At 42.0% G+C, this 84,669-nt stretch carries 69 protein-coding genes and 1 tRNA gene (1 of these 70 running past the window's edge); 26 read left to right on the forward strand and 44 right to left on the reverse strand.

All coding sequences use genetic code 11. The annotated features are described in order from the left end of the window. Together Q8M62_RS20925 and Q8M62_RS20930 are read left to right on the forward strand one after the other, a co-directional pair. Nucleotides 1-529 carry the 3' portion of an ImmA/IrrE family metallo-endopeptidase gene (locus Q8M62_RS20925; RefSeq protein WP_304900167.1) on the forward strand. It extends 206 nt beyond the left edge of the window, so the window shows 529 of its 735 coding nt (coding positions 207-735); its start codon lies beyond the left edge, outside the window; it ends in the stop codon at nucleotides 527-529. Further along, the gene (locus Q8M62_RS20930) at nucleotides 510-1,049 is read left to right on the forward strand and encodes a hypothetical protein (RefSeq protein ID WP_304900168.1); all 540 of its coding nucleotides are present in this window, start codon (nucleotides 510-512) and stop codon (nucleotides 1,047-1,049) included. The genes Q8M62_RS20925 and Q8M62_RS20930 overlap by 20 nt, the downstream gene beginning before the upstream one ends. A gap of 109 nt (nucleotides 1,050-1,158) precedes the next feature. On the opposite strand, the gene Q8M62_RS20935 is transcribed toward Q8M62_RS20930, so the two are convergent. The 9 genes from Q8M62_RS20935 to hsdR form a co-directional block, all read right to left on the reverse strand. After that, complete coding sequence (locus Q8M62_RS20935) at nucleotides 1,159-1,596, reverse strand: hypothetical protein (protein WP_304900169.1); 438 nt, start codon at nucleotides 1,594-1,596, stop codon at nucleotides 1,159-1,161. Between the two features lie 29 nt (nucleotides 1,597-1,625). After that, nucleotides 1,626-2,057 carry a preprotein translocase subunit SecB gene (locus Q8M62_RS20940; RefSeq protein WP_304900170.1) on the reverse strand — a complete coding sequence of 144 codons (432 nt, stop codon included), beginning with the start codon at nucleotides 2,055-2,057 and terminating at the stop codon, nucleotides 1,626-1,628. Between the two features lie 23 nt (nucleotides 2,058-2,080). Beyond that, nucleotides 2,081-2,518: a helix-turn-helix transcriptional regulator gene (locus tag Q8M62_RS20945; RefSeq protein ID WP_304900171.1), complete on the reverse strand. Its 438-nt coding sequence runs from the start codon at nucleotides 2,516-2,518 to the stop codon at nucleotides 2,081-2,083. Then, nucleotides 2,515-2,940 (reverse strand): hypothetical protein, encoded by a 426-nt coding sequence (locus Q8M62_RS20950; protein ID WP_304900172.1) that lies wholly within the window; start codon nucleotides 2,938-2,940, stop codon nucleotides 2,515-2,517. The genes Q8M62_RS20945 and Q8M62_RS20950 overlap by 4 nt, the downstream gene beginning before the upstream one ends. A gap of 77 nt (nucleotides 2,941-3,017) precedes the next feature. Further along, nucleotides 3,018-3,155, reverse strand: coding sequence for a hypothetical protein (locus Q8M62_RS20955; RefSeq protein WP_304900173.1), 138 nt, complete (start codon nucleotides 3,153-3,155; stop codon nucleotides 3,018-3,020). Next, on the reverse strand, nucleotides 3,148-3,966 hold the full coding sequence (locus Q8M62_RS20960) for a hypothetical protein (RefSeq protein WP_304900174.1): 819 nt from the start codon (nucleotides 3,964-3,966) through the stop codon (nucleotides 3,148-3,150). The genes Q8M62_RS20955 and Q8M62_RS20960 overlap by 8 nt, the downstream gene beginning before the upstream one ends. Nucleotides 3,967-4,078: 112 nt before the next feature. Beyond that, nucleotides 4,079-5,407: a restriction endonuclease subunit S gene (locus Q8M62_RS20965; RefSeq protein ID WP_304900175.1), complete on the reverse strand. Its 1,329-nt coding sequence runs from the start codon at nucleotides 5,405-5,407 to the stop codon at nucleotides 4,079-4,081. After that, complete coding sequence (locus Q8M62_RS20970) at nucleotides 5,404-6,867, reverse strand: N-6 DNA methylase (RefSeq protein WP_304900176.1); 1,464 nt, start codon at nucleotides 6,865-6,867, stop codon at nucleotides 5,404-5,406. Before Q8M62_RS20970 ends, Q8M62_RS20965 begins: the two co-directional genes overlap by 4 nt. A gap of 9 nt (nucleotides 6,868-6,876) precedes the next feature. Further along, nucleotides 6,877-10,110, reverse strand: a complete 3,234-nt coding sequence (hsdR, locus tag Q8M62_RS20975) for a type I restriction-modification system endonuclease (RefSeq protein WP_304900177.1) — start codon at nucleotides 10,108-10,110, stop codon at nucleotides 6,877-6,879. A gap of 406 nt (nucleotides 10,111-10,516) precedes the next feature. Here hsdR and Q8M62_RS20980 point away from each other — a divergent pair, with 406 nt between their 5' ends. Both Q8M62_RS20980 and Q8M62_RS20985 read left to right on the forward strand, forming a co-directional pair. Beyond that, complete coding sequence (locus tag Q8M62_RS20980) at nucleotides 10,517-11,179, forward strand: DUF6266 family protein (protein ID WP_304900178.1); 663 nt, start codon at nucleotides 10,517-10,519, stop codon at nucleotides 11,177-11,179. A gap of 151 nt (nucleotides 11,180-11,330) precedes the next feature. Further along, nucleotides 11,331-12,206 carry a sulfite exporter TauE/SafE family protein gene (locus Q8M62_RS20985; protein WP_304900179.1) on the forward strand — a complete coding sequence of 292 codons (876 nt, stop codon included), beginning with the start codon at nucleotides 11,331-11,333 and terminating at the stop codon, nucleotides 12,204-12,206. Between the two features lie 42 nt (nucleotides 12,207-12,248). On the opposite strand, the gene Q8M62_RS20990 is transcribed toward Q8M62_RS20985, so the two are convergent. Then, nucleotides 12,249-12,635: a hypothetical protein gene (locus Q8M62_RS20990; protein WP_304900180.1), complete on the reverse strand. Its 387-nt coding sequence runs from the start codon at nucleotides 12,633-12,635 to the stop codon at nucleotides 12,249-12,251. A 212-nt stretch (nucleotides 12,636-12,847) separates the two neighbouring features. Next, complete coding sequence (locus Q8M62_RS20995) at nucleotides 12,848-15,394, reverse strand: TonB-dependent receptor (protein WP_304900181.1); 2,547 nt, start codon at nucleotides 15,392-15,394, stop codon at nucleotides 12,848-12,850. Between the two features lie 206 nt (nucleotides 15,395-15,600). On the opposite strand from Q8M62_RS20995, the gene Q8M62_RS21000 reads away from it, so the two are divergent. After that, on the forward strand, nucleotides 15,601-16,014 hold the full coding sequence (locus tag Q8M62_RS21000) for an Rrf2 family transcriptional regulator (protein ID WP_304900182.1): 414 nt from the start codon (nucleotides 15,601-15,603) through the stop codon (nucleotides 16,012-16,014). Between the two features lie 188 nt (nucleotides 16,015-16,202). Here the strand turns inward: Q8M62_RS21000 and Q8M62_RS21005 are convergent, their stop codons facing one another. The 8 genes from Q8M62_RS21005 to Q8M62_RS21040 all read right to left on the reverse strand — a co-directional run bounded on the left by Q8M62_RS21005 (nucleotide 16,203) and on the right by Q8M62_RS21040 (nucleotide 24,352). Next, a complete protein-coding gene (locus tag Q8M62_RS21005) occupies nucleotides 16,203-17,480 on the reverse strand; it encodes a hemolysin family protein (RefSeq protein WP_304900183.1) in 1,278 nt (425 codons plus the stop codon). Nucleotides 17,481-17,832: 352 nt separating this feature from the next. Then, nucleotides 17,833-18,648: a peptidylprolyl isomerase gene (locus Q8M62_RS21010; RefSeq protein ID WP_304900184.1), complete on the reverse strand. Its 816-nt coding sequence runs from the start codon at nucleotides 18,646-18,648 to the stop codon at nucleotides 17,833-17,835. A gap of 60 nt (nucleotides 18,649-18,708) precedes the next feature. Continuing rightward, nucleotides 18,709-19,134: a c-type cytochrome gene (locus Q8M62_RS21015; protein WP_304900185.1), complete on the reverse strand. Its 426-nt coding sequence runs from the start codon at nucleotides 19,132-19,134 to the stop codon at nucleotides 18,709-18,711. Between the two features lie 156 nt (nucleotides 19,135-19,290). After that, nucleotides 19,291-19,965 carry a hypothetical protein gene (locus tag Q8M62_RS21020; protein ID WP_304900186.1) on the reverse strand — a complete coding sequence of 225 codons (675 nt, stop codon included), beginning with the start codon at nucleotides 19,963-19,965 and terminating at the stop codon, nucleotides 19,291-19,293. 178 nt (nucleotides 19,966-20,143) lie between these two features. Beyond that, complete coding sequence (locus Q8M62_RS21025) at nucleotides 20,144-22,804, reverse strand: HEAT repeat domain-containing protein (protein WP_304900187.1); 2,661 nt, start codon at nucleotides 22,802-22,804, stop codon at nucleotides 20,144-20,146. 197 nt (nucleotides 22,805-23,001) lie between these two features. Continuing rightward, entirely contained in the window at nucleotides 23,002-23,466 is a 465-nt protein-coding gene (locus Q8M62_RS21030) for a hypothetical protein (RefSeq protein WP_304900188.1), read from the reverse strand. 99 nt (nucleotides 23,467-23,565) lie between these two features. Beyond that, a complete protein-coding gene (locus Q8M62_RS21035; RefSeq protein WP_304900189.1) occupies nucleotides 23,566-23,925 on the reverse strand; it encodes a diacylglycerol kinase in 360 nt (119 codons plus the stop codon). Nucleotides 23,926-24,160: 235 nt separating this feature from the next. Next, complete coding sequence (locus tag Q8M62_RS21040) at nucleotides 24,161-24,352, reverse strand: hypothetical protein (RefSeq protein WP_304900190.1); 192 nt, start codon at nucleotides 24,350-24,352, stop codon at nucleotides 24,161-24,163. Between the two features lie 386 nt (nucleotides 24,353-24,738). Between Q8M62_RS21040 and Q8M62_RS21045 the strand changes: the two genes are divergently transcribed. Next, entirely contained in the window at nucleotides 24,739-27,477 is a 2,739-nt protein-coding gene (locus Q8M62_RS21045; protein ID WP_304900191.1) for a carboxypeptidase-like regulatory domain-containing protein, read from the forward strand. A 45-nt stretch (nucleotides 27,478-27,522) separates the two neighbouring features. On the opposite strand, the gene Q8M62_RS21050 is transcribed toward Q8M62_RS21045, so the two are convergent. The 5 genes from Q8M62_RS21050 to Q8M62_RS21070 all read right to left on the reverse strand — a co-directional run bounded on the left by Q8M62_RS21050 (nucleotide 27,523) and on the right by Q8M62_RS21070 (nucleotide 35,900). Further along, nucleotides 27,523-28,125, reverse strand: coding sequence for a hypothetical protein (locus Q8M62_RS21050; RefSeq protein WP_304900192.1), 603 nt, complete (start codon nucleotides 28,123-28,125; stop codon nucleotides 27,523-27,525). Nucleotides 28,126-29,117: 992 nt separating this feature from the next. After that, entirely contained in the window at nucleotides 29,118-31,211 is a 2,094-nt protein-coding gene (locus Q8M62_RS21055) for a M28 family peptidase (RefSeq protein ID WP_304900193.1), read from the reverse strand. A 186-nt stretch (nucleotides 31,212-31,397) separates the two neighbouring features. Further along, complete coding sequence (locus Q8M62_RS21060; RefSeq protein WP_304900194.1) at nucleotides 31,398-32,699, reverse strand: amidohydrolase family protein; 1,302 nt, start codon at nucleotides 32,697-32,699, stop codon at nucleotides 31,398-31,400. Between the two features lie 23 nt (nucleotides 32,700-32,722). After that, on the reverse strand, nucleotides 32,723-34,111 hold the full coding sequence (locus Q8M62_RS21065) for an amidohydrolase (RefSeq protein WP_304900195.1): 1,389 nt from the start codon (nucleotides 34,109-34,111) through the stop codon (nucleotides 32,723-32,725). Between the two features lie 94 nt (nucleotides 34,112-34,205). Further along, nucleotides 34,206-35,900 (reverse strand): amidohydrolase family protein, encoded by a 1,695-nt coding sequence (locus Q8M62_RS21070; RefSeq protein ID WP_304900196.1) that lies wholly within the window; start codon nucleotides 35,898-35,900, stop codon nucleotides 34,206-34,208. Nucleotides 35,901-36,127: 227 nt separating this feature from the next. On the opposite strand from Q8M62_RS21070, the gene Q8M62_RS21075 reads away from it, so the two are divergent. The 5 genes from Q8M62_RS21075 to Q8M62_RS21095 are packed head-to-tail and all read left to right on the forward strand — an operon-like array spanning nucleotide 36,128 to nucleotide 41,934. Beyond that, a complete protein-coding gene (locus Q8M62_RS21075; protein WP_092728398.1) occupies nucleotides 36,128-36,487 on the forward strand; it encodes a response regulator transcription factor in 360 nt (119 codons plus the stop codon). Nucleotides 36,488-36,493: 6 nt separating this feature from the next. Beyond that, a complete protein-coding gene (locus Q8M62_RS21080; RefSeq protein ID WP_304900197.1) occupies nucleotides 36,494-38,071 on the forward strand; it encodes a HEAT repeat domain-containing protein in 1,578 nt (525 codons plus the stop codon). Then, the gene (locus Q8M62_RS21085) at nucleotides 38,064-39,524 is read left to right on the forward strand and encodes a glycosyltransferase family 2 protein (RefSeq protein ID WP_304900198.1); all 1,461 of its coding nucleotides are present in this window, start codon (nucleotides 38,064-38,066) and stop codon (nucleotides 39,522-39,524) included. The genes Q8M62_RS21080 and Q8M62_RS21085 overlap by 8 nt, the downstream gene beginning before the upstream one ends. Then, entirely contained in the window at nucleotides 39,524-40,753 is a 1,230-nt protein-coding gene (locus Q8M62_RS21090) for a YaiO family outer membrane beta-barrel protein (RefSeq protein ID WP_304900199.1), read from the forward strand. The genes Q8M62_RS21085 and Q8M62_RS21090 overlap by 1 nt, the downstream gene beginning before the upstream one ends. A gap of 11 nt (nucleotides 40,754-40,764) precedes the next feature. Beyond that, nucleotides 40,765-41,934 (forward strand): hypothetical protein, encoded by a 1,170-nt coding sequence (locus Q8M62_RS21095; protein WP_304900200.1) that lies wholly within the window; start codon nucleotides 40,765-40,767, stop codon nucleotides 41,932-41,934. 15 nt (nucleotides 41,935-41,949) lie between these two features. On the opposite strand, the gene Q8M62_RS21100 is transcribed toward Q8M62_RS21095, so the two are convergent. Further along, on the reverse strand, nucleotides 41,950-43,953 hold the full coding sequence (locus tag Q8M62_RS21100) for an LTA synthase family protein (protein WP_304900201.1): 2,004 nt from the start codon (nucleotides 43,951-43,953) through the stop codon (nucleotides 41,950-41,952). 77 nt (nucleotides 43,954-44,030) lie between these two features. Here Q8M62_RS21100 and Q8M62_RS21105 point away from each other — a divergent pair, with 77 nt between their 5' ends. The 4 genes from Q8M62_RS21105 (at nucleotide 44,031) to Q8M62_RS21120 (ending at nucleotide 47,297) form a co-directional block, all read left to right on the forward strand. Continuing rightward, entirely contained in the window at nucleotides 44,031-44,573 is a 543-nt protein-coding gene (locus tag Q8M62_RS21105) for a class I SAM-dependent methyltransferase (RefSeq protein WP_304900202.1), read from the forward strand. A 5-nt stretch (nucleotides 44,574-44,578) separates the two neighbouring features. Further along, complete coding sequence (locus Q8M62_RS21110; protein WP_304900203.1) at nucleotides 44,579-44,833, forward strand: DUF3253 domain-containing protein; 255 nt, start codon at nucleotides 44,579-44,581, stop codon at nucleotides 44,831-44,833. 33 nt (nucleotides 44,834-44,866) lie between these two features. After that, on the forward strand, nucleotides 44,867-45,448 hold the full coding sequence (gene msrA / locus Q8M62_RS21115) for a peptide-methionine (S)-S-oxide reductase MsrA (RefSeq protein WP_304900204.1): 582 nt from the start codon (nucleotides 44,867-44,869) through the stop codon (nucleotides 45,446-45,448). A 181-nt stretch (nucleotides 45,449-45,629) separates the two neighbouring features. Further along, nucleotides 45,630-47,297: a hypothetical protein gene (locus tag Q8M62_RS21120; RefSeq protein WP_304900205.1), complete on the forward strand. Its 1,668-nt coding sequence runs from the start codon at nucleotides 45,630-45,632 to the stop codon at nucleotides 47,295-47,297. 77 nt (nucleotides 47,298-47,374) lie between these two features. Here the strand turns inward: Q8M62_RS21120 and Q8M62_RS21125 are convergent, their stop codons facing one another. Then, the gene (locus tag Q8M62_RS21125) at nucleotides 47,375-47,830 is read right to left on the reverse strand and encodes a DUF4440 domain-containing protein (RefSeq protein WP_304900206.1); all 456 of its coding nucleotides are present in this window, start codon (nucleotides 47,828-47,830) and stop codon (nucleotides 47,375-47,377) included. Nucleotides 47,831-47,884: 54 nt separating this feature from the next. After that, nucleotides 47,885-49,336 carry an amidohydrolase gene (locus Q8M62_RS21130; protein ID WP_304900207.1) on the reverse strand — a complete coding sequence of 484 codons (1,452 nt, stop codon included), beginning with the start codon at nucleotides 49,334-49,336 and terminating at the stop codon, nucleotides 47,885-47,887. Between the two features lie 183 nt (nucleotides 49,337-49,519). On the opposite strand from Q8M62_RS21130, the gene Q8M62_RS21135 reads away from it, so the two are divergent. The 6 genes from Q8M62_RS21135 to Q8M62_RS21160 all read left to right on the forward strand — a co-directional run bounded on the left by Q8M62_RS21135 (nucleotide 49,520) and on the right by Q8M62_RS21160 (nucleotide 54,701). Beyond that, nucleotides 49,520-50,227 carry a 6-phosphogluconolactonase gene (locus Q8M62_RS21135; protein WP_304900208.1) on the forward strand — a complete coding sequence of 236 codons (708 nt, stop codon included), beginning with the start codon at nucleotides 49,520-49,522 and terminating at the stop codon, nucleotides 50,225-50,227. Nucleotides 50,228-50,470: 243 nt separating this feature from the next. Beyond that, nucleotides 50,471-50,544 (forward strand) — tRNA-Asp (locus Q8M62_RS21140). 865 nt (nucleotides 50,545-51,409) lie between these two features. After that, a complete protein-coding gene (locus Q8M62_RS21145; protein WP_304900209.1) occupies nucleotides 51,410-52,357 on the forward strand; it encodes an acetyl-CoA carboxylase carboxyltransferase subunit alpha in 948 nt (315 codons plus the stop codon). A gap of 154 nt (nucleotides 52,358-52,511) precedes the next feature. After that, nucleotides 52,512-53,351, forward strand: a complete 840-nt coding sequence (locus Q8M62_RS21150; protein ID WP_304900210.1) for an MBL fold metallo-hydrolase — start codon at nucleotides 52,512-52,514, stop codon at nucleotides 53,349-53,351. Next, nucleotides 53,341-54,144, forward strand: a complete 804-nt coding sequence (locus Q8M62_RS21155; RefSeq protein WP_304900211.1) for a patatin-like phospholipase family protein — start codon at nucleotides 53,341-53,343, stop codon at nucleotides 54,142-54,144. The genes Q8M62_RS21150 and Q8M62_RS21155 overlap by 11 nt, the downstream gene beginning before the upstream one ends. Beyond that, on the forward strand, nucleotides 54,141-54,701 hold the full coding sequence (locus Q8M62_RS21160) for a 1-acyl-sn-glycerol-3-phosphate acyltransferase (protein WP_304900212.1): 561 nt from the start codon (nucleotides 54,141-54,143) through the stop codon (nucleotides 54,699-54,701). Before Q8M62_RS21155 ends, Q8M62_RS21160 begins: the two co-directional genes overlap by 4 nt. A 123-nt stretch (nucleotides 54,702-54,824) precedes the next feature. Here Q8M62_RS21160 and trpS read toward each other — a convergent pair whose 3' ends face one another. Continuing rightward, nucleotides 54,825-55,799: a tryptophan--tRNA ligase gene (gene trpS / locus Q8M62_RS21165; RefSeq protein WP_304900213.1), complete on the reverse strand. Its 975-nt coding sequence runs from the start codon at nucleotides 55,797-55,799 to the stop codon at nucleotides 54,825-54,827. Between the two features lie 40 nt (nucleotides 55,800-55,839). Between trpS and Q8M62_RS21170 the strand changes: the two genes are divergently transcribed. The 3 genes from Q8M62_RS21170 to Q8M62_RS21180 all read left to right on the forward strand — a co-directional run bounded on the left by Q8M62_RS21170 (nucleotide 55,840) and on the right by Q8M62_RS21180 (nucleotide 62,227). Then, nucleotides 55,840-56,967 carry a DUF1573 domain-containing protein gene (locus tag Q8M62_RS21170; RefSeq protein ID WP_304900214.1) on the forward strand — a complete coding sequence of 376 codons (1,128 nt, stop codon included), beginning with the start codon at nucleotides 55,840-55,842 and terminating at the stop codon, nucleotides 56,965-56,967. A gap of 92 nt (nucleotides 56,968-57,059) precedes the next feature. Continuing rightward, nucleotides 57,060-61,343, forward strand: coding sequence for a T9SS type A sorting domain-containing protein (locus Q8M62_RS21175; protein WP_304900215.1), 4,284 nt, complete (start codon nucleotides 57,060-57,062; stop codon nucleotides 61,341-61,343). A gap of 14 nt (nucleotides 61,344-61,357) precedes the next feature. Continuing rightward, nucleotides 61,358-62,227: a hypothetical protein gene (locus tag Q8M62_RS21180; protein WP_304900216.1), complete on the forward strand. Its 870-nt coding sequence runs from the start codon at nucleotides 61,358-61,360 to the stop codon at nucleotides 62,225-62,227. A gap of 171 nt (nucleotides 62,228-62,398) precedes the next feature. On the opposite strand, the gene Q8M62_RS21185 is transcribed toward Q8M62_RS21180, so the two are convergent. Next, a complete protein-coding gene (locus Q8M62_RS21185) occupies nucleotides 62,399-63,604 on the reverse strand; it encodes an acyl-CoA dehydrogenase family protein (RefSeq protein ID WP_304900217.1) in 1,206 nt (401 codons plus the stop codon). A 117-nt stretch (nucleotides 63,605-63,721) separates the two neighbouring features. Here Q8M62_RS21185 and Q8M62_RS21190 point away from each other — a divergent pair, with 117 nt between their 5' ends. Continuing rightward, the gene (locus Q8M62_RS21190) at nucleotides 63,722-64,693 is read left to right on the forward strand and encodes a tryptophan 2,3-dioxygenase family protein (RefSeq protein ID WP_304900218.1); all 972 of its coding nucleotides are present in this window, start codon (nucleotides 63,722-63,724) and stop codon (nucleotides 64,691-64,693) included. On the opposite strand, the gene Q8M62_RS21195 is transcribed toward Q8M62_RS21190, so the two are convergent. The 15 genes from Q8M62_RS21195 to Q8M62_RS21265 form a co-directional block, all read right to left on the reverse strand. After that, a complete protein-coding gene (locus tag Q8M62_RS21195) occupies nucleotides 64,690-66,903 on the reverse strand; it encodes a carbohydrate binding family 9 domain-containing protein (protein WP_304900219.1) in 2,214 nt (737 codons plus the stop codon). The two genes, Q8M62_RS21190 and Q8M62_RS21195, sit on opposite strands and share 4 nt — an antisense overlap. Beyond that, nucleotides 66,900-68,222, reverse strand: coding sequence for a DUF3526 domain-containing protein (locus Q8M62_RS21200; protein ID WP_304900220.1), 1,323 nt, complete (start codon nucleotides 68,220-68,222; stop codon nucleotides 66,900-66,902). The genes Q8M62_RS21195 and Q8M62_RS21200 overlap by 4 nt, the downstream gene beginning before the upstream one ends. After that, nucleotides 68,219-69,619 (reverse strand): DUF3526 domain-containing protein, encoded by a 1,401-nt coding sequence (locus Q8M62_RS21205; RefSeq protein ID WP_304900221.1) that lies wholly within the window; start codon nucleotides 69,617-69,619, stop codon nucleotides 68,219-68,221. The genes Q8M62_RS21200 and Q8M62_RS21205 overlap by 4 nt, the downstream gene beginning before the upstream one ends. Nucleotides 69,620-69,712: 93 nt before the next feature. Beyond that, nucleotides 69,713-70,411, reverse strand: a complete 699-nt coding sequence (locus Q8M62_RS21210) for an ABC transporter ATP-binding protein (protein WP_304900222.1) — start codon at nucleotides 70,409-70,411, stop codon at nucleotides 69,713-69,715. A 176-nt stretch (nucleotides 70,412-70,587) separates the two neighbouring features. Beyond that, nucleotides 70,588-70,800: a heavy-metal-associated domain-containing protein gene (locus Q8M62_RS21215; RefSeq protein ID WP_304900223.1), complete on the reverse strand. Its 213-nt coding sequence runs from the start codon at nucleotides 70,798-70,800 to the stop codon at nucleotides 70,588-70,590. 123 nt (nucleotides 70,801-70,923) lie between these two features. Further along, complete coding sequence (locus Q8M62_RS21220) at nucleotides 70,924-73,242, reverse strand: cation-translocating P-type ATPase (RefSeq protein ID WP_304900224.1); 2,319 nt, start codon at nucleotides 73,240-73,242, stop codon at nucleotides 70,924-70,926. 133 nt (nucleotides 73,243-73,375) lie between these two features. After that, nucleotides 73,376-73,936 (reverse strand): AraC family transcriptional regulator, encoded by a 561-nt coding sequence (locus Q8M62_RS21225; protein WP_304900225.1) that lies wholly within the window; start codon nucleotides 73,934-73,936, stop codon nucleotides 73,376-73,378. 30 nt (nucleotides 73,937-73,966) lie between these two features. Next, the gene (locus Q8M62_RS21230) at nucleotides 73,967-76,135 is read right to left on the reverse strand and encodes a cation:proton antiporter (RefSeq protein WP_304900226.1); all 2,169 of its coding nucleotides are present in this window, start codon (nucleotides 76,133-76,135) and stop codon (nucleotides 73,967-73,969) included. Between the two features lie 599 nt (nucleotides 76,136-76,734). Beyond that, on the reverse strand, nucleotides 76,735-77,493 hold the full coding sequence (madM, locus tag Q8M62_RS21235) for a malonate transporter subunit MadM (protein WP_304900227.1): 759 nt from the start codon (nucleotides 77,491-77,493) through the stop codon (nucleotides 76,735-76,737). 1 nt (nucleotide 77,494) lies between these two features. After that, a complete protein-coding gene (madL, locus tag Q8M62_RS21240; protein ID WP_304900228.1) occupies nucleotides 77,495-77,851 on the reverse strand; it encodes a malonate transporter subunit MadL in 357 nt (118 codons plus the stop codon). Nucleotides 77,852-77,937: 86 nt separating this feature from the next. Then, nucleotides 77,938-79,419, reverse strand: a complete 1,482-nt coding sequence (locus tag Q8M62_RS21245; protein ID WP_304900229.1) for an acyl-CoA synthetase — start codon at nucleotides 79,417-79,419, stop codon at nucleotides 77,938-77,940. Nucleotides 79,420-79,602: 183 nt separating this feature from the next. Then, a complete protein-coding gene (gene pgl, locus Q8M62_RS21250) occupies nucleotides 79,603-80,295 on the reverse strand; it encodes a 6-phosphogluconolactonase (RefSeq protein WP_304900230.1) in 693 nt (230 codons plus the stop codon). Next, nucleotides 80,296-81,678 carry a glucose-6-phosphate dehydrogenase gene (gene zwf, locus Q8M62_RS21255; RefSeq protein WP_304900231.1) on the reverse strand — a complete coding sequence of 461 codons (1,383 nt, stop codon included), beginning with the start codon at nucleotides 81,676-81,678 and terminating at the stop codon, nucleotides 80,296-80,298. Between the two features lie 104 nt (nucleotides 81,679-81,782). Continuing rightward, complete coding sequence (locus Q8M62_RS21260; protein WP_304900232.1) at nucleotides 81,783-82,442, reverse strand: ROK family protein; 660 nt, start codon at nucleotides 82,440-82,442, stop codon at nucleotides 81,783-81,785. Nucleotides 82,443-82,860: 418 nt separating this feature from the next. Continuing rightward, a complete protein-coding gene (locus tag Q8M62_RS21265; RefSeq protein ID WP_304900233.1) occupies nucleotides 82,861-83,478 on the reverse strand; it encodes an NADPH-dependent F420 reductase in 618 nt (205 codons plus the stop codon). A 618-nt stretch (nucleotides 83,479-84,096) separates the two neighbouring features. Between Q8M62_RS21265 and Q8M62_RS21270 the strand changes: the two genes are divergently transcribed. After that, on the forward strand, nucleotides 84,097-84,570 hold the full coding sequence (locus tag Q8M62_RS21270) for a hypothetical protein (protein WP_304900234.1): 474 nt from the start codon (nucleotides 84,097-84,099) through the stop codon (nucleotides 84,568-84,570). Nucleotides 84,571-84,669: the final 99 nt, after the last annotated feature.

The raw sequence follows: 84,669 nt of genomic DNA on the forward strand, positions 1-84,669 counted from the left end.
TGGACATCAGCATTTCACGATTTGCCATGAACTTTACCACCTGTTTATCCAGCAAAATTTTGAATCCCAAATTTGTCACGTCGGTTTATTCAATAAGAGAGATAAGGAGGAATTCAATGCAGATATATTCGCCGCCAAATTTTTAATCCCGGAAGAAGGAATTTTGGCTATGGTGCCAGATATTGAACTGGCAAAATCAAAAGTTAGCCTTTCCACTATTTTAACGATAGAGCAATACTTTTCCTGCTCAAGAAGAGCCCTGCTAAACCGGTTATTTGAACTTAAGCTTGTCGACAAAGCAGAGGCAGAAGCGTACAAAGAAAACATTCGAGCCGGGGCCATGAAGCATGGAATGCCTACGAAACTTTATGAAAAAGATGAGTTGAGTGAAGTCATTGGGGATTATGGAAATCTGGCGAGGAGATTATATGAAAAGGAAAACATTTCAGAATCTCATTATTTCAGTCTTTTAGAGGATCTCGGAGTTGACTTATCAGAATTAGGAAGCAATGGGAGAGAAGAAGACTGAAAGAATCATTCTCATAGATGCGGACGTCCTTTCTCACTTTATTTTAGGTGGGCAAATCACCCTGCTTCCACATATTTTCCCTTATCCCATCAAAATTCTTAATAAAGTCTACGCCGAAATTTCCCGCATGCCGGGCAGGAAAACTGAAGTGGATAATCTCCTCAACTTCAAACTGATCGGGCAAATTCCTTTTCCCGAAGACCAACCTGAAATCAAAAAGGAATATCTCCACATTAAAAAACTGATGTTCAAAGGTGACGGGGAATCAGCCTGTCTCGCAGTAGTCCGCTTTTCCAAAGATATCCTGGCAAGTAGCAATCTAAAAGACACGGCCCGCTACTGCAATCTGCATCAAATCACCTACCTGACCACCATGGATTTTCTCTGCCAAGCAGTCAAAAATGGGCAACTCTCGGAGTCAGATTGCGACGATTTTATCCACCGTGTGCTGAAAGCTGGAAGCAGGCTTCCTGTGAAGAAGTGGGGGGAATATGAGTGTCAAATAAAAGAAGCTTTTTAGCTACTTTTTGGGAGGTGCTGGTTTAGAAGAAGGAGGAGTGGGGATTGTTCTGCCTTTACTTCCTCTGTCTGGATTAGCTGGTTTGTTTATTGGTTGTGGTCGATGTTCTTTAGCCATGATTATATGCATTTATTGCTGCAAAGAGTAAAATACTAATTATCCCTATACCAAGTGAAATAATTGATATAACGTTTAAAGTTGAAATAACTTTATTTCTCTCTTTGATTTTACAAATCAGTTTTTCAAATGGCATTTTTTCATCCAAATTCTGAATTGTTTTTTCATTAAACCTACTTGAGAGGTAATGAGAGATTAAGTTAATTAATAAAGTTGAAGCAAGAAAACCCCATCCAGATATTAAAATCCACTTATGAATGGATTGCTCTAAAGGACTTATTTTCTCTACAAAAGTTATTGTGATAATTAGCGCCCCTGAGGAAATGAAAGTTATATATTTCTCAAAATCATCATCACTTTTCGCTTTCTCTTCGAGAATTGAAATTCTATATTCTTTCCATTCCTGACTTCCTTTTTTGTTTTTCCCCATGGGTCGTCAACCAAGTTTTTTAGAAATTGTTAGGTTTCTTTCTCTGTTTTAGCCGCCTTATCCCTCAATAACTGCGTAATATCAATCGGCGGCAATAAATACCCTCCCATAGGGCCAAGGTTGGTTATCTGATACATGATGTTCCTGAGGTTATTGATCATCATGTTTAGGGTTGAAAACTGGCTTAGGTTATTCCGCAAGCCTTCTTCCACATTTACTGGATCTTGGATCCTGAAAGTTCCGCCACCTTCCACCATCAGTTTGTAGCCTGGAAGCGTTTTCCTTTTGGCTTTATTTACTTCTATTTTGGTGAAAAGCTGGATTTCACCTTCAATGTCGGACTTGCCTATTCCGAAATCAATGTCCACAACATAAGATTGGAACAAATCCTTTACATTAATATCATCCTCCTTGGGTACGATGAATTCATAATGGGATTCCAATAGCTTGAAATCCAACAATTGTAATGGGGAAAATTTTGCCTTCATCCTGCCATAGCATATTCGTCCTCAACTGAATGACTTACCGACATTACCAGTTGAGGTCTGGTGACTTGATCTTTTAATTTAAAATATTCCTGAGTTTTAGACCAACGCTGATGATAAGCCACCAACTCTTCCTGAACTCTTTCTTTGAAAAGTTCCTCGGTCAAAACTTTAAAATCCAAACTTAACTCCATGGACATTTTTGCCAGAATATTCCAATTAGGTTTTCGATCTCCACGGAATAGCTGAGTGATAAAGGATGCAGACGTACCAATTTTTTCAGCCATTTCTTTTTTGGAAATTCCTTCTTTCTCCATTTTCTGATCTACTAAACCTAGAAATTGCAAAGCCAAAACATCGGCCAAGGAAGCAACACGGTCCTCATAGGAAATTTCATTGAATAGGTTGTCCCATTCTTTTTTGATAGATTCTGTCATGATTTAGGGTTTAAGTCGTACTCGTACTTGGATACTCTTCTGATAATTGCTTTTTCTGTCGCTGTCAATTTTTGGGATTTCTTCTTTTCGAGAAGTTCCACCCCAATGATTACAAAACGCTCCGTGTCTCCATCAGTAAACTGCTGACAGTAGATTCTGGGATTTTTCTTCCCTTTAAACAATTTAATAGCAGTAATTTTCTCACAACCTTTTTCAAAATTCTCCTTGTCATACAAATCTCTTGGAGCCTGATGGTTTAAAATCATCTCGATGGCAGTTTTGAACTTTTTCAAATTTGCTAGATCGGATTGCAAAAATGCCATGATTTCCCCGGAATTGTCCTCATCCAAGTAAAAGGCTTTTTTGCCATCATCAGAAATCTGTATTAGTTCTGCCCTTCTTTTCACGTCAAAATTAAGCAATAGGTTAATTTAATCAAACCATTCATCAAAATCTATTTAATCTTGGACACTTCGCTACCCTCCGCCACCATCCCCAATTACCCGTCCTCCCTCACATACTCCTTCACTTCCTGATCCACCAATTCACCCCGAAATGCCTTCGCCAATACCGCCTGTGGCAATTGGTCAATCTTGACTTGAATGAAAGAATAAGTAAATGATGGCTCTTTATTCATTGCTTTTAATAAATTTCTCAACCAACATAAGAGCAAATTTATTTTTATCAAAATCATAGCTTGATAAATCAGATTTTTCCAAATATTCATCAATTATATTTTTCAACTCTCCATAAAACATATGTTCTTTAAATGCTTTTTTGACTAAATCATTGTCAATAATATTGGAATGTATTTGATGAGAGATATACTCTTTTTCATCATTTTTAAGTTGAATTTCAAACCAATCATTAATAAATCTTTTTAATTTTAATTCAACATCTTTATTGTGTTGTAGTATGTTTTTAGTTTCTAAATGGGATTGTTTCTCAGAATTTAAGCTAGATGATAATTCACTTTTTTGTCTTTCAAGTTCATTGACTAGCTCTTTAAAACTTTCTATTTCCTTCTCTCTTTCTCCTATCCTGCTATTAAGTTCATCGATTGTTCTTGCTTCAGTCTTTGCTATATTATATTTGGCTTCAGCTTTTGCTAAGTCTTCTTTTGAATTGAATTCTTCTGTTAACCTGCTGAATAGAGTTTTTTTTCTTTTTAAAACAAAACTGTTTGTAAGATATTCAAGGCCTAAATAAAATATATTAGATATAAGAATTGAAACTATTGCAAAAGCTAATGGATAAATTAAATTCCTGTATATATCTGCGTAATTAGAATTGATGTATTGCAGATTTGTAACTATATCATCCTTAGAGTAAATAAAAAATACCAATCCTTGCCAGTTCCAAATAACCCAAAAAAACAGAAATGTCATCAGGAAAGGATTGCTTAACCTTTCTTTTAAAAACTCCATAAAATCTTTAATCCAAGTCATATTCTTTACTGGTCTTTAGTTGGAATAATCAATTTAATTCTTTAGTCGCGACTTAAATAATCATTTTCAATTCTTGATTAGTTTCTTTGAATAATACCTAATTGATTTTGAATCAAATTTTATATCGGGCCTCCGCCGCCATCAGCACCTCACCAGCCTCCCTCACATACTCTTTCACTTCCTGCCCGACCAACTCCCCCCGAAATGCCTTCGCCAATACCGCCTGTGGCAATTGGTCAATCTTGGCTTTTAAGCTTTGGTATTGGGATTCGATTTTGTTTGATAGCTCGAATAGTGAATCTATTCGGGAAACAATTTGAATCTGTTCCTCCATAGGCGGTATGGATATTTCCCATTCTTTTATTTTGCCTAAATTCAAATTAGGTTGATTTCCTCCTTCGGCTTTGGCTCTAATATCATTGTATTGGCTTAAACAGTAATAGTAAATGTAGGTGCGAGTAATATTGGGCATGCCTTCTTTTACTAATGCTGCAATTGCTTGATTGGTTGTAGCCTTAATTTTTAGCCATCCAACCTGTCCTCTGGTTTTGCCTTCACCATACATTGCAACCAAAAGAGTATCAATAGGGAAAATCTTAACATTTGAGTCTCTTATTGCTAATTCTGTTATGAATTCATCAGCTTCAAAAATCAGTTCATTTTTCACTAGTCCTGATTTAACCCAAGGAATAGTTCCCCCTTCGTAATACTCTTTCACTCCTCTTCGTGGGGTACCTCCTGTTTTTACTTCAAATAAATCACCAATTGTAGTTTTCTCCCAATCCGCCAAATCCTTCCCAGCTCTCCACTCTCTAGTCAACTCCCCCGTCACCGCCTGTGTAAGCACTTGCTGACGGAAGTTTTTCAGCAACTCAGGTATCCGGTCCAGCTTTTCTCTCAACCTATCCAAATGCCCAAATACCGCATCCAATTTGGCTACAATACGCTGCTGTTCGGGGAGGGGAGGTAAGGCGAATGGAATTTCTCCTATTGATTTAGAGGATAAATGTTTTACGGTTGTGGAAGATGTGTTTTCATTAATCTTCTTTAGATAGTCACCTAATCCGTAATAAAGGAATCTTTTAAGAAGGATTTTTTGATTAGGGATGATTCTACAAACCCGTTGATTTAAAAGCGAATCTGGACCTTTCCAAAGGGAATGATTAAAATCGCCGTCCATTCCCACTAGAAGATCTCCTTTTCTAACGATGTAGAAATCATTAAAAGATCCCCGAAAAAAGGTTTCTGGATTATGCTTTAAAATATCTCTTATCCGAATCAATGGAATTCCTTCTAATGAATTGAATTCAGAGGATTGAAAAGCAAAACCATTTTGAATTTCGCAAGCTTTTTTAAGTTCAATAATCTTCCAAGATGGATGGATTGAAGTTGATCCCTTACGTTCTTTGAATAAATCAGAAACTTTATGAATTAAACTCATCCCAGTAGTGCGATTATCTGGTCCAATTCTCTTTTAATCGCATCCAATTCCAAAGCGGCTTCCTTGGCAATAGCGATTGGATCTCCCAAGTCCGCGTTTTTGCTGATGTTTTCATCCTCGATCAGGCCGATATCCAGGGAATCGTTTTTGGCAGCGATCTGCTCCCGGGTAAAGACATTCCACCTCGGGTCTTGAATGGCTTTGCGTTTTGCCTCGTCGATTTCTCCCTTATACTGATCCTTTACCTCATCCAGCGCGATGCCTCCGGTATAAGCTTTGACAAAGTCTGCGAAGGCTTCCCGTGTGAAAGGAGTACGCTTTCCATAGCTTGGGGCATTGGTTCGCATATCATAAATCCAGACCCGTTGCGTGGTACCGACTTCTTTTTTGCTTCGGGTGAAGAAGAGCACATTAGTCTTGACTCCGGCCGCATAGAAAATCCCAGTGGGAAGTCTGAGAATTGTATGCAGATCGCATTTGTCCATCAAGTCACGACGGATCTTTTGTCCGTCATTGTCTTCGAAGAGTACGTTGTCGGGAAGTACCACTGCTGCACGTGCTGTCCCGGTATCCCGTCTCAGGGAGCGGTAGATATGCATAAGGAAGTTCAGCTGCTTGTTGGAGGTCTTGATGGTGAAGTCATCGCGAGTCGGTCGCTCACCGCCCTGCTTGGTACCAAATGGAGGATTGGCAAGCACGCCATCGTAGTTTTTGAAGGATTTGCCGATTTCGGAAAGCGAATCATTCATGGCGATTTTGCTTTCCAGTCCGTGCAGCTTGGCATTCATCAAAGCCAATCGGTGCGCATCCTGTACCAGTTCGCAACCGGAAAAGGCCTCATAGACTTGGAACATCTTTTCCTTGGCACTCAGGGCATAGTAGTCATCGGTCTTTCGCTTCAGGTATTCATCTGCTGCGATCATAAAACCGAATGTCCCCGCTGCCGGGTCATTCCATTTTTCTCCAACTTTGGGAGCCAAAAGCTCCACCATCACATTGATCAGCGGCCTTGGGGTAAAGTATTGACCGGCGCCGCTCTTTTTCTCTCCGGCATTTTTCTCCAGGAGTTCCTCGTAGATGCTGGCGATCTTGTCCTGCTCGGTATCTTCAAACCAGTCGATCTGATCAATATTGGTGATCAGTGTACGCAGATTGACCGGCTTGCGTAGGGTAGTGGAAGCGTTAGTGTAAATCTCGGTAATTGCTTCGTTTGAGGAAAGTGTGCCCAGATTGGCCAATAGATCCCGATAGGTATCAAAGAGCTCCTTGTTGTCTTTGATCTCCTTCAGCCTCGTCCAGCGGTACTGCTCCGGAATATCCTGGTCAAACTTCTTGACTTCCGAAAGTCTAAGAAACAGAATATAGGTCAGTTCATTCAAATACTGGTGATAGGTGACTCCGTCATCCCGGAGGACATTGCACAGTTCCCACAGCTTCTTCGCAATTTGCTCAGCACTCATCGTAATTTATTAGGCGTAAAGGTTTTGGTTGAGTTGGGCGATCACCTGCTCCAACTGATCCTCAAATAATTTATTCAATCGCTCAAATCCCCCTGCTTCATTGAAAGGCGGGGCATCCAAGTCTTCTATTCTCAAAATCGATTCTTTCAGCAATTGCAGTTCGAAGCGGTCGATCCATTTCAGCTGAATCTTGTTCCAAAGCTTCATGGAGCGAATCGAATTCACAGCTCGCTTGATCCGATCTTCATGGCTTACCAGCGAACTCCCCAGAGAAAGCGTGCGGATAAAGGAAATGATATCCGCGGCGATATCTTCGTTTTTGGCTTCTTTCCAGGCAATTTTCAGCTTTTGGGTGCTATAGCCTTCCTGATCGAGTGCAAGAAGCAATTCTTTCAAAGACTTCCGATCGAGCTCTGCCGGTCGGCTTGTCACGATTTTCAGCGCTTCGATACGGTTTTGGTTTTCCTGAATGAACCGCGCGAAGTTATCCAAATAATCCGCTGGTTTTTGAGCTTTTCCATAGCCCCGCTCGATTCCGAGGAGTGTATCTTCATGCTCCGAGACCAAGGTTGCTATAGGTAAGGGTTTTAGCTCATCCAAAAATTTCCACAGGCTGGTCAATGATTTTACTTTTTCGACGGATTGGCTTGGATGATTTGATTTTAGACTTTGGACCAATGATTCAGGATCTGCTCCCTTCGAATTGTATCGGAATTGATCTTCTTTTTCGTTGGTGATCAGGTTCTTCTTGCGTTGGATTTTTGCAATGATTTGCTCGATCTGTCTTTTGAGCCGGTCTTCTTTTTCAATTTCATCGAGTTCGGCCACGAGTTGCTGGAAACTGGCCTTGGGATTGGTCACCACAGGTTTCATCTGGGTAAAATCCTCCAAGGTCTCGTAGATCTTGACCGCATCATAGATATGGAAGACTTCTTTGCCGATCTCATCACAGCGACGTGTGGCCCTGCCCAGCATCTGTTCGTAAAGGACGCGGGATTTGATCCTTCTCAGGAATACCAGATTGCAAATTGATGGCACATCGACTCCCGTAGTCAATAGATCCACGGTGACGGCAATGTTTGGGTACTTTTCGTTTTTGAATCGTGCGACTTGCTCTTCGGGATCGTAAGATTTGCCTGTGATTTTTTGGATGGCATTGTCCGCCACTTCCACACCAATCGCCTCAAATTCCTCTTTGAGGTACTGAACCACACTATCTGCATGTTCATCTGTCGCCGCAAAGATCAGCGTCTTTTCATCTCCGTCAGGATCGAGCTCCGTGACTAAATGCTGAATGACCGTACGGTTGAAATTTTCAGTAATGACCTGCTTATTGAATCCAGCGATGTCTATTTTGAGTTCGTCCTCCAGTTGTTCCAATTCCAAAATAGAATTGGTTTCCTTGTCATAGACTTTGGGTTTTTCGCCCTTTTCCCATTTGATTCCTTCTTCGCTAAGTTGGGTTTTGATCAGAATGGGAGGATCATGATCGATCAGATATCCGTCGATTACCGCTTCCCGATAGGAATAAGTATAGACCGCGGAACCAAAGATCTCTGTAGTATGAAGGGCAGGAGTTGCGGTCATCCCGATCGCATAGGAATCAAAATAGTCCAGCACCATTCGGTATTTGCTGACATAATCCCGCTGATCCCGGAATTCCAGATCATCCTCATCCAGTTCCCGATCCAGCAAATACCCTCTATGGGCTTCATCCACAATGATGCAATCGTATTGATCGATGGGCGGGATGTCCTCGCCCTCATTGTAGAATATCCGCTTCACCATCCCCTGAACCGTCGCAAACTGGAGTCGCGTATCCAGCTCAGGTGAGACCTGCTTCAATTCCTTGATGTCGTAGATCTCAGCGAAGGTGTTTAACCCGATGATTTTATTGTCTTTGAAGGCATTGATTGCCTGAGTAGCCAAGAGTTTGCGGTCTACCAGAAAAAGGATCCGCTGGAATCTGTTGGATTGGATCAGGCGATAGCAAAGTCCAATGATTGTTCGGGTCTTGCCAGTGCCAGTGGCCATGGTAATCAGAATCCGACGATCTTCAGGCTGTTGGATCAGTTTTTTCTCCACTGCCAAGATCGCTTCCACTTGGTAGTTTCTCAGGCCAAGACCGGTATCCAATTCGAGGAAATTGGTGGATTCAGTTTTGAGTTTGGATTCAGATTCCTCTTTGCTTTTGGAAAAAAGCTTAACCAAACCCTCAGGGCTGTACCAACCTTGAAGCGCTCTTGATCTACCGTGAGGATCGCGCACATCGAGAAACCAAACCCCTGATTTGGTTTTGATTTGCTCTAGGTAAGGGCGGCCATTGGTGGAGAAAAGGAACGGAGCTGAATAGTTTCCCCACTTCCCGAGCAGGACAGCTTCATGGCTGTCCGATAAGCGCTCTGCATATATTTTGGACTGTTGCAGGTCTGTGGAAATGTCAGCAGCGTATTTCTTTGCTTCTACAATCCCATACAGTTCAAAACCAATGAAAAGAGCATAATCAGCCCATTTTTCTCCGCAGGGCCATTCGGCAATTGCCTGATTTTTTCCCCGTTGAGGGAGTGTTTTATTTTTCTTGAAGTTCAGATTATTTGTATCTACTTCCCAACCTGCAAGCTTAAGTTGCTCATCGATCAGCGTTCGGGTTTCAGCTTCCGATAGTTCGATTTTCTTGGCTGCCTGCTGCGATCGGGTTTTAATTTCTTCCTGTTTTTCTACGGGAAGGGGAGAAGTCTCCCGCTGTTCCAAAAGTTGATTGAAGCTGGCTTGCAACTCTGCATACTGCTTTTCCAGTTCATTTAAAGCATGTCGCGCATCCAACTTATCAGGAACTTTGAATCTGACTTGGTTCAGGTCAACATTCTCCTCGGAATAGGATTGGTAAAACCAACGCGCAATTTTGAATGTAGAGAAAAGTAACTCCTCTGCATCCTTAAGCGATCCTTTGTTTTGATGGACAGCAATATTTCCCTTGTGTTTGATGCTGTTTAGCAGATCATTGACTTGGGAGGGAATAATCCTTTCCAATTCAAGAGTTTTGATCCGATTATGAAAGGTGTTATCGTAAGGAAAGTCCAAGTGATGCTCCTCGAATAGGTATTCGGTAACTCGCTCTCCAAACTGCCGGAGCTTAAAAATACAGGTTACCGGATCTTGATGCAGGTTAAATTCTGCTGATTGGCCAATGTTAAAGAGGATTGGAAACTCGGATTCCAAAAACAAAAAATTCGATTGGCTCATTCCTAAGGATTATCAATGGAGGTTGAGGTGAAAACTAAAGATAAGAATTCAATCTTTAAAATATATACTTTAGGTGAATTGGAAAGAAGTAATTCTACTGCCTTCTTTTAACCGATCAAAACCTTCAGAAAAGTCTGAAAATGCTTAGACTACTCCTTTTTCAAATCCATCTTCCTTACTTCAATTCCCCCTCTCCAAGCTAATATTCACTAGGTTGGTATTGAGATTTCAAAAATTAAAACCAAACCAAAACCAATGTAATACTAAATCAAAAGCAAGTATTAATGATCCTATAAATGATTCTTCCTGCCTTATGCTCAGTATTAAATTATTGATAACTAATTGAAAACTTGCTATTTATTCTATGATTTGTTAAACTAGGAAAGACTTTTAACCTTAAGGAACTATGGCTAAAGTAGCGAACACCCTCCTGAATGGAATCCAGGGTACCATGGGAGACATGATTTTTTATCAAATTAATGGGGTTACCTATTCCAGAAGAAGGCCCAACAAGCGAACCAATGCCCAAAAGAAGCGGATGAAAAAATCTCCGCTCAATGAGCGATCGCAGGGGATGTTTGCCATGGTTCAGCATTATCTGAAAACCCTCAGAAGAGCAATTGCATTCGGATACCAAGAGCATACAGTAGGAGCGAGCTTGCCTTACCATGCCTGTGTTTCCTATACCCGTAAAAATTGTTTTGCGCTCGATGGAAAAGAGTACAAGATCGATCCGGCGCTTATCAAAGTGAGTCATGGTTCGCTGATGCCTCCGGAAGATGCCAAAGCCGAAAAAGTAGGAGAGGGGATTCTATTTACTTGGAGAAACAATTCCTGGATTTCCAGCGCCAAGCCTTCAGATCGGGCATTTATCGTAATTCATGATTTGGACAATACCACCATGGAATGGATTGATATAGGAAGTACCAGAGAACACGGGGAGCATCTTTTGAAACTTGATGCTCATTACATCAATAAAACATGGCATGCTTACCTGGCATTCAGTCAGGAAAATCCCTATTCCAAAAAGCGTACGCTGTCGGATTCGGTGTATTTGGGTGTGGTTTAAATTCAGTTATTTTTTGTAATAGTTCATCTCTTTTATTTAAGTGTCTAGAGCGTGGTTTTCATGTTTAGATTTATTAATCCTATAAAAATGGTAGGAAATGTAGATTAAGTTTTATTTTTGGGGCGAAATATGCTCTCGACCTATTAGATTCATGCAAAAACTTATTCTACGACTCAGAAATGAGCCTTTTTGGACCATGTTCTTTGCGTTTGCCGCAATGATTTTTTTTCTGATGGTCACCCAGACGCTCACCCAGTCGATCAAAAGCTGGGAGTTGGATACTGAAATGTTCCTTTGGTTTTTGCTCGTGGGATTTGTTGCACAAAGTATCGATGGGGCTTTGGGGATGGCGTATGGAGTGAGTTGTAATTCGATCCTGTTGGGGATTGGGATACCGCCAGCTGCTGCCTCGGCTTGGGTACATTTTGCACAGGTTTTTACGAGTTTGGCTTCTGGAATTTCTCATTGGAAAATGGGAAATGTGGATTGGAAACTTGCCAAGAAACTCTTGATTCCCGGAGTTATTGGATCGATGATTGGCGCATTTCTATTGTCCAATGTCGATGGAGACATGGTCAAGCCAGTTATTGCCGTTTACCTTTTGGTAATGGGTTTTGTGATTTTGCGAAAAGCCAGAAAAAGTCATCATGCATCCAAATTCAATCGGGAGAGCAGAAGCCTTCCGGTATTGGCTACCACAGGAGGCTTTGCGGATGCTATCGGTGGGGGAGGTTGGGGTCCGATTGTCAACAGTACATTATTAAGCAAAGGGAAAATTGCCCGCTACGCCATCGGAACTGGTAATTTTGTAGAGTTTTTTGTGTCTTTAGCCAGTGCTTCCACTTTTCTGTTTTTTGTCAAAGAACTCAGTTTGGCTCCGGTGCTGGGATTGATTTTGGGTGGGATCATTGCAGCACCATTTGCGGCTTACATTTGTAAGTTGATCAAGCCGAAATATTTAATGGTAGCAGTGGGGATTCTGATCATTATTTTGAGTATTCGGACATTTTATTTGGCCATTTTTTAATCACCTTTTATCCTGATTATTTCTTTTTTGGTTTATATAGAATCAATTTGTTTTCCTGTGAAATTTATACCCAAATCCGATTGATCCTATCCACTCATCCGCTGTATCTCGGTGGAAAAAAGGGGCGATAAATACAAAGTTTTTGTAATCAATTCGAGGCGACACGCCGAGTCTAGCTCCTAGTTTACCATCGAGGGAATACAGTGAAGGTAAAGCACCAACTCCGATTTTGAGATCTTTGGAAAGCGTAAGAAACAAGGCCGGGCCGCCCACATTGACTGAATAAAAGTTATTCCCAAAGGATACTCCAAGCATCCCTTCAAGTCCAACCTGCCATCTTTCATTGTCATTAGAGACTTTACCCTGTGCAAATCCAGTTTGATAAAAACAAAATACAAACAGCACAATTAAGATCTTTCGAAGTTTCATTTTTTAACGGTTTAAGTTTTTGTGATTTTCAAACAAAACAAATTTTAGAAAATTGATAATAGTTCTTCCGGAATTTTTAGAAGAATTTAATTGTGAATTGTTCAAAATGATGAGCATTTGTCAAATGTATCGGGAGATTTTTTTTGGCAAGAAAAAAAGCCGAACTGTAATCAGTCCGGTTTTTACATTAACAATAAAACCCAAATTCACTTTTAGAATGCATACTTAAGTGTCACACCATGGGTAGCAGGATCGCCCAAAACAGCAGCATAATGACCTGCGTTGCCGGCAGCCGGTAGAAGTTGTTCGTAATAATCATTGTTTAGGAGATTTCTAGCCCAGATAAATGCCGAAAAACCTTCTTTAACTCTGTAGCCTATCCTTGCATTGACCAGGGCATAACCATCCACATTTAAGAATAAGGAAGGAGAGGGGCTGGAGGAAAATTCCGATCGGAAGAAAACATCTGATCCAAAGAAAAAGCTTCCTGCAGTACCGAAAAATTTGGCTGATTTCGAATATTCTCCTCCAATGGATCCCGCCCATTTGGAAACGCCAGGCAATCTTCCTCCTGAAATATCCTTGAAGGCCGATTCACCGCCAGTTTCTTCCAGAGGTACAGGCGCATTGGGGAATGAAACATAAATGGCATCAGTGTAGGCTATTGCACCGGTTAATGAGAATTGGGAACTGAGTCGCATGCTTCCATCCAATTCAAATCCGAGAACTCTGACTTTTTCCGCATTGGCCAGATAGCCTCGGTTGACACCCACTTCGGCTGTTTGAACCAACGTTTGGTAATTCTCAATATTGGTATTGTGGAAGACAAAATTCAAGATAGAACTTTTAGTTGGGCTGGTCTTTACACCCACTTCGTAATGAACCACATATTCTGGTTTCACCTCTGCCAATTCCAACAAAGGTTGTCCTGATACTGCTGGGAGTCCTCCCAAATTGATTCCTACCGGTTTGTAACTGGTAGAAAAAGTACCGAAAGCATTCACTTTATCACTGAATTGATAGGCAATCGTAGCCTGTCCAGACCAGTTTTGATCTTCCACACTGGCTGCAAAGCTTTGGGAAGAATACACCGAATTTTTGATCGCTAACAAGGCCGGATCTGTAGTTTCTAATCCCCCGTAAGTTACCCGATCATAGTCCACATCTTTTTTGTCATAGTTGAATCTGATGCCTGGAAGGAAATGCAGTTTTTCTGTAATAGTCCAATCCAATTGACCAAAGACCGCGGCACCGACAGATTCAAGCGAGGAGGTAGTTCGGATCCCGTAGCCATCCAGCAGACCCGGTGTAGCCCAAAGCGAACTGGTTGAACTTTGAGAAAATCGCCATTGGGCAGCCCCGGATTCTTCGGTATGGAAAGGCGTGGTTTTCAGGTTTTGACTGAGGTAATAGACACCGAATACTCCACTGAGTTTTTTGGAAAGATCTCCAGCGTATCTGATTTCCTGGGAAAATTGCTCATGTCTGGACGGTGCTTGGGAAAGTGTCAAGACTGGTAAACCGGTAAAGTCACGGTCATTGGATGGCTCCCAGTTCCAATATCTCCAAGCTGTGGTGCTTGTCAATGTTCCTTCTCCCAATTGAATATCTCCATTCAATGAAATCCCGCCCAAATCATTGTTGGAACGCCAAGGGGTATCGTGATCCACTTTTCTGTCAAAAGCATTTCTGGATGGTAGATAATAATTCAGGTCACCAATGATTTGCTCAAATTGACGATAGGCGGGACGTTGGGTTTCCACCACTCCTGCGACAATTTGGGCGTACCCATCGGGACGCTGACTGGTAGCATCAGCCGCCAAAATGATTTCTACCCTGCTGGAAGGATTATAGAGAAGCTGTCCTCTGAAGCCGAAATTATTAAGGTCATTGATAAATTTACCGGTTGAAATATTTTCAATGATTCCGTTTCGCTGGGTTCCTGAAAACGAAGCTCTTCCTGCCACATTTTTGGATAAAGGTCCGGTGATGGAAGCTTTGGCTTGTACAAACCCATAGTTTCCATAGCTCAGTTCGACTGTTCCTCCGGGTGAATAGCTTGGCAGGCGTGTGGTGATATTAAATGCCCCTGCTGTGGTATTTTTTCCGAAAAGTGTTCCCTGCGGGCCTCGTAGTACTTCGATCTGTTCGATATCGATGAAATCCATCGCAGTCACTGCAGGCCTGGCATAATACACTCCATCCACATAGAATCCCACTCCGGGATCAATTCCATCATTTGTCAATCCAAAAGTTGATCCAAGTCCCCGGATGTTTAACGTTGTATTTCTTGGGTTGGAGGAATAAAGTTGAACAGTGGGTACAAGTTCCTTCACTCGGTTTACATTAAATGAACCTGATTCTTCGATTTTTGGTCCACCGACAACTGAAATTGGAATGGGGACTTTTTGTACTTCTTCAGTCCTTCTTCTTGCGGTAATCAAGACTTCGGAGAGTTCTAAGTCTTCTTGTAGGTTGAATTCTAAAGGATCTGAAGGAGCCGCTGCCAGCGCCGTCTGGACTTCCTTAAAGCCTACAAAGTTGATTTGAATGACCACTGGATAGGATTTGGTATATTCTAATATGAAAGTTCCGGTATCATCAGTGACTGAATAGATATTTGTTCCTCTGAGTACGACTGTAGCTCCTGCTAGCGGTTCTCCAGAACTGTCGTTTATTTTCCCTTTGATTTGGGATTGTGAGAAGACACTATTTCCAAAGAGGGAAAATGATAGTGAAAGAAATAGAAGCGCTTTCATAATTAGGTTTAGGCTTGAGATAAAACACATTAATTAGATAAATCCTATAGAATAGGTATGAATTAAAACAAATGTAATTCAGCATTTCAAAAAGAAATAATAAAGTCTGTTATTTTTTTGAAATCAGTTTTTAAGCTGCGTATAAACCTTGCTTTTTGATTCTCAAATGCTGGTTTTTTGTACTTTCAGGCATAGATTTACATCCGATGTTATCCAAAAGAGCCAAATACGCCATCAAAACCATTCTTTTCTTACAAGATCATCCAGAGCTGGTTCCAGCCTCGGCCAAATTAATTTCAGAACGGGAAACTATCCCTTATAAATTTCTGGAAAATATTCTGCGTGATCTCAAAACTCATCAATTGGTCAAAAGTGTGCGAGGGGCAGAGGGTGGATATGCATTGGCAAAAGATCCTTCGATGATCAGTATTGCTCAGGTCATGCGTGCGATGGATGGTCCGATTGCATTGATTCCATGTATTTCGGAGCGGTTCTATGAATCTTGCCCCGAATGTACGGATGAGGAAACCTGCCGAATCCGAAAACTTTTTGCTGAAGTGAGGTCAGAGATGGTTCCGATATTGGAGCGTCCGATTACTACTTTGGCTAAATCAAAATAGCTAAAGAATAAAAAAACAGGATAAAAACGGCACTTTTTATGGAAAATGAAATTTTGAAATAGGTGAGTGAGTATTCTTTCCTGAGCTTGAAGATGGTTCAAATTTGCGTGAAGCCGATTACTCCTTTGGCAGAAAAGTATTAAAGTTAAATCCTTTACTGCTATCCGGGTTAGTTAGGATGAATAATTTTATACTTCCAACCTCGTCACCAGGATTTTATCGATCCGTTGCCCGTCCTTATCTACCACTTCCAATTGGAGGTTTTCAATAAGTACCTTATCTCCCACCTCAGGAATACTGGCCGACTTGTGAATCATCAGCCCAGCAACGGTAGTAAATCCTTTGGTCTTTAACTGGATATTCAAGTCAAAGTATTTTACAAAATCTATAATGGCATACTGTCCGTCTACCAGCCAACTATTTTCACCCCTTGGGGTGATCTGATATTCCTCTTGATCGGATTCACTTGCATCACCTACCAATGCGTCCAGCACATCATCCATGGAGACGATGCCCATGGTACTCCCGTATTCGTCGATCACGATGCCATAATGCATTCGTTCCTTTTTAAATAGCTCCATCACCTGATAGGCAAATGAATTTTCGTTGATAAACAGGGGTTTTCGCGAGACTTTACGAATGTCAAAATCCCGCTCCAGCCCCGGGGCAAAAAGGTCTTTGACAAGGACCATTCCCACGATGTTGTCCAGATCATTGTTTTGGCAGACAGGATAGGCGGAATGCTTCTCAGTGTTGATTTTCACTCGGATTTCATCCCAACTTTCAGTCAGATTAAAGTAAACCAATTCGGTTCGATGGGTGAAAAGCGTATTAATTCTACGATCTCCAAGCTCAAAAACCCGCTCCACAATATCCTGCTCGATGTCTGTGATCTCTCCGCCTTCTGCACTTTCTTTAATGATCGCTTTGATTTCTTCTTCGGAAACTTTGGATTCTGAAGTGTGCTTGATGCCAAAAATGGTGAGTAAAAAATCATTGGAAATTGAAAGTAGCCATACAAATGGTGCCGTGACTCTGGAAAGTAGGAGCATGGGTTTGGCTACCACCATAGCGATTGATTCCGGAAAAGCCATTCCCAGTCGCTTTGGAAATAATTCACCCAAGACAATGGAAAGATAGGTGACCAAAAGGACGACAAGTGCCGTGGCGACCGGTTTTGAATAAGGCGCTAAAATTTCAACATTTGACAGAGCGATTGCAAGATCTGTGGTCAGGTTTTGTCCGGAATAGACCCCAAGCAATATGCCGATCAGGGTGATTCCAATTTGGACAGTAGAAAGGAATTTTGTCGGATTTTCTGCCAATTCCAAGGCGGTCTTGGCAGTAGAGCTGCCACGACGCTTGGCATTTTCCAGTTTGAATTTTCGGGATGAAACTAGCGAAAGCTCAGACATTGCAAAAAATCCGTTGAGCAGGACAAGCAGCAGTATGATGATGAATTCCACTGGTATAGGTGATTTGTATGTATTAAATTTTCACTAAAATAAAGATTTGCAAAAGCATGATTCATATTTCCCTGATCCGGGAAAATGAAAAAAGGACAGTTAGATGCTGTCCTTTCTGTATGAAATTGTTGGTTTTCAGTTCTCCGGGTTTTGGTTAATCCCTTTTTTTACTTTCCTTTTTTGCTGCTTTGTCGGCACGCTTTTCTTTTAACGTTTTGGTGGCTTTAGATTTGTCGTCTTTCTTTTTGCCTTCTGGTTGCTTTGCCATGTGAATGTACGTTTACAGTGATGTTGTGATTTTCAACTTTCAGGAAGTTAGGCAATAGTTAAACTCAATTTCAAAATCATGTATTTATTTTTTTGTCAGGAGGCGCATACTGAGAATCCGTACTTCGGTGATCGGCCGATCCTGTCTGTTAGTCTCTACGGCTGCAATTGCATCGACCACTTCCAAGCCTGAAATGACCTCTCCAAACACAGTATAATTTTGATCCAGATGCGGCGTGCCGCCGATACTTTTGTAGACTTCTCGCTGAGACTCGGAGATTTGATACTTTTCATAATTCTGGTAGTTTGCCAAAATTCCATTTAACCGGGTATTGAGCCCTTGCACCAAAGCAGTGTCTTTGTCAACCCGGGCCTTTTCTAAAGAATCGATTAGGGGCCTGTTGGCTGGATCATTGATCCCATAATGACGGGCAAGCATTTGGTTGATCCGGCCTTCATTGTGAGAGAGGAGACTGTCATTTTGGACTTTACCCTGCACGATGTAAAACTGCGTGCTACTGGATGCCCGCTGGGGATTGTTTGTCCGGGCGGCTGCCAAGGCACCTTTTTTATGGAAAAGTTCGGGAACAATCTCTGCCGGAATCTGATAGGGGAGATCACTGCTGCCCAATCTGGCTACCGAATCTGCATATTTGCTTTGAACATCCCCTCCCTGAATCATAAAGCCCTTGATCACCCGATGGAAAAGTAAACTATCGTAGGTTCCGGCTTCCACGAGTTTGATGAAATTGTCCCGATGAAGGGGTGTTTGGTCCGAGAGCTGAAGGATAATCGTTCCATAATTGGTTACTAATTCGATTTGTACGGGACTTTGATTTTTAGGTCCTGTAAATCCAAGAAAAAGAAAAATAGGAAGGATAAAGGTGAATAATTTTGGCATTGATACGCTGTTTTATCGGGATGAATTAAAGTCTAAAATTCGGCAATTTTTGAGTTTTGATTAGGATTTACTTTTCTCAAGTGAAAGAATATAAGTAACCATAATTTTCGCATCCTCCAGTGATAATTTGGGATGGGGGCTCATGACGGGATAGCCCCAAGTGCCCGAACCTCCCGAAATGATCTTTCTAGCCAAAAGATCAATATAAGCTTGCTGCATGGGGTAGCGCCTGGCAATATCAGCGAATGAGGGACCTTTGAATTTGCCTTCTTCTTTATGACAATGGTAGCAATCCGAATAGGCAACAAGGACTTCTCCTTTCTTGATAATTTCGGGTTCGATAATTTCATCTTCGCCCGGAACCACAAAGAATTCCTTGGCTTTAGGTTTGGAATTTTGTTCTAATTCTAATTCCGAACTTTTTGAATTGCAAGAAAAAATCAGGAGGAGCAAAAGGATTTTCACCAAATAAGTTTTGGGCTTCATTCCGTTAAAATGTGTTTTTTTCTTTGATGAAGAAAGGAATTTGAAATGATCAAAGCGTAAAACAAAACTAACCTACGCCGAGCGGCTTGCCCGCAGTGTAGGAAAGTCTAGGTGAAACCTAATAAGATTTGGCTCCGAACAGAATGGCAATGAAGACTAACTCATCAGTCGATCCAAAAACTCTTTCCATGCCGCATTTTCCATCAGAACGAGAATTAGGGCAATACCCAAAAAAATCAAACCTGATCCGATTTTAGTAGCTAGATGAATTTTTTTCTGACTCTTAAGATCAAAAACACCCATCACCAGCACGAGTAAAATCCAAAATGGGACTGATAAGTATTCATTGAGGTTTAATCCTAAAATAATTCTTCCCAAGGCAGGAAAAACAGCTGCAAGACTCGCAAAAGTCATATACCTCTTATGAAATTCCGACTGATGACGATTAATCAATGCCAATGAATAGAGGATGATAAAATTGATTAAGATGAACGTATTAATCGTGCTGAATAGGAATCCATCCGGTCTGCTGTAATGGACCATACTCATCCAGATACCAGTGATTACAATTCCCAATGCAAGAAGAAGGCTGCTTTTTCCAAGCTTTTTATGAAGAGAAATTTTCCTTGATCTGACTAAATTGGATTGGACAACGATCAGAATATACCAAAGAAACATGATCACCCCGTGGATATAAACTAGAGCTGAGGCAGGGGGAAGCGTATCAGGATGAACAAGTGCATTTATTACAAATCCTCCTATGGCAAGGATCAGGATGAATAGATTGAAATAAAAATAAAAGGAAGTGCGGTGGTTCGATAAGTTATTCATAGGCAGTGGTTTGGTCTATGAATTTAAAATTTTATTCCAAAAATTCATCAATCTCTGAATTCAGAAAAAGTGATTTGACTTCAAACCCCTAAGGGAATAAATTTTTAAAAAATTGGTCAAAACCAAAAAAGCCGGAGTTTTCCCGGCTTTTCGGTTCCTATGAGGTGATCAGCCTGAATTACTTCTGCTGTGCCAAATACGCAACCAAAGAGGCCAACTCCTCATAAGAAAGCGAGTTGGCCAAACCTGCCGGCATCATCGAGTTTTCGAGTTCCTTTCGCTCTTTGATGTTCTTCTTCTCCAGTTTGGTAGCATTGCCTGCAATATCTCGGATAGTCAATTCCTGTGCTGTCTCAGCGGTGACAAAGCCCATGTAGAATTTCCCGTCATTCGTAGTGATTTGGATCGAAGCAAAACCTTGGGAAATCGAAGCGTTTGGTTTTAAAATTGACTCGACAATCTGATCCCGGTTCATGATCGATCCTATCTGCCCCATAAACGGACCTTTCAAGGGCTGACCTTTTTCGATGCTGTGACAGGCAAGACATCCTTGACTGACAAAGAGACTTTTACCTAAAACTGGATCTCCCTTCAAATCGGCAACTGCCAATACCACATCTTCGATGGATGATGCGCCTACTTGGCCTTTTTTATTTTTGATGGATTCTAGGTCTATCCCTGCCTCTTCAATTGCCGGGGCAGCAGTTTCGGTTCCGAGTTCTACGATTCCCAGTCGCAGGCGGTCATTCAGAACCGCAAAGGTTGATTTTTGAGATCCTTCAGCGCTGTTTGCCTGGGCTATCAGGAAGTTTTTGATCCTGTCAGAAGCTTCCCAATTTTCTGCTTTGTAGTAGGGTCCATGTGTATCAGGACGGGTTCCCCACCACCAACTTCCGTCGTAAGGTGCTTCTTTTTGATAAAGCCTGGAAATGGTGCTCAGTATTTCAGCTTTTTTAGCTGAATCATCTGTTTTTTCATAAGCAGCCAGCAGTCCATCCACAGCTTTGGGATCATGCATATAGCGCAAGGCCCAAAGCGCCAATTTGTAATTTTTGGAGTCGATAGCTTTCACCGTAGCATCCACCGCCTTTAACTCTACCAATGCCTTGACAGCCAAATGGGGGAAGATAATTTCCGAATTCGGGGTAGCATGTGGGCCTTCGGTGTCTTTCGAAGGGATTTGAGCAGAAGTCGGAACTGGAAATTCCAGAAGGACTTTGCTGGCTTTAAGATCACCCAGTCTTCCCAAACCAACAATTGCAGCAGCCTGAACTCTCGGATTGGCATCTTGTGCTGCCGCAATGAAAAGGTCTACAGGAACAGCATCAAGACAGCCTTTCCGATCAGCTATAGCTCGAAGTGCAAATTCACGGACTTTATCCTCTTTGGTTAGTTTGATCAATTCGGTAACCCCAGCCGAACAAGTTAATTGGGCGTAGGTGAATATACCAGCTACCCGTGAATCAAGCGGGAGCGAAGTGTCTTGAGCAACTTTAAGTACGGCTTCAGAAGCTTCATCCGTAGATCGGGCTAGTAATTCCTGCTGTGCATCCAGTCGGGTGACAGAGTTTCTCGCTTTTAGCAGTTCGGCTAATTCTTTTACGGATGCATTTTTTAAGTCCGGATAGGCTTCATATGCCCAATTGGTTGGGACCACTCTTACCACATAGCCCTTTTCGGGATTACCCCGGTAGCCAGCACCATCCCAAGCTGCGAGGTACATGGTTCCGGATCCGTCCACATCTACATCAGTGATTTGTGGTAGTCTGATGAAGTTTTCATCGGCCTGAGTAAAACTGGGTCCATCCATTGTTACACGATGAATATACAGTTGACTTTTTCCCCAATCCGCCATCATTGGGACCTGATTGTATTTGTCAGGCCATCGGCTGTCGTCCATGAAATAACTTCCTGTGCCGGAACCTCCACCCACATCCACCAATGCAGGAAGAATTTCGTCCGTGAAATGCTTGAATAAGCTTGGATAGCCGTATTCTCCACTTTGGATATGATGGATAAAACGGATATTCCAACCACCACCGTCATTGGTATTGCCGCGGGTGTAGATGTTCATGAATGGATCAATTGCCACATCGTAAATGTTTCGAGTTCCATGTGTATAGACTTCCATCTCGGTGCCATCCGGTCTTACCCGGACGATTCCACCACCTAGCATGCTGAGTTTGGTTCCTTCGCGATCCGCTGCATCTACAAAGCCAAAATCTCCAACTGCGATATAAATCCAACCGTCGATGCCCATGCGAATGCCATTGGTCGAGTGATCTGTTCCTCGGCTTCGAAGTTGATTTTGAGTACTGATATTGGTAATTAGCGGTTTGGAAGGGCCATCTGCGACACCATCCTTGTCCTTGTCTTCAAATACCACCAAGTCCATTCCCTGTGCCAGGCTATCCGCTCCGAAAACAGTGTGCAGCACAAATACTTGATCCCCCATTGCAATAATCCCGCGAGGGTTATCAACTTTGGCAAATTCAGTATGAGAATCAAGAATGCCATCGTGATTATTATCCACGAGCTTTACGATGCTACCTTTACCGGGAGTTTTCCCCAAAGAGCCGATCATATCTACTCCGACATACACCTCCCCGGTAGCCGCTACAGCCAAGCAGGAAGGACTTGGGACTAGATCCGGTCCGGCAAAATTAGTGAGGATCAATTCGGTGCTGTCTGCACCAAGACTATCGATTTCAATCCCTTCTGTAGAGAAGTATGCGTTTAGCTCTGCCAAATCGAGGGTTTGGGATGGCTTGTATTGATTACAGCCAGCCATCAGGGTTAAAGCTAAAAGGCTTATCAGTGCTTGGGTGATTTTTGACATGTCAAAAACTGGATTTGGTTATTTAGGTTGAATTGATTCAAGTTTTGGACGAAGTTATCGGATTCGGTATGTCGGACTTTCCTGTTTTCAGTCAAAACTTGAGTGTAATCGGTCAGTTTTGGTGGATTAAATTAAAAGATGCCTAATCTGGAGAATCAGATCAAAAAAATCATTCATACATCAGTGAAGAATTGACTTTAGGTCACATTAAAATCCAACTGTCTTCCTTCTTTTTTGGCTTTCATATCCAAGGAAGTACCCAATGCTACACCAATAGCCAATCCGATGGGTAGTCCAAGGGCAAGTAGCGCCATATTATCCACCATCAAGCCAAAAGCGGCACCCAGGGGCAACCCGAAGGCCGACATTCCTACAATCATCCACAAATTGCGAAAATGATTTTTGGGAACGAGTTGGTGATCTTTTTCAAGTTTCTTTAGTAGATCTTTTTGAACTTGGTCAAGCTTTTTGATTGTTTCTGTGGTCGTGCCCGGAAATACTCCTATTTCTTCAATTTCATGATTGATTTGGAGTACAAGAGAATCAGGAAGAGAATGCTTTCCGGCAGCAAAAATCAGGTTACTTAAACTGGTAAATTTTTTAGTAAGCTTTGGTTCTAAGATATCTGCAGATGGAGAAAGAAAAATAGGCTTGATGTTCATGGGAGAAAAATCTTTAGTCCGAAAATGACTGATTATGTGGAGTTTTCAAAGAAAAATCCTTTCAAATTTCTCTTTTTGAAAAAGATCTTATGTCAAAATCTACATCAAATAAGGTGAATAAATAAGTACAGCGACCGCAAATGCAGTCAAAGCAGCAAATGTCACCGCTCCGGAGGCAATATCTTTGATAAATCCTATTTTCTCATGGTGTTCAGGATGGATGAAATCACAGACTTTTTCCACGGCAGTATTTAAGCTTTCAATCGAAAGGACTAATCCAATAGCCAAGATTTGAAGGGCCCAATCTACTCTGTCGATATCCAAATAAAAGCCCAATCCCACAAAAATCAGAGCAATTACACTTTGGGTAATAATAGCATTTTCGGTGGCAAGCAAAAGGAATAAGCCCTTGACGGCATACCTGATACTTTTGATTCGACCGATAATAAATCCTGACATAGGTAGAGGGGTTGAATTTGACTGGGAAATTAGGGAAAAATGGATTCACTCTCATTTTTGAAACCCTTCTACTTTGCTGCGGGGTAATGATGAATTGCAGTTCGTCAAAATAAACTCAGGAATGGGCTTTATGTCTAGCCGACTTTCAGGACAGACAGCTTGGCATTTGCTGCTGTTATTTTACTGTTCTCCACTTGAATCTTTCTTGCTACCGCTAAAGAGGCTTTTCAGGGTTCTATTTCACCCCCACCAATCGGAAGGGAAGTAAAAAGATATTCTTGACCAAATCGAAACTTAATTCCACCGCAAAACCCAACAAACGAAACGGAAGCAAAAGCAACCAAACAAAAGGATAAAGAATCAGTGCGGCGATGGCGATAGGCCAACAAATAATAAAGAGGATAAGCCAAAGAAGAAAGGTCAGCATGATGGAATGGGTTTGATATCATCACTCAAAATACATTCCAAGGATAAAAATCCATGTTTATGGTAAACGGAGTCGGTTTTCTTAAAATGAATGCACTAAAATCGGACACTTTTGTTCGGACGGTTTTTTACAACCAAGAAGTGCCGCAAATGAAACCGAAATGTTGTACTTCTGTGGGAAAGTATGCCAAAGGCACCTCCTTTTGAAGCCCGGCATACAATGCCGGGAATTGGGGCGAATGGTTCCTCAGAACACTGAATATACCCTATGTATCTTTCCTTCAAGGATTAAAATTTTTTTTCCCTTAAATAATCTAAAAAAGCTCAGACTATTGTCTGTTTAGTTTATATTCAGGAATTAAGTAGCTAAAAATCATTCGATCCTACATGCGCCAATTATTTTTCATTTGGATTTTTCTTGCTTCAGGTCTCAGTTTTTCGCAATCTATCTCTGGCGTTGTAAAAGAAAAGGGCACTGGACTACCACTACCATTTGCGAACGTCTTCATCAATAATACCACCATCGGTGCAGCGACTGATATAGATGGAAAATTCAGACTTTCTGGTAATTTTTCAAGTGAGATCGAAATGGTTGCCTCTTTTGTAGGTTATGTGACCGAAGTGAAAACAGTTTCTTTTCGGGGGAAAAACGAGGTTCAAATCGACTTCCAACTCACATTTAATGAATCCAATCTTTCTGAGATCGAGCTCAAAGCCAAGCGAGACAAATCCTGGGAGCGGGAATTGCGTCGATTTGAGGAATCGTTTCTGGCATTGCCGGATGATCCCTATAAAGCGGATATAGAGATTTTGAATCCTTGGGTGTTGGACTTTGGAAAAGTCAAAGCCAACAAAGGCCCAAATTACCTACAAGCCACAACCCAAGAGCCTCTTAAGATCAAAAACAAAGCCCTGGGTTATGATTTGACTTATTACCTGCAGGATTTCCGGGTGATGCGAAACGGCACCCGATTTTTTGGACAGGTATTTTATGAACCCATCAAGTCTGAAAACCCCCAAGAATCTGAAGAGTGGATAAATGCAAGGGGAAATAACTACCACAGTTCACTTCGCCATCTTAATCAATCCATACTTCTCAACAGCAGGGATTCGATTCATTTCAGTATCTACCAGGTCTTGCCAGAAAAGATGGATCGTAGACGAACCAATGACTTTTATGAAGAATTGAATAAATCCATCGTCTCAGTCCCAAAAGATTCCATATTGAGAAGGCCAATGGGAGATGGAAGTTACCGAGTTTTTCTGCCGCGGAGGATGGAAATCCACCATTTGGACAAGTCATGGAGGAATGACTATTATACCAATGTATATCATGCCATCAGTTGGATCGAAGCACCGGAGAGGTATTACGACATAGACCGTATGGGTACTTTGATCAATCCAACCCAATTAGTACTATCCGGATATTTGAGCAGGCAACGGGTTGCCAGAACTTTACCGTTGGATTTTGAGCCAAATAAAAATTTCATTGTAGAAAATCTTCAGACTGAAGTTATCACAAGTCCTGCCTTGAAATTAAACAGGCTTCGGGAAAAAGCTTGGCTGACCACAAATAAACCGTATTTCTATCCCGGTGAAACTGCTTGGATTGGAGGAAGAATGCTCTATCAGGAACCTGCTTTGGCTGATTCCTTGAGCAGAGTGGTCTATGTCGATCTGGTCAATTCCAAAGCTGAGATTATTCAGACTTCCATTTTCTCAATAGAGCAAGGAAAGATTTCTGGTGGTCTACTTTTAGCTCAGGACTTAGTTCCGGGGGATTATGCGCTGAGAGGGTATACCCATTGGAGTCAGAATTTTGGACAAAAAGACCAGTTTATTACTCCAATCATTATAATGAATCCGGGTTTTCAACCTAAGGCTGAATCTTCTGATTCAGAACCTTTGTCAGGTGAGGTTTCAATAATCCCCAAGTATTCAATCACAGATTCCTTGAGTTATCGGGTGATGGATTTGAAGTTAGATTTCTTGGATGAGTTTCAAAATCCAATTGATACCGAATTCATTTTATCCTTGTTAGATGGAGAAGCAGTAGTGGAAGTTGATTCCTTGAGTTCTTTGGAAAAGGCAATGGACTGGTTGGATGAGCCGCTTGAGGATGACTTTAATTCGGAGGTTTCCAGCTCGATCGAATATGGAATATCGATTCGGGGTAAGTTTATTCCAAGCAATAAGCGGCAACCCCTTATAAATCCAATCACTGTGGTACGTGGAGATTTGGAGGATTATGGTCAGGTGATGACAGATTCTTCGGGTAATTTTTGGGCGACGGGACTGTATTTTCAGGATACAGCCAAGATTGCTATTGCTGCCTTGGATGAGAAACGAAGGCCTCATGGATCAGTAGAGATTTTCTCAAGAAATTTGCCTTCAGTTTCGCAAACCTTCCCACGTTATTTTTATACCAAGGAGCCAATAAAAGAAAATGACAGGCTACTGGATTTATCTGGTGATTATATCCTTTTGGACGAGTTTGTAAAAGAAGAAGTCAAAGTCCGGGAGACTATGGCTGATCGAAACTATGGCTACGGTACTCCTTCTCGAGAAATGGGACAGGAAAAATTGGAAAAAATGGCGACATGGGAGCAAGTCTTTCAATCAATGGGTTTGTTTAGCAATTATAACTACGGCGAAAAAACCGGTCCTCCAATGGTCATTTTAGATGGACAAAAGTTTCCTTTTTTAGACCCAGGTGAGATTTTAGGATCTCTAGTGCCTTCTGAGTTAGAGTCAGTCAAAGTGTACTCTGATCCCATAAGTTTAGCAATTTTTGGTATGCTAGGCTATGGAGGAGTGATTATGGTTGAGACCAAAAAAGGCTTTAGAACTAATCCTGACTCCGATAGAAAATTCAACTCCGAAGGATTTCAGATTTTCGATATTCCAGGTTTTACAGATTTTGAAGAGTTTCCTAAAAACCCTCCTTCGGACCAATACCTGAAGAAAAAGCCTACTATCTATTGGGAACCTGATGGTCAAACTAAGGAAGGGAATTATCAAGCCAAAGTGAAAGTACCTTATGGTGTGAATTCTCTGAGAATCCGAGTTGAAGGAAAAACGGTGGATGGTGAAGCTTTTTATAAGATTCTAAAAATAGAGCTTTAAATACAAAGAGCGGGAGCGGTCTTTGATTTAAACTCCAAGTAATTTTTATTCAGAACTATTGTTTTGTCGGGATTTTTGTTCCTCAAGTTCATTTTGGACATCAATAAGTTCCCGCATAAGTTTCCTTTCTCTTTCTATGCTATTTCTTTTATGCCGATCAAAATCCTTTTCAATTTGGTCCAATTGTTCGATTTGGGATTTAAGTCCAATTTTTTGACTCAAAAGTCTTATTGTGATCACCGCTCCATATATAATTAACAAGCCAAGGCTGAGGGCGAGTATCGGGATGGTGAAATCTGAAGGGTTTGTAGGATTGTTATCTGGTTTTGATTCCTGAATGTTTGCGGAATCAACGATTTGTTGAATAGAATCAACTTTAGCATTGTATTTTTTCTGCTCTTGGATAAGCAACTCTTCCTTTTGCTTAAAAGAATCTTTCCATACTTTTTTAAGCCTGTCCCAATCGGCTTCTTTTACTACCAGATATCCCGGTGAATTAGTGGCACGCCTGAAAATTGTGTCGGAAGCTTCAATGGAATTTTTTGGTGGTGAAAAACTAGGCTGTTGCGACAGCGCTGGGGAACAGAGCAATATCAAGATAAGCGTTGATAGCCGGAAAGTGGCGCCAATTGTAGTAGAATTTAGCACGGATTCTTAATCTAGGGTGATAATCAGTTCTAAAGAACGATAAAAAATTGTGAAAAAAAATTAAGTTACAATTAAGTATATATAATGATTTGTCTAAAAGTCAATTCATTAACCATTATAAAGTAAAATCCAAAGGGAAATCCAGCAGGACTGAGCGCTTGAATAATGATAGCCCGGAGTGTTCAAACAACAGGAAAATTTTTTAAGTTAATAATAGCATTGAGGTCTTAAAGCCATACATATTCGAAAAAGAAAAACGGGTTAGGCGCATAGGAAATGAATCATTCCCGAAAGCTAAATTAAGCGTCTATAAATCCTTTTTCCGACATGTTCAATAGGTTCCAAAAGAGATTCATTCTGGATTTGATGTAGAATTGCCACGTCAAAAAAATAGGGTTGATAGCTGTCGGGATATTGGCTTGGATTGACTATCGGTTTCAGGATTTGTTCGACACCCTTCGGGGTCGTAGGGATCATATTTCCGTCTCGTTAACCACGGGTTTTACCCGTGGCTATTGAGAAGTTTGACCCCTGTCGGGGTCGGTGTTTGAAAGCAATGTTTGATGAATTAACGATCCTGAAAGGTCAAACTTTTGAATAACCCTAGGTGCAACCTAGGGGATAAAAGTAAACGAGATTGCCGCCAACAACCCCGAAGTGGGTTGAACTTATTAGGGAATTTCTGAAATAGTTCGACACCTCCCGAGATCACTATTTTCATCGGAACTGTTACTTTGGGGTCTTTTTACCCTATTGTCTTCATTGTTGGCGATGAAAAAACCGCCAAGTTTCCACTCAGCGGTTTAGTAATTTAATAATTGAGAATAGTTGTTTATTTATACTCAGTTTTTTGCCAGTAGAGGAAAACCAAGAATAGACATTAGTTTAATATCTAAATTCATAGCCTCTTCGGTCTCCGGTCTTCCAGCGGATTTCAACAGATAATTCGCCTATGGGGTTATAACATATATCCTTATTCCTAGTTTTCTCAATCAAAGCAACTTACTCAGCTTTTCTATTTTCTTACTCAAGTTCAAAATCGCTTTCGCATATCGTGTGTCCCATTCTTCCAGTCGTGCGGTGTTTTTGATTGCCACCTCGTATTGGATGCCGGGTAAAATCCAGGAGGCATAGCCTGAAAACGGATCATTGCACACATAGAGCGACTTGTACCATTCTCCATAATACATTCCTCGAGGATCAATCCAGCTTTTCTCCAGACTAATCAAGCCTGTGTTGATCTTTTGGAGTTTTTTAGCAGATACTTTTCCGGAAGAAAGTCCAGCTTCCAATGCACTTTGATAGGCTGTCGAACTGGCTTCCAGTTTCGCCAAAGCAGTATTGACCTGATCAAATTCTGAGAAGTTGGGCTCAATGGATTTTACATTTTTCACGGCTTGCTCAAAGTGTCCTTTCAGATCTTTTGCGTAGCGCGGCACATCATAAGGGATCACGGCTGCGTTTGCCTGCCTGATGGCTACCAAACCAAATAGCTGGGCAACTGCTCCACCCATTTTGAAACTCGGGTCCGAAAATTTCGAGTAGTAGTGGAAATTATCATAGTTGGAGTGATAGGCAGTCGGTCCGCCTGATCCACCACTTAGGGAAGGCACTCCCACATGCATGTAAAAAGCAATATGATCTGATCCACCACCTAGATTACCGATGCCGGGTTCCGGTTTTTTTCCGGCCCAGATTTCAAATACTGTTTTGGCCGAATCCGGATACATGACTTCTTTGGAGGCGTCAATGATCAATTTTTTAAGGGTAGGAGCGGCAGAGGCACCAAAATTTCTACCGGAAACTCCCGCATCAAAGTTCATGTAGGAAATGGCTTTGGCACCAAGTTCCTTCTTGAGATGCTCCACCCATTCTGTGGACCCGATCACGCCCTGCTCTTCCGCATCCCAATGTCCTATCAGAATCGATCGAGCAGGCTGTTGACCTTTTTTATACAAGTCGCCCAAGGCTTCTGCAAAAGTAAGGAGCATGGCTGTGCCTGAATTGGGATCTGTGGCACCAAAGCTCCAAGCATCGTAGTGGCTTCCCAGAATGATCCATTCATTCGGGAAGTCACTTCCTTCGAAAGTACCTATCACATTGTTTGCCCGTATAAATTCAGGCTTCTGATCGACCATCACCCGGACCTTCAGGCCTTCCCCTCCAGTAATGCGATATTTGAAATCTAGTCCACCTTGCCAGGCTTCCGGGGCTTCAGAACCTGTCATTCTACTCAGTATTTCTTTGGCAGCACCATAACCGATAGGTGTAACCGGTATTTTATGGAAGGCCACATCTTTTGGATCCAAACGCTCCACTTTCTCAGGTCCATCAAGCGGGAGGGCAGGCTTACCTGGAGTCAGAGGATCACCTGTGTAGTCCAAAGTCAGCATGGATCCACGCTGAATAGTAGTTTCATTGAAAAATGGGCCTTTGGGATAGACGTCTCCACGGGTGAAACCTGAATCTTTTGGATCGGTGTAGACCACTAATCCGATCATGCCATATTGCTCGGCGTATTTGGCTTTGTAGCCACGGAAGTTTCCTCCATAGCGAGCCACAGCGATTTTTCCTTCCAATGGCACACCCATTTCGGCGAGCTTCATGAAATCTTCCCGCGTACCGTAATTCACATAAACAACCTCAGCTGTCACATCTCCACTGCCAGAAAAGGCATTGAATCCCAAATGAAGTCGTGGATCATCTGAAAATGGATCTTCAGGCAATGCACCTTCTTTCTGTGATAAGGTCAACTGAACAGGTGAGATGATCTGCAGTTCAGACTTTCCAGGATGGTTAGGTAAGTAAACGTCATAAGGCCAGACTTTCACAGCCATGCCAGCTTCTCCCATGATTTTGACCAGATAATCTTTGACCAGTTCATTTTCCGGTGTACCGGCAATGTGCGGGTTTTTGGTTAGTTCAGCCAAATGAATTTTAAAACGGTCATAATCGACAGCCTTGAGGTAATCGGATTCGAATTTCTTCTGATTCTCAAGTTGATTTTTGAAAAATCCATCCTGCTGCGCAAAAGCACTTAAGGACAGGAGGGAGGCGGCTGTTAAGGTGAGTAAGGTCTGTTTCATTAAGGAGTTGAAAGGTGGTAAGGTTGGAAAGTTGAAAAGTTACTATGGGTGTTTGTATTTGTTTAGAAATAGAAAATTCAGATGAACTGGTTCCTACTTCTGATGCAATATCGAATTTCGAATATCAAATTTCGAATATTGAAGAAAAAAAAGGCCATAGAATAAGTTTCCATGGCCTTTGTGAGTTTAATTAGCTTTCAAGCCAGGTGATCGCTCAAGAAATTCCTGATACAATCGAATGTGTCTGTTTGACATCGGAATCATGTATCCGTCAATGAAGACGTGCAAAATCTGGGATTTGGTCTCCAATGGATCTCCGGTGGAAATGACCAAGTTTGCCCGTTTTCCGGCTTCCACTGATCCATATTGGTCAGCGATTCCAAAGATTTCGGCCGGATTGATCGTAATTGCTTTCAGGGCGTCTTCCTTTCCCAGTCCATAGGCGGCAGCAAATGCCGCATGAAAAGGCAGATTTCTTACGTTTTCTTCTTCATCCGTTCGCAAAGCAACTTTTACCCCGGCTTTAGCCATTTTGCCTGCATTTGCATAAGGAGTGTCATAGCGGTCAGACTGTCGAGTAGGTAGATCCTGCACCGGTCCAGTGATAACTGGAATACCGGCTTTTGCGATCTCATCCGCCACCCTCCAACCTTCGGCAACACCGGAGAAGATAACTTTGATGTTTTTTCCCTCTACCCATTTGATGGCATGTTGAATGTCAGAGGCCGTATTCACTACAATCAAGAGTGGAAGCTCGCCGGAAACTGCTTTTGACAATTGATCCATTTCAGGATAGAATTGCAATTCAGCGCCTGATTTTTTCAGGTTCAGATACTTACTTGCATTTCCCCAGATTTCATTGGCTTCTTTTAAAGCTTTTTCAGAATCCTTCTTGACATCCTCATCTGATCTGCGATCAAATCTCCCACGACGTCCTGAGCTAGGGAAGTTCATCACCACAGCTTTGAATCCACCATACATCTGATCCGGCGTGTAGCCATTGAGATTTATCAGTGCTGCTGTTCCCGGGAAAAGTCCTCCTGTTGGGACTGTAAGTACAGTAGTAACTCCGGAAACTCGGGTGACTCCAATGGCTTCCGAGTTTGGATTTACTGTGGTCAGAGCCTGCATATTTGGAGTTACATTACCTATTTCGGCATAATCTACAGTTTCTGGTACGGAGCTTATTTCTACTAAACCGAGGCGAGTTCCGCTGTCTATCATTCCGGGATAGATGAACCTACCGGTGCAGTCAATTACCTCAGCACCAGCGGCACTGAGATTGGTTCCCACTTGGACTATTTTTCCATTTTCGACCAAAACAGAGGTATTGGTCAAAGTTCCTTTGGTAACTGTCACTACAGTGGCATTTTGAAGGAGGAATTTTCCTGTGCGAGGTTTTACAAATTCCCCGTCGATCTGAGCCATGGCAGCCACTGGAAGCAGGGCTAGCATTGAGGTATAGAGGGTTTTTAAAATCCTGTTCATGATTTGTCTGAATTTTCGGGGGATTAATGTTTTTCTTCAATGAAAGCTCCCTGAAATGCCTCAAAGTATTCATCCACATCCTGGAGACACTGATGATTTTCATAGGCATGCAGGAAAATCGGTTCTACCATTTCGGTAGCACTTACAAATTGACGCTGATCATCGGGATCGGCTTTGATGTCAAAATATTTGACTCCATCGACGAAAGTCATCTGTGGAATAGTGTAAGACGATAGCGGATGCCCTTCGAAAATCACCAAATCTGCCTGCTTGCCCACTTCGATCGAACCTACTTTGTCGTCAATTCCCAGTTGTTTGGCAGGATTGATGGTAATCATGGCCAAAGCTTCCTCATCCGTCAATCCTCCATAGCGCTGAGTCTTGGCGGCTTCGTGATACAAGTGGCGAATCAGTTCGGCTGAGTCAGAATTTATGGAAGTGATTGCTCCATTTCGCTGAAGTATGGCTGCATTAAATGCTGTGGAATAATAGACTTCCATTTTGTAAGCCCACCAATCGGCAAATACTGAAGCACCCATGGTGTACTGGGCGATTTCCGGAGCGACTTTGAAGCCCTCATTGGTGTGCTGAAATACCAGTTTAGTGATGCCAAAATCCTTCGCTACGTTAATTAGCATGTAGATTTCGTCGGCACGGTAGGAATGGCAATGAATGATGATTTTTCCGTCCAGGATATCAGCCAAAGTTTGAAGTCGCTCATTATATGCAGGTGGTGTTTTGGTATTGCCTTTTTGACTTTTGGCTGCGTTGTAAGTTTCCCATCCTTTTTTGTATTGAAGAGCCTCGTTGAATCCGTTCCTCAAAACAGCTTCAACACCCATTCGGGATTTTGGCTGGATTCCGTTTCCACGGCCATGAACCCGGGTAGGGTTTTCACCCAAAGCAAACTTGATCGTACGTGGGGCATCCTGCATGATGATATCGGAGGGATCTTTTACACCCCAGCGATGCTTGAGTGTTGCATTTTGTCCACCGACCACATTGGCCGAACCGTGCATGGCATGGGAGATCGTCACTCCACCGGCAAGGGCGCGGTAAATTCCAATTTCAAAGGGATTGACCACGTCTTTCATCCTTACTTCAGAAGTGATCGGGGAGGAGGCTTCATTGACCACATCCAGAGCGACATGGGAGTGAGCATCGATAATTCCGGGCATAAGATATTTTCCGCTGGCATCGATAGTTTCTACTCCTGCAGGTGCGGAGAGATTCTTGCCTACCTGACGAATGATTCCATTTTGAACCAGCACGTCTGTATTTTCAAGATTTCCTTTAGTGACCGTGAGAACAGTTGCGTTTATAATTAAAACGTTACCTTTTTGGGTTTGAGCATTGGAATAATTTAAGCCCAGTCCCAACAAAGCAGCAAGTATTAAATTGAGCTTTTTCATCTGTTTATAATTTGATTTTTTTGGTCAGATGGAATCTCGCTTGAATCATAATCTCTCCTGTGGGTGTCGATTGCGTCGTGCTCGATTTCATAATTTAAAGAGTTAGGCTTGGTAAGTTAAGTTTTGCAGTCAAAGGAAATGATCCAAATTGGCCAACGCTCATGGTTCCGTCCATGGCATTACCTGTGATTTCTCCTGTGATGTCCACGGTAAGAGACATTCCGCCGGCACTGACATCAAACTGAAATGTGAGTTTCTTACCATTAACTGAAACATTTTTGATTGGGGCAGTAACTTTGCCATTGCCAGAAGGATCGGCATAGGTGATTGTACCGGTGTATTCAACTCCGTTTTTAGCAATAATCAACTCCCCTCCAGATGAACCAGCAGGAGTTTGAGAAGTATAGTCCCACTGTCCCGTGATAGTAGCATCTCCATTTTCAGTTTTTCCGTTTCCATTTGCAGATTTTTTCTTCACTTCATAGTCGAAAATATATCCGTCCACTACGACATGCTTGATTTGAGCCTCTTCCTTAAAAATTGAATCTGTGCTGATGACAAAATTTGCCATCTTCCCTTTTTCAATCGTTCCGGCAAATTTACTGATTCCGAGGATGCTTGCAGGATTGGTTGTCAAAGCCGCCAAGGCAGTTTTTTCGGTCAAACCATTTTTGATCATTGTCCTAAGGGCTTTCATAGCATCACCGGGCTTTGCATCAAGGGTCGAAAATCCAAAGGGAACACCAGCTTTTTCCAAAAGCGATGCTTGCTTCAATGCTTTATCGTAGGCATCTTTCACTCTTAAATATTGCGCATTGGTAGCTGTGGTGACACTGTCTGTTTTTTGATTTTTTATGGCTTTATCATCCGGCACCTGAAGTTTGATGAGCATTGCTGTCCCGGAACTCTTGATCAGGTCGATAACATTCTCATAGTTATCCAAACCTGCCAATACCAGTTTAAAGCCAAATTCCTTTTGCAAAGCAATAGCTCTCCTGGCTTCCAATTCTGTTTCGGCTTTGAAAATTACCGGAATTTGACCCTGAACCACTGCTGCCATTGCAGTATGAGTAGGGGTCATTTCAGGTCTTTTCACGCCGGCTGTGGAGGCAAATAGTCTGGAATGATCCAATGCGAGGGTGGTATTTTGATACACATCGCGAAACTTGGCTATTACACCGGCTGCGGTCGCAGGATACATTCCTCTTGCTCCTGAAAAATTGGCGGCCAGGGCTGTATTTTCTTGGATTACATTGACCGAACCAGAATTCCCTAAAATCATGATTGCTGCTTTTCCGGGGATCATTCCCCCATCTGGAAGCACTTGAGAAATCGTGAAACCTGCCTTTCTCCAATCATCTACCTGATTTCCGGTGATTGAAAATTGATCTGTAGCCGATCTCCAAGGGGTAATGCCAGCAATCTCGTCGGGTGGATTGGAGGATACAAAATCCTTTGGTCTTTCCGGGTCCTTGGGTTTGGTAATTCCTGCAGAGCTTGCTCCGTCAATGAATCCCGGATAAATAAATAAAGAATCTCCGGCGATGAGCTGTGCTTCTTTTGGAAGTGATAGATTGGGGCCCATTCCGATAATTACTCCCTCACGGAACAGAAGGGTAGCCTTGGTGCCCGGCTGCCCGGGACTTGCAAAAATTGTAGCGTTGGTTATCGCGTAGGTATCGGTAATTCTCCGCTTTCCTGTTGGGTCACTTTGGGACCAAGCAGCATGCGAAAGAAAACCTGATATCAGCAATCCAGCGAATCCTGCTTTCAGAAATTGTCTTTTCATTCGTTTGATGGTTATTCTTCAACAAGCAAGCTAGCAAAAGCAATTTCAGCTTCTAGGAGGATTTATTTTTTGAAACTTTTTTTTTGATTAATGGTCTTAAGCCGGTCATGAAATGCGATAAAGTGCTTGTTATTTACATCTCTGCGTCAATCCTCTTATTTGAGTGGTGAAAATGAATTGGATATTATTCTTTGATGCTATATTTAAGCTAGGATCACCCCCCACACATGAAAAAAATTCTAATAATCGAGGACGACTTGCTTATTTCCAGTTTGGTGCAGTTTAGGCTTAAAAAGGACGGCTACGAAACCCATTTAGTCTGTGACGGCAATGAAGGAATCAAGGCAATTGACGAACTTAAGCCTGACCTGATCATCACTGATGTGATGATGCCTTTTAGAAGTGGAATTGAAATCATCCATTATGCCAAGCAAACCCAACCCGATATACCTATTATAGTATTGAGCTCTCTTGGAGAAGAGGAACAAGTGGTTTTAGAGGCATTCAACCTTGGAGTTGCTGATTTCATACCCAAGCCATTTAATCCCAATGAATTGGCTATCCGTGTCAAACGTGTACTTAAATAGAATCCAATGAAGAGACATGTACGCTGGATTGTCATAGGTTTATTTTCATTGATCACCGGATTAACTCATGCTCAGGAAAACTTGATTCCGGAGGATTCTATTGGATTTCGTGATTTTTTGATCTTGCAAAATGAGATCCCCGGAGTCAGTTACAGGTTTCAAATTAAGGAGAAGCTAATTTCGGATAGGCTTCTGACTGACAGTCTTTATTTATTTGTCAAAACTGACTCGGGTTTTTTATCCAAGCTTTTTTCAGACTTTGGGCAGATCAGGCAATTGGAAATGCCTCTCCATTATGATAGCCTTCAATACAAACTGCACTATTTGGTTTTTTCTGAAGTATCAAGTGTTGCTGCCACGCGGGAATACCTATCAAATCGGATACAAAGCGGAGATCTTTTAGTCCAATTTGAGGAAATAGCTCCGTCTGATGATTTGGTTTCTCTGGCATCCTACGCGCCATATTTACCCATGCAGAAGTTTAAGTTGAGGTTTATTTCTGATTATAAGCTTTTTATAGTCACTGGGGTTATCGCATTTTTCCTGATAATTGCAACTTCTATGATTGTGGCTATGCTTTTTATGAAAGCCAAAATAAATAAGCGGGAAAAGCTCCGCAAGGACTATGATCGGCTAATTATTGACCCCTTAACTTCCTTATTGTTTGAAAAAGAACAGGAAGAAATAGAGCTAATGAAGTTCGACGATATTTATCAGTATTTTCCTGAAGAGATGCTGGCGAAGCCGCTGTACAAGGATGTCCTGATAGATCGGATTATCGGTTTAAATAAAAAAATGAAAGGAGATTTTAAAGAAAAGCTGAAGGCTATCTTTAAAAAACTAAGCTTAGATAAGATCTCTTTGGATTCACTCAGCAGCTCCGAATGGGATAAGGTAGCAATGGGTTTGGTACAAATTAATGAAATGGATTTGGTTGAAGCTTTGCCAAAGGTAAAAGTCCACGCCAATTCCTCAAATTTTCATATCAGATCACAGGCTGTTGCCACCTTACTTAATTTGTCTGAAAAAGTGGATCTTACATTTTTAAGAGATCAAACTTTTCCGCTATCCCTTTGGCAGCAGATGAATTACCTTCGGATTATCAGATTTGTAAGGCATCAAAAAGATCTCAAACTCCAAATTTTGTTTGATTCCAAAAATCCAAGCATTCGCATTTTTGGATATAAATTGGTCAGTGTGTTGGGGAGGGTGGATCTGATTGAGCATCTGGCAACCCGATCAGGCGAGATTTCTGACGAAGAGAAAATCGAAATTTTGGAAGTCTATTCCACCTTGGGAGCCCACATGGAAGTGGGTTTTATCAATGATTGCCTGAATTCTGAAAATGCAGAATTGTCAATGGCTGCGGCCAAAGCTGCCGGATCAATCGGGGATTCAGTTTCAGCAGATATTTTGGTCGGATTGATTGCAGTTGAGACAGATTTCAGAAGAAAACATGGCTTTTTGAAAAGTCTCTATGACTTGGATAGAGACCGCTTTGAACTAGCTACATCCACAAATCCTGAAACAGAAACGATAGAAATCAGAAAACACATTTTAGACCCAATGTTGCAGCATGTATAGCTTTTTGTTTTTTCTCATTTTGGAGATTTTGGGCGTGATATTTTTGGTCCTTAGTTTCTCCGTCATTTTGATTTATTTGATTTTGATGATCCTGAGTGCTCTGGAAATGCGGGATTACCTTCGTAAAAACAGATTTGCTGATTATGGGGATATCATCACCTCACCGATTGCACCTGGCGTGTCCATTTTGGCTCCGGCCTATAATGAAGGCCAAAATATCGTTCAAAATGCGCAAAGCCTACTTTCTCTTCATTATGGAAAATTTGAGGTCATCCTGATAAACGATGGCTCAAAAGATGATACACTTGAAAAACTCATTCATTTTTTTGAGCTGGAGAAGACCCATTATGCCTATAACCCTGAGATTGAAACCAAGCCTGTCAGGGGTGTTTACCGCTCCAAAAACATGTCTTTCCGTCGACTCACTGTCATTGATAAGGAAAATGGGGGGAAAGCTGATGCTTTAAATACAGGAATTAATATTGCCGAACTGGAAATTTTAGCCTGTATCGACGTGGATTGCATTCTTTCGAGCGACTCCATTTCCAGAATGGTTCGTCCATTTATGGAGGAGACCAACCGAAAAGTAATTGCAGTCGGCGGGGTGATCGGCATAGCAAATAATTGCGATGTGCAGGACGGGACTGTGACTACCTATCGCATTCCCGAGTCACAACTTGGAAGATTTCAGGTTATCGAATACTTCCGTGCCTTTTTGATGGGTCGGATGGCTTGGTCCCGCATCAACGGACTGATGCTGATTTCAGGCGCTTTTGGATTTTTCCGTAAGGATTTGGTCAGAAAAGTGGGGGGATATTTTCCAAAGACGGTAGGGGAAGACATGGAATTGATTGTCCGCATGCGAAGGTATATGGAAGAGCAAAAAATACCACATAAAGTCGGCTTTGTACCTGATCCTTTATGCTGGACAGAAGTTCCTGAAAGTGAGGAGATACTATCCAAACAGCGAAACCGATGGATGAGAGGAACCATAGAGACACTTCAACTTCATCAGGCGCTAAGACTCAATCCAAAATATGGTATACTGGGAATGATTTCCTACCCTTTTTGGTCGATTTTCGAAAAGTCCGCACCTATTCTCGAATCTGTTGGGGTACTTTATACGCTAGTTCTGCTGGTGACGGGAGATTTTAGTGCAGTCTATTTTTTCGCATTATTAGTGATGATGTATTTATTGTCATTGCTGGTCTCATCTTTCAGTGTACTCTATGAGCAGATTGCTTTCAACAATTACAAGGATAAGAAGGATTTGAGAAAATTAATTTGGATGATCATTATTGAGCCTTTTGTAATACATCCGAAAATCGTCCTATGGGGACTTCAGGGTCATTTTGATTTCATTAAGGGTAAAGGCGGATGGGGGTCTATGATCCGAACCGGCTTCAAAAAGGCAGAGGATAAGAAAAATTTAACACCACAATCCACGGGCTGATGAAAAAATTATTTATCGCTGTATTTTCTCTGCTTGTTTCGACCCACTCCTTGATGGCACAGGATTCATTTGATCCTGACGAACTATTACTTCAAGCAAGAGAGTTGATTTTTTCGAAAAAGTATATTGAAGGAAGAAAAATTGCCTATCGAGCTTTGGATAAGTATCCAAACTATGCCGATATATTGATTTTGGTAGGAAGAAGTTATGCTTGGGAAGGGAAAAATGACTCAGCCAATATTTATCTGGAACGTGCTATAGTGGCCTCTCCAACTTATTCTGACGGATATGTCGCTTACTTGGATAATTTATTTTGGTCAGAAAATTACACCAAAGCGGATGAGATTCTTGGCCGGGCAAAATCCAGTTTTGGAACTTCAATTCCGGATGAAATCATCTACCGGGAGTCCCGCTTATTTTACTATCGTGAGCTATATAAGGAGGCTTTTGAATTAGTCAATCCCCTCTTTAAAAAGGGCTTCAAAACTGAGGGAATGCTGGGCTACATGAAAAACCTCGAACGGTTCAGAAAGGTCAATGCTGTGGGAGCTACCTATGATTACGATACATTTGAGGGAGCCATTGAACCTTGGCATACTTGGTCGTTCTACGGAAGAACCCGTACAAAATTGACTGGAGCCCTGATCGCCCGCGTAACTCAGTCAGCCAGATTCGATAATTTTGGGACTTTGGTAGAATTGGACGCGTATCCTAGCATCGGGAAAAACGGGTACGCCTATCTTAATGTCGGGGGTTCGGGAGCATCCTTTTTTCCAAAATTCAGATTTGGTGGTTCTTATTTCCATAATTTGGAAAAGGGATGGGAGCTAGAAGGTGGATATCGATATCTCGGCTTTTCGGCTGTCACCCATATCATTACCGGTTCTGTTGGCAAATACACCGGAAATTGGTGGTTAAATCTGAGATTAAATGTGATTCCTGATGCAACATTAGGGGCAAGCACCTCCACACAATTTACGGCTCGATATTATTTCAAGACGGCTGAAGATTTCTTCAGCATTCAGCTCGGTACAGGGGTATCACCGGATGAAGAAACACGAGACCAATCCCAATTGCTCAATTCCTACCGAGCAAGAATTGGCTATCAACAGCTGATTTCTCCAAAGTTTATGATTTATGGATTCACTGGATACAGTCGCGATGAACTGAGTACAGACAACTTTAGAAATAACCTTAATTTATCCCTCGGATTCGAGTACCGATTCTAGGCAGAAGCATTATGAAAGAAGAATTAAAGGGTTTCCTTATTCGGCTTTGGCCACTATTCTTATTGTTTGTGGGTCTTCCACTGTTCAGCTTTGCGATCTGGTATTTATTGCCGGGCAAAAAGCTGGACATTTTGGTCATAGACAAAACTGTGAAAGATCAGAGTTTCCAAGAGCATGCTGGACTTTTTTGGAGTTTAAATCATTTGAAATACAAAAAATCTGATGGTGAATTTTATCAGATTGACAAGGATTATTTGGGGTTTTTTCCCACTGGGAAGCAGGATTTTGGAATAGCTAAAGATCTGAAAGGTAAGTCTCAGGACGAAATTCGGACTCTGGTCAGACAGCAAGATCTCCTATACATTGCCGACACCTATGGCGTGTATGAAGGTGATTTTTCGGAAAACAAAAAAGAACAAATCACCAAAAAGATTTATGGAGGATTGGACTTTCCCGAACTTCAAATGATTCGGATGGCTAAAGAGGAAGGCAAAGTGGTAGTGGCTGAATACAATTCAATTGCTTCGCCTACGCCAAAAGCAATTCGGACGGAATTTGAAAATCTGATGGGAATCAAATGGACAGGATGGATTGGTCGCTACTTCGATGAATTGGATACCATGGTCAATGGAGATATTCCCGGTTGGATGATCCGGCAATACGAACGTCAACACGAAATTTGGAATCTAAGTGGCCCGGGATTGATTTTCATAAAAGAAAGCGGTGAAATTGAGGCCTTTGTTCATACTCGGGATTATGAAAACAAGATTCCACTTATTCGTACTCAGAAAATTAACAAGCATGGATTCAAACTGCCCGAAGTGGTACCGTATCCAGATTGGTTTGATGTGGTGATGATCGAACGGGACTATCAAGTGATTTCCTATTATGATATAGCTCCCACTTCACAAGGTTTGCAACGGATGAGGAGCATGGGATTACCGAGATTTTTTCCGGCTGCAATCGTCAGGAATTTTGAAAAAGGCAGTCAATACTATTTTTCCGGAGATTATTCTGACATAAGAGGAGACTTTGGGTCCCATCGTTTCTATGGATTGCCTACGCTTTGGCGTGGGCTTTATGTTGCCTCAGATTATACGGATCGTCAGAGTTTTTTCTGGAATTACTACCTCCCTTTAGTTACTCAGGTCTTAGAAAAAAGCAAAAAAGAATCCAACTAACAAATTGAAAAACCGCTATCGAATTGGCAAAAGCTTTCTGGTTTGGACCATATAGCTGTTTTTGTTTTTAAATTCCTCAAACTCTCCATTTAGTCTGTTAAGGGCGTCATTGTCTTCAATTGGATCAATATTCATCCCGTCAGAAACAAGGAAAACCTGACCGTCGGAAAGAAAGAACTCTCCGTGAATGTAATCCAGAAGTTGGTTTTTGTTTCGCATCAAGGGCATTGCCAATAGGGATTGGAAGTTTCTTGCGGTGTCCAATACCTGTCCTTGCCAGATAACTTCCTCTGGAAGTGTCACCAAGTTTTGTTTTTCCAGCATCGCCAGAAGCGAAGGGGTAATTTCATAATGACTTGCTACCCCCTTGAAATAATCTCTGCGTTTCAACAAGGGGGAATAAATAAGCAGCGGCACATGAAACCGATCAATCCTGGAGACCATGGGGATTTCGGGAAGCCGGTGATCGCCCGTAATAATGAAGATGGTATTGGAAAACTCAGGACGATTTTTATACGCGTTGATAAACAATTTCACTGCATCATCTGCATATAATATGGTCATATAGATGTCCTGATAGGACATATACTCAGAGATTTTTGCATTGCTGAGATTTAGATAATTGCGCAGGTGATTTTGGAGTTTTTCCTGATAAAATTCTCTTTCCGGGACAATGTAAGGATCATGAGAGGTTTGCATTTGAAAGATCCGCAATTGAGGGGCTGTTCGTTCGTTGGGCAGTTTTTGAAGTCCATTAAGAAAAAGATCCTTATCGGGATACCCCCAGGAAAAGCCGCTTTTAGAAGGTGTTTTATTGAATTGTGGTAAAAAAGTAGACTCATCTTCCAGCTGAACTGGCTTTTGGTAGTTTAGAAAGTCCGCTACCCGGTCAAAATTTTTGTCAGCACCTATAAAATATCGGGTTTCGTAGTCATTATCCCCCAAAACGCTGAGGAGGGATTGATGATGTGGGAATTCCTGATAGAGTTCGAGGAATCCTTTTTCACCAAAAGGAAGGCCTCCAAATACACCCGGGAGCAGTCCGAAAGTCCGTCCTGTTGAGGACAACGCATTGGTCCAGACAAGGCTGTGCTGTTCAAGTGAATCGAGGAATGGGGTGAAGCTTCCCAGGTATGCATCTCTTCCAGAGTAGGCTTTTCCAAGACTTTCCACAAAAATAAAAACCAAATCAGGAGCCTGGGTCAGACTATCGAAAAATGGGCTTAGAACGTCAGGATAATTGTTCTTATGAAGAAAAGGAAACTCGTCATTGGTAAAATCTTTTTTCACCAACAGATCATCGTTTGTTCCTCGTAGGTAAAAATCAAAATAAAACTCGCCTCCGTACATCCAGTGGTCAAAGGATTCTTCTGTCAGATATTTGGACTTATTCAGTGCAATATTCCGTTTGGTTTCATCGGCATCCAAATTGGAATTTCTGGGAATCAAAGTCATGATCAAAAGTCCGAGAAAAAGAAAGGCGGTCATTCCTGCGTAGAATTTCAGTCCAAACCTGGAAACTTTGATCCCCAGATAAAGTAGGCCCAAAATCAAAGCAATAGCCAAACTTCCCAAAATCAGATTAAGTGTATTTAACTGGCCTGAAGCGGATACAGTCAATACAAGATCATTCCAGTTATAGGCAAAAAGATCTTTTCCGAGCGGCACTAGTGTCTTCGTGAAATAAAACACCAGGCCCAAGTGAGCAATCAGAAAAATGGTCAGTGTTATCTGAAGTAAGATTCGTGCTAAAAGCGCAGAAATAAGACTTAATATTCCATAAATTATAAATAGCAGTCCCAGAAAATAGAACAACCAGCCGGCGTCCTGATATAAACCTGACCAAAGGACTTCAGCGATAGAAAAATTTAAAACATGTGTTTGAAATACCAGAATAACCTCAGCAATTCGAAATAGAATTATCAATCCGGTAAAAATCAGGGCCATACCCCAAAAATTTCTTAAGATGTTCTGAACACGAAGTGGGAGTGTGGAGCGGATTTCAGCCTTTTGGGCCATATTGTGCGGTTAAGTTTTTTGAATATGAGATTTAATATAGGGCAAAACAGGGTATCTTCAGCCGTTATTTCAAATATATGAGTAAATCAGATTTGTTATTGGAGCTTTACTCCAATTTAAGTACTACTGGGGCACTTACCTTTAGCTCCAAAGCCTTAGTCAATAAAATGCTTTCCTATACAGATATTGCCAATGCCAAGTTGGTGGTAGAACTTGGTGGAGGGGATGGAAGTATCACACAAGGGATCATAGACAGACTTTCACCCGATGCAGAGCTAATGGTATTTGAAATAAACCGATCTTTTTGTGATGCCATGGAAAAGCAGTTTCCCATGCCGAATGTCCAAATAATTTGTGATTCAGCAGAGAATTTAGAGCTTTATCTGAAAGGAAGAAAAGTGGATTATGTTTTGTCGTCCCTGCCTTTTAGTTTAATCTCCAAGGAGGCTACAGATCAGATTCTATACCATACCAAAAACTCACTCAACGAAAAAGGGAAATTTATCCAGATTTGCTATTCCTATTTGCTAAAAAAACTTTTCGGAAAATACTTTTCAAAAATTGAAACAAAGTTCACTATGCGAAATTTACCACCCGCTTTTGTCATGATTTGCCATTAAAAAAAATGCCTGTGGAAGTACTCCGAACAGCCATATTGGATTTTTGTAGAAGGAGAAAGAAGAAAACATTTTGCCCATCCGAGGTAGTTCGGCAGCTATTTCCCCAGGATTGGGAGCTTTTTATGCCTGATATCCACGAGGAGATGATGCAGATGTACCGTGAAGGACTGATTGAGGTGACTCAAAAGGGTAATCCCATCGACCCTAACCAGAACCCCAGAGGTCCTGTGAGGATTTCCGGACTTGCCAAACCAAAGTGATTACCCTAGTGTTATCCCCTAAATTTAATCCCCATGAACTTAGAACAAGCACTTCCAAAAACAACTATCGAAATTCCCGACGGCCTTGAGCTGATTACCCTTGGTGCAGGTTGCTTTTGGTGCACCGAAGCTGTTTTCCAGCGATTGGAAGGGGTGGAAAAAGTCATTTCAGGATATGCAGGGGGGATTATTCCCAATCCAACGTATAAGCAAATCTGCACCGGGACGACCGGACATGCAGAGGTTATCAATGTTTATTTTGACCCAAAGAAAATCAGCTTGGAGAATTTACTTGAAGTTTTTTGGGCAACACATGATCCCACTACACTCAACAGACAGGGAGGAGATGCAGGGCCGCAATACCGCTCGGCTATTTTTTATCATAATGAAACTCAAAAGGAAATTGCTTCAAAACATAAAGCTGAACTGAATGACAGTAAGGTTTTTGACAATCCCATCGTGACTGAGATTACCGCATTCACCAATTTTTATCCGGCTGAAAATTACCACCAGGACTATTTTAATCTGAACGGAATGCAGCCCTATTGCCAGTTTGTAGTCCGCCCAAAAGTTGAAAAGCTGAAGAAGTATTTTGGGGAGAAGTTAAAAAAGTGAGTATAGGGCAGGGAAAGGGTGTCTGGGGTCTGGAGAAAGAATGGAAGTGTTTTTTAAAGGTCTGGTTTTAATAATATTGGCAATTCAAAAATCCATTCTTTACATTCAATTAACCTAAGGAGGGATTTAGTTCGCCAAAAAGGACTACTTTTGTAGAATTTAACCTTTTTAAAAAAATAGAATGAAACGAACCAGAGCACAAGAGTCCAGAGCAGCCATTGAGCGATTGTACATTACGATGCGCCATCTTTTTAACAGAGGTAGCTACAAGCCATTGGGTGTTTCCGGTGAAGGACTTATCAGTGCACTGATGACTTTAAGTCCGGAGATTTATGGTTTGGTTACCGATTCAGAAAAGTTGGAACTCGATGGATTGCTCTATGTGATGGAGCGTCTGCCCAGAGGGATTGAGGAATGCCGCTACGTACGATTGATCAGTCGTGAGGGGTATGAAACCTCTCATTTGACACCACTCATCCCGGCCAAAAGAAAGCGTAATTGCTATCGATTGGATCATCAGATTATGTACGTGGAGATGACCCGTGGTCGGTCTGACATCTACGATATCCTGACTCACCTTACATTTCTATACATAGAATCCCAAAAAATTCTGCGAAACAGCACCGATCCAAAAGGTAGACTTTCTTCCAATTGGACCATGCTGGCTGATTTTGTGAAAAAAGAACAGGATGGGGAGGAGTTTGACAAAGAATCTGCCAGTGCTTATTTGAGTCATTTGATCGGAAGAACTTTTGAAGAGACCCGAGACGCAGTAGATAAGTTTGAGAGTAGCAGTAATTCAAACAGTCTTTTTTCCATCGTGTATTACCTCGGGAAACTGGCCATGGATGAAGCGACAGAAGGATTGGATCGTGAGATAAGCTTCTCTGCAACCTTGCGAGAGCGAGTGGGGCATCACGTCTATGGAGAACTTTGGGCAGACCGAATCAAGGAAACACTACTGAATCTGGATCTGCTTAAACGTCCGATTCATATCATCTCAGCCAATCTTCACAGCGTCCTGAATACCATCTATGGTCATCAGGCATTGGGATTGAAGTCATATGAGGAAATCGAGCAGGTGGTGATGGATATTTCTGTCAAAGCAAAAAATAACCACGGAAAGAAAATTCGTGATTATGCGGAGAAACATGGATTCATCGATCTTCCTGACGAGTCAGGTACAAATATCGGAGCACAGATCATTGACACGGCCTGGCTTGAAAATTCGACCTTAATCCCTGGTGTTGCCCTTCCGGAAGAAAAAGAAAAGCGTCCGGTTTTCGTGGTAATGGATTATGCTTTTGGGGAGCAAGCCTATGAGTGCTTTGACGAATTATTGAAAAAATATAATGTGGGCGAAAAGGAGTATTCGCTGAATGTCATTTCGACTTCCATTATGGGGAAAGCAGGAATTTTACACGGCGGAAAAGGAGACTTAATGGTTCCGGATTCACACGTGTTCGAAGGAACTGCCGATAATTATCCCTTCAGGAATGAGCTGAAAAAAGCAGACTTCGAAGGATATGGTTTGGGAGTCTATACCGGATCAATGGTAACTGTCTTGGGTACATCCCTGCAAAACCGGGATATCCTCACCTATTTCATGAAGTCCTCTTGGCATGCCGTTGGACTGGAGATGGAAGGGGCGCATTATCAAAAAGCCATCCAATCCGCTTCCAAGATCCGAAAAAGCATCCGCTCCAATGTAAAAGTGCTCTATGCCTATTATGCCTCGGACAACCCATTGGAGACGGGAAGTACTTTGGCCTCGGGAGCTTTGGGAATGGAGGGCGTTCGCCCAACTTACCTGATCACTTATAAAATTTTGGAAAAACTGTTTGGTTAAGCCCTTTAAAAGAGAATTCTAACTATTTAAAAAAGCGGTAGCCAAATTTTGGCTACCGCTTTTTGCTTTCATTAAACTCAAGGCTTTTCCACTCGAGTGGAATGAAGCATATCCAATCGCCACCCTGCATTGGTTTTCACTGCTGTGGCACTTTCCAGCCACTTGATTTCACGGATCACTTCTCCATCCCGGGTGATCGTCGCATAATTCCAATAGCCCACCCAAGCCCGATTTCCTTCTACTTTGGTCTGAATAAATTCAAAACGATTGGTTCGGGTAGGAGGATTGGGATTGGCCTGAGCCCGAGTCAGGTAGTTTTGGATAAAAGCCATGTCCCAAATTTCCCCCTGCTCGAAGAGTAAGAAATCAGGGGTGTAGAAATTTGGAAGCAAGTCTGAATTGAACTCTGAAAAGATCCCATCAAAGGAATCCTGAATCAGTTGTTGCACTTGCTTTTCATCGGATGGAATTGCGTTTTGAGCGAAAGCAGCTGTGTTAAGTAGAAGGAAGAGTAGGAGATAGACAGTTTTCATAGGAAAGGGGATTCGATTAGTAAAAGCTTCAATCTCTTTGGAGGATTTTCCCAATCAATAGCCTGCATTCAAAGGAGGAGGACCATCAGGAACAATTCCTTTATAGACATAATCTCCTTTTCTGGCTTTGAATTCCGCTTTGATTTCGTTTCGGAGGGTTTCGTTTTGGTAGAGATCAACCATAGTCATGGCAAGTGCTTTGGCTGCGTAACCCATCCCTTTGTGCCCGATGGACATTCCTCCCGAGGCTACCACCGCCCAGGAATGCCAAGGTGTGCCGTTTGGTGCCGTGGTCGCGGTCATACGAATCGTGGGTACTACCCAACTCACATCACCGACATCGGTACTTCCTCCCATGCTGTGTTCCAATGTCTCTTCCAGTGGTTTGATGACTGATACCAGCCCGATCTGAGGTTTTCCGGTAGCTTCCTGAATCTTTTTGGCGAATGATTGCTCTTCCTCGGTGTAGGTGATTGGCCCAAGTGCTTCCAGATTGGTTTGCATAGCAACTGATCCGCTTCGGTTTACCAAAATCTCATGCACGCCAGAGACCAAAGTAACCTTGTGGCTGACATTGGCCAAAATTGCTGCCCCTTCTGCCATTTTCTCCACCTGCTTCCAGACAGGCATTAAGCCTTCTCGACTGGTATCTCTTACCCGTACCCAAAGTCTGCTATAGTCCGGAACCACATTGACTACCTGACCTCCGTCCTGAATGTGGTAGTGCATTCTCACGGTTGGTTTGACGTGTTCGCGGAAATAGTTGATTCCGTTGGTATAAAGTTCCAATGCATCAGAAGCAGAACGACCATTCCATGGATCAGCGGAAGCATGAGCGGCTTGACCGTTGAATTCTACTATAAAATCAACCAAAGCCAGACCTTTTTGAACGTCGGTTTTGGTTTGATCCTCAGGATGCCAATCCATCATGATATCCACATCATCCATCAGTCCAGCCCGAAGCATCCAGAGTTTGCCAAAGAATTTTTCCTCAGCAGGAGTTCCATAGAATCGGATTGTCCCTTTGATTTTTCCGTCGGCAATGAGATCCTTGATCGCTCCTGCGGCACTGAGTGAAGCCACACCAAATAGATTGTGACCGCAACCGTGCCCGGGGGCATCTTCATGAAGTGGGCTTTTAAAAGGAACTTTGTTCTGTGAAAGACCGGGAAGTCCGTCAAACTCTCCCATAATGCCGATGATGGGGCTACCCGAGCCGTATTCTGCCACGAATGCCGTTGGGATTTCCCCTACGCCACGAGTCACCTTGAATCCGAGTTCTTCAGCATAGGCAGAGAGGGCTGCTGAAGACTTGACTTCTTGAAAGGCAATTTCTTCGAAAGCCCAAATTTGATCGCTAAGCTCAGTCATTGCAGCAAATCGGGATTTGATGGTGAGCTGGACAGTTTGCTTTAAGGGATTAGGCTTTGTTGTATTTTTTTGGGCAAAAAGGGGAGAAGTAGCGCTGATAAATGCCGCAGCTATTACTAAATAGCGTTTTTTCATGATGATTGGTGGTCTTGTAAGGTTTTATAGGGATAAGATAAGCATGGATTTGGAATCTGAGAAAGTTTTCTGCCGTCATGGAGTCATTCTTTTAGAAATGAAGGTGGTGAGTCATTGGAATAGCTATTTTTACAGCTGATTGAATGTCAAAACTCAGGTAATTATAAACCGTAAATCCAAATCATGAACTTCCATTATTTATCCGATTTTTCAGAAATGAGCAGAAAGGGTTTCGAGCTAGTCAAAGATGAAATCGACAAAAAACCTGATTTGCTTTTCTGCGTCGCAAGTGGTGGGTCACCTTCCGGACTTTATTCCGAAATGAAAACTTTTCAAGATCAAAATCCCGATTTCTGTTCTAAACTTAGAGTAGTAAAATTGGACGAATGGGGAGGTTTGGAGGCAGGGTCGACATTTACTTCGGAGCATGATGTGCAGACTAAGTTTATCCAGCCATTGGGGATTTCCAAGGATCGGTATTTGACCTTTGACCCTTTTGCAGCAGATCCTGAGGAAGAATGCAAGCGGATGAAGGGCGAATTATGGCAATCAGAAATTGACATTTGCATCCTTGGAATAGGAGTAAACGGGCATATTGCACTAAATGAACCAGCTGAAATCCTGCAACCCGGTTTTCATGTTGCGAAGTTGGCCGAAAGTACGTTGAATAATGGGATGATTAAATCACTAAAGCAGCAGCCGACTTTTGGGATGACGATGGGGGTGGGGGAGATATTGAGGTCTAAAAAAATTCTGCTTTTTATCTCAGGATCGGGAAAGAAAGCTGCTTTTGAGAAATTGTTGAACGAGGAAGTGAGTACCCAATGTCCGGCATCACTGCTTTGGCTTCATCCGAATGTGGACGTTTTGGTGGACAAGCGTGTGATTTAAAAATTTTGTTGATGGTGTAATTTTTTGCCAGAATAAAAGGCAAATCAATAGACTTGAGCCAATAATGTCAGTCAAAAGCGATCCAAAATCAGTAAGCGTGATGATTTTTCCTTCATTTTGAAAAATTATTTCTTTGAAATTGAACCAGATAAGGGATGGGTTCCAAAAATATTCAAACCATATATTGCATGGAAAGAGCAAATACCTACCTTTGCATCACTTCAAACGAGAAGGACAAAAAACGGAGTGGTAGTTCAGCTGGTTAGAATGCCTGCCTGTCACGCAGGAGGTCGCGGGTTCGAGTCCCGTCCATTCCGCTTATAGCCTCAGAGAAATCTGAGGCTTTTTTGTTTTTGGCAGGTCTTGGTTTTGAGTCCTCCCGATTCTCGGGACAGGCTGTCCATTCCGCTTATAGCCTCAGCGTAATCTGGGGCTTTTTTGTTTTTGGCAGGTCTCGGGTTTGAGTCCTCCCGATTATCGGGACAGGCTGTCCTTTCCGCTTATAGCCTCAGCGTAATCTGGGGCTTTTTTGTTTTTGGCAGGTCTTGGTTTTAAGTCCTCCCGATTCTCGGGACAGGCTGTCCATTCCGCATATAGTCTCAGCGTAATCTGGGGCTTTTTTGTTTTTGGCAGGTCTTGGGTTTGAGTCTTCCCGATTCTCGGGACAGGCTGTCCATTCCGCTTATAGCCTCAGCGTAATCTGGGGCTTTTTTGTTTTTGGCAGGTCTTGGTTTTGAGTCCTCTCGATTCTCGGGACAGGCTGTCCATTGTGCTGATAGCCTCAGAAAAATCTAAGGCTTTTTTGTTTTAGTTTAATGCCGGGGTGGAGTTTTCCGGTTTCAAAGGCGATAAGTCCATTCGATACATTGCTCCGGTTTTGGGATTTTTATGGGTTTTCGAAGTCTTGTTGGAAAATGATCGATAAATTTCTCCCTGACTTTTTAAATTATGTTTTAGTCTCAAATACATTGCGTACCCTCTTATTAATACCAATTTGGCGCTATTTGGAATTGTTTAATACAATTAGTATTCAATTAATTATGTCAAAAAAAGGCGTTTTGATAAGGCTTGAAGAATTAAGGTTCAGGGTCATATTTATATTTTCACTTTCCATTTCCAAGGATCTATTTTATTGACCATTGAGAGATATCCTTATCTTTGCTTCTTCCAAAATTCACCAAAATGGTATTAGAATTCGAGAAACCCATTGCTGATTTAGAGCAAAAACTTCAAGAGATGAAAGACCTCGCAAAAGGTCGGAACATTGATTTAAGCAGCGATATTGAGTCTTTAGAGGAAAAAATTCTTGCTTTGAAAAAAGAGACTTTTGAAAATCTCACCCGCTGGCAACGCGTACAGCTATCCAGGCATGCAGATAGGCCCTACGCCTTGGATTACATCTACGAAATCACGAATGACTTTATCGAGCTTCATGGCGATCGCAGTGTAAAAGATGACAAAGCCATGATTGGCGGTTTAGGAGACATTGACGGACGCACAGTGATGTTTATCGGTCAGCAAAAAGGCCGAAACACCAAACAACGACAAGAACGCAATTTTGGAATGGCAAATCCGGAAGGTTACCGTAAAGCGCTTCGCCTGATGAAAATGGCAGAGAAATTCGGAAAGCCAATCGTCACTTTGATCGATACTCCTGGCGCATTTCCGGGATTGGAAGCCGAAGAAAGAGGTCAGGGCGAAGCCATCGCAAGAAACCTGAAGGAAATGTTTATGCTCAAAGTTCCTGTGATATGTATCATCATCGGTGAAGGTGCTTCAGGTGGCGCTTTGGGTATAGCAATCGGTGATAAAGTTTTTATGTTGGAAAACACTTGGTATTCAGTGATTTCACCTGAATCCTGTTCTTCAATTCTTTGGAGATCATGGGATTACAAGGAACAAGCAGCTGAAGCACTGAAGCTCACAGCAAAAGATATGAAAGGCAATGGTTTGATCGATGACATCATTCCTGAACCACTTGGTGGAGCACATAGAGATATGAAATGGATGGGCAAAACCATTAAAGAGGCAATACTGCATTCTTTGAAAGAGTTGGACAAGCAAAAGCCTGAAAAACGAATTGAAAACCGCATTGACAAGTTTTGTGCAATGGGTGTGGTGGTTGAGTGATGATTAGATGCTTCGCCTACGCTCAGCTCAAGAATTTGAAATCCAGATAGCTATCAGGAGATTGCAGAAACGCAAGAACTTTAAATAAACCAAAAAGCAATCTATCCACCCTGGGAAAGGTTGCTTTTGGCTTTTTAACCCAAAACAAACCCAAATGGAATTATACACTGTCAATACTGGGTTTTTCAAATTGGATGGCGGTGCTATGTTTGGTGTCGTTCCCAAATCGCTTTGGTCTCGCACCAATCCTGCCGACGAGAATAACCTTTGCTCTTGGGCGATGCGAAGTCTGTTGGCCGTTGAAGGAGATCGAATCGTACTGATAGACAATGGTATCGGCGACAAGCAAGATGCAAAATTTTTCTCCCACTATTTCCTTCATGGAGATGACACCTTGAAAGGAAGTCTCCATCAGCTTGGGGTTAATTTTCATCAGATTACCGATAATTTTTTAACACACCTGCACTTTGACCATTGCGGTGGTGGTGTCAGCTATGGTTCACATGGTCAATACGAAATGACTTTTCCAAGGGCGACCTATTGGTCTAATGCGGATCACTGGGAATGGGCCACTGTGCCCAATCCAAGGGAAAAGGCCTCTTTTTTGACAGAAAACATACTTCCGCTACAGGAATTGGGTCAATTGCAGTTTTTGGATCTGGGTCAAAAAAGTCTCTTTCCGGGATTTGACTTCATTACTGTAGATGGGCATACCGACAAGCAGATGCTTCCAAGAATTCAGTACAAAGGCAAAACTGTAGTTTTTGTTGCTGATTTGCTGCCTTCAGTAGGACATATCCCTTTAGCTTATGTCATGGGATATGATACAAGGCCTTTGATTACCATGAGTGAAAAGCAGGTGTTTTTGGAAGAAGCTGCAAAGGAAGGGTACATTTTGTTTTTGGAGCACGATCCCATTAATGAATGCTGTACCGTGAAAATGACGGATCGGGGAGTTCGTTTGGACCAAACTTTCAGACTCGATGAAATCTAAAATCAAAGTTGGTATTGCTTTATCCGGAGGAGGAGTTCGGGGAATCTCGCATTTAGGTGTATTAAGAGCGCTGAATGAAGTCGGTATTGTGCCGGCGAAAATTTCTGGAACCTCCGCAGGAGCTATAGTCGGGGCGATGTATTGTCAAGGTTATCAGCCAGAAGAGATACTCAGGATTATTGTAGAGACGAATTATTTCAAATTTATGCGTCCAGCAATATCCTGGAACGGGATTTTGAAAATGGAAAGTATAGGTTCGCTGTATAAAACCTACCTTCCTCACAATGACTTTGCCCAACTCAAAACTCCACTTGCAGTAGCAGCTACTGATATTCAAAAAGGCAAAGTGGTCTATTTCGATGAGGGAGAATTGATCAAGCCGATCATGGCTTCCAGCAGCATTCCGGGGATGTTTGAACCCATTAAGATTGACAACAAATTTCTTGTCGATGGAGGCGTGCTAAACAACCTCCCGGTTGAGCCATTGGAGGGGATTTGTGATTATGTCATCGGAGTCAACTGCAATCATCTTCCAGAAGAAAGCAATATCAGTAACATGAAAAAATTGATCGAACGTGCGGTGATCATGTCTATGAATTATAATGTTTACAGCCGCAAAGCAAAGTGTGATTTCTTTATAGAAGCACCGGGACTTGGTAAATATGGAGTTTTTGACATCAAAAAAGCTCCCGAACTCTTCCAGGCGGGATACGACCAAACCATGCGGGTGATTCAAGAAAACCCGGGTTTATTAGAATTGGCAAATTCCAGCGCTAAACAGTTATCGGTATGATGAAGGCAATTTCCAGATTCGTTTTTTGGATTTCAGGTTGGTCGTTGAATGATCAATGGCCTGATGGACTGAAAAAGGCGGTTTTAATCGCTATTCCACATACGTCCAATTGGGATATTCTCTATGCACGTGCCGCTTTTTTTCTGATGGATATTCCTGTCCGCTTCACTATAAAAAAAGAAGTGATGGTTGGTCCTTTAGGATGGTTGTTGCGAGGCTTGGGAGCTATTGCCATTGATAGAAAACGAGTACCGGGTGGTAGGCAACAAACCTATACAGAGGCGATGGTTAACATGCTGAATGCTCGTGATGAACTGGTGGTGATGGTGACTCCTGAAGGAACTCGGAGTGCTGTAAAAAAATGGAAATCAGGTTTTTATCACATCGCACTTGGAGCAAATGTTCCAATTGTTGTGGGGTATTTGGATTACAAAAAGAAGGAAGCCGGGATAGGTCCCTGTATTTACCCTACCGGCGATATGGATGGCCAAATTGAAGAATTAAAGGCATTTGGTCGAACCGTCACAGGAAGGCATCCGGAGAAAGGGATTATTTGATTTTTGCTTTACATATTACATGAAGAGGGCTGGATTGATGAAGGGTAATTCATCAATCCAGCCCTCGGTTTTTCATTTATTTTGAACCCGAAATAATAATCACATCATTGCACAAAATGTCTTTTACCTGAATCCAAGCTTTTTTCTGACTCGGTTTAAAAGCTCAAAAGCGACTGTTTTTGCTTTTTCTTCACCTGCCGAGAGTCTTTTTTCGATTTCAGCGGGATTGTTCATAAAGAAATTAAAAGTCTCTCGCTCTTTAGCATACTTACTTAGGATCAATTCCATAAATTCCTTTTTGGCATGACCATATCCATAATTACCGCCCAGATAATTGGCCCGCATCTGTTCTGTCTGACCCTTGTCGGCCAAAAGACTGTAGAGCTTGAATACATTGCATGTATCCGGATCTTTGGGTTCTTCGAGTGGTGTACTGTCAGTGACGATGCTGTTAACATTTTTCTTCAATTCCTTTTCGAGTAGGAAAATGTCGATGTAATTATTATAAGACTTACTCATTTTTTGACCGTCAGTTCCCGGAATTATCATCACCTCTTCACTGATTCGAGCCTCAGGGATTACCAGAATTTCTTCCTCCATGATCCGGTTGAAAGTGGTTGCGATGTCCCGAGTCATTTCCAGGTGTTGTAGCTGATCCTTTCCCACCGGAACCAGATTAGCGGAATAGAGCAAAATATCGGAAGCCATCAATACCGGATAGGTGAAAAGGCCGGCATTTACATCGGCAAGCCGTGACGCTTTATCCTTGAAGCTATGTGCATTGGCAAGCATGGGATATGGCGCAAAGCAGTTGAGATACCAGGTGAGTTCAGTTACTTCCGGAATATGAGATTGGCGATAAAAAGTCGTTTTTTCTATATCTAATCCAAAAGCCAACCAAGCAGCAGCCACCGCCATAGTGTTTTGTTTACGCAGGTTTCCGTCTTTGCTGGAAGTAAGTGAGTGAAAGTCTGCAATAAAAATGAAGGCTTCTTCCTTATTTTGATTGATCAATTCGATTGCAGGAACTATTGCTCCTAAAATGTTGCCCAAATGTGGGCGTCCGGAGCTTTGAATGCCAGTAAGAACTCTTGCCATTTGCTTTATTTTGGCGCAAATTAAGCAAATTGAGCTATAATTGAGGCGAAATTATGCGTTAATTGCAGGTATGATCCGCTTTGCTACAGCCCCATTAATTATTCTGGTTTTGTTTTTTTTCCCGATTTGGTCTTTTGCTCAGTCCACTGGTGGGCCCAAGTTGATTTGGAAAGTTAATCGACTTGACCTCGGTACTATTTTAGAGGAACAAGGGCTCCAAAAAGGCATTTTTGAATTTTCGAATACGCAGGATTCACTTTTTTACATCACCGATGTCTGGTCCGAATGTGGATGCACCACAGTAGAATACACCCTGGATTCTCTGGAATTGGGGGAATCCGGAAAGTTAATTATCTCCTTCGATCCAACTTCTGCGGCGGGTTTTTTTTCAAAATTGATCGTAGTAAAAGGGAATCTAAGCGGCGTTCAGGATTCTCTTTATCTGGAAGGGATTTCAGTTCCTTATCCAAGTGATATCAAAAGGGCTTACCCAGTGGTACAAGGTGACCTGGGTTTTCGATTGAAAAAGGTCAATATGGGTGATGTATTTGATAACGAGCCAAAAATAAAATACGTCGAGTTTTTCAACATGGGAGATCAATTGCTTGATAAGGGGGCATTTCGATCCCAAACACCTCCCCATATCCAAATCTCACAAGTGCAACAATTTGTGAGACCCCAGGAAAGAGGATTACTGATGATTCGCTATGATGGGAAAATCCGTAATGATCTGGGGTACTTTGAAGATCAAGTTCCGGTCAGTTGGGAGAATATTCCTGGTTCAGAGGTTAAATTAGACCTCATTGCCGATTTATTTGAATATTTCCCACCTATCCAAAAGAGCAATCTGAATGATGTCCCCCAACTTTTCATCGGACAGAAAGAAATCGATCTAAGAGAAATCAGCTCAAAAACCTTGGCCAGAAGGTCTGTGACCTTTACGAATAAGGGGCGTCAAACGCTTGAAATCAGGAAAATTGAGGGGAATTGTGAATGTTTGAAGATAGAAGTGCCAAAATCCAGTCTAGCCCCTGGTGAAAGCATGGAATTGTCTTTGACGCTAGATCCGATAGGGAGAAAAGGGATTGACCAACGAAATATTTATATTTTTTCAAACGACCCTTTAAATCCCGTTCAATTGATCGTTATGAAGAGTAGGATTGAGTAATTTTTCAAGGAATTATTCATTTAAATTTATATCTATTGATAAAGGTGAATTTTTTTGAACAATTTTATAATAAACCATTTTAATTGGGCAAGATGAAAAGGCTGATTTTCTTAATTTTCTTGGTAATAAGTGTTTATAATGAATCTTTATGTGGGAAAAAGTACTCATCTCCCACAGGTTCTCAAACTAATAAAGGAGTTACCCAAGTTGACTCTTGGAGTCTGGATTTCGCATTAAGTGGTTCTGCACCTCTTTTTGCCGGTGATACTTTAGTAATGCTTGATGGGATTTATGAAGGAAATTTCACCAGTAATCTGACTGGATCTCCTGGAAAACCGATTGTAATACTTGCCCTGAATCAGGGAAAAGCAATTATTGATGTGGGAAAAAAAAGAACTACCGGATCAGGAATTACAATTAACGGGTCATATACTTGGTTTGTAGGAATTCATTTGACTTCCTCATCCCTAATCAGAAAATCAGACGCTTCAAATGGTTTTCCCGCAATTCCTTACGAATCAGGAATTAGTGTTTTTGGTGACAATAATAAAATCATAAATTGTTGGATTTATGATGTGGTTGGAGGTGGGTTGGAGCTTTGGCGATCCGGGCTGAATCTTGAAGTTTACGGTTGTGTGATTTTTAACAATGGATCCCAAGATGTTAGCAGAGGCACGGGGCATGGAATGTATATCCAACATGACCAAACTGATCAACCGAAAATAATTGAAAACAATTTTATCTTCCAGAATGCCTCACAGGGAATTAATATCTTCACAACAAATCCTGCCAATAAAGGTGTTATAGTAAAGCGGAATGTGTCTTTCAATACAGGAGTAATTGCAACATTTGATCCATTTTTATTCCGGCCCCCGCACAACCTAACTATTGGGTCTCAGAACAATATTAGTTCTGACATGGAAGTTAGATCTAACCTGTTTTATTCGGATTTGCAGGGAGGAAGGCTTGCTACAAATGATGTCAGTAATGTGACATTGGGTAGAAACTATTCTCCAAATCAGGACATTTCATTTGATGACAACATAGTATTCGGGGGGCGAAATCAGGTAGAATTTCAGCCTTTGGATGGCTTAAGTTTTCAAAGAAATAAGCTTTTAAACGTCCATGGAAGTTTTTTTGCTTTTCTAGGTAATTCCTCCTCATTCCCAAATTCCATTTGGGATTCAAATGTTTATAGCAATATTGCCAATACGGACAAGCCATTCCAAGGCTTGAATTTCTCACAATGGCAGAGCGATTTTTTTCCTTTTGACAACACAAGTAGCTATTCCATCTATCCTACTAAAACTCGGGAAGTTTTAATCACACAGAACAAGTATAACCCTTTCCAATTTCATATAAGTATTTTGAGTTTTACTGGTTCGGAACTGATCGAACTAGACTTCTCCGATTTCTCGGAATTCAAGGATGTTGCTTATGAAATCAGCGATTTTCAAAACCCTTTTGATCCGAGTCAGAAAGTTTCAAGTACTTTTGATGGGGCCTCTATTAGATTTCCTATGAACTGGACAAAGTCACTTCAGCCAAAGGGAAATATGCCATTTCAAGCAGTACATACAGATTTGAGTTTTGGTACTTTTTTACTTGTTTTTGAAAGAGGAGAGGATGTGCCGGTTGTATTTCCTGGGGTGAAAGATTCAGTTGCACTCTATCTAAATGAAGAGGGAAAGGCATTCCTTACTTCAAATGATTTTTTGGTTAATCCACCTTCAGAGCCTTTTACATTTGTTTCCTCCGGTGGATTTGAGTTTTCATGTTCCAATATTGGAACTACTCTGATTAGCATTACATCGAAAAATACCAGAACAGGAGAGGAGCAAATTGATCAAACGCTGGTTTGGGTGTTTGATACAATTCCTCCCTATTTTGATGCTGCTAACGCGACGTTTTTGTTTGACCCTGTAGTTGGGAAAGTGTCATTTTCGATTGCTGATTTTGATGTAATCGATTTTAAAGATAATTGCGCAAAAAATTGGAATATCATGCAAAGTAGATTTGAAGTGACTTGTGCTGATATTTATGAGAATCTAGAGATGCCAGTATGGGAATTTCCTGTGGATTTAATTTCAACAGATCCATCTGGAAACTCATTTTCACGGAGAGTTAAGGTGATTATAGGTAATGTAATCGAATCCCAAAAGGTGTCTATTACTTCGCTGGATCCATTAATTGATGATGGAACTTCGATTCTAAGGCTTGGGAATGAGTTGGAATACCAAGTCTTGGAATGGACTAAAAATGGAGTCGTTATTTCAGGACAGAATGAAAAAGAAATTTCTATAAGCAGTTCGGGAAGATATCAGGCTAAACTGCTTTTGTCTACGGGTTGCATGGTAGAATCCAGCCTAATTATCTATGAGGACCCCAATTTGCCTTCTGGCTATCGAGACGATGTCACACTGATTTTGGATGGATCCGGTAAATCAACTTTAACTCTGAAAGATGTATTTGGAGTGACTGAGGGAATTGCGAATGAAGTGATTTTTGGTCAAACAGAGTTTAACTGTAGCGACCTTGGAACAAAAAAAGTAAAAATCACGCTCAAGTATCAATCATCTCCGTTAAACCTTAGTCAAAATTATAGTGAAGAGTTTTGGATCAATGTGATTGTTAAAGATACAACTGCTCCTGTTTTTGAGGAAATGTATACCCCAGTTAATTTCAATTTTGATTTGTCTGTTGGTGAATTGATTTTAGATCCAAAAAATTTTTTCAAAACTTTACCTCAAGATAACTGTGGATCGGATTTTATAAAAATTCAACTTAGTCAATCCAAAATTACCTGTGCAGATGTCGATTCTGAAAAAATTAGTTATCCTGTGACCTTTCAGATTTCAGTTTCGGATGCTTCGGGTAATTCAAGGGCATTTCCGGCGACTGCTAATCTAAACATAGTGGAGTCTGTGAAAGTATCCCTAACCAAAAAGGGAGTTTTTAATGTAGGAGGTACCGTTGAGTTGACACTCGGAAATGAACTGGATTACACTGTATTGGAATGGAGGAAAAATTCAAACTTAATCCTTGAACAGGTTGGTAAATCTCTTATTGTTTCTGAACCCGGTATATATTCAGCTTGGTTAAAGTTGGCTAATGGTTGTCCAGTTTCCTCAGTAACTATTGAGGTTACTGAATCAGATACTTCATATCCGCTAATTAAGGAATCTATCGAACTAATTCTTGATGAATCAGGAAAAGCAGATCTAACACCCGAAAATGTTTTCGTAAACTGGCCCCTCTCAGATCCAAACCTTGAAATCACACTGGATCCCAAGAGTTTCACCTGCGATAACATCGGGGAAAAAACAGTAAAAATTCTCATAAAAAGTCAGTCTGGACAAACTTGGGAAAAAATCATCAAGGTCCTTGTAAAAGACCAAAGTCCACCAGTATTGGTGCCGAAGAACATAAACTTGGAACTGGATGTGACAAAAGGAGTAGTGGAAATAAGCCCTGAAATGCTTTTAGCCGAGTTTGGTGATAATTGCAGCATCAAGTCCCTGACGATTAACAAAAACCGATTTACCTGTGAAGATCTTGGGAAGGAATTTTCAGTAGCTATTCGTGCTGAAGATAAATCCAAGAATGTAACGGAGGCCGTGGCAAAAGTCTCAATAGTCAGGAAGGAAGCTGAAAAGGTGGTTATTTCAGGGCCAACTTCTTTCTGCAAAGGGGAAAAAGGAGTTTTGGAACTCAGTTCTTCTCTTCCCTTCGAAGTTGTTCGATGGAGAAGAAACGGAGCTGAAATTCAGGGACAAACCGGAAAAAAACTGGAAGTTTCTGAGTCCGGGATCTATCATGCGGTGATCCGGTATCCGGGTGGATGCTTATCCGAATCCAAAGATTTTGAGGTAAAAGTTAATCCGCTTCCGGAAGGTGAAATCAAAGTGGATGGAAATATTCTCCGAGCGCCTGAAGGTAATTTTACTTATCAGTGGTATAGAAATGGAGAGAAACTGGAAGGAAAAACCACCCGAACTTACACAGCGGAATTGATGGGGGAATATGCAGTGGAATTGACTTCATCGGCGGCTTGTAAGGCCCTCTTGAAATCCGTGACCTTGACTATCTCGGGAATCTTTGGAACACTTGTAAATCAAGCCTTGAATTTGAAAATTTATCCTAACCCAGCCTCTTCAAGGGTACTAATTGAGTTTCCGGACGGCGTTTTAGCAGCCAAGCCGTCAATTTCAGTTTATTCCTCTGAGGGAAAAAATGTCACCGAAATGGTTCAGATCATTGTGCTCAATGATACGGATGCAGAGATCCGTTTGAACCGAATAACAAAAGGCACGTACCTGATATGGGCCATTGGCACAGATCAGAAAACCTATTTTGGAAAATTAATAGTTTTATAAATTAATCCTATACAATGAAGAACCTTTCTTTTTCGATTATCCTATGTTTTACTTTTCTCTATGCTTCACATGCACAAACCATCCCTTTTTCGAAAGGAAGGATTGCAATCAGTTCTGATGGAAATGAACATGATGAGGACGATTGGGCGGCAACTCCGATGAGTCTTGCCTTACTTGCCGCAAGAGGTCTTCAGGATCAGTTGGTGGTCTATACCTTCAGTGACCATACCTGGGGATCCAATAAAGAGAAACCCGGTGCCGATGCACAAATGCGGGAAAGTGCCTTCATCGGGGGCCGTAAATTTGGATTCAAAAAAACCAAGTTTATCGAAGCAGTGGCTGCCCCTAATTTCGCAGTCATAGAACTGACCAAGCAGATCAATAAAAGTTCGGTCAAAGATCCATTGACAATACTAGCTGCTGGCCCCATGAATATTATCGGTGATGCGCTCAATGAGGCAGACTCTGTCAAACTGAAGCATGTGCGCTTGATTTCGCATTCTACCTGGAACGACGAACATGCAGATAATCCCTACGAGTGGGAAACCCATAAAGGATGGACCTGGGCCAAAATCGAGGAGTCATTTGCGAAAAAAGGACTTCAGTTGGACCACATCACCGATCAGAATGGGGGATCAGATTACGAAGGATTAAAGACAAGTTTAAGTAAGTATGATTGGCTGAAAAACTCTTCCAAAAAAGACGATAAGCCTTTTCAGAAAGGCTCATGGGACTGGTTATACTCCAGGTTGGAAGCCGCGCAAAAAGGAGAGGAGTTTGATCCTTCTGATGCAGGGATGGTTATTTATCTCTTGACCGGAAAGCAAAAAACCAGTCCCGAAGATTTGAGAGAGATTCTTGAGAATCCGGGGAAGATGAAGTAGAGTTGGGAGACGGAAGACCGGAGACGGGAGATTGAAAACGTTATTGGCAAAGTGAGTGTCACCACTCACTTTTAATTTAAAATCGAAGACACTCATCGGGTCGAACTCTTCAACCAAACTCACGCTGACCCAAATCTTCCAATTTTCCAATTTTAAAATCTTCCAATCCTATCACTTAAACGCCTGCAATCCCGTAATCTCCTGTCCAAGAATCAGTAAGTGAATATCGTGAGTGCCTTCGTAAGTCACCACAGATTCCAAGTTCATCATGTGTCGCATGATCGGATATTCTCCGGTGATTCCCATTCCACCATGGATCTGACGGGCTTCCCGCGCGATGTTCAATGCCATTTCCACATTGTTCCGTTTCGCCATGGAAATGTGGACAGTTTTGGCTTTGCCTTCATTCATCATCTTGCCAACTTTCCAAGCCAAAAGTTGGGCTTTGGTAATCTCAGTAAGCATTTCGGCGAGTTTCTTTTGAGTCAGTTGGAAGCCTCCGATCGGTTTACCAAACTGAATTCGCTCTGCCGCATATCTTCTTGCTGATTCGTAGCAGTCCATAGCAGCACCGATGGCACCCCAAGCGATTCCGAATCTGGCAGAGTCCAAGCACATCATCGGCGCGCCTAGTCCTGACTTGCCGGGAAGTAGATTTTCCTTTGGCACTTTCACATTGTCAAAAACAAGCTCGCCGGTGCAGGAAGCTCGAAGAGACCATTTGCCGTGAGTTTCAGGAGTGGTAAAGCCTTCCATTCCCCGCTCGACGATCAAACCGTGAATTCGTCCTTCTTCATTTTTGGCCCAAACAACTGCTACATCAGCCTTTGGAGAATTGGATATCCACATTTTAGCTCCATTGAGCAAGTAGTGATCACCCATATCCTTGAAGTTGGTGACCATGCCGCTTGGATTTGAACCGTGGTCAGGCTCCGTCAAGCCGAAGCAACCCAAAAATTCGCCTGAAGCTAGTTTTGGCAAAAATCTTCTTCGCTGTTCCTCAGAACCAAACTTATATATCGGATACATCACGAGCGATCCCTGAACTGATGCAGTGGATCGCATGCCGGAATCTCCACGCTCGATCTCCTGCATAATCAATCCGTAGGAAATATAATCCAAACCTCCGCCTCCATATTCCTCCGGAAGTTGCGGGCCGAAAGCACCTACGTCACCGAATTTTTTTACAATTTCATAGGGGAAATGATTTTTTTGCGCCCAGTCTTCGATATAAGGAGAGATTTCTTTTTTGACAAAATCCCGAATAGATGAACGTATCAGTTTCTGCTCTTCCGTGAGCAAATCGTCAAGGTCTAGAAAATCAACCCCCTCAAAAAGGTCTTGTTTAAGTGATTTCTGGATTTCAACAGCCTCCATAATATATTTTGTTTATTTTTGGGAATCAGTCATTTTTGCCGCAAAGGAAAGTAGCAGCTGCCCCGAAATTAAGGAGAAAGCTGCTGAATTAACTACCTTTTTGACTAAAAAATCCACATGCACGAAGCTCAGTTCGATCCGAAGATTTTAGATAAAATACATCAACTCCAGGAAAAGTTTAAAGCCTCCGGTCAGGATATGCTTTCCTATCTTGAAGGTCTGCTCTATGCCGATTACCTGACCTATTGGGAATACATCAATTTGGATGTTTTGCTATCATTGCAGCAGCCCAAAACCAGTTTTAAAGACGAGAAGATTTTTATCATCTACCATCAGATTACTGAATTATACTTTAAGCTGATCATCTCTGAAATGGAGCAGATCGCAGACCAAAACCCAATTTCGGAGGGTTTTTTCAAAGCTAGGCTGGAACGAATCCTGATGTATTTGGATCATTTGATCAGTTCCTTTGCCATGATGTGGAAAGGAATGGAGCGAGAGCAATTTCTCAAATTCCGAATGTCACTTTTGCCATCTTCGGGTTTTCAGAGTGCCCAATATCGCGAAATCGAATTGATGTCGACAGATGCGTTTCATCTGATCGTGTTGGGAAAAAGATCCGAATATGATTACCACACTCCTGCTGATGATTTATTTGAAAATCTATATTGGCAGCAGGGAGCAATCGAATTAGCGACGGGGCAGAAAACTTTAACCCTGAAGAATTTTGAACAGAAATATGGGAAAAAGCTGATTGAGCTGATCGAATCCTATCGGCGGAAAAATCTCTGGCAGAAATACATGGAACTGGATAAACCATCTGAATCCATGACTGAATTGATGAAGCAGTTTGACCTGAAAGCCAATGTGTTCTGGCCCTTGGCTCATTACAAATCTGCTGTTCGATACCTACAGCGTGACCCTGTGGATATTGCCGCTACCGGGGGTACCAACTGGCAGAAATACCTGCCTCCGCGATTTCAGAAAGTGATCTTCTTCCCGGAACTCTGGACAGAACAGGAAATGGAAGAATGGGGTAAAGGCTGGGTAGTGAAGGAGATTTTCGGAGATGAAATTCAGAAGAGTTAAAACTGCTTCAAATAGCTCACTTTGGCGATACCGGATTGATTTTGAATCGGAGTATTCTGAAAATTGCTTTCATTATAAACCAAGTACAAGAAACTGAGCGGAGCAAACTCCCAACTTCCCCGTAAGTTGATTCTTGCCTGCTTATCAAAGGTATTGTATTGGTAAAATCCCGAGAGCTGAATCCTTGGATTTGCAGCAAGTCGGATTCCTGCGGTGAATAAATCAGTGGTAAAATCTGTCAGTTCCGCCCCAAAACCGGTGAAAGAATTATGTTCATACCCAAGCTCTGCGGCAATATGCGGAATCGGTGCAATCCGACTGCTGAGTGAGAGGGTATTCAACTTCCCATTGAAATAGCCACCAAATGTAAATCGTGCGTCCAAACTGACTTTTTTGGATTGGTCCAGGCGATACCTAAGGGCATGTCTGGTAAAATCATACCTACCTGGAATAATCTTTTGACCAAGAATCGGGAAAGCAAAATCATAATTTTGGATGGTTGGGGAGACTGTATAGGTGATCAAGCCATTTGACCGGGTGATAATGTAGATCGGAAAAATGTCCACACTGAGTTCCTGAGTCTGCAAGGTAGTAGTGGTCTGATACCAGTTTACAAATAATCCCGGATCCCAGCGTCTGATGTGCTTGGAGAGCCATCCTTTTTCTGGCCTCCAGATGTAATATCCTCCAGGATTGGAATACATAGTATTGTTGGCAAAGACAAAACCCATCCCCGGTAAATACTTTTCATCCACCAATCGGGTGACCCATCCTGCGTACCAGTTGTTTGGAAACCATCCCGCATAAAAAGACCCTGCAAAACCGATACTGTCATTGGAGTTTTGACGGGAGGCACTGGCCAAATAGGTTATCGTCCAAGTGTCGTTTGGCCGGATCAGTCCATCGAGCGTCAGCGTTGTATTAGACTGGCTTGTAAAACCCTTTTCCGGCTGGTTTTCATCATTCCGTTGGGTGAGCATGACCCCGATGTTGTTCTGCTTTCCGTAGTTTTTCAGATAGCGGAGAAGGGAGAAACTGACCGGAGCCTGGAAATCCGTACCCTGCTGATGTACATAGAGTCCAGCCAGGGTTCTTTTTTGATTTCGGTCCGTGAATCTCGCTCCCGCATCAATCGGGATTGGATCTGAATTAAATTGGGAATTTGCCAGTCCGATGGTTCTGCTGAAAAACGGCTTCAGTCCCGGGCTGTCAGCCCCGGAGTAGATTCCGCTGTTTTCGAGAAAAAATTGCCTTCGCTCAGGGAAAAACACATTGAAGCGCGTGAGATTATTTACAGCTCGATCCACATCCGCCTGTGCAAAGTCTGTATTGAAAGTAAGATCCAAAACAGAACTTGGAGTAATTGCCCATTTGATTTCACCACCGGCCTTCCATTCAGTAGTACTTGTCGTTTCTCCAGCTGAATTGATGGATTGGCTGGTTTGCGCCAAGCCATAAGGCTGAACCCTGAAATTCACCGAAGGGGGAGGGAGGTCCAATCCTTTCAATTGGGCAGCATAGGTCATTCTGTATGGAGAAAATGCCTGTGGAATCGCAGGAAAAACGGTTTGCTCGTAGTCCCGTCTTGCCAATCTTGCGAGGGTAATTCCCCAAGATATTGAATCAGCTTCATTTTCGGGTTTGCTGTATCGGATGGACTTAAATGGAATAGCCATTTCCACGATATAGCCCGAATCCAGGATGGTGGTCCGGACTTTCCACAGGGCATCCCAATCATTATCACGAAAAGAGTCGTCAAAGACCTGAAGATCCCGCTGATTTCCATAGGGTGTTGCCTGAAAGCTGACATTGAAGCGTCTTAGGTTTTGCGGATCTAACTGGAGGTAAAAGACGTCATTTTCTCCATAGATAAAATCCCTGCGAAGATCCTGAACTCGTACACCCTTTTTTCCCAAACTATCTGCACAAAATGCACCGATGTAAAGATTTTGGTCATCGAATAGAATTCTTACCGAGGTAGGGTGTTTCACAGGAGCTGCTTGCCTCGGTTCCATAGCAAAGAAATCTTCGATTGGAATCGCCTGCTGCCAATCTGGTTCATCAAGTCTTCCATCAATGGTGATTTTTGAGTTGGTTTTGGTGGCAAAAATCTCCGGAGAATTGGCCGGCGGAGGAAAATTTTCGACTGTTTGTGATATGGATTCTAGTGAAAATCCTAGATAGAACGCAAAACAAATGAAACGTTTCATTTCTTGAGTAATGCCTCGTATTTTTGAAAGCGTTCCACATCGATTTTTTCCTCATTCCATTCCTCCAATATCAGCGATTTACAGAGTTTAAGATTGCTGTGTTGTATTTCCTTTCTGTAGTTTTGATAGGAAACATAGTCCGTTTCAGCCAGTTTAAATAAATAGTTTTGAACTCCAAGGATAGGGTTAAACCAATAAGATTTTTTGATAAATGCATTCTTCTCATCAAATCCCTTTTCAACTTTTTCACTTACCTCAGCCATGTGAAATGACATTTCAGTTCGATAAAGTCCACCTTTTACCATCGGGTTGAGTAAGCTATCGGGCTGGTTTCCAAGTTTGGAGGATTTTAATTCTGGTATTTTTTGAGCGACTAGTGACCAGATTTCACCAAATTCTTTGGCATATATTACTTCAGGCTCTTCCCGCTTTGCGTCCAGAAAATCAACCATCAAATTGTTCGGATACTTGATACTTGCGGCCTGATGCACCGCGCCAGGGATCGCCAAAGCAAAAATCACCCAAACCATCGTCAGTGCCATCGCTTGGGAAGTTTGACCCAATTGCAGATGAATGATTCCAATGATCAGGAACAGCCAAAACCAGAGATAAGCCAAGACTACTCCGATGAAAAGAAAGAGCGATGAACCTGATTGATTCAATATTCCAGTTGCAAGTGCAGCAGAAAGAATCACTACAATAAGGAGCAGTGAGATGAAAATCCCAATGGATACGATTCTTCCAAAAATCCATGGGCTTTGCGTTCCAAGTTGAATTCGGATCAATTTGAAGACTAGCTTATCTTGCTCATATCCGCCTACTGTAAAGCAAAGGACGATCAGCAAAAGTGGAAGTAGAAAGAGAATTACAAAAGTGAAATCTAGTGCGCCAAGTGCAATTCGCTCCGGGTTACTGATTTCAGCTGCCAGATCACTATCATAGGCAGTAGACCACACATTGACGCGCTTGTAGAAGCCAAACTGCTCAGCTTGTCCAATAGTGTAGACCATCAGGGGTGATGGAGTTTTATTGACGTGGTGATTGGCATACCACATCGCATAGAATGGAGTTTGGACATTGACCCAAGCCCGATCTTCAGGGCCTTTTTGATCATTTTTGATCCATTCCAATGCTGATTCTCGCATTACTTTCGCTTCAGTTTCTACCTTTTGAAGCGTTGCAAGCTGTTTTTCCCGAAGGGCATAGCCATTTCGGATTGCAAAGCCAGCAGCAATAAGAAATAAGAAAACGGCAATAATTTTATGGGTTGATCGGGTAAAACTGATCCATTCCCACTTCAAATAATTTGAAAAGCTCATAGATGAAATTTGCTAGAATTGATCAATAAAAAACCTCCGATAACCCAGCCGAAGAGGATAAGCATATCAGACCAAAGCGATTTGAAAAGCTGATTCATGGGAATCGATTGATAACTGAAATCTGCCAGTGATTGATAAAACTCCTGATCTGCTTTCCATTCCCAGTCTCCGGTTTTACTTCCTCCGTAGGCTTGTTTGTCATTTAGTTCTTTGATAAAGCTTCTGCGATAGCTTTCAGCTTTCAGCATAAAATCCACGTGGTGGAAATAGTCAGTTCCACTGAGTCCCATGCTGAGACTTTGCAAGCTTTGAAGGGGATTGGGGATCGCACTGACTTGTGTGACCGTTTTTTGCTTTCGCAGTACAGCATAGAGATCACCGAAGTGCTTGTCCCAGACGACATTTCCGATTTCTTCATCAGCTTGCATCATCACTCCATCGAAGTTGATTGGTAATTCCTCGACGGAGGCCACTTGATACTGACGCAGTACCGAATCTTTCAGGAAGGCAAGTTTTTCCTCCTCCGGATTGTGCCCATCCAGCCCAGATGCCCGGTCAGCTTTCATGCCTGCGGAAAACTCCTGCCGAGTTGGCAGCTTGTAGAGTTGCTCGGCAAGTGTGCCTGAGATTTTTGGTAAAAAGACTCCCCACACGATCCAGCAAGCCAGCATCACGCTGAGTGCTGTGCCTGCTTGCCTCATGTTGGCACTTAGAAAAGCCGTGAAACTGCAGATAATCCAGTAAAAAGCAGCATAGCTCAAACCGATAAAAATTGTTCTCAAAATGATCTCCTGCGTGAGGAAATTGGATTGTAAGACTAATTGCAACCCTAAGGTGAAAATCAAAAAGACGATACTCAATAGCCAATAAGCGATGATTTTTCCAAAAAGGATACTTCTGAAATCTCCTCCCTGTACCAGTAGAATTCGGATTCTATCTGATTCTCGCTCTGACCTAATCGAAGAGAATGCCATGAAAATCAACAACAAAGGAATAATCAGCTGAAGCAAAAGTGAAGGACGTAACTTGCCAAATCGTGAGGCCATCAAGGATTGGGAAGCTTCACTGAATTGAACTTCATTTTGACGGTGTCCTTCGAGGTAAAGGGTTTTGCCCACTACGCCATTTACTCCTTCGTCAAATCCGGTCAAGGCACTTGTTGGCTTGAATAAGTAAGTGCCGTAATGTGCGGCATTGTGTGGATTTCCAGCTTCTTGGTTGTCCCATTGGGCTCTGATATGAGCGGAGGCAGAAAGCTCCAGTTCGTTCAGTTTTTTAGTTTCAGCAGTGCCGAGATAGGACGTTAAACCTAAGATTAATAGCAATACCAGCACAAGCCCAACAAACCATGGGTTTCTATTGAGTAACACCCATTCATTAAGTAGTAGTGTTTTCATCTTGTAATTAGTTAATCGGCAATTGGATTATTAGGAACGATGAAAGAAAGAGAGGAAGGATGGGGCCATTTTCTAGCCCAAATGATTTTGGGTTTAAACGATAGTTCCTAAGTAAATTTCCTCCAAATCATTAGCTGTCACAGTGCTGGCTTGTAGCGTTTTCAGCAATTGGCCTTGATAGATTATGCCGATCCGATCTGCGGTCTCTTTTACCCGAAACAAGTCATGAGAAGCCATCAAAATGGTAGTACCTATCTTGGATAGTTTGTGGATCAGGTCAGAGAGTTCTTTGCTTGCTGATGGATCCAGGCCACTTGATGGTTCATCCATTAAAAGTATTTTCGCCTTTTTGGCGTAAGCAATGGCAATTCCTACTTTTTGTCTCATGCCCTTTGAATAGCCCTCCAAGGAACGGGTCATTGCATTTTCCTGTAATCCGCAAATAGCTAAAAACTCCTTAAGCTCTTGGTCTGAATAGGAGGTACCAGCCAATTGCGTGAAATACTTCAGATTTTCTAAGCCAGTTAGCTGGGGATATAGATTGACATTTTCCGGGATGTATCCGATGATTTTTCGGGCTTCAGCACTTTCTTTAAATGGGTCCAAACCTGCAACTGTGAGCTTTCCTTCCTCGGGTTGGAGAAAACCAAGTAGAAGATTTATTGTGGTAGTTTTTCCTGCCCCGTTCGGACCGAGTAAGGCAAATATTTCTCCCTCAGGGATTTCCAGAGAAAAATCATTTAAAGCCAAATGGTCTTTAAATCGCTTGCTGACGTGTTGGATTGAGATCATATAAATGCAATTATGTTGCATAAATATAAATGCAATATTATTGCTAAAGCAAAAAAGAAATAAAAAAATCCCGGTGTTTGAGAAAAAAAGCTGTCTGTTAGACAGATGCAAGGATTTAGCTACGGGCGTGTGGGAGAAGACGTAAGGTTTAAATCCTACGTCTTCAGGGGTAAATTCTATTCTATTAAATTTGCCAAAAATCCAGCCTTTAAGACTGCCTTTTTGATATCCTCTGCTTGCAGATTTTCGGTTTTTACAGTAAGCGTGCGCTCAGGGTCCTGAAGATCAACATCCCAAGATTGGATGTCGCTTTGCTCATCGAGCTTTGGAGTTACTTTTGCGAGGCAGTTAGTGCACTGGATGTTGGTTTTGAATTTTAAAGTTTTCATTTTTTTGGATTTTAGATAAAAGATTTTAGACACAAGATGTTAAATGCAAGACAAGACTTTGCTAGATTTTAACTCAATTTGGTTTTCAGGTCGGAGTACTTTTTTAGTTCGTAAATCGATTTTTTAAAGATTTCTTGATTTCAATCTCAAACTATTCAACACCACCGAAACCGAACTAAACGCCATCGCCGCACCGGCGATCATCGGATCGAGCAGGAATCCGTTGATAGGATAAAGTACTCCGGCCGCAATCGGAATTCCGATCAGGTTGTAGATAAAAGCCCAAAAGAGGTTTTGTTTGATTCCATTGACTGTCAAATGCGACAATCGGAAGGCTTGCGGAATTTTCTCCAAATCGGAAGTAATCAAAGTGATTTTGGCAACGTCCATGGCTATATCCGAGCCGTGGCCCATAGCAATGCTCACGTCCGCCTGTGCCAAAGCCTCTGAGTCGTTGATTCCGTCACCAACCATGGCCACGATCTTTCCTTTTTCCTGCAGATTTTTTACAAACTGGGATTTGTCGGATGGCATCACCTCTGCCCGAAAGTCGCGAATTCCAACTTCATGAGCCACGGCAGTTGCAGTTTGGCGATTGTCGCCGGTAAGCATAAAAACTTCAATACCCGAGTTCTGGAGCTTTAGAATGGCAGATTTTGAACTCGCCTTGATCTGATCCCGGATTCCCAAAATTGCCAAAGCTTGGGTTTCATCGGCAAACCAAATCACGGTTTGAGCTTCCTTACTCCATTCTTTCGCTCTTGACTCCAGTTCAGGAGTAATTGCTATCCGGTTTTCTTTCAACAGATTCTCATTGCCTACGAAATAGGATTTTCCTTCAAAATTACCTTTGACGCCCCTTCCAGTGACACTCTGAAAATCCTCAATATTCACTCCTTCGATTTCTTTTTCTTTGAGGTATTTGACCACCGCTTCGGCAAGGGGATGTTCGGATTTGGATTCCAATGAGTGAAGGATTTGTAAATAGTAAGTGGTGAGAGGTAAGTGGTGGTCTACGATACTACTTACTACTAACTGTTTACCACTTACATCCTGACCATTACCAACTATAAACTGGGATTGTTCACTGCTCACTGAGTCTGTCCACTGCATACTGACCACTGCCGGTTTTCCTTCAGTAATCGTTCCTGTTTTATCCAAAATCAGGGCATTTACCCGATGTCCAAGCTCAAGACTTTCTGCATCGCGAATCAGTATTTGGTTTTCGGCTCCTTTGCCTACACCCACCATGATGGCAGTTGGCGTGGCCAATCCCAAGGCACAGGGACAGGCGATGACTAAGACAGAAACTGAAGCGAGAAGCGCATGAGAAAAGGCATTTTCACCACCTACAACCATCCAAACTCCAAATGTCAACAGGGCAATCAGGATCACTATCGGAACAAAGATGCCGGCAATTTTATCTACCAACTTTTGGACGGGTGCTTTACTGCCTTGAGCTTCCTGCACCCTTTTGATGATCTGAGAGAGCAGGGTAGAGGCCCCCACTTTTACTGCCTCGATCTGCAAGCTTCCTTTTTGGTTGATTGTTCCGGCAAAGACTTCGGCACTGACTGATTTTTCAACCGGCACAGGTTCACCGCTAATCATGCTTTCGTCGATGAATGAACTTCCTTCAAGGACCTTACCGTCAACAGGTATTTTTTCTCCCGGCTTGATCAGGATTCGATCACCTAAAGCCACCTCTTCGATCTTGATTTCCTGTGGCTTTCCTTCACGGATTAGTGTGAGTGTTTTAGACTGAAGTCCCATTAGTTTCCTCAGCGCGGTTCCGGTACTGGATTTGGCTCGCTCCTCCAATACCTTTCCGAAGGAAATGAAGACAATAATCACTGTCGCAGCTTCATAATATACATGCGGATGAATGCCCCGAATGTGCCAAAACTCAGGGAAAATCGTGTTGAATGCGGAGAAAATAAAGGCGATTCCCGTACTCAAGGCTACGAGTGTGTCCATGTTAGCTTTGCGATGCTTAGCTTGCTTCCAAGCATTCGTGTAGAAGTGGCTTCCAAAATAAAAGAGAACAGGAATCGAAAGCACCAAACTGATCCATCTGCCGGGTTCCCAATCCATGAAGAACATCCCCAAAATAAAGACAGGAAAGGCCAAAAGTGCCGCGCCAATGGTTTGCTTTTTTACGGCTTCATATTTCTTTTCCTGCTCCTCCTTTACTGATTCACTTACTTCCTTGTCACTGATGATCAATCCATAGCCGATATCTTCTAATGCCTTATTCAGTGCATCGGGATTGGTCGAGTCGTCAAATTCAACTTGTACCGTGTTGGTAGCGAAGTTGACTGAGGCGGATTTTACGCCATCGGTATGTTGCAGGATGGTCTCGACGCTGGAGGCGCAAGCCGCGCAGGTCATGCCCGTGACGGGGAAGGTTTGCTTTTGAATTTGTGCTTCTGAGATTTCCATGCTACAAAGTACGGCAGGATAAGCAGCAAGACTATTACAAAGTTTTGTAGGAGATTTATAAAATTTTGATGGATGCGAAGGTAAAAAGGTAGGGAAGCCGCGAAGCAGGGAAGTTTGGAATCCGGGTTTGAGATTATACCTGATCCAGGCTGGTTCTTTTGCCTGAATGGTTACGCTTGAATTCGGAAGGGGTCATTCCCGTTTCTTTTTTGAATTGGGCGGAGAGGTAGGCCACGCTACTGTAGCCCAACTTGAAAGCGATTTCGCTGAGATTGAGTTGATCGTAAAAAAGTAACTCTTTTACCCGTTCGATTTTCTGTCGGGTGATATACCGCTCAATGGTGATTCCCTCCACTTGGGAAAAAAGTCTACTTAAGGAAGTGTATTCATGATCCAGCTTTTCTGCAAGAAATGTGGAGAAATTCTCGCCCAAGTTTTGATCTGCATGATGGATTTGTTCGATAAGCAGTGATTTGATTTGAGAGATCAAAGCGGAGTTTTTTGACTCCAGAATTTCAAATCCTTTAGCATCAAGTGAGGCGGAAAGACGTGTTTTTTTATCAATGGAAAGTGGGGACCTCAGTTGAACTTTGCCGAGGACAATGGATTCATAGGGAATATCCAACAGGTCAAGGGACTGCTTCACCGCTTCAATACAGCGCGGACAAACCATATTTTTAATCAAAATTTCCATAACATGTCTTTTTTTTAAAAATACCGAGTATTACTTTTTTCCGAAAAGCTTGGAAACTGTTGTTTTAAAGTTGGCATAATGCTCAGCGGGAGTTTGAAAAGGTGTGAAAATAGCCTCTGCATGGGAGGGAATCTCCTGATCAAAACCCGCCTGCATGGGATAGATCAGGATGTAATTATTTGTTTGATAGTATTTATTAAGGTATTTGGGAATCTTCTTCATGATTGGGTCATAAGAAAGCCCATTTTTCCTGCTTAAAACCACAATTAAAGCATCGTTGGTTTTCAAATCCCTTGAGATAATCAGGAAATCTTCCCAATCTTCAAATGGAACGTAGTCCACAGGAAGATCCTGTCTCTTCTGAACTTGCTTGATGTAACCAATAGTTTCTCCGGTAGCATAAAAAACAAGTTTGGCACCTGTATTCGATCCGATGTTCCAAATTCTCAGAAGCCAGAAAACAAACCCCATTTCCTTTTCAGCATTGGGAGGAAGCACAACCAGGTATTTGTTGACGGTATTGAGTGGTTGGAAATTTTTATAAATGAATGTAGTGATGTTACAGTTTTTGAGTATTCCTTCTGTAAGTTGACCCAGAAATGATCCCGATAAGTCCCGTTGATTGTGAAGTCCCAGAATCATATCCGTTGCTTTGTTTTCTTTGACTACGCTGGTGATCCCGTTGATGATATCGGAATCGTAGCGGATCAGTTCGGTGAGAATATTATCTGTACCGGCTGCAATTACAGAGGCTTTTTCCAGCAATTTTTTCGCTGCTTTTTCTTTGGATTCATCCTTGGCATTAGAGGGGACAATGTTCAGGGCAAGCAGGGAATTTTTTGATTTTTTTTGTTTGATAGTGATTCCTAAGTTGATCAACTCCTCCATATTCTCAGGATAATTGATCGGAATGAGGATCTTTTCCTGGCGGGCTTCGGTATCCTCTTCTTCATTATTCGCCTCCTCTTCAATTGCCAAAGCGATAGCACCTTTTTGGGCAACAAACGAAGCCATAGTGCAGGTTACCAAAATCATGAGGATGGTTCCGTTTAAGACACTTTCACCCAATAATCTGATGGGTTGGCCATCCGGGCTTTCACCAAGAATGATATTGTAGCCTACCAAAACAGCCGCTAGGGTGGCAGCCGCTTGGGCATTGCTCAATCCGAATATCACATTGCGTTGGGCAACCGAAAAATTAAAAGCTTTTTGAGTCAAAAAGGCGGCTAAGAATTTTGCCAAAGTAGCGACAACAGTCATGATCAATGCCACTGTGATGGTTTCCCATCCAATGAAAAAGACTCTAAAGTCAATCAACATGCCTACACCGATCAGGAAAAATGGAATGAACAGTGCATTTCCTACAAATTCGATCCGGTTCATCAGTGCGGAAGTATGAGGAATCAGGCGATTGAGTGCAAGTCCCGCGAGGAAGGCTCCGATGATGGCTTCAATTCCCGCTGCCTCGGCAAGGAAGGCAGCTAAAAAGACCATTCCCAAGACAAAGATATATTGGGAAATGTTGTCGGAATTTTTGGTGAAAAACCATCTTCCCAAAATGGGAAAAACAAACCAGACCACTGAAGCGAAAATGCTAAACGATACAATCAGGCGAATCCAAAATTCTGAGTTGATTTCGCCTTTAGTCATGCCAACAATCACGGCCAATACCAAAAGGGCCAGGGTATCAGTGATCATCGTTCCTCCCACAGTAATATTTACTGCTTTGTTTTTGGTAACTCCCAACTTACTGATAATCGGGTAGGCAATCAATGTGTGCGAGGCAAACATACTGGCGAGGAGAACCGAAGTATTCAAAGGGAAATTCAAAACATAAAGACCTGTCAATGTTCCCAAAGTCATGGGTATCAAAAATGTCAGCATCCCGAAAATCAAACTCTTTTTGCTGTTTTTTTTGAAATCGGCCAAATCGATTTCAAGACCTGCCAAGAACATGATATACAGCAAGCCTACAGTTCCAAACAACACCACACTGCTGTCTCTTTCCAAGAGATTTATTCCGTTGGGTCCAATGACCGCTCCGGCAATGATCAATCCGATGAGTTGAGGGATTTTAAATTTATTAAGGATAATCGGGGCAAAAAGGATGATAAAAAGAATGGAAGAAAAAATCAGCACCGGATTCCCCCAGGGTAATGAAAAGTTCAAATCAGCTAGGAGTACAAAAGAATAGGTCATGGTCAATGTTTTTCCAGATACTAAGCTAGGTTGTTATGCGCTTCCTTTTATAAAATGCCACAGGATCTTTTAATATTATTGTTTTCACATACGAAAAACTCACAAAGTTCAAGCTCAAATTTTAGGATTTAATTTAAGAAAAAACACGTTTGATAAAATAGACCCCAGCCTAATTTAAGCCTCATTGACCTGCGAGAAAAGACTGTTTCAGAAACTACAATCCCGATCCGCTATTTCGGCTTAAACTGTAAATAACCTCCCTTCAAAATTTGAAGACTTAGATGGCTTTGCCTAATGACAAGGGATTTGACTTGGGAGAAAAACACAAAATGAGATTTTTATAATTGAATATCAGTAAATTATGTAGTTACATTAAAAATACTACTAAAAAATCGTACCATTATTCAGTTTCAATCGTATCAAGAATTAATCAAAAAAAGCTAAAACTTTCTTTTTGATTGATTTTGGTTTAATGAAAACAAAGATCCGGGTTGATGGCCCGGATTTTTGTTTTTGGAGCAAATGAACCAATCCTCTCCGACCACCTGCTTCAGCCTTAATTTATCCATCAGTTAGGATGGTAGACTTTTTGACCCAAATTAAAAGATCCAGTCTAGCATAAGGAAAAATAGTGAAGGGCATACCAAGCATCCTAAACCCGTGTAAAAAGTAGCTGTGACGGCGCCATAGGGAACTAATTTAGGATCTGTCGCTGCCAACCCCGCTGCCACTCCGCTGGAAGTGCCCATGATTCCCCCAAATGCCATGGCAGCAGAAGGAGTGCTGAGACCTATTTTTGAGGCTAAAATTGGGGTGAAAATGGTGACCGCGATTGTTTTGACCACACCTGTTCCGATGCTGAGGGCAATTACTTCAGAACTAGCACCAAGCGCACCGCCCGTGACAGGACCGACTATATAAGTGCAGGCACCTGCCCCGATGGTGCAAAGGCTTACCGCATCCCGATAACCCCATGCCCAAGCCATGGCAACACCGGCCACAAAAAACACCAGTATGCCTAAAAGGAGCGAAATCAAGCCAAGTAAGCCGCTTTTTCGAATCAATAGAAAACTTGCGCCCACAGCTGTCGCGACGATGGCGAAGTCCCGAAACATGGATCCCCCCAGCAATGCCAAACCTTTAAAAAGACCCAAATCTGCCAGCCCATTTTCTCCTTTTCCGATGACGCCACCCAAATAACCAAAAGCCAAGGCGAGAAAAATGGCGATGGCCGAACCCGGGACTCTGGAGTTAAGGATTTTTTTGGAAAAAAGGTCAGTCAGCCAGGTGAGCAATCCCACCAGTAAAAACGCAACAACTAGCCCGTTTTTGTCAATTATTTTTATCAATTCCTCCATTTCAGGTGGTTTTGAAGGATTTCATCATAAAATAGAAAACAGCAAAAGCGATAATCACGGGGACAATTCCTGCAAAAATGGCCAAGGTACCTGAAGAAATAGCTGATTTGACATTTAGGCTTGCTGCCATAGCGATCACCACCGGGATGTAGAGCTTATTCCAAAATTCGATACCAAATTCCAATTCACTTTTCCACCAGCCCCTGCGGGTGAAGTATTCTTTGGACAGGATCAGGAAAATCATGGCAAATCCGACTCCACCCACATTTGCATGGATACCAAGCCATGAACCCAACAGTTCCCCGGTCCACATGCCAAGAATAAATGAAATCGAAAGAAATGCGAGGCCTTTGATCACGGCAGGAGGGTTTGGGGCGTGAGAATTGAATTTGGCAATAAAATTTGGTAGATGGATTTAATCTAAGGGTTATTGACTTCAAGTATTTAATTGAAGAGTTTTTTCAAGTCATTCTTTACCACTTTCCCCATGGCATTTCTCGGCAGCTCGGTTAGAAAAATGTATTTTCTTGGTGTTTTATAGGCGGGCATTCGGTCCCTAATCCACGTATTCAATTCTTTTAAGTCAAGTTTTTCAGTTGAAATAATTGCCGCTGCGACCAATTCACCCCATTCTTCATCCACAAGTCCAACTACACTGCAATCATCGATTTCAGGATGTTTCCGAAGGGATTCTTCAATTTCAAGAGCTGAGATTTTATACCCGCCGGACTTGATAATATCGACAGAATCTCTTCCCAGAATTCTGATGTAGCCATTTTCCACAGTTGCAATATCGCCTGTCATAAACCAGCCATCCGACGTAAATGCTTTACGGGTAGCTTCGTCTTTTCCCCAATATTCTCTGAAAACAGAAGGGCCCTTTACCTGTATTTCTCCAGGTTCTCCTTCCGGTACGTTCTTTTGATTTTCATCGACAATCCGGATTTTGACGCCCGGAAGAGCTTGCCCTATATAACCAGCCCTTCGCTCTCCCTCATAGGGATTACTGATTGCCATTCCTATTTCAGTCATTCCATAGCGTTCCAGTAGGTAGTGTCCGGATAGTTGCTGCCACTTTTCCATCACCGATACAGGAAGCGCTGCCGAGCCCGATACCATCAATCTCATTTTCTTCAAGCAAGAGGAAATTTCAGCCTGTCTCCTTTCTGACTCTGATTCAAACTGTGTAATCAACTTGAAATAGATAGTAGGTACCGCCATAAATACAGTCACTTTTCCTTCCAAAAATATTTCAAAAACTTGCTTAGCATCAAAAGGATAAACAAACTGAACCGTAGCACCTGCCCAAAGTGAACAGGAAACCACATTGATAATCCCGTGGACATGGTGCAGTGGAAGAAGGCAAAGTGTATAGTCCTGAGCCGTCCACTTCCATGCTTCAATCAGCGTACTGACTTGAGCTTCAATCGCAGCATGTGTAGTCAAAACTCCCTTAGGTAAACTTGTGGTGCCCGATGTATATAAGATCATTGCTCCCCGGTGTGAAGCGATGCTTGGTAAGTTGAAACTTTTTTGATTTGGAATTCCATCAGCTAGCCGAATAAATTGCTTTGATTGGTCCTCAGCATACGGCTGTAAAAGCTGCTCATATTCCAGTCCCACCAGAATCAATTCGGCATCAGTATCCTCAATGACATATTGAAGTGAGGGGAAAGGATAGGTAATGCAAAGTGGAACGGCAATACCTCCTGCCATCCAAATTCCCCATTGAACCGCTACATAGTCCAGACCCGGAGAAACCATATAGGCAACGCGAGCCTCCTTCAAGTCTTCCTTATCCTGAAGTATGTAGGTAGCAAGACTTCTGGCTTTTTCGATCAGTTCTTGATAGGTGTATGAGCCGGATTGGTCAACGATGGCAATTTTTGCGGGATTTTGGCAGGCTTGGTGAAAAAGAGCGTCCATGTAAAGCAGCTATCAGTTATGGGTATTCCGTAAAGCTAAAGATTTATCCTTTTCGCCTGGAATTGAATTTATGAGTATTGGCTTTTCATCCTGTAATTCCAGAGGTAAAGGTGAACCACTCCTTGGAACAAGACCAATGAGTGGAACAAAAGCTGTCTCATAGATATCGACAGCTTTTGTTTATTAATTAATCTCAACCGAGGCACTTTCCTCGGTGAGTACAATCGCATGATGCTGATCAATTTTTCCTGCAGGGATCGAGGGGTCTTGGTGAAGCAATCGGTTGAGCATTTCAGCTTTTTCTGCCCCTGTAATTACCCACAGGATTTTTGCTGCCTGATTGATCAGCGGATAGGTGAGTGTCATTCGATGTCTGCCTTGGTAGGTGTCGCCGGTGATTGCCACGGTTTTGTCTTGGACTGCTAATACAGCATCACCCGGAACCAGAGAGGCTGTGTGTCCGTCGGTGCCTAACCCTAGGTGTATCAAGTCAAATTTCCCATTTTCTGTCAGGCGTGTGATGTGGTCAGCGTACTCTTCGCAGGCTTCGTTGAGATTGTTAGCAGTCACCCGCATAGGGAAAATATTTAATCGCAATACGAGTTTTGTGCCTTCAATTGCTTTAAAAAGCTGGGTGAGATTTCGATCAGGATGGGCATCAGGAGCTATTCGTTCATCCACTTGGAATAAAAAAACTTTTTCCCAATGCAAATCTTCCTTTGCCAATTCCTTAATCATCTCCCAAGGTGTACGTCCACCACTGATTGCCATGGTGAAAGATCCTTTTCGGGCGACATTCTCCCGTATTCGATCTGCGATATAAATTGCTGCTTCTTTTGCGACTTCATCCGCAGATTGAAAAGTTCTGATTTCCATTTATTTGTGCTTGTTTACTACAGGATTATTCCAGCCGCCAGGAGGGTTGATTTGTTCGTTCACATTCTCAGGTCCCCAAGTTCCGATATCATAGGAGTAGACGGGATGATCCTGAGCTAAGTATTCATCCACGATTTTCCAAGCTTCCTCCACATAATCCTGTCTGGCAAAATGGGTAGGGTCTCCAGCCATTGCATCTGTGAGGACACGTTCGTAGGCTTCTTTTTCATTGGGAAAAGGAGTGGGGTTTCCCTGGACTTCGGATAGTACAGAGGCCATATCCTCACCGGGCGCCATAATGAGCATTCCAAAAGCCACTTTGACGTCAGGACTGATTCGGAATCGGATGTGATTGGGTTGGGTGGCAATTGAAGAATAGGCGGAGGTCAGATGCTTAAACCGCACCAATATTTCGGTCGAGGTGGCAGGCAGGTTTTTTCCAGCACGAATGTAAAATGGCACGCCTTCCCATCTCGGGGAATCAATGTGCAGCCTTATGGCAGCGAAGGTTTCGGTCCTTGAATCCTCCTTCACCGCTTTTTCCCCCAGGTATCCTTTGTATTGTCCACATATTACATCCTGAGCGCGGAGCGGAGTGATGGCTTTCAGAACCCTTACTTTTTCGTCTCGGATGGATTCACTGTCGAGTCCATTGGGAGGCTCCATGGTTAGATTGCAAAGTACCTGAAAAAGATGGTTTTGAATCACGTCTCGGATGGCGCCGGTGACATCATAGAAGGCTCCACGGCCTTGAATACCAAAATCCTCCGCCATGGTGATCTGCATGCTTTCAATATGCTTATTGTTCCAGACAGGTTCCAAAAGTGAGTTGACAAACCTGAAAAAGACAATGTTATTAACCGGCCTTTTGCCGAGGTAATGATCAATCCTGTAGATGGAGCTTTCTGAAAATTTCCCAAGGAGGATTTTATTCAATGCTTTAGCAGATTGCAGATCAGTGCCAAAAGGTTTTTCGACGATTACTCTGGCACCATCAGCGCAGCCTGACTGCTCAAGTTGGGCGATGATTTTTGGAAATAAAACGGGAGGAATAGCAAGGTAATGGGTTGGATGCTGTGCTTTTCCCAAGGCTTTTCTGATTCGAAGAAATGTTTCCTGATCGGTGTAGTCGCCGCCCACAAAGGCGAGAAGACTGCAAAATTTCCTGTATGATTCCTCTTCGTAGTGACCGTGATTTTCAATACTTTCTTTTGCCCGAGCCCGAAGTTTTTCAAGATCATAATCCCCACGCGCTACACCAATGATCGGACAATCCAAGTTTCCCCGCTTGACCATCATGTGAAGGGCCGGAAATATTTTTTTATAAGCCAGATCGCCGGTAGCACCGTAAAAAACCAAGGCATCAGATTTGACTTGACTCATGAAAGAAAGAGGAGTTAGGTTGATAATTTAGTTGAGAGAATCCTGTTTGCCGATATTGGTAGCTATTTTTCAGAACTTGATTCGACTTACCAGGAGGGAGCGATTTAGTATTTATAGGATTTCTCCCAAAGTCGAAATCCCCCAGTGAATGCGTTTTTATTGGAACCCAAGCGACAATTGTCAGGGATGTTGTCCAAAAGTTTGGAATTTCCTCCTCCGAGTACAATTTGATCCGGTTGAAAACAATGGTTGAAATGTGCAATAGTCTGGTAAACATGCTCTTTCCATTTCGGCTTGCCCAGCTTTTTCATTGCCCCATTGCCTACGTGCGTTTCAAAAGTTCCGAGCTTAAAAGGTAAGTGTCCGCCTTCCAAAGGAAGAATCAGATCTTCATACACCATAGCAGTACCCAAGCCGGTGCCAAAGCCCATAAAAAGTAATTTTCCGCCTTCATAGCTACCCAAAGCCTGCATTGCCGCATCGTTGATGATCTTTACAGGACATCCGAAGGCCGAGGCAAAATCAAATTCTCTCCAGCCTTTGCCCATGTTAACGGGATCGGTGACGATCTTTCCATTTTTCACCACACCCGGAAATCCGATTGAGATCGCCTCATACTCCCATCCCTTAGCATTTTCTATTACCAGCGGCACCAATTGTTGTGGAGTAAACATATCTCCGGAAGGTATTTTAATTCGGTCAGGTTGGCCTGTTGCGAGTATTTTAATGTTGGATCCTCCGATGTCGATTACCAGTACTTTCATTTGTTTTGAGGTGTTGAGGCTTTGCCTTGACGGATTAGGATGAAATAAGATGGATTTTTTAATCAATGGATAAAGATAAACAATCCTTTGGCTTGAAGGGGACTGAATATGCCCTGATTTCTAAATCAGTAAATTCCCAGCAGATGTTTTTTCCAAATTTAAAGACCAATTGACTGCGTGTCATAAATTAATCTACTTCAATACTTTAAAATTTGAAATTATATTCTGAAATATAAGAGTATAGCGAAACACCTTTAAGGCTTACAATAGCATATATTTTTTATCAGATGTTTATTTTTTCACACTTCATATATGCTTTTAATGCATTCATCTTAAAAAAACAGACATAATGAAAATGAAAAAGAGTGGGATCTTTCGATCTCACTCTTTTTATAAACGGGTGATCTAAAAAATAGGATTAGGCCGAAACCAATTTGAAATGATAGCTGGAGTGTTCCTTTTTATTCCAGCTGATTTCTTTGCTGAGGTGATAGAAAGCCTCCAAAAGGGGGGCATTATCCATTTTCCCTGCATCTATTGCACGGAATCCGATAAGTTCAATGAGTCTTTTAATTCGGATTTTTTCAAGTTCGCTATCTCCACAGTAATAGGTTTCTTTGATTACTCCCAGAAAATCTGAATTAGGATAATCAATGCCCAAATTGTTAAATGCTTTGAAAAGAATAGCTTTTGGTGCCGCTTTGGAAATTAACTGTGTGTTGCTGTTTGCGAGTACTTTGTCATAGTTTGCATTGGTGCAGTCAACAATAAATTTCCCATCCAAATCCACATTTTTAAGAGCAGCACAGACTTCGACCAAGTATTTATTGTCGCAGCAGATCAGAATAATCTCCGATTGAATAATAGCAGATTCAAAGGGACAAATTCTGTTTCGGACAAGGTTAAGCATTTTCCAATCGTGAGATTCTGTGTCAAAGTCGTTTCTTACTCCGAAAACCACTGAAAGTCCTGCTTCCAGGTATTTTTTTCCCAATGTTTTTGCCAGCATAGTGCCACCAAGAATTCCAAGTTTCATATAATTTGATTTTTTTAAAGATGAAGCTAAACTCCAGAAAATCAGTAATAACAATCGAAAACTAAATTAAAATATCAAATTATCAAAATTTTATTTTGAAAAAAATCAAAAAACAGTATATTATCCATTTACCAGATATTAAAAAACAAATTTTGGTATTCAAAACCCAGAACAGCTTTTAGGGGATTATTCAAAAAGTGCTGATTATGAGCGTAAAACGTCCGTGTTTTTTAATTTTCAGATTCGATTTTTAAATTTTGGAAAAGTAAGATCCGAGTTCTAATCTGCTGAGTTCAAAACAATCTTTGATTTAAAAATAAGGCTATTTTTCATTTAAAAATGTAAAAAAATAGAATTGTGGTTAATAAATAAGGCTTAAAAATTTTTAAAAATGTTTTTTTTGAAAAAAATGTTTTTTTAAAAACATACAATTCAATTTTTCACTTAACTTCACATCCACCAGTGATTCTTAAAAGAATCCAAGCCCCAAAATAGCCTGATTAGCGAGGAACACTTTTCCTCCCTCTTTGAACTTTTAAATTCAGGTTCTATCCTTTTGTTTATCTGACAGTGTCTAATACCCTTTTAAAGAATTATTTACCCAAATCAATTTATCCTATGATTAAATCAATAAACAGAAGAGATTGGCTTAAGTCCGGTTTGCTGATAGCTGGTGGGCTAGTTGCTTCACCAGCTTTGGCTTTCAAGTCGAGTAGTTTGGTAAACCACGCAGGTAAAAGCCTGCTGCGCGAATATGTTCCGGAGTTTGGAATAAATGAAAGCCGGATGCTCGCCAGATTGAATGCAAATGAAAACCCTTATGGTCCTTCTTCTAGAGTGATTCAGACCATTGCGGAGTCCATTTCACAAGGTAACCGCTATGGACATGGCGATGCAGCGACTTTGATCGATATGATTGCTGAAAAAGAAGGTGTTAGCAAAGATTGCATTATGCTAGGCCCCGGATCCACTGATTTGTTGGAGAAAGTGGCCATCACCAGATTTCAGCAAGGGGGGAATATTGTCTCCGCCGACCCTTCCTATATGTCTGTTGAACTAAACCGACTGCGTCGGCAGTCCATTTCACCTTAAGACGTATTATTCTCATTTTGAGGTGTTAAGGTTATTTTTATTCCATGTTTCATTCTAAATCTTTATTAAACATGGAAAAAAAAGCCTCCGACAGCGCAT

This window comes from Algoriphagus sp. (genome assembly GCF_030694375.1).
Lineage (GTDB): Bacteria > Bacteroidota > Bacteroidia > Cytophagales > Cyclobacteriaceae > Algoriphagus.

Bases quoted from the DNA above. Each gene is read 5' to 3' on its own strand.
- Q8M62_RS20930 (WP_304900168.1), top strand. From the start codon at position 510: ATGGGAGAGAAGAAGACTGAAAGAATCATTCTCATAGATGCGGACGTC.
- Q8M62_RS20935 (WP_304900169.1), bottom strand. From the start codon at position 1,596: ATGGGGAAAAACAAAAAAGGAAGTCAGGAATGGAAAGAATATAGAATT.
- Q8M62_RS20945 (WP_304900171.1), bottom strand. From the start codon at position 2,518: ATGACAGAATCTATCAAAAAAGAATGGGACAACCTATTCAATGAAATT.
- Q8M62_RS20955 (WP_304900173.1), bottom strand. From the start codon at position 3,155: ATGAATAAAGAGCCATCATTTACTTATTCTTTCATTCAAGTCAAGATT.
- Q8M62_RS20960 (WP_304900174.1), bottom strand. From the start codon at position 3,966: ATGACTTGGATTAAAGATTTTATGGAGTTTTTAAAAGAAAGGTTAAGC.
- Q8M62_RS20965 (WP_304900175.1), bottom strand. From the start codon at position 5,407: ATGAGTTTAATTCATAAAGTTTCTGATTTATTCAAAGAACGTAAGGGA.
- Q8M62_RS20970 (WP_304900176.1), bottom strand. From the start codon at position 6,867: ATGAGTGCTGAGCAAATTGCGAAGAAGCTGTGGGAACTGTGCAATGTC.
- hsdR (WP_304900177.1), bottom strand. From the start codon at position 10,110: ATGAGCCAATCGAATTTTTTGTTTTTGGAATCCGAGTTTCCAATCCTC.
- Q8M62_RS20980 (WP_304900178.1), top strand. From the start codon at position 10,517: ATGGCTAAAGTAGCGAACACCCTCCTGAATGGAATCCAGGGTACCATG.
- Q8M62_RS20985 (WP_304900179.1), top strand. From the start codon at position 11,331: ATGCAAAAACTTATTCTACGACTCAGAAATGAGCCTTTTTGGACCATG.
- Q8M62_RS20990 (WP_304900180.1), bottom strand. From the start codon at position 12,635: ATGAAACTTCGAAAGATCTTAATTGTGCTGTTTGTATTTTGTTTTTAT.
- Q8M62_RS20995 (WP_304900181.1), bottom strand. From the start codon at position 15,394: ATGAAAGCGCTTCTATTTCTTTCACTATCATTTTCCCTCTTTGGAAAT.
- Q8M62_RS21000 (WP_304900182.1), top strand. From the start codon at position 15,601: ATGTTATCCAAAAGAGCCAAATACGCCATCAAAACCATTCTTTTCTTA.
- Q8M62_RS21010 (WP_304900184.1), bottom strand. From the start codon at position 18,648: ATGCCAAAATTATTCACCTTTATCCTTCCTATTTTTCTTTTTCTTGGA.
- Q8M62_RS21015 (WP_304900185.1), bottom strand. From the start codon at position 19,134: ATGAAGCCCAAAACTTATTTGGTGAAAATCCTTTTGCTCCTCCTGATT.
- Q8M62_RS21020 (WP_304900186.1), bottom strand. From the start codon at position 19,965: ATGAATAACTTATCGAACCACCGCACTTCCTTTTATTTTTATTTCAAT.
- Q8M62_RS21025 (WP_304900187.1), bottom strand. From the start codon at position 22,804: ATGTCAAAAATCACCCAAGCACTGATAAGCCTTTTAGCTTTAACCCTG.
- Q8M62_RS21030 (WP_304900188.1), bottom strand. From the start codon at position 23,466: ATGAACATCAAGCCTATTTTTCTTTCTCCATCTGCAGATATCTTAGAA.
- Q8M62_RS21035 (WP_304900189.1), bottom strand. From the start codon at position 23,925: ATGTCAGGATTTATTATCGGTCGAATCAAAAGTATCAGGTATGCCGTC.
- Q8M62_RS21040 (WP_304900190.1), bottom strand. From the start codon at position 24,352: ATGCTGACCTTTCTTCTTTGGCTTATCCTCTTTATTATTTGTTGGCCT.
- Q8M62_RS21045 (WP_304900191.1), top strand. From the start codon at position 24,739: ATGCGCCAATTATTTTTCATTTGGATTTTTCTTGCTTCAGGTCTCAGT.
- Q8M62_RS21055 (WP_304900193.1), bottom strand. From the start codon at position 31,211: ATGAAACAGACCTTACTCACCTTAACAGCCGCCTCCCTCCTGTCCTTA.
- Q8M62_RS21060 (WP_304900194.1), bottom strand. From the start codon at position 32,699: ATGAACAGGATTTTAAAAACCCTCTATACCTCAATGCTAGCCCTGCTT.
- Q8M62_RS21065 (WP_304900195.1), bottom strand. From the start codon at position 34,111: ATGAAAAAGCTCAATTTAATACTTGCTGCTTTGTTGGGACTGGGCTTA.
- Q8M62_RS21070 (WP_304900196.1), bottom strand. From the start codon at position 35,900: ATGAAAAGACAATTTCTGAAAGCAGGATTCGCTGGATTGCTGATATCA.
- Q8M62_RS21075 (WP_092728398.1), top strand. From the start codon at position 36,128: ATGAAAAAAATTCTAATAATCGAGGACGACTTGCTTATTTCCAGTTTG.
- Q8M62_RS21080 (WP_304900197.1), top strand. From the start codon at position 36,494: ATGAAGAGACATGTACGCTGGATTGTCATAGGTTTATTTTCATTGATC.
- Q8M62_RS21085 (WP_304900198.1), top strand. From the start codon at position 38,064: ATGTATAGCTTTTTGTTTTTTCTCATTTTGGAGATTTTGGGCGTGATA.
- Q8M62_RS21090 (WP_304900199.1), top strand. From the start codon at position 39,524: ATGAAAAAATTATTTATCGCTGTATTTTCTCTGCTTGTTTCGACCCAC.
- Q8M62_RS21095 (WP_304900200.1), top strand. From the start codon at position 40,765: ATGAAAGAAGAATTAAAGGGTTTCCTTATTCGGCTTTGGCCACTATTC.
- Q8M62_RS21100 (WP_304900201.1), bottom strand. From the start codon at position 43,953: ATGGCCCAAAAGGCTGAAATCCGCTCCACACTCCCACTTCGTGTTCAG.
- Q8M62_RS21105 (WP_304900202.1), top strand. From the start codon at position 44,031: ATGAGTAAATCAGATTTGTTATTGGAGCTTTACTCCAATTTAAGTACT.
- Q8M62_RS21110 (WP_304900203.1), top strand. From the start codon at position 44,579: ATGCCTGTGGAAGTACTCCGAACAGCCATATTGGATTTTTGTAGAAGG.
- msrA (WP_304900204.1), top strand. From the start codon at position 44,867: ATGAACTTAGAACAAGCACTTCCAAAAACAACTATCGAAATTCCCGAC.
- Q8M62_RS21120 (WP_304900205.1), top strand. From the start codon at position 45,630: ATGAAACGAACCAGAGCACAAGAGTCCAGAGCAGCCATTGAGCGATTG.
- Q8M62_RS21125 (WP_304900206.1), bottom strand. From the start codon at position 47,830: ATGAAAACTGTCTATCTCCTACTCTTCCTTCTACTTAACACAGCTGCT.
- Q8M62_RS21130 (WP_304900207.1), bottom strand. From the start codon at position 49,336: ATGAAAAAACGCTATTTAGTAATAGCTGCGGCATTTATCAGCGCTACT.
- Q8M62_RS21135 (WP_304900208.1), top strand. From the start codon at position 49,520: ATGAACTTCCATTATTTATCCGATTTTTCAGAAATGAGCAGAAAGGGT.
- Q8M62_RS21145 (WP_304900209.1), top strand. From the start codon at position 51,410: ATGGTATTAGAATTCGAGAAACCCATTGCTGATTTAGAGCAAAAACTT.
- Q8M62_RS21150 (WP_304900210.1), top strand. From the start codon at position 52,512: ATGGAATTATACACTGTCAATACTGGGTTTTTCAAATTGGATGGCGGT.
- Q8M62_RS21155 (WP_304900211.1), top strand. From the start codon at position 53,341: ATGAAATCTAAAATCAAAGTTGGTATTGCTTTATCCGGAGGAGGAGTT.
- Q8M62_RS21160 (WP_304900212.1), top strand. From the start codon at position 54,141: ATGATGAAGGCAATTTCCAGATTCGTTTTTTGGATTTCAGGTTGGTCG.
- trpS (WP_304900213.1), bottom strand. From the start codon at position 55,799: ATGGCAAGAGTTCTTACTGGCATTCAAAGCTCCGGACGCCCACATTTG.
- Q8M62_RS21175 (WP_304900215.1), top strand. From the start codon at position 57,060: ATGAAAAGGCTGATTTTCTTAATTTTCTTGGTAATAAGTGTTTATAAT.
- Q8M62_RS21180 (WP_304900216.1), top strand. From the start codon at position 61,358: ATGAAGAACCTTTCTTTTTCGATTATCCTATGTTTTACTTTTCTCTAT.
- Q8M62_RS21185 (WP_304900217.1), bottom strand. From the start codon at position 63,604: ATGGAGGCTGTTGAAATCCAGAAATCACTTAAACAAGACCTTTTTGAG.
- Q8M62_RS21190 (WP_304900218.1), top strand. From the start codon at position 63,722: ATGCACGAAGCTCAGTTCGATCCGAAGATTTTAGATAAAATACATCAA.
- Q8M62_RS21195 (WP_304900219.1), bottom strand. From the start codon at position 66,903: ATGAAACGTTTCATTTGTTTTGCGTTCTATCTAGGATTTTCACTAGAA.
- Q8M62_RS21200 (WP_304900220.1), bottom strand. From the start codon at position 68,222: ATGAGCTTTTCAAATTATTTGAAGTGGGAATGGATCAGTTTTACCCGA.
- Q8M62_RS21205 (WP_304900221.1), bottom strand. From the start codon at position 69,619: ATGAAAACACTACTACTTAATGAATGGGTGTTACTCAATAGAAACCCA.
- Q8M62_RS21210 (WP_304900222.1), bottom strand. From the start codon at position 70,411: ATGATCTCAATCCAACACGTCAGCAAGCGATTTAAAGACCATTTGGCT.
- Q8M62_RS21215 (WP_304900223.1), bottom strand. From the start codon at position 70,800: ATGAAAACTTTAAAATTCAAAACCAACATCCAGTGCACTAACTGCCTC.
- Q8M62_RS21220 (WP_304900224.1), bottom strand. From the start codon at position 73,242: ATGGAAATCTCAGAAGCACAAATTCAAAAGCAAACCTTCCCCGTCACG.
- Q8M62_RS21225 (WP_304900225.1), bottom strand. From the start codon at position 73,936: ATGGAAATTTTGATTAAAAATATGGTTTGTCCGCGCTGTATTGAAGCG.
- Q8M62_RS21230 (WP_304900226.1), bottom strand. From the start codon at position 76,135: ATGACCTATTCTTTTGTACTCCTAGCTGATTTGAACTTTTCATTACCC.
- madM (WP_304900227.1), bottom strand. From the start codon at position 77,493: ATGGAGGAATTGATAAAAATAATTGACAAAAACGGGCTAGTTGTTGCG.
- Q8M62_RS21245 (WP_304900229.1), bottom strand. From the start codon at position 79,419: ATGGACGCTCTTTTTCACCAAGCCTGCCAAAATCCCGCAAAAATTGCC.
- pgl (WP_304900230.1), bottom strand. From the start codon at position 80,295: ATGGAAATCAGAACTTTTCAATCTGCGGATGAAGTCGCAAAAGAAGCA.
- zwf (WP_304900231.1), bottom strand. From the start codon at position 81,678: ATGAGTCAAGTCAAATCTGATGCCTTGGTTTTTTACGGTGCTACCGGC.
- Q8M62_RS21260 (WP_304900232.1), bottom strand. From the start codon at position 82,442: ATGAAAGTACTGGTAATCGACATCGGAGGATCCAACATTAAAATACTC.
- Q8M62_RS21265 (WP_304900233.1), bottom strand. From the start codon at position 83,478: ATGAAACTTGGAATTCTTGGTGGCACTATGCTGGCAAAAACATTGGGA.
- Q8M62_RS21270 (WP_304900234.1), top strand. From the start codon at position 84,097: ATGATTAAATCAATAAACAGAAGAGATTGGCTTAAGTCCGGTTTGCTG.